We start from the raw sequence: 115343 nt of genomic DNA on the forward strand, positions 1-115343 counted from the left end.
GCTGCACCAACCAGATCAACTACGCGGGCGACCCCCGCCCCAACGCCGAAATCAACACCATCGGCGAGAACACCGGCTACTGCCCGCCGGTCAAGCACTAGTACAAACACGAGTACCAGCACGAGTGAGCGACAGGCTGACATCGTCGTCACGGGACGGATCGTCGTCGCGGGACGAGACGGAGAAGGGTGCGCGAGGGTGACACGGGAGAAGGGGCGGTCGGCAGTGGAGGGCGGAGCGGAGAGTCCGGGATTTCCGGAAGGCGCGGGAACCCCGAAAGGGGGGCCGTCCCGGCGGGGACTCACCGCAGGCACCCTGGGGCTCTTCCGCAGCGGATGGCCCGGCCTGTACGGCTTCTCCTTCGGCGTCGCACTGTTCGCCGCGCTCGTCGGCACCGCGCTGGTGACGGCGGCGTTCGCCCTCTCGTGGCACGACTTCGCCCTCACATGGAAGTACGCACGCTCCGACATAGCGTACGAGGACCCCCCTTTGGGTTACTTCCCGGACCAGAGGGTCTCCATCGTCCTGAGGAGCTTCCCCTTCATGGGGCTGCTGCTGCCCCTCGCCGTCGTCGTCCTCGCCCTGCTGCACAGCGCATCCGCCGTGGCCACCCGTGATGCGGAGGCGGAAGGCCGCCGGCCCGGCCCCGGCGAGCTGTGGCGGCGCAGCCGCCCTTACACCTGGCTCGCCCTGCGCGTGCAGTTGCTGACGAGTGCGTGCGCGGGAGCCCTGGCCCTGACGGCCCTGCTCGGGTGGATGTTCTTCGAGAACGGGGGCGTCAGCGGCATCGACATCGAGGGACTCTCCCGATCGACCAGCACGCCCTATCGGCTGCTGGGCTACGGCCTGCCCCTCGTCGTCCTCGCCCTTGCCGCCGTCGTGTGGTTCCGTCTGGGCCTCGCCACCGCCGCCGCGGTGAACGGCGCGCCCACCGCGCGGGCCGCCGTACGCCGGTCCTGGACACTGACGGGTGGCGCGCGACGGTGGCGGGCGTTCAGCGTGTGCCTGCTGCTCACGGCCGTCGTCGTCGCGGCGTACGGCGCCCTGTCCCACGCGGCCGAGCCCCTCGCCCACCCGGTCGGCCTCGCCGTGCTGTGGCTCACGAACGACAATCCCTACGCCGCCGGCGCCGTGATGGAGATCGTCCCGGCCGCGGTGAGCCTGCTGCTCCTGACCGCACTGGTCGTGCCACCGGTCAGCGCGGCACTCGCCCTCCTCCGCACGGAGCTTCGACCGGCGGAGGCCGGAAGGCCCGGGTAGCTCCACCGGGGGGGCGCGGCTCTGTCGAAAGGCAGAGTCCCGGATGGGCCCTGGGACTCACGCCCACGCGCCCCTCGCGATCAATACTGGTCGACGTGTCCCTCATCAGCGGTTTCCGCCGTCCCGCCGCACCGGAGTGGGAGCCCCCGGCGCGCCCGACTGCCGGTCGGGCCGCCGCGGAGACGGCCGGTGCGGCGGTCGCCTCACTGCTCCTGTACGTCGGGGTACTCAGATTCTTCGATCCGCCGCACCCGGGCATCCAACTGGGCACGGCCCTGGTCGCCGTGGTGCTCTTCCCCCGCGGCGGCGCATGCCCGCTGTCGTCCTGGTGGCGCTCGCCGTGCTCGCCGGGGCGGCTCCGGTAGCTGCGGGTCGGTGACGTGTACAGCGTCCAGGCCCCCATGGCCGCCGAGGAAGTGGAGTGGCGGAGGGCACGGGTCGCTTAGCACAGGGCCCGTCCGGACGTCGCCGAACAGCCAGGCAGCAGGGCGATCGGGCACGCGACGGCGGAGACCGGCGTCCAGTCGGGTCCTGGCGCCGTCCCGCGCGGGACTCCTCACGACGCCCGGAGCGTCAATCTCGTGGCGCCGGATTCACGCTGCGCAAGGGTGAGCGGACGAGGTGCAATGGGGGCTTTCGGCCACGGCAGGTGGTGGGCGGGAGGGAACCGGGAGGCGCGTGTGGTGGGAGCGGTGCGCCGACGGCAGCATGGGCGACGGGGTGATGGGGGCGGTCCAGGGGCGTGGTCGTAAACCTGCCGCGCGGGGTTGGCCGACCCCACTTGAGCATCACTTTACGTATTTCTCTGAATGCGTTGCGCTTATGGAGGTTTCGGCTCCGCCACGGTGCGCAAAATGTGCGGCCGGTCGGCGGTGCACTCCAGCGGCATCGACTTGAGGAGAGAACCATGTCCACACCTCCTGCTCCGCTCCGGGTCGCCCTGGTCAACGGCAGCTTCGAACAGCCCGCCGTGACCGGTGTGGAGTACCTGCCGGACGCCTCGCAGACGCAAACGGCCAAGCGGGTCCCGGGCTGGCTCACCACCGCCACCGACCACACGATCGAGCTGTGGCACACGGGCTTCAACGGTGTGCCGTCAGCCGACGGCGTCCAGTTCGCCGAGCTCAACGCGTACCAGGTCTCCACGCTCTACCAGGACCTGCCGACCACGCCCGGTACGAAGCTGTACTGGCGGCTGTACCACCGTGGTCGCCAGGGGGACGACACCATGGCGCTGGACATCGGCGCACCGGGCTCCACGGTGCAGCAGAGGCGCTGCACCGACGGCAACACCGCCTGGGGTTACTACACGGGCACCTACACCGTCCCGGCGGGTCAGACGCTGACGCGCTTCGCCTTCCGTTCCATCTCCGCCGCCGGCGGCAACCCCGGCATCGGCAACTTCCTGGACGGCATCTTCTTCGGCACCGCCCCCGCCGTGGTGCTCACCAAGGTCGCTGTTCCCGCGGGGCCGTTGGAGGTGGGCGACACCGTCACCTACCGCATCACCGCCAGGAACGAAGGCGGCGGCGCCGCCGAGAACCTCGTCCTGACCGACGGCGTCCCGCAGGGGACGACGTATCTGCCCGGTTCCCTGCACATCGTCGACGGCCCGAACGCCGGAGCGAAGAGCGACACACAGGGTGACGACCAGGCGTACTACGACGCTGCGGCGAACAAGGTCGTCTTCCATCTCGGCAACAGCGCTTCCGGCGCGGAGGGAGGCAGTCTGCCCAACACCGAGAACCTGCCGGCGGGGACCACGGTGGAGTACCGGGTCGTCATCGACCGGGCCAGCGGCGGCAAGCAGATCAGCAACACCGCGACCGCCTCCTACGAGAACCGGCTCGGCGACAAGCCCGAGCCCTTGACGTCCACCTCCAACGAGCAGGTCACGCAGGTCAATCCGGCAGCCGACCTGACCGTGATGAAGGCAGCCGACGCAACCACCGTCACCGTCGGCCAGACGGTGACCTACCGCGTCACCGTCCGCAACACCGGCCCGAACCGGGCCACCGGCGTCACCGTCACCGACCGGCTCCCCGACGGCCTCACCTTCCTGTCCGCCGAGGGCACACCCGGCAGCTATGACCCGGCCACCGGGCAGTGGACCGTGGGCGACCTGGCCGAAGGCGCCACCGCCGCCCTGGTGCTGCGGGCCAAGGCCACCAAGGCCGGCCGGGCCGGCAATACTGCGACCGCCACCGGTAACGAAACGGATCCCGACACCACCAACAACACCGACACCGTCACCATCTGCGTCGAACCCGCCCGCTCCTGCTGCGACCCCTGCTCGACCCGGGAGTAGCCCTCACAGAGCCTCGCGGCGCACGACGCGTGGGCACCCACCTCGCGTCCCGGGCAGCAGCACCACCCCTTGCGTCGTCGTCGCGGTCGCCCGGCGGTGCCCCGGTCCGGGCGAAATCCGGTCCGGGGCACCGGTGTTCGCGCGCCCGGTGTTCGCACCCGATGCTCGCGCACCCGGTATGGGCGCGGACCCGGTACGTGTCCTGGACGAGCGAGACAGCAGACAGGCGGGACGGCGAACAGGCGGGACGGCGGACAGGCGGGACGGCGGACAGGCAGGCGCCCGTTGCCGACTGCGCGGGCTCCGCTCGCCCCGCCAGGAGGAACCCTGGGTGGGGTCACCGCCGCCGGCCTCCGCCCCGGGTCAGGCTGTGCAACTCCTCGTGTGCCAGGCGGCCGACCAGGCAGCCGCCGAAGACGACGACACCGACGCCGACCAACCAGGACTGGAGGACCAGGAGGGTCCCGATGGGACCGTAGGTGACGGCGCTGGAGGCGATGAGCGGGGAGAAGACGAGCGCGGAGAAAACGCGGAGGCCGATGATGCCCAGCACGGTCGCCACCGCGCCGGGGGCGAGGGCGCTCCACCGCACCCGGCCGGCGAGCAGGAGGTGCTGGGACCACCAGAAGAACAGAACGGCGCTCAGGGAGAGGAGGGCAGCGTCGAACAGGGACTGCCGCCGCGCGGTGGTCGCGGCGACAAAGAGGTAGCTGGTGAGGACGGCGAGCCAAAGGACCTGCCGCCAGCGGGCCCACCACCGGGCCGCAGGCAGATCCCACACCTTCTCGAATCCGCTCTGCACGAGGGCGCCGAAGGACAGGCCGAAGACCGCCAGGCCCGCGATCCCGAGGACCGTGGTACTGCGCAGAGCCTGGCCCGGACTGCCGAACAGCATCTCGATGCGCATCCGGGACGCCGTGGACACACCCGTCCCTTCACCGAGCCATTGCGCGAACCCGCGCCCTTGCCCCGTGTCAGCCGTCGAGACGATGACGAGGAGCGGGACCAAGGTGAGGAACCCCAGAGCCGCGAAGCCCAGGGACCGCTGCCCCAGCTCCATCTGCTTACTCCGCTCCCATCCCCGGCCGGCAATCGAGCCGTGGACCGCAGACCGGAGCCGCCGGAAGAAGGAACGGCCGCCAGGCCCTTCCATACGTGTCGCCATGAAGCTGACATACCACGGCACAAGGACGCCCAACGGCCTTCCACCCGGCCACGTCCGAGACCGGGTGGGAGGCGGTGATCACACATCCGCCACGGCAGGAGGGGCTGCGTCCCCCGTGGCACCGTCACTGTCGCGGCGGTCCGCCCATGGCTCCGTCCGTGATCCACGGGACCGAACTCAGGGGTGCATGACGATCTTCCCCACGTGCCTCCTGCGGGAGAGTTCTTCCTGCGCCCGAGCGGCCTGGTCCAGCGGGAAGGCCGCGGCGATGACGGGTTCGACCCCGGCCCGACGAGCCAGGTCCATGAGGAGGCCGAAGTGGGTGGGTGTATGCATCGCGGACCCGATCACCTGGGCGTTGTGCAGATAGAGACGGCGCACGTCAAAGGTCACACCGTAACCACCGAGTGCCCCGGCGACGACCCACCGGCCCCCTTCGCGCAGCAGCGGCATCCCCTCGCCGACCAGTTCGCCGGCCACGATGTCGAGTGCGACGTCGATACCCCCCGGGGCGGCAGTGCGGATCTGCTCGGTGACATCTCCTGCGCGGTCGATGACTGCGTGCGCGCCCGCTTCGCGCACCGCATCGATCTTGGGTCCGCTGCTGATGGCGATCACCCTTGCGCCGCGGGCACGGGCGATCTGCACCAGCGCGAGACCGACACCACCGGACGCTCCCGAGACCAGGGCGGTTTCTCCCTTCCGCAGCCGGCCTCGCTCGATCATGCCCAGTGCCGTGCCGTAGGCGGTCGGCAACGCCGCGAGCTGGTCGTCGGTGAGCGGGGATTGCGTCACGTCGTGCACACGCTTGGCCGGCGCTGTCACGTACTCGGCGTATCCGCCGTCGCGTTCGCTCCCCATCAGGCCCACCGGGTTGGCGTGCGGCCCTTCGGTGTCGTAGATCGCGGGGTCGACGACCACTCGGCGTCCGACGAGGCTCCCCTCCACTCCGGACCCGACGGCCACGACGCGGCCGGCCACGTCGGCGCCCTGGATACGCGGGAAGTCGACCGGGCCCCGCCAGCCCGACAACGCCTTCGGGTCTCCCGGACGGCCGTAGGCGCCCTCCCGGGTCCACAGGTCGGTGTTGTTCAGGGCCACCGCGGCGACCCGGACCAGCACCTCCCCTGCCCGCGGGGCGGGGACGGCGACCTCCGCCGGCTCAAGAACCTCCGGCCCTCCGTGCCCCGTGATGCGCACCGCTCGCATGAACTGGGACGCACTCATCACGTGAACCTCCTCGCAGGTATACTGATCTGTATACATCTCTCACCGTACACCGATCAGTGAAGGAGGCCCGACGTGCAGGAAGCGCGGCCCATGACGCCGGCCGGCCGCCGCATCGTGGCAGCCGCCGAGGAGTTGTTCTACAACCGCGGAATCACAGCGGTCGGCGTGGATCTGATCGCTGAGCACTCAGGGGTGACCAAGCGGACCCTGTACAACCAGTTCGGTTCGAAAGACCATCTCGTGGCGATCTACCTCACGGGCCGCGACCAGCGCTGGCGGTCGCTCGTCCGCGCCGCCGTCGACGCCAGTGACACTCCCGCCGAGGCCGTCACCGCACCCTTCGAGGCGCTGCGGACCTGGAGCGAAACCCACACCCGCGGATGCGCCTTCATCAACGCACTCGCCGAACTCCCGGACCCCTCGCATCCCGCACACCGCATCGCCGCGAACCAGAAGCTCTGGCTGCTGAACCTGTTCAAGGAACTCGCCACCGCAGCGGGCTGTTCGCGCCCGGCCGCCCTCGCCACCCAGCTCCTCGTGCTGCATGAGGGTGCTGTCGCCACGCAGCCCCTGTCCATCGACAGCCTTCCGGAGAGCACCGACCTGGCACGGGCCCTGGTTCACGCCAGCGCATCACCCCGCCGCTGACCACGCCCTTCAGCTGAGGCTGCTGGATGGCAGAGCGGGACCGCGTGAAGCGGTTCATCGGCCCGGACCGGAAGGCAGGAGGAAGCACTGCAGGTGCTCTGCGAGCAGCGCGGCTGCGACACCGGGGAGCTGTACGCCGCTCTGGTCGCGGACGTTCAGCGGATCAAGCAGGCCCGGCTGAACTACATCGCGGCCCTGGAGCTGGTCGGACAGCTTCCCCAGCTCTTCCTGGGAGCCTGAATGGCCGGGAGTCTGTGGTGGCCCCGCCCCCGGCAGGTGACCTGCCGGTGTCGGAACTGCGTCCGAGAGAGTCAGCCGAGCCAGACGATGTCCATGACGGACAGACGCCGGGTGAGCCGGTTGATGACGTAGACGACGGATAGCTGCCCGACAGAGGCGGCGTGGACGTCTTCACCTTCAGGGTCGCCGGTGTTCCACTGGGGCCAGCCCCACGGCGAGCGCACCGCGATGTCGAGGATGTCGCGAACCATTTCGGTTGCGGGCACGGGGAGTTCGGTGAGGGCTTTCGCGGCCTGCGGGGAAAGCCGCACCGTCCAGGGGGCCTCGGTCACCGAGCAGCGAGGGTGTCGGCGAGGTCGACGAAGCCGCTCTCGTCCCTGCCGGAGTCCATGTACGCGTCGACGGCCGGGGCTGGCGGCGACGCGCAGCTGCCAAGCGCGGACGACGTCGTGCAACGGCGTGAGGCTGTAGCTGTGGCGGGAGTCCTCCAGGGCCTTCGCCCAATCCCGCTCGAAGGCCGGCACCCAGGTGTGACTGAGCGTTCTACTTGGCCAGTATGAGCGCACGCCACCGTCTTCGACGGCAACCTGGCTCGGGCCCCGAAGCTGATGTAACTCTCGCCCGCATCCCTGCGCACGGCGAGAAGGTTCTGATGCCCGCAGGTGGTCGGTGATCTCGCGGCTGGAACGGTGGTCAGCGTCTCTGACAGCCCCCGAGGGCGCTTCGTCGTATCGCATGATCACCGTCGGCGCCTGCGCGCGGTCGTTCGCTGCCGTCTGGACCGTCGTGAAGGCGGCGGACGCGCAGGGTCGTACCGGGCGGTGGTCGTCGGACCTCCTGGAGAGAGAACGAGCAATGCCTGAGGTCACCACACCGTACGCAACCGGCACGCCCTACTGGGTCGATCTGATGGCGGAGGACCAGCAGGCCGCTTGGCGGGCGGCTTCTTCGCGGTCCTCTTGGCCGTGGCCTTCTTCGAGGGCCCAGCGGCTCGATCGGGTGAACCTCGTGCTCCATGAGTTGTGGTGACGTCCCGCCGGTAGGCCCGGGAATCGGGGGTGCGGCGTCATCGGGCGGGTTTCACGCCCGTTCTGGGGGTATGCCGGTGTCTTCTAGGGTGCGGATCATGAACATTCCTACCGAGCCGATCGGCAGCCTTCCCCGTCCGCACGCACTGGTGCAGGCGTACAACGACCACGCCCAAGGACGACTCAGCGAGGCGGAGTTGGCGCGCGTCCAGGACGACGCCGTCGCGAGCACCCTGTCCCGGCTGGCGGAGCTGGGCAGCCCGGTTCTGGTCGACGGTGACCAGCGCAAGCCAAGTTCGCTCACCTACCCCCTCACCGGCCTGGCGGGCCTCGGCACCGACGGCGCCGTCATCCCGTTCGCCGACGGGCACACCCGGCAGCTGCCGGTCCTGACCGGCGGACCGTTCCGCTACCAGGTGCGGGCCGACACCTACCTCCGCGCCGCCCGCACCCGCACCGACCTCCCGGTCAAGCAGGCCGTGGTCGCACCCTCGGCCCTCAGCCTGCTCTACCCGGCCGGCGGCATCGCCGGATACTCCCGCGAGGCGTTCCTCGCCGACCTCGCCGACGAGGCCGAGGCCGAGATCCGCGGATGCCTCGACGCGGGCGCCCACCGCGTGCAGTTGGACTTCACCGAGGGCCGGCTGTCGTTGAAGCTCGACCCCTCCGGCGCTCTCCTCGACGACTTCGTCGCCCTCAACAACAACGTCCTGGGCCGGTTCACCGCCGACGAGCAGGCCCGCATCGGCGTGCACACCGACCCCGGAGCCGACCAGGACTCCACCCACAGCCTCGACGTCGAGTACACCGAACTGCTGCCCAGGCTGTTCCAGCTCACGGTCGGCAACTTCTACCTCGCCCTGTCCGGCGAGCCCGACCGCGAGCGCGTCCTGAAGACCGCCGCCGCCTACCTGCCGTCCGGTGCGCGCGTGTTCGTTGGCGTCACCGACCCGATCGACCCCCGCGTCGAGACCCGCGAGGAGGTACGCGACCGCGTCCTGGAGGCCGCCCGCCACATCCCGCTCGACCAGCTGGGCACCTGCGACGACGCCGGCTTCGCCCCCTTCGCCGACGACACCTCCACCTCGCGGGACACGGCCTTCGCCAAGATCGAGGTCCGCCTGCGCGGCACCGAACTCGCCGCCCAGGACCTCGGCCTGTAGGCGTCGCCCATTCGCGGAGCAGGTCAGCGGCCGTCACTCGGATCGTTGTCAGGTTGACGACCTTCGGTTTCGTCCGGATCGGGGAGCGGCTCAGGTTGCAGGGGATGCGGTTCGTCTCGGATTCGACGCCGTTGGACCGCATGCCGCCAAAGGCCGAAGTCGACACCAGCGTCGACACCCCGACGCCGTCAGTGGATCCCATGAATTCTCCAATTCCTTCTGGGCGTATCCCCCTCAGGCGAGGAGCGGCACCTTGCCGACGCCGTACAGCCCGATGCTCCCGGCCGGGTCAGCCCAAGATCCGCAGAATGCCGAAGCTCAGGACAAGATCACTCGCGGGTGGTATCGCCCCGTTCGTTCAATGGTGATGCCACGGTCGCGAGGCTGTCCGGTATCGACCGACGATCAAGGCGTACGCCACCGCCTTCGACGGCAACCTCGGAAGCTACGACAAGGACATCGCGCCGAAGCTGGCCGACCTCGGAACCGCGAACCCTCACCCCTCACCGCCCGGCGTCACGGACCGGCAGGGCAAAGTGTCCTGTCCCATTCCATCTGCCGAGCGGCGAGGCCCTGACCTGCAGTGCTGCCAGATAGTTCGGCCAGGCGACATTGTGCCGTTCTCAGTTGAGTTGGCTTTCACGGAAGTCGTCTCTGGGGTTTGTTAGTGGCCAGTTGAGATTCCCCACTGGCGGCCAGATAGCGGGGGCCTATCTGGCCGCCAATCACCACTCTGCGTAAACAACCCGGGCGTGGTTTTGGCCGCCCGATTCGCCAACCGCGAGTTGATCACCAGGCTCAACCGGCCAGACCACTCGTGAGCTACACCTGCTGCACACACGAGACGATCTTGGGACCGCCCTGACCAGGGAGAGTGCCCCACGCAATCGGCCATGATCAACTTAACTCCGAGGGAATCGGGCCAGTGATGGTCGGCGACGGACGAGCGGCTGGTCGCGTGTTCGCCGCGAGCTCTGGGACGGCACCCGCGACGAACTCAACCTCCCTGGACCTGGACCTGGACCTCCTGCGAGGGATAGGCGAAACGTCCCCGCTGCTCGTGATGGCTAAGGAGGTAGCCGTGGGCTACGAGTCGTCTTCGGGGCTCGGTTCGTCCTCGAGGACTGGCCCGGGACCGAAATCGTTAGGGAGTTCGCTTTCGACGGAGTGGAAGGTGATCCCGGCACGCAAGCGGGGATCGCGGCGGGTGTCCTCGCTCTCGGGATCCAGGAGGCTCTCGGGATCCAGGAGGAAGGCGCTTTCGGTATCCAGGGCGTAGGAGCCGTCGGCGTACTGAACCTCCTCGACGCCGGTGACGGCGTCGAGGCCGGCGGCCAGCGTGCCACTGCCCGAGGTGCCCCAACTCACCTCGGTGATGGCGACGGTGATCATGGATTCCCGGTCGGGGTCGATGACGGCCACGTCCAGGTCGACGGTGGTGACGCCTGGCTCGATCTGGACGGTGTAGGTGGCGGACTTGCTGTTGGCAGGGTTCCCAACGTCGGAGAATGTCGCCTTGATATCCGCGATGACCTGCCCGTCCAGGGATCCGCCGGAGACCACCAGTACCTGCTTATCGGGGACCTGATGGTAGGTATCACCTGCCTCATACCCTGCGACGTGTACCCGCGCGCGGTGAGCGCCCAATGTCTTGCGCTGCATACCTTCACGGGCCACCGTGGCCGTCACCGTCGGGACCGGCCCGTCGGGGGTGCCTTCGACGAACTCCTGCCTGACCGACACGACGGTGACATCGCTGTAGGAGACGGAATAGGTGTTGCCGAGCGTGTCCTGCTCCTGCACGAACTCTCCCTGGAATGGGGGGGCATGGATCGGCCTGGGTGTAACGACACAGGAAACTGCCGCACCCAGCGCCGACGTAGATTCTCCCCAAAGTCCTGGCGCATTGCACAAGATCGACAAATCCCGTGCCGCTGAGGCCGCCGTGCACGACATGATCGACGGCCCTCCCTCGGAAACTGCGAGATAAGTCCGGACAGATCCGGCCGCCGCCGTTCGGATCTACTTCGTAGGGCACACGTCAGAGTGATCCGGTCCTGTGATCTTCAACCGGACGGGCAGGGGAGATCACGAATGCCCGATCGAGCGCCTCCAGACAGGTTACTGAGAGTGGTCAACTAACTGGCCGTACGTGGGTAATTCCCACTGGCGCTTATGGCGGGTAGGAAGCGGTGAACCGTACGGAGCAGGGCTCAAACCCCACGATCGAAGCAAGATCCAATGCGAACCGGTTCCGGCACACCGTCGGTACCCAGTTCGCTGAGCGCGGCGCGAAGCTCCACACCATCATGAAGGTGCTCGGCCACACCTCGATCAGCATGGCCCTGGTGTATGCGCAGGTCAGTGACCAGGAAGTACTGCGCGACTACAGAGCCGTGCTCGGCCCCGGCGCCACGATCGCTGGGGCCGGCCGCCGACGAACTGCGCAACGGCTCGCTGCCGGACACCGCGGTCGACTGGCTCACGACGAACTTCTTCAAGACCGAACTCGAACTCGGCCGCTGCCTCCGCCTCCCCGCCGAAGGCCCCTGTGAATGCGACCTCTACCTGACCTGCGCGAAGTTCGTCACCACGCCCGAGTACGCACCACGTCTGCGGGCCCGACGTGAAGTCGAGCAGACTCTCGCTCTCGACGCCGCCCAACGCGGCTGGGAGCGCGAGGTCGAACGACACCGCTGCACGAGCGACCGTATCGACAAGCTTCTCGCGGACCTCGGTCAACCCGCCCATCCGGAAAAGGAAGCCGAGAACGCCAGCCCGTGACTGCTACCTGGGGGCTATGGCTATCGGACCGGTCCTTGCTCATCGACCAGCACCGTGGGCGGAGACAAGAACACGTCCGCTTCCACCGGTCCGTAAGCGATGTTGAAGGTGTCGAGCCAGTACGACCAGCCCCGCACTCCCGCCGCGCTGCTGAAACGGTAGTTGAGCTGCCAGCGGACCCACTGACCGGGAACAAGCCGTATGGCCGGGGGCCGTCGTGGCCGAGGAGGTATGGCAAAGAGAGGCTGGACCCGGGGAAGGACTCGCAACCGCCCCTTGTCTTCGAGGAGCTGGACGTCGACCTTGCGCAGGTCTTCCTGGCCGTCGAAGGGGTCGAAGCCGTCGCTCTCATGCATGCGGACCACGTGCGCGACCGCGGGCGACATAGGCGGGACGCGAAAGCCGACCGGGACGGCGTTCCTGCGAGCCGCGGCCTCGCCTCCACGAGACTGCTTCGTCCAAGACGTCCGTATCCATTGAACGGTGACCTCCACAACACTTCCCCCCTGCCACCTCATCGAAAGCCTCACCTTATGTCCGCACGGCCTGACGACGCCTCGAAGGAAGATCAACTTGAACTGTCCACATAAACAGCGACATCGTGTTCGGGCTGCTGACCCTGGCCGGGTTCGCCTACGCCCCGCAGCTCGCGGACCTGCCGGACCAGATGATGCAGCCCCCAGTGGCCCCGGCCCCGCCGCCCACTGTGATAAACGAACTGAGAGTACTGAGAGCGCTGTCGAAGTCGAACATCCCGGTGGAGTCGGTGTTGTTGATAGATCGTCGCCGGCGTAGGCGTAGCGGTTTCCGTTGGCGGGGTTGGCGAGGAAGGTGAGGGCGTCTGTGTGGTGAAGCGGCCGGTGGTGGGGTCGTACCAGCGTTGGCCGTATTTGATGTAGCCGGTGGTGCGGTCGTAGGTGCCGCCGACGTATCGATAGGGGTTCTGTATGGCTGCGGTGCCGCTGGCCTGGTCGGTCTGGGCGCCGTAGGGGTCGTAGGAGTAGACGGCGGACTGGACGGTGGACTGGTTGATGAACTGCACGGGGCTGCCGAGGCCGTCGATGATGTAGTACGCCTCGTAACCGTTGGTGGTGCGCAGCGACAACGGCTGACCGGTGGTGGGTCGTGGTCGATGTAGGCGGTCCCAGTGTCGAGCTTGACCTGTTCGATGACGGGCTGGCCGTACTGGTCGGTGGTGCCGTAGACGTAGTCGACGTTCTCACCGGTGTCAGCGCGTGGGTGCGGTGGCGGGTCCTTGGTCGGCCCAGACGCGGCTGATGCGGCCGGACTTGTCGTAGTCCTGGTGGACGTGGGCCTTGAAGATGGTGTGGGAGTTGTTGGTGCCGTACCAGGTGTCGGTGCGCCGGCCGCGGTCGTCGTAGGCGAAGCCGATCTTCGTCTGGGTGGACGGTGCGTCGGTGATCGCCTGGGTCAGCTTGTCGCCGTTGTCGTACGCGTATGTGGTCGTGCCGCGGGCGTCGGTGACGGAGGTCTGGTTGCCGTTCTTGTCGTAGGTGTAGGCGTAGGCGTAGGAGATCGTCCCGCCGTCTGAGGTAGCTGTACGCGACGTCAGCTTGCCGAGATCGTCGTAGCCGTAGGTGGTGGTGCCGGTCCCGTCGGTCCGCGTCCTGGTGCGGCCGAAGCTGTCGTAGACATAGATGACGTCCGGGGTGCTGTCGGAGTAGTCGACCTTGGTGATGCGGTCCGCGTCGAAGGCACTTCCCCGTCCCCGGCCACCAACCGGCCTCACGTCAGCCGAACGGCGAGGCCAGGGCTTGCAGAGGAACACGTCGCGCACTCTCGCTCCCGACCCCGCAGTTCACGCACGGTGTTCGACAGCACGGTGTTCGACAGCACGGTGTTCCTCTGCGCGCCCCTGGTTCCGCGAGCCTGGTTCCGCGAGGGTCAGCGATAGCAGGTGGTCACGAGGACCGTGTCACCGGCGTGGACGACCGTCGGGGCATGCGGCGAGAGCGAGACCACCGCGTCCTCCGGCTTCTGGCAGTCCGCCTTCTGGACCCGGGTGAACGTGGGCGTGAGGCCGAAATGGACGAGCGTCACCCTGGCCCTCGCCGCACTCACCCCGGCCAGCCGCTCCGTGGTGGTCCCACCGTCGCTGGTGCGGACGAGCAAGGTGGTGCCGTCGGCGGCGGCGGTGGTCGCGGCGGCCGGCCGCGCGGTGTCCGAACCGCTGCCAACGGCGCCGACCGCCAGGGCGGTGCCCGCACCGGCCACGACGAGGGCGGTGGCGATGCCCGCGATGGCCGTGGCCCGCTTGCGACGAGCCCCGCGCGCGATGGTGGCCGTGTCGAAGTGCGGCGTCCGGGTGCTGTTGACGAAGTCGTTCATGGCACTCACCAGTTCCTGCTCGAAGGAGGTGCAGCCGGAAGGCGGCGAATCAGGTGAACTCATCGGGTTCCTTCCGTGGGCTGCGGTGTTGAAGGGTTGGAGAGTGCGGGGAACTGGCCTCTGAGCTTGTCCATACCGCGAGCGAGCTGGGACCGCACGGTGCTCGGCGAGATCTTCAGGTCGGCCGCTATCTCGTCGTCCGACAGGTCATGGAAGTACCGCAGTACCACGACCGTCCGCATCCGCATCGGCAGACCCTGGAGAGCCCGGACCAGCTGGTCCCTCGTGTCGACCCGCCCGTACTGGTCCCCGGGGGCGGCACGGTCGCCGCCGTCCTGATGCGGGACCGTGCGACGGAACCTCCGCCACCGGTCGTTGGCCAGGTTCACCATGATCCGCCGCACGTACGCCTCCGGAGAGTCCTTGGCGGCGATGGTGCGCCACTTGCGGCAGGCCCGCTCCAGGGTCTCCTGGACCAGGTCCTCCGCGGCCTCGTGATTCCCCGTCAAGACGAGGGCACCTCGGAACAGTACGGCTGACCGGGCCACGACGAAGCCATCGAAGTCGTCCTGCGACTCCACAGGCCCGGCCTTGCTGATTCCGGTACGGACATCGTGCTCGGTTGCCAGGTCCACATCCCCATCCCTTCCTGTCACCCCTCCACGACGGGAAAGCGGCCCCGATTGCTGCACGCGCATCGTGAGACCTGAGTCACACGGCTGACCCGTCCGGCAGAAGGGGCGGAAGCCGCAGCGGATCGCGCGGCGGGGCAGCATCAAATCGGCCGGACGACGCTGCTTCGCCGGGCGCACGGAGCGGCCGCACGCGAGTTCGTCGGCCGCACCGTGTGGCAGAACGCCCCTGCGGCATACCGGGACGCAAGATGAGGGCCTGCGAACGCACGTCCCTGCCCCCTGCCGGGAGAGGAACCGCATGACCGGGCATCCGGAAACCCTGGCCGAGGCCGTCGGCGGGACCGACGCTCTCCGACGGCTGAGCGCCACCTTCTACGAGAGCGTCCTGGCCGACCCCCTGCTCGCGCCGGTCTTCGTCGATTTCACCCCTGCCCACACCGAACACGTAGCCATCTGGCTCGCCGAGATCTTCGGCGGGCCCACCCGCTTCACCGACGAACTCGGCGGCCACCAGGCTCTGTTGCGCGCCCACCTCGGGCTGTCGATCACAGAGGAGCAGCGTCTTCGCTGGATGGAGCTCATGACGAGTGCCGTCAGCAGGGAGCTTCCGGACGACGAGCTTCTGCGCCGCCGCGTCATGGAGTACTTCGACTGGGGCACCCGGATCGCCCGGGATGTTTCCGCCGGCCCGGTGGGTGAGGATCTCGGCGACCCGGGCCCGACTCCCCGCTGGGGCTGGAACGGGCTCATCACGGACGGCGAGCGGCCCTGATGCGGGTCCCGTACCGATGCTCTGTGAGCGAGGTCATGGCTGGATATCGTCCCTCCCGGCGCCATGGACGGGCCTTCGGGCACGTCGGCACGGCCAAGGGGCCAGGCCCGGGTCATCAGCCCGGGTCATCGACGGTCCAGTGGGCCTCTTCCGGTGCCGGGAAGCGGAGGAGCGGCTGAATCGTCGCCCCGGCCACACCTCACCGGTGCACCTCGACGTGACCGTGTGACGAGCCCGAAGTGCCGGGACGGCCGGTCTTCGTGTGCCCAGAGCCACGGAAGACAGGCCCGGTGCCGTGGTCGTCAAGGGAGCAGAAAGAGCCAGGACGGAGTGGTGGGGTAGCGGAGAAGTTGGCTGTACGCCGACAATGCGGTCACCCTTCGCCGTCCGGGGCCACCCGCTCCCGGGCCGAACCGAGAGGACCGACCATCACCATGCGCAAGCCTCTCCTCGCCACCCTCACCGCCGTCGCCCTCGGTGCCGCCGCCCTGGCGGCCACCACGGGCACGGCGGCCGCAGCGCCCGACCGCGCGGGCGGGACGACCCCCGCCGCTGTGACGGCCGCCGCGCACCCCGGCAGTACGCCCGCCTCGGTGAAAGCCACCTCGTTCGCCGGCACCGTGGCGCTCAGCAACTGCTCGGGCTCCCTGGTTCGCATGCCGAACTCGCAGGCGACGGACCCGGGTCTGGTCATGACGAACGGCCACTGCCTCGAAACCGGCTTCCCGAGCGCGGGCCAGGTCATCACCAACCAGTCGTCCACCCGCAGCTTCACACTGCTCAACGCCTCGGCCGGCACCGCCGGAACGCTCAAGGCGGACAAGGTCGTCTACGCGACGATGACCGACACGGACGTCACGCTCTACCACCTGACCAAGACCTACGCCCAGATACAGCAGTCCACGGGAATCGCGCCGCTGACGCTGTCCGCGGCCCACCCGGTGCAAGGACACGCGATCGACGTGGTCTCCGGTTACTGGAAGCGGGTCTACTCCTGCTCCGTCGACGGGTTCGCCTACCGCGTGAAGGAGGACCAGTGGACATGGAAGGATTCCGTCCGCTACACCCCGCAGTGCCAGGTCATCGGGGGCACCTCGGGTTCCCCGGTCATCGACACGACGACCGGACAGGTCACCGCGATCAACAACACCATCAACGAGAGCGGTGAAAGCTGCACCCTCGACAACCCCTGTGAGGTGAACGAGCAGGGGACCGTCACCGTCCGCAAGGGGATCGGATACGCCGAGGAGACCTACGGCATCCCCGCCTGCTTCACGACGGGCAACAAGCTCAACCTGTCGGCTGCGGGCTGCACGCTCCCGAAGCCGAAAGCCGTAACCGCACGCTGAGTTGACGCGTGAGGGGGCAAGGGGAGCCCGTCCGCACCCGGGCACTCCGGGCCCCCTCGCCTCTCGCGCAGCGCCGCGTCCGTGTCCGTGTCCGTGTCCCAGTCCACCAGGCCCTCGATGGAGTGCAGCCCCGCCGACTGCCGCACACCCGGCATCTTCGCCGTGCAGGCCTCGACCAGTGCACGCCACCGCGGTCTGCCGCCGCCCGACCGGGCGGCGACGTGCTCCTGCCCCGGCGCCATTCGCCCGCCGCGGTGTCTGCTCAGGTGCCGCCCGCCGTCCTCCTGGGGCTATCGGCGAGCCTGGGCGCGGGGGCCTGACGGGGCGGCGGGGGCGGGGGCAGTTCCGCGTGGTGGACAGCAAGGCCACCGTCGGTGACCGGCGCGAAGGGCGCAGGGGCCATGCAGGTGCCTACGTTCGCCTGGACGGCCTGCCCCTGTGCGTCGGTTTCGAAATCCACCGCCCAGGAGAATCCGAGACGGTCCCCTCGACGGCCGGAGTCGAGGACACTGATGCCGCTCCGCTTGCCGATCCAGTCGGCGGCATCAGGTGTGGCCTCGGTGACGACCGCAGTGAACGTCGCGGTCCTCCCTCCCGTGATCAGACAGTCCACGTCGCCCTTGATCCGAGAGGTCCGTCCGGTGTGGGTCATCCGGTGAGTGATGTCGATGCTTCCCCGCGCATCAGTGGGCATCCCCCGGGGCAGGCCCGGCTGGGGCCGTGAGTACGGGGCGGCCCGCGCGTCGAAGGTGAAGCGGATCTCGTCGTCCGGTGCGTAGGTGTAGAAGATACGGACCGCGCCCTTCGCACGCGCCGTCCCGGCTGCTGACGTCTGATGGGTCCGGGGCGCAGCGTATGAGACCGGTGAGGCCGGAGCGGGGCAGTACAGGGTGGCCAGAACAGCCGTTGCGGTGAGCGCCGGAACGCGGCGCAGACCGGCGCGGACAGCGGTGACGGGCATGAGCTGAATGATCTTCTTCATGCTCCGGCCAACGACGGGCGTCCGTCGTCGTCACGTGACGCTGGACCGAATGCGACCGCCTGAACGAAGACGCCGGGAAGGCCGGTGTCCGACGGCTCACCCGGAACCGGTCACCGGCAAAACGGCACAACGGCACAACGGCACAACCGATCCGCCGGGCCGGCCCACCGGCAGCAGACCTCCCGGCACTCGCAACGGGAGCCGGCCGAGCCCGAGGTCCGCGGTCAGGTCAGCGCGCCCGCTCGGATGTGGCGAATCGATTCGCCTATCGGCGGCGTCAACACCGCGTGAAATAAGCAGGGTTGAGGTGACCTTCGGATGCAAGCCCCGGGGGCGCGCGGGTCACGAAACTTGCGCCTGCGACACCGCGCGCCGGGGAAGCGGATGTTGCATGCCGTAGCTGAAGCGCTACATAATGTGATCGCCTCTTCAGCCTTTTCGTGCCGGGAGCGCTCTCTCATCCGTCCCACTCACCACCTCGAAGAGGAGTGCCATGCCCCGGTTGACGGCGCGAGACGTACTCGCTGTCGCCGCCCAGCCCGTCCTGTTGCTCGCCGCCGTCGCCGTCTTCGCTCTCACCGAGTGGCGCGGGTGGGACCTGGGGATGGCCACCTTCCTCTTCCAGTTCGCGGTACTCGGCCTTCTCCTGGTGCTGGAGTTCCTGATCCCGTACGACCCGTCATGGCGGCCGGACCGGCGGGAGTGGGGGTACTACGCGGTGTACTACGTCCTCACCGCCATCGGGGGCACGCTCGGCCAGCTTCTGGTGCTCCTGGCCGTCGGCGCGGTCGCGGCTCAGCATCCGGTGCTTCCGCTGTGGGCCGAGTTGCCGCTGGCACTCCTGCTCGGCTCGCTCGCGAGCTACGCGGTGCACCGGGCCGGGCACACCTACGCGTGGCTGTGGCGGCTGCACGGTGTGCACCATGTTCCGGCCAAGGTCAACGTCGCCAACAACGGCGTCAACCACGTGGCCGACGTGGTCATCTCGCAGGGGTTCGTCCAACTGGCGCTCGCCCTGGTGGGTTTCTCCGAGCGCGCGGTCTTCGGGGTGGGGCTCTTCGTCGTGGCACAGGGGTACTTCGTGCACGCCAACATCCGTGTGCGGCTCGGGCCCTTCAACCATGTCCTGGCCGGCCCCGAGCAGCACCGGCTGCACCACAGCACCGATCTGTCCGAGGCCGGTCACTACGGCTCGGACCTGTCCGTGTGGGACAAGCTCTTCGGCACCTTCACCTGGCATCCCGGCCGTGAGCCGGCGGCGGTCGGACTGTCCGATCCCCGCTCCTTCCCGGCCACCGGTCGCATTCTCACCACGCTCGTCCACCCCTGGCGCCGCTCCGCCGGGTGACGGGTCTCCGCTCCCCGCACCGTCTCACCGCTCCCCCGCTTCTCACCGCTCGCTCGGTTTCCCCTGCCTGCTCACGTTCGTACGGCGCGCGCCGCTCCCCTCGTGTGCGCCCGTTTCGCGATTCAAGGAACGCTCATGCCTGCATCAGCACGCACGTCCCCGCCTGCCTCTCCCTCAACGCCCCCCGAGAAGATCGCCGTCATCGGCATCGGCTGCCGCTTCCCGGGCGGTGCGAACGACCACCGGTCCTTCTGGCGCAATCTGGTCGAGGGGAAGGACTGCATCACGCCGACGCCGGCCGACCGGTACGACGTGGCGGGCCTGGGCAGCAGGGACAAGGCGAAGCCGGGCCGGCTCGTGGGCGGACGCGGCGGCTACATCGACGGGTTCGACGAGTTCGACCCGGCGTTCTTCGGCATCAGCCCCCGCGAGGCGCACGCCATGGACCCGCAGCAGCGCAAGCTCCTTGAGGTCACCTGGGAGGCGCTGGAGGACGGCGGGCAGAAGCCGGGCGAGCTGGCCGGGCGGGACGTGGGCGTGTTCGTCGGGGCGTTCACCCTGGACTACAAGATCCTTCAGTTCTCCGATCTCCGGTTCGACACCATCGAAGCCCACACGGCGACCGGAACGATGATGACGATGGTCTCGAACCGTCTCTCGCACTGCTTCGACTTCCGGGGACCGAGCCTCTCCATCGACTCCGCCTGCAGTTCCTCCCTCGTCGCCGTGCACCTCGCCTGCGACAGCCTGCGGCGCGGCGAGAGTTCGCTGGCCCTGGCCGGCGGCACGCTGCTGCACCTGACGCCGCAGTACACCATCGCCGAGACCAAGGGCGGCTTCCTCTCACCCGATGGCCGCTCCCGGACCTTCGACGCCGGAGCCAACGGCTACGTCCGGGCCGAGGGCGTGGGGATCGTCGTCCTCAAGCTCCTCGCGGACGCGGTACGCGACGGCGACCCGATCCACGCCGTGATCACGGAGACCGGCGTCAACCAGGACGGACGCACCAACGGCATCACCGTCCCCAGCGCGGACGCCCAGGCCACGCTCATCAAGCAGGTCTGCGCCCGGGCCGGGATCACCCCGGGCAGCCTCCAGTACGTGGAGGCCCACGGCACCTCCACACCGGTGGGCGACCCGATCGAGGCGAACGCGCTGGCGAGCGCCCTCGCCGTCGGCCGTGAGCCGGGCGCCGCGTGCTACATCGGTTCCGTCAAGACGAACATCGGGCACACCGAGTCCGCCGCCGGGATCGCCGGTCTCATCAAGACCGCGCTCAGCCTCGAACACCGGCTGATCCCCCCGCACATCAATCTGGAAGACGTCAATTCCGCGATCGACCTGGAAGCCGCGCCCTACGAGATCCCGGACCGGGTCACCCCCTGGCCCGCTCACGAGGGCCCGGCTCGCGCGGGCGTCAACGCCTTCGGTTTCGGCGGCACCAACGCACACGTACTGCTCGAAGAGGCTCCCGCGCCCGCAGCCGAGGGCGCCCCGGCGCCCGTCCCCGAGCAGCGTTGCGCCGCCGACGGACTCCCGTTCGGCGTGCTGCCGCTCAGTGCCCACGACGCCTCCGTACTGCCGGGGCTGGCCGAGGCCGTCCGAGCGGAACTGGCGGTGCAGGACGCGCACTCCGCCACCGCCACCGCCTCCACTCCCGCTTCCCTCACGGACCTCGCCCACTCCCTCGCCCGCCGCAGACAGCACCACGACGCCCGGCTGTCCGTGGTGTACGAGACGCGTCACGATCTGGACGAGTCGCTGGCCGCGTACGTCCGGGGCGAGGCGCACCCCCGCGTCCTGCTCGGCAGCCGCGGTGAGAGCCAACAGACCGCGCCCGCTTGGGTGTTCACCGGCATGGGACCCCAGTGGTGGGCCATGGGCCGCGAGCTGTTCGAGACCTCGCTCACCTACCGGGAGGCCGTCGAGGCCGTCGACCGGGAGATCGTCGCACAGGCCGGCTGGTCACTGACCGCCGAACTGAACGCCGACGAGGACGTGTCCCGGATGGCGCAGACCTGGCTCGCCCAGCCCGCCAACTTCGCCGTCCAGGTCGGCCTCGCCGCCCTCTGGCACGCCCACGGGGTCCATCCCTCGGCGGTCGTCGGCCACAGCACGGGCGAGATCGCCGCCTTCTACGAGGCCGGGGTCTACACCCTGCCGGACGCCGTACGGATCGTCCTGCACCGCAGCCGCCTGCAGCACCGGCTCGCGGGCACCGGCACCATGCTGGCCGTCGGCCTGCCCGAGGAGGAGGCGGCACGGCGCGCGGCGCCCTTCGGGGACCGTCTGTCCGTCGCCGCCGTGAACAGCCCCGGGGCCCTGACCCTGGCCGGGGACCGGGCGGCGCTCACCGAGTACGCCGAAGGGCTCCATGCCGACGGTGTGTTCGCCAAGTTCCTGGACGTACAAGTCCCCTACCACAGCGCAGCGATGGAGGAGATCAGGACCGAGCTGCTGTCGGAGCTCGACGGGATCGAACCGCGCCCCTCCCGGCTGCCGCTCTACCTCACCGGCCGGGAGGGACGCGCCGAAGGGCCCGAACTCGACGCGGGTTACTGGTGGGACAACGTCCGTGACACCGTCCGGTTCCGTGCCGCCGTCGACGCCCTGCGCGACGACGGGCACCGCACCTTCCTGGAGATCGGCCCCCACCCGGTGCTCGGACACTCCGTCAAGGAGTGCTTCGCGGCCCGCGAGGGCGAGCCCACGGCCGGGACCACGTCCACGGCTACGACCACGGTCACGGCCGGGGCCGGGGCCGGCAGCTCGCACCGGACCGTGACCGTCCTGCCGTCGATCCGCCGCGCCGAGGGCGAGGCCCTGCGCTTCACCACCTCCCTGGCCGCGCTGTACGCCCTCGGCTGCGCCGTCGACTGGGAAGCGCTGCACCCGCGCGGACGGCGGGTGCCGCTGCCCCGCTATCCGTGGAAGCGGGACCGGTACTGGACCGAACCCGCGCCCGTGGCGCAGGTCAGGCTGGGCCAGGTCGACCATCCGCTGCTCGGCCGGCGCCTCGCCACCGCCGAGTCCGCCTGGGAGGTGGCTCTCGACGTGGAGACCGCGCCCTACCTCGCCGATCACCGGATCCAGGGGCGGACGTTGTTCCCGGCGGCCGGATACGTCGAGATGGCGTACCAGGCGTTCCGGGTCCTGACCGGCGGCACGGACACCGAGCTGGGGGACATCGAACTGCGCAAGGCCCTCTTCCTGCCCGACGACGCCCCCCGCGCCGTCCAGTTGTCGCTCTCGGCGCAGACCTCCGTCTTCACCGTGGCGACCGGTGGCGACACCCCCGCCGTACACGCCTGTGGTGTGGTGCGCGGCGGAATCCCGGCCGCCCGTACCGCCCGGCTGGACGGGGAGACGATCCGGGCACGGGCGGACCGGCGCCTCGACTCCACCGCCTGCTACGACACGCTGAGCGCCCTCGGGTACGAATACGGTCCCGCGTTCCGGGGCATCGCGGAGGTGTGGCGGACCCAGGGCGAGGCGCTGGCCCTGATCCGGCCGCCCGCGTGCGTCGGCGGCGCTGCCGGTCACCATGTGCACCCGGTTCTGCTCGACGCCTGTTTCCAGTCCCTCCTGGTGGCGGGACTCCCGCCGTCGGACGCGGCTCCCGGGAGCGGGATCCTCCTGCCGCTGAGCATCGGCGCCGTGCGTACGGCCCCGGTCGGCGACCGCCCGCTGTGGGCGCACGCCACCGTCACACGGCGGGCGGAGGGCGAACTCGTCGGTGACATCGCCCTCTACACCGAGGACGGCGAGCCGCTCGGCCATGTCCGCGGCTTCCGCGCCGCCGACGTGGAACAGGCGTCGGCCACGGTGGGCGTTCCCACCATCGACGGATGGCTCGCCGAACTCACCTGGACGGACGCGCCGCTGGAAGGCGGAGGCCAGGACGCGGACTCCGACGCGGACGCGGACACCGGTCCGTCCGCCGCCCCGGGCCCTGGCTCGCCGGCCCGCGGCACCTGGCTGCTGTTCGCGGACGGACCCGGCGGAGTGGCGGACCGCCTCGCCGCACTCGCGGTCACGGGCGGTGCGCACTGCCACCTCGTACGGCCCGGTGACAGCTATGCCTTCGACCCGGACGGCAGGGACACCCGGGTGGTCCCCGGCAGCGAGGACGACCTCCGCCGCCTGCTCGTCGACCTCGCCGCCGACGGCCCGGCCCCCGACACCGTCGTCCACCTGTGGAACCTGGATCTGCCCGCACTGGAGGACACCGGGCGCGGACACCTCGACGCGCACAGCACGCTGGGCGCCTACTCCGTGGTCGCCCTGGCCCAGGCCCTCCAGGACGGCCCCGGGCAGTCGGCCGCGCCGTCCGCCCTGCACCTGGTCACCCGGGGGGCCCAGGCGGCCGTCCCCGGAGACCCGGTCGAGCCCCTCGGCGCTCCCGTCTGGGGCATCGGCCGCGTACTGCGCCACCAGGAACTCACCGCGCACCGCGGGAAACTGATCGACCTGCCACCCCTGCCCGCGGGGGCGCCGGGCGGCAGCGGCCCGCGGCCCGCGCGGGACGCGGAGCGTGCGGGAGCCGACGCCGAGGCGCTGCTCCGCGAGATCCTCGCCCCGGCCGCCCCGGACCGGCCGCAGGACGAAGTCGCCCTGCGCCACGGGCGCCGCCTCGTCAGCGGCCTCACCCGCCCCGAGGGCCTCACCCGCCCGTTCCCGCCCCGGCTGCGCCCGGACGGCGCGTATCTCGTCACCGGTGCGTTCGGCGCGCTGGGCAGGCTGCTGTGCCGCTACCTCGTCCACCGGGGCGCCCGGCACCTGATCCTCGTCGGCCGCACCGAACTCCCCGACCGCGCCACCTGGCGAGCCCTCGGCCCGGACTGCCCGGCGAGCTCCGCCGTCCGCTTCGTCAAGGAACTGGAGGCCCTCGGCGCGCACGCCGAGCAGGCCGCCCTCGACATCTCCGACGAGCAGGCCCTGACACGGTGGCTGGCCGACTACCGCGACCGGGACGCTCCCGCGGTGCGGGGCGTCTTCCACCTCGCGGGGCACGTACGCGACACACCGGTCCGGGCCATGGACCGCGCCGCCTTCGGCTCCGTCTTCGACCCGAAGGCCGCGGGGGCCTGGCTCCTGCACCACCATCTGCGCGACGAGCCGCTCGACCACTTCGTCCTCTTCGCCTCCGTCGCGTCCCTGCTCACCACAGCCGGTCAGTCGAACTACGCCGCGGGGAACGCCTTCCTCGACGCCCTGGCCCACCACCGCAGGTCACGTGGGATGCCCGCGCTCAGCCTGGACTGGGGGCCCTGGGCGACCGGCATGATCGAGGAACTCAACCTGGTGGAGCACTACCGCACCGTCCGGGGCATGAGTTCGCTCTCCCCGTCCGCGGGCATGGCCGTCCTGGAGCGGGTACTCGGCCAGGACCGCGCCCAGCTCCTGATCGCCACAGTCGTCGACTGGAAGACCTTCCTCGCCTGGTACCCCTCGCCGCCCCCACTGGTCAGGGAACTCGCCGCCGAGGCCGCGAAGGCCGCGGCCCGGGGAGGGTCGGCCACGGGCAGCGCCGCGCCGGACGAGCAGGGCGGCTACCTGGACCGGTTCCGTACGGCCGCCGGCGAGGAGGAGCGCGCCCGGCTCGTCGCGGACCGCTTCCTCGGCTGCGCGTCGGCCGTGCTGCGGATGAACAGCGACCAACTCGACCTGGACACGGGCCTCGGCGCGCACGGCATCGACTCGCTCCTCGCCATGGAACTGCGGGCCAGGATCCAGGCGGAGACCGGAGTCGCGCTGCCGGTCGTGGCGCTGCTCAGCGGGGCCCCGCTGCACGAACTGACCGCTCAACTGCACGAGGCCACCAAGGAGCTCGCCGCGAGGGCGCCGGGCCCGGACGCCCCGGCGGTGGCGGAGGTCCACGAGGACCCGTCCCGCCACCCCCTGACCCAGAACCAGAAGGCCCTGTGGTTCCTCAAGCAGCTGCATCCGGACGGCTTCGCGTACAACATCGGCGGAGCCGTCGAGGTCCGCACCGAGATCGACCCCGGCCTGATGACCGCCGCCGTCCGTGTTCTGGTGGCGCGGCACCCGTTGCTGCGGGCGAATTTCGTCATGGAGGACGGCCGGCCTCTCCAGACCGTCTCGGACGCCGTCGAGCCGGACATGGAGGTCTTCGACGTCGAGGGCATGGAGTGGGAGGAGGTCCGCGAGCTGATCGTGGAGGAGTACCGCAGGCCGTACGACCTCGCGCGTGACCGGCTGATGCGTTTCCGGCTGTTCCGGCGCGGTCCGGACCGCTGGGTGCTGATGAAGGCGGTCCACCACATCGTCTCCGACGCGATCTCCACCTTCACCTTCATCGAGGAACTGCTCGCCCTCTACGAAGGCATGCGCGCGGGCCGCGCGGCCGAGCTGCCGCCGGTCAGGGGCCGGTACGTCGACTTCCTCAACCGGCAGAACCGGTTCCTGGCGTCCCCCGAGGCCGGCCGCATGCTGGATTACTGGCGCGGCGCGCTCCCCGCCGAGGTTCCGCCGCTGAGCCTGCACACCGACGCACCACGGCCCCCCGTGCAGACCCACAACGGGGCCTCCGAGTTCTTCGTGCTCGACGACGAACTCAGCGCCCGGGTCCACACCCTGGCCCGCCGGCACGACGTGACCGTCTTCATGGTGCTGCTGTGCGCGTACTACCTGCTGCTGCACCGCCACTCCGGACAGGACGACGTCGTCGTCGGCAGCCCGGTGACCGGACGCACCGACGAGGACCTGTCGTCCGTGTACGGCTACTTCGTCAACCCCCTGCCGCTGTACGCGAACCTGGCCGGTGACCCGACCGTCGCCGACCTGCTCGCCCAGGTCCGCAGCACGGTGCTCGGGGGAATCGACCACCAGGAGTACCCCTTCGTCCTGCTGGTCGAGAAGCTGGGCCTCCAGCACGACCCCAGCCGCTCGGCGGTCTTCCAGGCGATGTTCATCCTGCTCGCCCACAAGGTGTCCTCACGGCAGTACGGCTACCACCTCGACTACATCGAACTCCCCGAGGAAGAAGGGCAGTTCGACCTGACGCTGTCGGCGTACGAGGACGAGGCCGAGCGCCGCTTCCACTGCGTCCTGAAGTACAACACCGACCTCTTCCGGCCCGAGACCGCCCGCCGGCTGGCCGGGCACTACCGCACCCTCCTCGACGCACTGACCCGCGCTCCGGGCGAGCGCCCGGTGTCGGGGCTCGACATGCTCGGTGAGCGCGAACGCCACGAGATCCTGCACGGCCCGTCCGCCCGGGGCCCCGTGCTGCCCCAGGAGGTGCCCGTGCACCGGCAGTTCGCACAGGCCGCGGCCCGGGCCCCGCAGGCCGTCGCCCTCACGGTGCCCGCCGGCGCGGCGGGGGCGGCCCGCCACATGACCTACGCGGAGCTGGAGCGAGCCTCCGCCGTCCTGGCCGCACGGCTGCGGGACCGGGGCGCGGGCGGCGGCGTGGTGGCGGTGTGCCTGCCGAAGTCTCCCGAACTGCTCGTCGCGCTGCTCGCCGTACTGCGCGCGGGGGCCGCCTACCTGCCGCTCGATCCCGGCCACCCGACGGAACGCCTGGCCGCCATGGCGGGCAACGCCGCCGCGCGCCTGGTCCTCACCGACCCGGCGGGCGCCGAACGGCTGCACGTACCGGGTGCGGAGTTCCTCACCGACATGATGGCGGAGGACGCCGAAGCCGCGGCCGGCACCACCGCCCCGGCCGCAGACGACGCGTCCGTCGGCCCGGACACACCCGCGTACGTCATCCACACCTCCGGATCGACGGGCCGGCCCAAGGCCGTACAGGTGTCCCACGGCGCTCTCGCGGCCCTCAGCGCCGCCTGGCGCGAGGAGTACGGACTGGGGACCGCGCCCGGCGTCCATCTCCAGATGGCCGGGGTGTCCTTCGACGTGTTCACCGGCGACCTGGTCCGTGCCCTGTGCTCGGGGGGCCGGCTCGTCCTCGCCGACCGCGAGCTGCTGCTCAACACGGCCCGGCTGCACGAGGTGATGACCGCCGAGGGGGTCGACTGCGCCGAATTCGTCCCGGCTGTGGCCCGCGCCCTGATGACGCACTGCGAGGAGGGCGGTCACCGGCTGGACTTCATGCGGCTGATGATCGTCGGTTCCGACACCTGGAAGGTCGCGGAGTACGAGCGCCTGCGCGGGCTCTGCGGCCCGGACACCCGGGTGGTCAACTCGTACGGCCTGACCGAGGCCACCGTCGACAGCGCCTGCTTCGACGGCCCCACCGACGGCCTGGACCCGAACAGCACGGTCCCCATCGGCGCTCCGCTGCCGAACTGCGTGCTGCACGTCCTCGACGCCCACCGGCAGCCCGTACCGGCCGGCGTCACCGGCGAACTGTGGGCCGGCGGGGCCGGCCTGGCCCTGGGCTACGCCGGCGATCCGGAGCAGACCGAGGGCCGTTTCGTCACCCTCACCCTGGACCGCGGACCCGGCGCCGCCCCCGAGCGGCTGTACCGCACCGGGGACCTGGCACGCAGGGACGCCCGGGGCCGCATCCACCTGCTCGGCCGGGCCGACGCCCAGATCAAGCTGCGTGGCCACCGCATCGAACCCGGCGAGATCGAGTCGCTGCTGACGGCGTTCCCCGGCGTCGCCGACGCCTGTGTCATGGTCCGGACCGATGTCGGCGGCGAGCCCGCACTGTGCTCCTACGTGGTCCACACCGCCGACGCCGTGCCGGACGCCCGCGCCCTGCGCCGCCACCTCGCCGCCCACCTGCCCACGTACCTCATCCCGGCCCACCTGGAGGTGCTCGGCGCTCTCCCCCTGACCCCGAACGGAAAGGTCGACCCGGACGCACTGCCCGCTCCCCGGGCCGCGGCGGCGCAGGAGGACCACGAACCGCCCGTCACGTTCTACGAGGAACGCATGGCGGCCCACTGGAAGGCGGTGATCGGCCTCGAACAGGTCGGTCTGCGCAGCGACTTCTTCGATTCCGGCGGCAGCTCCATCACCCTCATCGAGCTGATCCACCGCCTCCAGAAGGAGTTCGGCATCGCGATCGCGGTCGGCCTGCTCTTCAAGGTGACCACCCTGCACGGCATGTCCCGTACGGTCGAGGACATCGTCACCGGCCGGGTCTCCGGAAACCTCTCCCACCTGGCCTTCAACACGGGCAGGGGACCGGTCGTCTTCTGCTTCCCGCCGGCCGGCGGTCACGGCCTCGTCTACCGCCACTTCGCCACACACCTCCCGTCGAACGAGCTGATCGCCTTCAACCACGTCGACGGCGACAAGACCGTGCGCTACGCCGACCTCGTGGAGTCACTGCTCCCCGAGGGGCCCTGCTTCCTCCTCGGCTACTCCCTGGGCGGCAACCTCGCCTTCGAGGTCGCCAAGGAGCTCGAACGGCGGGGGCGCGAGGTGCCCCATGTCGTGATCATGGACTCGTACCGCATCGCGGAGGAGTACGGCATCTCCGCCGAGCACACCGAGGCGTTCGAGCACGAACTGCGGGACCACCTGCGCCGCCACACCCGCTCCGAGACCGTCACCGCGCAGACCCTCGAACAGGCCAGGGACTACCTGGAGTACTGCGGGCGCACCCCGAACCACGGGACGGTCGCCGCCACGGTCACCGTGATCTCCGACGAGGCGAAGGCGTCGTTGTACGCGGCCGGGCAGCGCGGCAGCTGGCACACCGCGTCCACCACCGTCAGCCGGCTGGTGAGCGGCGCGGGCCTGCACGCGGAGATGCTCGACGAGAAGCCCGCGAAGCGGAACGCGGCCCTGGTGCTCTCCGCGCTCGGCGACGACATCGCGACCGCCTCCCGGCAGCGTCCCGCTTCCCCGGCGGACACCGAAGCGGAGGGGGAGACCGATGGCGCGTGACGGCAGGCCCGTATGGGAGGCCCGGGAGCCACGGGCCGCAGGAGGCGGCCGGAGCCCGGGCGAGGCGCCCCGGGTGATCATCATCGGCGCGGGCATCGGCGGCCTCTCCACCGGCTGCTACGCGCAGATGAGCGGCGCCGAGACCCGGATCTTCGAGCGCCACGTCCTGCCCGGCGGCTGCTGCACGGCGTGGTCGCGCCAGGACTACGTCTTCGACTACTGCATCGAGTGGCTCACCGGCACGGGACACAACAACGACGCCAGCCGGGTCTGGCGGGAGCTCGGTGCGCTCGACGGCAAGACCATCGCGAACTTCGAGATGTTCAACACCGTCACCGACGAGACCGGCCGGTCGGTCACCTTCTACAACGACCCCGACCGCCTCGAAGCGCACCTCCTGGAGATCTCGCCCGCAGACGCCCGCCCGATCCGCGCGTTCTGCCGCGACCTGCGGCGCTTCACCCGCATCAACCTCTACCCCTTCCTGACCCCGCCGCCGCTCCAGTCCGCAAGCGAGAAGCTGGCCACCCTGCGCGCCGTCCTGCCCTCCTTCGCACTGCTCTGGCGCACCGCGGTGACCCGTATGGAGACCTTCTGCGACCGGTTCGAGGACCCGCTGCTGCGCCGGGCCTTCCCGTTCATCTTCTTCCAGGACCACGAGGTCTTCCCGCTGCTGCCCTACCTGTTCAACATGGCCAGCGCCTTCCACCTCAACGCGGGCTTTCCGCAGGGCGGTTCCCTGGGGCTGGCCCGCTCGGTGGAGGAGCGCTACACGACGCTCGGCGGGCGGGTCGACTACCGGGCCAGGGTGGAACGCGTCCTGGTGGAGAACGACCGCGCGATCGGCGTGGAACTGCGGGGCGGGGAGCGGCACTTCGCCGACCACGTCGTCTCGGCCTGTGACGGCGCCACCACCATCGAGGGGCTGCTCGGCGGCCGCTATTCGAGCCCGAAGACCGACAAGCTCTTCAGCGAGATGCTGAGCCGCCCGGACATGCTCTACCCGGGTGTGGTCTCGGCCTTCGTCGGACTCGACGGTGAACTGGACCCGGACGCCCGGCACAGCACCACCTATCTGCTCTCCGACGAGGACTGCGCCGCGCTGCCCGGCGTCCTCCAGAAGAGCCTCGTCGTGCAGATGCGCTCGCGCTACTCCGACGGTTTCGCCCCGCCCGGCAAGTCCGTCGTCCACTGCACCTACTTCAGCGACTACGACTCCTGGAAGCAGCTCCGGCGTACGGACCGCAAGGCGTACTGGGCCCGCAAGCAGGAGGTGGCCGACTTCGTCCGGGGCTTCCTGGAACGGCACCACCCGGGCATCGGCCGCGCCATCGAGGTCGTGGACGTCGCGTCCCCGGCGACCACCGAGCGGTACACCGGTGTACGGGGCGGCAGCATCCTCGGCTGGAAGTCCTTCACGCCGGCCGATGACGTGATCACGGGTCTGATCAACAAGGACCGGATGCGACTGCCCGGCCTGGACGGCTTCTCCGTGGCGGGTCAGTGGTTCGGCGGCGGCAGCCTGATCCGCGCCGCCGCCAGCGGCCGGTTCGTCACCCAGTACCTGTGCAAGGAACTCGGTCTGGAATTCCGTGCCTGGGAGAGCGGCGGCACCGTCCCCTGGCATCCGGGAAAACTCGGACGGCTGCCCCAGCTCGAAACCCGCAGGGTGAGGTGACGGTGAAATGACCACGACGACACGCAGAAACAGCATGATCATCATCGGCGGGGGGCTCGGCGGTCTCTCCACCGGTGCCTACGGACAGATGAACGGCTACCGCACCCGGGTCTTCGAGATGCACGAGATCCCGGGAGGCTGCTGCACCGGATGGGGCCGCGGCGAGTTCACCTTCGACGCCTGCATCAGCTGGCTGCTCGGCAACGGCCCCGGCAACGAGATGCACCAGATCTGGCTCGAACTCGGGGCGCTCCAGGGCAAGGAGATGCGCCACTTCGACGTCTTCAACACCGTGCGGGGCACGGACGGCCGCACCGTCTACTTCTACTGCGACCCCGACCGGCTGGAAAGCCACCTGCTGTCCCTGTCCCCCGCCGACGCCCGCGCCATCCGCTCCTTCTGCGCGGGTCTGCGCAAGTTCATCGCCTGCCTGCCGTCGTACCCCTTCCTCAAACCGGTGGCGCTGATGAGCCGCATGGAGCGCTGGCGGATGCTGGCCGGGTTCCTGCCGTACTTCAACCTCTTCCGCATCTCGATGTCGGTCCTGATGACCGAGTACTCCACCCGCTTCAAGGACCCGCTCCTGAGGGATGCCTTCAACTACATCCTCTACGAGAAGCACCCCGGATTCCCCGTCCTGCCCTTCTACTTCCAGATGGCCGCGCAGGCCCACCGGTCGGCAGGAGTGCCCGAGGGGGGCTCCCTGGGACTGGCACGCTCCATCGAGCAGCGCTACCTGGGCCTCGGCGGGGAGATCACCTACAACGCCATGGTCGAGGAGATCCTGGTCAAGAACGACCGGGCCGTCGGTGTACGCCTGTCCGACGGCCAGGAGCACTACGCCGACATCGTCGTCTCGGCCTGTGACGGCCCCAGGACGCTCCTGGAACTCCTCGACGGCCGCTACCTCGACGACGGGTACGCCACCCTCTACCGGGAGACCCTGCACCAGCCCGGCATGGTCTTCCCCGGCTACGCGAGCGTCTTCCTCGGCCTGCGCCGCCCCTTCCCGGACGCCGACCCCACCACCACCCACCTGCTGGACGAGGCGACGGCCGCCCGGCTGACCGGTATCCGGCACCCCAGCCTCAACGTGCAGTTCCGCAGCCGCTTCTACCCCGAACTCTCGCCCCGCGACACCACCGTCATCTATGCCACCTACTTCTCCGACACGGACCCCTGGCGGGAGCTCGCCGAAGGCCCCGAAAGGCTCAGCCGCGCCCGCAGGGGGTCGGAGCTCCACACCCTCCCGGTGCGGCGCGGCAAGGCGTACGCCCTCGCGAAGCGGCGCACCAGGGATGCCGTCGTCGACTTCCTCGACGGCCTCTATCCGGGACTGAAGGACTCCGTCGCGGTGCGCGACACCTGCACCCCCCTCACCCAGATCCGCTACACCAACAGCTTCGAGGGCACCTTCCTCGGCTGGCAGCCCTTCATGGAGAGCGGCGAGGCGATGGAGGAGCTCGTCAAGAAGAACGGACCCGGCCTGCCCGGCCTGGAGAACTTCTACCTCTCCGGGGTGTGGGCCACCACCGGCGGCCTGATCCGCGCGGCCGCCGCCGGGCGCCAGGTCATGCAGTTCATCTGCCGGGACGACGGCATCGGCTTCACCGCCTCCGTCGACACCAGCGCTCCCCCACCGACCCACGTCGACATCCCCGTCGGCCCGCACCGCTGAGAAAGGCACCTCCGTGACCGCGCACCCTGAAGTCAGCCCCGGCCCGGACACCTCCCCCGAGCCCCTCGCGTACCCGTTCTGGACCAGCGGGGGGCTCGGACTGCCCGACGGCTACCGGCGGCTGCGCGAGCAGCCCCCCGCCCGTGTCCGGCTGCCGTACGGAGACGACGCCTGGCTCGCCACCAGCTACGAGGACGTGCGTGCCGTCCTGTCGGACCCGCGCTTCAGCCTCGCGGAGGCGGTCCGCCGCGACCAGCCCCGTATCGGCCCCATGTCCCGGGCCGGCGGAGGTCTCATCGCCCTCGACGCCCCTCGCCACACGCAGCTGCGCGCGCTGCTGGCCAAGGAGTTCACCGCCCGCCGTATCGAACGGCTCCGCGGCCATGTCCGTGAGGTCACCGACGGGCTGCTCGACCGGATGGCGGCGGCCGGACCGCCCGCCGATCTCGTGGAGGATTTCGCCTTCCCCCTCCCCATGACCCTCATCTGCGAACTCACCGGGGTACCCGACGCCGACCAGCCGGCCGTACGCGCGTGGGCGGACACCGTCTGTTCCGGCAGCGTGACGCCCGAGACCGTGCAGCAGCACGCCAAGGACTTCTTCACCCGCATGTGCGGCTGGATCGAGGCCCGTCGCCGCGCCCCCGCGGACGACCTGATCAGCATCCTGGTCCGGGCCTGCGGGGAAGGCCTCCTGACGGAGGAGGAGTTGACGGGGCTGCTCAACGAGATCCTCATCGGCGGCTTCGTCACCACGACCAACCAGATCGCCAACTTCTTCGCGGTCCTGCTGCTCCCCCGGGAGGCGGGCGGCGGCGGCGCGGACGTACTGGCCACCGTCCGGTCCCGCCCCGACCTGATCCCCCGTGCCGTCGAGGAACTCCTGCGCCTCGTCCCCCTGCTCAACGGCCTCACCCTGCCCCGCTACGCCACCGAGGACGTGGAGCTGGGCGGCGTCCTGGTCAGGGCCGGTGAGCCGGTGGTGGTCTCGCAGGCGGCCGCCAACCACGACCCCGGTGTCTTCCCGTCCCCCGACCGCATCGTGCTCGACCGCCCGGGCGCCCCGCACATCAGCTTCGGCCACGGCATCCACTACTGCCTCGGTGCCCACCTGGCCCGCCTCGAACTCCAGACGGCGCTGGAGCGGGTGACGGCGCGCCTGCCGGGTCTGCGGCTGGCCGTACCGGAGGAGGAACTGCACTGGCGGTCCAAGGAGTTCTTCAGCGGTCTCCGGTCATTGCCCGTCACCTGGTGAGGATGAGGCGACTCATTCGACCTCACCAGCAAGTAAGGGCTGCCTATTGCCCAGTTCATCTATAATGATCCGCAGGAAGAGTGTTCTCTATACACTGACGGCGTTGCCAAGGCAATGATTCCCAGACAGGACGATCTTGTCGATGACAAGCGACTGGAAGAGTGACGCTGCACCTGCTGGACGGGGGAGCCGGCGACTCGCCGAGACCGTGGCGGAGCTGATCGAGAAGGACATCGTCAAGGAGGGCTGGCGCACCGGAACGGTCCTCGGATCCGAGCGGGACCTGATCGAACGCTACGGCGTGAGCCGCGCCGTGTTCCGCGAAGCCGTGCGGCTCATCGAGCATCACCAGATGGCACGCATGCGGCGTGGTCCGGGCGGTGGCCTCGTCGTCACCGAACCGGACCCCGGCATCGTCCGCGATGCCGCGCGGGTCTATCTCCGGCACGCGGCCGTCAGCCGGCGTCAGCTGTTCGAGGCGAGGATGGCCCTCGAACTCGCAGGTGTCACCACCGCGATCGAGAAGCTGACCGAGCCGGGAATCGCCCGCCTGACGGACGCGCTCGACACCGAGCAGGAGCTCATCGATCAGGGTGTGACGCTCGGGCACGCACGGAATCTCCACCGCGTGATCGCGGAACTGGCCGGGAATCCGGCCATCACCCTCTTCGTCGAGGTGCTGGCCCAGCTCGACCAGGACATGGTGCAGCACGAATGGGAGTCCGGCGACCAACCGGACGAGGAGAACCACGATGCCGCGGCCCAGTCCCACCAGGCACACCGGGCGATGGTCGAGGCGATCGTGGCCGGCGACGCCCCACTCGCGCAGCACCGGATGCGGCGGCACTTGCAGGCCGTGGCCGAGCTCCTGAACAACGAGTCGTAGGCACAGGCCCCCTGGTATTGAGGCGGAGTACACAAAAAGTGCACTCTTTGACGGGGACAGAGGCGCGCTTGATCACGAGCAAGGGCCCCGTAAGGCGAGTTCCGTCTGATCCATCAACGGGCTAGACCTTGCGATCAAGCAATGAGTACACTGAACTAATGCTGAGCAGCATGGGCTTCATGGAGCGCACTCCGCGTTCGGCCGCACCTTGGCGTGGAGCTCGCCGCCGCCCGCGGCAATCACCGGACCGGTACTGACAGCCGGCGCCGGCATGTCTGTCACGACCTGATCAACAGCAGCGTTCGGACCACCTCTCCAGCGCCTCGCGAAAGGGACGTCCCCATGAACTCCCAGACCCAGCCGCACCACGGCGCGGACGGCCTTCTCCGTCATCTCGGCATCCCTGCCAGAGGCGCGGTGTACGACCTGTCCTCGGGTTGGTGGCGGCACATGCCGACCTTTGACGGCTATCCGAGTTTCGAGGTCCTCACCTACAGCTCACCGCAGGGCCAGCGAGCGGCTCGGCGATTCCCGTTCGACGACCCCGATGCCAACCAGGTCCAGTTCGGCTATGTGTCCGAGCTCATGTCGGGAAGCCTGCACACCGGGACCCATATCGACGCCCTCTGCCATGTGACGTGCGGGGCGAACGACGAATGGCACGGCGGTGTGTCGGCGAACGAGGCACTGGGCAATTACGGTGCCGAACGCGAGGACGCGTCGGAGTTGGCTCCCATCATAGGAAGAGGCGTTCTGCTGGACGTCCCCGGAGCGCTCGGACTCGATGTCCTGCCGCCCCACTTCGCCATCGGTGAGCGGCATCTGCGGGAGGCGGCGGATGCCGCCCAGGTGACGGTCCAGGACGGGGACATCGTGCTGGTGCGGACGGGGCAGATGAAGTTCTGGCCCGACACCGACCTGATCCGCGAGCACAGCGGCGGAAGTGGCGTGGCACTGGACGGAGCACAGTGGCTCGTGTCGCAGGGCGCTCGCTACGTGGGCGCGGACACCATGTCCTTCGAGGTGAGGCCGTCGACAGTGCCCGGGAACCAGCTCCCGGTGCACCTGTACCTGCTCCAGGAGCAGGGCATCCACATCATGGAGTGGGTCAACTGCGAGGGCCTGGCGGCCGAGGCGGTCTCCAGCTTCCTCTTCGTGGGCCTGCCGCTGACCATTCGCGGCGGCACCGGGTCGCCGCTCCGGCCGATCGCCGTGGCGTAACCGGCCGGGGAGGCGCGTCACGATGCACGGAATGGTCTTCTCCGAACTGACTCCGGTGGCGTTCGCCGCGCGCGCCGCCAAGGTGTTCGCCGACCGCCTCGCGGTCGTCGACGGCGACCTGCGGTACTCCTATGCCGAACTCTGGGAACGGGCGCAGGCGTTGGCCGGCGTGCTGGCCGGGCACGGAGTGCGGCCGGGGGACCGGGTCGCGGTGCTGGCCCCCAACACCCATGTACTGCTGGAGGCGCACTACGGAGTTCCGCTGGCCGGGGCGGTGCTCGTGGCACTCAACACCAGGCTGGCGCCGGCCGAGATCGCCTACATCCTGGACCACAGCGCTGCTGATGTGGTGATCGTGGACGCCACCTGCCGCGAGGTGCTGACCGAGGCACTGAAGCACAGCGGGGTCCGGCCGACAGTGATCGACTCGGGGCGGCCGCAGGACGCGTACGAGTCCCTGCTGGCAGGCGCCACCCCGCGGGCGGTGGCGGTCACCGATGAGAGATCCCTGCTCTCGATCAACTACACGAGCGGTACGACCGGACGGCCGAAGGGAGTGATGTACCACCACCGTGGTGCCTATCTCCAGGCGCTGGCGATGGCCTACCACGCCAAGCTGGACACGTCGTCACGATATCTGTGGACGCTGCCGATGTTCCACACGAACGGCTGGTGCTTCCCGTGGGCGGTGACCGCGGCCGGGGCGGTGCACCACTGTCTGCGCAAGGTGAACCCGCCGGACATCTGGCGGGCCATCCGCGAGAGCGGTGTCACCCACTTCTGTGCCGCACCCACCGTGCTGGCCATGCTGGCCGATGACCCCGCTGCGGCAGCAGAGGTCTCCCACCCGGTGCAGGTGTTCGTCGGGGGCGCGCCGCCCTGGCCGGCCCTGCTCGCCAGGATGAGCGCGCTCGGCATCGGGGTCCGTCATCTCTACGGACTCACCGAGACGTTCGGCCCAGCGGTCGTGTGTGACTGGCAGCCCGAGTGGCAGGACCTGCCGGCCGGACAGCGCGCACCGCTGATGGCGCGACAGGGCATCGCGAACATCATCGCCGAACCGCTGCGGGTGGTCGATTCCCGGGGCGCCGACGTGCCGGCCGACGGCAGCACGCTCGGCGAGATCCTGCTGCGCGGCAACGACGTGATGCTCGGCTACTACCGCGACGAGGAAGCGACCGGGGCCGCGGTGACCACCGACGGCTGGTTCCGCTCGGGCGACCTGGGCGTCATGCACCCGGACGGCTATGTCGAGCTGCGCGACAGAGCCAAGGACGTCATCATCTCCGGCGGGGAGAACATCGCCTCCGTCGAGGTGGAGAGCGCGCTCACCGAACACCCGGCGGTGCTGGAGGCCGCTGTCGTCGGCGCACCGCACCCGAAGTGGGGTGAGGTTCCGATCGCGTACGTCACGGTCCGGGCCGGCGCATCGGTCACCGAAGCAGAACTGGTCACCTTCGTGCGGGACAGGATCGCGGGGTTCAAGGCACCACGCCAGGTGGTCTTCTGCGAGCTGCCCAGGACGTCGACCGGAAAGATCCGGAAGAACCTGTTGCGGCAGCGGTCCTCTCGCTCCGCGATCGCACAGCCCCCCGACCAGTGACGTGAATGCCGCACGGGGCGAGCTTCGCCGGTCTCCTGCCGCCCGAGATCTCGGAGCAGGGTCCGCCGATCAGAAGGAACCCACGTTCAAGAGCAGCGGACCGGGAGAGAACATGACCAAGACCAGGAGATCGCTCGCGCTCACGGCCGCCTTCGTGGTGGCCCTGGCCGTCGGCGGTCCAGCCGCCGCGACCGCTGCGAGGACGGCCGGAGGCGAGGGGCCCGCCGCGGCCTCCGGCAGAGGGCGGGAAACGACGCAGCCGCGCGTCGTCCGGGCGACTCCGGTCGCCCAAGTTGCGCCTCTGGACCCGCCGTCGGAGTTCGGACACGCGACCGTACTGGAGGGCCCCGCCTTCGGACCCGACGGCCGTCTGTACTTCGTCGACTTCACCGCTCCTGCGGGACAGCCCAAGATCCTCCGGTACGACCTGCGGACGAAGACCGTCACGCCCGTCCACACCGACGCCACGAGCCGCTTCTCGTCCCTGCAGTTCAGCCCCGCCGACGGGAAGATCTACGTCACCGACTTCGACAACGGGAAGATCGACCGGCTCAACCCCGACGGCACCGGCTTCACGACCGCCTTCTCGAAGCCGGTGGACGGCCGGGCCATGGTGCCCGACGACATCGCCTTCGACAAGGCGGGCGACATGTACATCACCGACTACCAGGGCTCACTGGAGAACCCGGTCGGCCGCGTGGTACGTCTCGACGCCGGCGGCGCCCACCCGATCGTCCTGCAGAACGGCCTGTCCGGTCCCAACGGGATCTCGTTCACCCCGGACTTCTCCGGCTTGTGGGTGAGCGAGTACAACCTCGGCCGTGAGGACTATTTCACGCTGGCGCCCGACGGCAAGAGCTTCACCGGAGGCGGCGTGGGGATGTCCGCCAACGTCGGCCGCGGCGGCTTCGACTCCAACTCCGTCGACTCCGCCGGCAACGTGTACCAAGTGGTGATGGGCACCGGGAAAATCCTCGTGTGGAACCCGGCAGGGGACCTGGTCGCCACGATCCTCATACCGCAGCAGCCCAAGCCGGAACCCCTCGTCAGCAACCTGGTGATCGAGCCGGGCACGTCCCACGGGTACATCACCGTCGGCGGTGACAACGGCGGCCACCTCTACCGATTCCGTACCCTCGCGCCGGGGCCCTCGCAGTCCACCTCGCAGTCCAAGGGCGGAGGCGCCTGAGCGGCCACCGCACCACGCCCGCGCGGCCGGTGACGGTGAACCGTTGCCGGCCGCCGTGGAGGGGACGGGTCCCCCACCGCTCCCCCGCGGCCACGCCCCGGGACGGACCGGGAGCGACGCGTTACGCCTCGGCGCCGGTGTCCGCGGTCTCGGCCAGGGCTTCCGCGCGGACCCGTCGGCGGTCGGGCTTGCTGTTCGCGGTGAGCGGGATCGCGTCGAGCAGGCGCAGGTTCTTGGGGATCTTGTAGCCCGCCAAGTCCGCCCGGCAGAAGCCGCGCAGCTCCTCCAGGTCGACCGTCTCGTCCTGGACGGCCACGATGCCGGCTTCGACGCGCTCTCCCCAGTGCCCGTCGGGCAGGCCGTACACCACGGCGTCGGCGACGTGCGGGTGGCGGAGGATCACTTCCTCCACCTCCCGCGGGTAGACGTTCTCACCACCGCTGATGATCACCTCTTTCCTTCGGCCGGCGATGAAGACCCAACCGTCCTCCGTCCGTGAGGCGTGGTCACCGATGTGCACGCCGTCGGCCCGGAACGTCTCCTCGGTCTCCTCCGGCAATCCGTAGTACCCGTGGGCCTGCCAGGGGCAGGCGACCACGAGGTCGCCGACGACACCTGCGGGGACCTCGCGGCCGTCCCCGTCGAGGATCCGGACGATCGCGCCGGGGAGCGGCCGGCCCACCCCGGTGAACCGCCCGGCCAGCAGGTCTTCGTGGTCGAATCCCATGACCGAGCCGAATTCGGTGGCCCCGAACCCGGCACGAATCCTGGCGTTGGGGAAGTCGCGCAGCAGGCCGCGCACGAAGCCGTCCGTGGACGGAGCGGACCCGAAGCGGATCGCCGTGACGTTCTCGCGGCGGGTCGTGGCGAAGGCGGGGTGGCCGCGAAGCGCGGTGAACATCGTCGGCGCACCCATCAGACGGCTGGCGCCGCGGTCGATCGCCGCGAGTGCGGAGCCCGCGTCGAACCGCCGCTGGATCCAGACTTCCCCGCCCGCGAGCAGAGGAGCCAACAGGTTCGTTCCCAGGGTGATGTGAAAGAACGGGGAGAAGAACAGCTCGATGTCGGCGGGCGTACGCGGATTCCCGTGTGCGCACGTGTTCAGCCAGAGCCACAGGCTGCGATGCGTGTGGAACGCGCCCTTCGGCGCTCCGGTCGTGCCGCCGGTGGCGAAGACGACGGCCGGGTCGTCCTCGGCCGGGGGCGTGAGGGACTCGCCGTGGCTGTACAGCGGGGCCGTCCGGTCCGCGATGGGCAAGCGGTCGGCGGCGGCCGGCAACTCGACGACCCGGCAGCCCGTCTCGTACGCGAGGGACGCGTGGGCGGGGTCAGCGATCACGACGCCCGGGCGGAGCGGGCCGAGGTAGGAGCGTGCTTCCGTCCCGGTCAGGCGGGCGTTGAGCGGTGCGGCCACCAGGCCGGCGGCCATGGCCCCGAGGATGACCACCGTGTGCGGTATCGACGGCTCCATGGCCGTCACGACCCGGTCTCCGGTGTGCAGGCCGGTGCGCCGCAGTCCGGCGGCGACGGCGTCCATCGCATGGACCAGCTCGGCGTACGTCAGCTCCCCGGAGTCGTCACGCAGCGCTCGTCGATGCGCCCCGTGCGGCCCGGATCCGATTGTCCGCAGCCAGTTCGGCAGTGTCAGTTCATCACCCACGAAGGTGCTCCCTTGGTCGTCAACCGGCGCAGTCAGTGCGAGGAGTTCCCTCGCAGGCTATCGGCTGGAACGAAAATTGAGTGCCATCTTCTTGCGTTTAATTGGTCGGTACACGCGGGAGGACGGGGCCCCAACCTCCCTCCCAGAGCACGAGACCTTGCCGTCGAACAAATAAAGGGTACTCTTTTTGGAGCGCCTCACTCCTCCGACGGGAGCGGCCGACGCAGCACCACTGGACGCGCCCGCTCCTTGAGCTGCAGCGCGGGAGGCACACGACCGCACCACGGGGAGGGACTGATGGAGTTCGCTTTGAGTGAGGCGGACACGGCGTTTCGGAGCGACCTCGTCGGCTTTCTGGACCGCGAACTGGCCGAGGGATGGAACCGCTCCGAGTGCGGTCTCGGCAGCGCGGTGTACACCGACTTCTCACGAGGGTTCGTGCGCACCCTGGCGGCCAAGGGGTGGCTCACCCCGCACTGGCCACCGGAGTACGGCGGTGGCGGCCAGGGGGCGTGGCAGCACTTCGTGCTCGGCGAGGAGATGTGGAAGCGGGGGGAACCCCGCGGTCCGCAGTACATGAACGTGAACTGGGTCGGTCCCGCCCTCATCAAGTACGGCACGGAAGAGCAGAGGAGGTCGCTCCTGCCGCCGATCGCCCGGGGCGATGTCTTCTGGTGCCAGGGCTTCTCCGAGCCGGAGGCCGGCACCGACCTCGCGGCCCTGAGGACGCGCGCGGCACGCGACGGTGAGGACTACATCCTCAACGGCCAGAAGATCTGGACGTCGTACGCCAACGAGGCCGACTACTGCTTCCTCCTCGCGCGCACCGGTTCCGTGGCGGACGGGCGGGACGGGATCTCCGTCTTCCTGCTGCCTCTGAACACGCCGGGCGTCGAGGTCCGGCGGATCGACGGGTTCGTCGGCGAGCACTCGTTCAACGAGCTGTTCCTCACCGACGTCAGGGTCCCCGGCACCTGTCTGCTCGGCGAGGAGAACAAGGGCTGGGACATCGTCCGGCGGACACTCGCCTACGAACGGGTCGGCGCCCCGCGTTATGCGCGTGCGGCCCTGGTGCTCGACGGACTCGCCGGCTGGTGCCGAGCGGCCGGCCTGCTCACGGATCCGGGCGTACAGGAGCAGTTCGGCGATGCGAGAGCACTCTGTGAGGCCGCTCGTGTCCTTGTCTACCGCGTCATCGACGAGCGGGCCAAGGCGAAGGAGCCCTCGCCCATGGCCTATCAGGCCCGCGCGGCGATGGTCCAGGCCGAACGTGCGGTCGGCGACCTCGCCCTCGATGTCATGGGAACCGAGGCCCTGGCCGAACAGTCGCGCGGCGACGCGCAGTTCCGCAACTCGCTCGGCGCCGGCATCGCCGCGGGGAGCTACGAGGTCCAGCTCAACCTGATCAGCCGCCTGATCCTGAAGCTGCCGAAGGGATAGACGTGGATTTCGAACGATCGGACACGCAACGCGCGCTCCTGGACGCACTGGGCACCTTGCTGAACCGGCACGCCGGCCCGCAGCGTTGCCGGGAGCTCGCCGCGCGCGGGGCATACGACCACGAGCTGGAGTCCGAGCTGCGCGCGGCCGGCTTCCTCGACGTGTTCGGCGAAGCCGACGCCGGGCCGCTGGAGGCCGTCCTGGCGGTCGAACAGATCAGTGCCCAGCTCGGCGCGATCACGCCGGTGCCGCATCTGCTCGTGCTGCCCGCGCTCGGGCTGCCGGTGCCCGAGGGGCCGGTCGTCCTGGCCGACCGCGACGCTCCGGGCCCCGTACGGTACGGCGGCGAGGCCAGACAGCTCCTCGTCGCCGGCGCCGACCGGTGCGCCACCGCGGAGCTGAGCCCGGACGACGCGGAGCCGGTTCCGTCGGCGTACGGCTATCCGCTGGCCCGGGTGGTCCCGCGCCTCGCCGAGAACCTCGCTCCCGGGACGTCACAGGCGATGATCAACTGGTGGCGGGTCGGGGTGTGCGCCGAAGCCCTCGGGATGATGCAGAGGGCCTTCGACCTCACCGTCGCGTACGCGAAGGACCGCACGGTGTTCGGGCGCGCCCTCGGTTCGTTCCAGGCGTTGCAGCATCGCCTGGCCGAGTCGAGCGTGCTCCTCGAAGGGTCGCGCTGGCTCACCTACGAGGCGGCGTTCCGGGGCGCCACCGCGGAGTCGTCGGCTGTCGCCGCCGCGTACACGATGGCCGCACTGCACCGGCTGACGCGGGAAACACATCAGATCACGGGTGCTGTCGGGCTGACCCGGGAACACGATCTTCACCTCTGGACGCTTCGCCTGCAGGCCGTCAGAGCCGAGCTCGGCGGCCTGCGCGCGCATCGGCGTGCCGTGGTGACATCGCGCTGGGGAGTCGCGGCGGCATGAGCGAACCCGTCACGTTCACCCCGGATCAGGAAGCGCTCGCCGGGTCCGTCCGGCGCTACTGCGCGGCCAGGTGCACCGAAGAAGTCCAGCGTGCGGGTTCAGGTGCGTTCCCCCGGCCCTTCTGGCGCGGGCTGGCCGAACTCGGTGTGCTGTCGTTGGCGGTGCCCGGCGAGGGGGGCGGCGCGGGCGAGATCTCCGCCGTCGCCATGGAGTTGGGGCGTGCCTTCGCCCCCGGTCCCCTGGCGGCGACCGTCTTCGCGGCACACACGCTGCCGTCCGCGCACACGCTCCCCGTCGTCTCCGGCGCGCGTCTGGTGTCGTGGGGGCACCCACCGCTGATGCCGTGGTCGCCCGTCGCCGACGTGTTCATCGAGACGGACGGCGAGCGGGCCTGGCTCGCCCGCCCGGCCGGTGAGGTGCACTCGCTGGAGACCCTGGGCAACGAGCCGTGGGGCCGTGTTCCGCTGGAGCGCGTTCTCCCGCTGGAGCGTGTCCTGGAGGGAACGGACCTCTCGAACATGGCACTTGCGGGGTACCTGTGGGGCGCGGGGAAGCGCGTACTGGACGCCGCGGTCGAGCACGCACGCACCCGAGTGCAGTTCGGCCGCGCCATCGGCACCTTCCAGGCCGTCGCACACCCCATCGCGGACGCCGGCCTCGGGCTGGAGGCCGCACAGAAACTGATCAAGGTCGCAGCGGCGGCGGTCGACCACCGTCACCACCAGGCGTCCGGCCTCGCTGCCGCCGCGCGGCTGTCCGCGTCGAGAGCCGCGATGGACGCTGCTTTCGTCTCCCATCAGACGCTCGGTGCCATGGGTTACTCCGTGGAAGGGCCGATCGGCCACATCGCGCAGCGCATCAGGCACCTGTCCCTGGTGCCGTCGCACGCTCACCAGACAGGCGAACAGGTACTGGCGATGTATTCGGAGAGTGGTCGGGAATGACATCGGAGAGTGGTCGGGAATGACACAGGACCAGCATCATCCGGCGGACGCCGAAGAGCCGGAGGTGCTCTTCGAGAAGCGTGAACACGTCGCGTACATCACGCTCAATCGACCGCACAAGGGAAATTCCCTGACCGGAGCGATGATGCCGCAGATGAAAGCCGTATGGAGCGAGGTCCGGGACGATCCGTGGATCCGCGCGGCCATCGTCACCGGCGCCGGCGACCGGCACCTGTGTACGGGCGCGGACGTGAACGCCGTGGCCGACCGGGGCGGCATGAGCACCGGCACCGGCCCCCTGACGGACGAGGTCTTCTGGTCGCCGCGGCAGAACCGGGTGTGGAAGCCGGTCATCTGCGCGGTCAACGGCCTGGCGGCCGGAGCCGGGCTGCACTTCGTGGTCGACGCCGACATCGTGGTCGCGTCGGAGCGGGCGAGTTTCATGGACACCCACGTCAATGTCGGCCTGGTGGGGGCGATGGAGAACATCGGTCTCGCCAAGCGCCTGCCGCTGGGCTCCGCCCTGCGGATGACGTTGATGGGCAAGAGCTACCGGATGCCCGCTGAGCGCGCGTACCAGCTGGGGCTGGTGGACGAACTGGTCGCACCCGGACAACTCATGGACACGGCGGAAGAGATGGCCCGGTGCATAGCCAAGAACTCACCGGCCGCGGTGTCGCTCTCGCAGCAGGCGATCTGGGGGTCTCTGGAGATGGGGTACTCCCAGGCGTGCGAGTACGGATGGTCCCTCCTGCGGATGCACTGGGCGCACCCCGACGCGAAGGAAGGGCCCCGGGCGTTCAGCGAGGGTCGCGAACCGAAGTGGACCACCGCGGCCGGCAAGGACGACTGACATGGACTTCGGATTCACCCCCGAGGAGGAGGCGTTCCGCAGCGAGGTACTCCAGTTCCTGGCCGGCTACCAGGGGCTGGACGGCTACTTCCACCGTGGTGAGAACACCGGGGAGGGCGTGCGGACGGTCTACCGGGCGCTCGGGGAGCGTGGTTGGCTGTCCCTTTCCTGGCCCGAGGAGTTCGGTGGCAGGGGGCTGTCACCCGCGTACGAGTTCATCCTCTGGGACGAGATGGCCTATGCGCGGATTGCCAGGCCACCGATGGGCCCGGGCCTCGTCGCCAAGGCACTCATGACCCACGGGACCGCCGAGCAGGGCGAACGTCTCCTCCCGGGGCTTCGGCTCGGACAGATCAACTTCGCGCTCGGCTATTCGGAACCGGACGCCGGTTCGGATCTGGCGGCCGTGCGGACCCGGGCGACTCCGGTCGGCGACGACTACGAGATCAACGGCGCGAAGTGCTGGACGTCCAACGCCCACTGGGCCGACCACATCTGGCTGCTCTGCCGGACCGGAGCCCCGGAGAGCAGGTCGCGCGGGCTCAGTGTCCTGATCGTTCCCCTGGACCATCCCGGCGTCTCGGTCTCCCCGATCCCGACTCATGACGGCGGCCGCCTGAACGAGGTCCGGTTCGACGGGGTGCGGGTCCCGGCCGGGAACCGGGTCGGCGAGGAGAACGCCGGGTGGCAGGTGGTCGCATCCGCGCTGGCGGTCGAACGGCATGTCCAGTTCCCGCCGAAGCGGCTGCGACGCGACCTGCAGGACCTCGTCACCTGGGTGGAGAAGTCGGGCCTGAGCCGCGATCCCGTCGTCCGCAGGCGGCTCTCCGACCTCGCCGTGCAGGTCGCGGAGGTCGAGGCGCTGGCGCTGGCGCTGCTCGGCGACATCATCAGCGGCCGGCCATCGGCGGTCCCGGCGGCCTACCACAAACTGGCCGGTACCCGGCTCGCCCAGGAGATCGCGCGCTCGGCCATGGAGTTCGGATCGAGTGAGGCGCTGGTCAAGGACAGCGACGTCGAGTTCATGTGGCGGCAGGCGATCCTGGAAACCGTCGGCGGCGGAACATCGGAAATGATGCGCGGCCTCATCGCACGGCAGGCGTTCGGTCTCGACAGCAAAGGCTGACGGACGTCGCTGTCCCACCCACGACGTCCCGCACGCTCACCGTCGCTCACCCCCGACATCCCGCACGCTCACCGTCGCTCACCCCCGACATCCCGCACGCTCAGCAGCCGCTCACCTCCAACATCCCGCACGCCCAAGGGAGTCAGGCATGTCCGCTGCACCCTCCGCGTCGTCCCCACAGAGCCCTGAGAGACCCGGAGGACCCGGGACACCACCCGCGGTCCCGGATCCCGCCCTACTGCGCAAGGTGGCACTGTCGAGCCTGCTCGGCACCGTCATCGAGTACTACGACTTCCTCCTCTACGGCACGATGGCCGCCCTGGTCTTCGGCCCGTTGTTCTTCCCCGAGTCGAACTCCGCGGTCGGCACGATCGCCGCGTTCGGGACACTGGCCGCCGGCTATGTCGCACGGCCCGTCGGCGGTGCCGTCTTCGGGCACTTCGGTGACCGGCTCGGACGCAGGACCGTGCTCGTCGTGACGATGCTCCTCATGGGCACGGCGAGCTGCCTCATCGGGTTGCTGCCCACGTACGGGACCATCGGCGTCGCGGCTCCCGTGCTGCTGATCCTGTTCCGCATCGTCCAGGGCATCGCCGTCGGCGGTGAGTGGGGCGGCGCCACGCTGATGGTCGTCGAGCACGCCGACGCACGGCGCCGCGGCCTGTGGAACGGCGTGATGCAGATGGGGTCACCGATCGGCTTCCTGCTGTCCAGCCTCGCGGTGACCGCGACCACGCTCCTTCCCGAGGACCGGTTCCTGGCGTGGGGCTGGCGCATCCCGTTCCTGTTCAGCGCGGTGCTGCTCGGCATCGGCCTGTACGTGCGCATCAGCATCACGGAGAGCCCGCTGTTCCAACAGGCGGTGCAGGCCCGGGAACAGCGGACCGCGGCGCAGCCGCCCCGTATCCCCCTGGCGCAGGTGCTGCGCGCACCGCGTGTCCTGATCCTCGCCGGCGCGGTCGGCATCGGCCCCTTCGCCCTGACGGCCCTGATCGGTACCTTCATGCTCACCTACGCCAAGGCCATCGGGTACGACACGTCGGACGTGATGACCGGCCTCACGGCCACCGCGCTCACCGGGCTGGTGGCCATCCCGGGCTTCTCCGCGCTGTCCGACCGGGTCGGACGCCGGGCGGTGACGCTGGGGGGTGCCGCGGGTATCGTGCTGCTCGCCTTCCCGGTCTACGCCCTGATCAACACGGGGTCCGTACCCCTGCTGATCCTCGGCATGGTGCTCGGGCAGGTGGTGCAGAACGCGATGTACGCACCGCTGGGCCCGCTGCTGGCCGAGATGTTCGGCACCCGGGTGCGCTATACCGGAGCATCCATGGGCTACCAGCTGGCCGCACTGATCGGCGGTGGCTTCACCCCGCTCTTCGCGAGCAGCCGGCTGTCGGCCTCGGGCGACATCTCAAGCACCCCCCTCGCCACCCTGGCCATCATCTGCGGGCTGATCACCGCACTCGCCATCTGGCGCACCGCCGAAACCCGCGGCCGTGACCTGTCCGAGGACCCGGGCGCCGCCACATCCACCGCATCCACCGCATCCACCGCATCCACCGCATCCACCGCTTACGACCTTGGGGGCAATTGAGGAGCTGAGTCATACCCTCTGATTGATCTTGCTGGCGCGATGGCAGCCGAGTGTCTCGTTGTGAGGATCGCGGTGGGTCCTCCATCGTGAGTCATGCCTGGCCGCCGATGGAGGCCCGTGGGGGAACCAGTTGGGTGGGTGCAGGCGTCCAGAAGGGCATGGATCAAGGTTTCCGGTTGCGTGAGGCGACCACCGAGGACGCCGACGTCCTTGCCGATGTGCACACCCGGACCCGGACCGCGTACTACACCGCGGGCGGCATGCCCGAGGAGGAGTTCGCCGGCCCGAGTGCATGGGGAGAACGGCGCGACGCCTGGGCGCGGGTGCTGGGCGCGCCGGCGCGCGTCACGGTGGTCGCGGAAGACTTGGACGGGACAGCGGTCGGGCTGCTCACTGCCGGGCCACCGCACTACGAAGACCTGGACGCCTCGACGTACTACGAGCTGTACCAGATCGGGGTACTGGCGCATGCCTGGGGGCGTGGGGTGGGTGGGGCCCTGCACCGGGAGTTCGTTGCGCTGGCCTCGGCCGCCGGCTGTGCCGAGGGCGTGCTGGAGTGCTGGGCATCCAACACCCGTGCGCAGCGTTTCTACGCCCGAAACGGGTGGCGGCCGGATGGAGCGCGCCGTCCAGGACCGCTGGACCATGACTACGTCCGGCTGCGGCTGAAGCTCGTATCGCACAGCTTCTGAGCGAGACTGACGCAATGTCAGCGGCGGGTGGCACGATCGGGAGACGTGACCGCTGCCCTGGATCGTGCCGCCCTGTCCCATGCTGCCTTCACTGCTGTGACACGCCGACACTTCGCCGAGCTGGTTGTCGAGTTGGCGCCACGCTGAAAGGCGTCGCGGGAGTCGGACCGAGCCGAGCGGTGTGGGGGGCTTCGGAAGCGCCTGGCCGGGGCAGGACGCAAGGTGAAGCTGGCGTTCACCGACCGGTTGCTGGTCACCCTGATCTGCCTGCGTCACCAGCTGCCGCACGCCGCGTTGGCGGAGCTGTACCAGGTGGACCGCTCCACCGTCTCGGCGGCGGTGCGGGAGATACGGCCCCTGCTCGCGGCCCGCGGCTTCGCCGTCCCCGACCGGCCCGTCATCCGAATCCGCACCCTGGAGGACCTGTTCGCCTACGCGGCGGCCGAGAACATCGAGCTGCGCATTGACGGCACCGAGACCCAGGTGCGCCGGCCCCGGGCTCACCGGCCGGGCCGGAAGGCATTCGTCTCGGGCAAGAAGAAGCAGAACACGATCAAAACCACCAGCTTCAGCGACGGCCAGGGCCGCATCCTGTTCTCCGGCGTGGTCAGGCCCGGCCGGATGCACGACCAGACGGCCGTGCGCACCGAGGGCATCGCCGAACAGTTCCGGCTCCGCCCGCAAGTCAAGGCCAAGGTCGACGACGGCTACCGCGGGCTGGCAAACGAGTTCCCCGACCAGATCAGTGGGCCGCCGAAGAAGCCCAGCGAGGATGCCTGCGACGGCGAACACCGGGCCTGGCAGGAGGCCAAGCGACGGCAGTCCTCGGCGAGGATCTGCATCGAGCACACCAACGCCGAGCTGAAGAAGTGGCGTCCGCTCCAGCGATACACCGGACGCCGCGAGAACTACGGAGAAACCCAAGCCGCGATCGCCCCCCTCGTCTCCGACCGCTCCGCCAGGCGCCCCACCCGCCACAGGACCAGCACCGCCCTCGTGCCCGTCCGCACCACCACCTGCTGACTCATCCATCAGCCGAACCTCCAGGCCAAACTGCCCGGACCTCAATTGCCCCCAAGGTCGTTAGAGACAGCGCAGGGGAAGTCCGAGGTCGTTTCTCACCGGGCCGGCGCCCACGCTCACTACGTCATGCGTGAGAGGCCGCCTTCCCCTCACCGGTGAACATGTTGATCAGGCTGTGGGGTGTGTCGTCGCCGAAGAGCAGCTCGTGGAGCTGGGTGCCGTCGGTGGCGGCTTCGGTGCTGCGGGGGAACATGGCCTGTTCGTATGCGGTGAGGGCGGCTTCGGTGTCGTCGGGGTGTGCGGCGAGGGCCTGGGCGAGTTCGGCGCCGTCGTACATGGCCAGGTTGGCGCCTTCGCCGTTCGGGGCGGAGAGGTGGGCGGCGTCGCCGAGCAGGGTCACGCCCGGCACCCGGTCCCACCGGTGCCCGGCCGGCAGCGCGTGCAGGGTGCGCAGGACCGGCGGGGTCCGGCCGTCGGTGATGAGCGCGGTGAGCTCCGGCGCCCAGCCCTCGAACTCCCCGGCGATCCGTGCCGCGGCCGCGGCGGCATCGGTGAAGTCGATGGCGGCGAACCACTCCTGCGTCCGGGTGAGTGCCACGTAGGTGTGCAGGGTGCCGCCGTTCTCCCGGTGGGCCTGGATGCCCCTGCCCGGCGCGAGTGCGAACATCGCTCCGCCGCCGACCGCCTTCGCGGTGGCGGGGTGACGGGTGTCGGCGTCGAACAGATAGGTCTCGACGAACGAGACGCCGGTGTACTCGGGCGCGGCACCGGACAGCAGCGGCCGGACCCGCGACCACGCACCGTCCGCCCCGACCAGCAGACTCGTGACGACGGTGCCACCGTCGGCGAAAACCACCTCGTGACGGCCCTCACCCAGAGCACGGGTGGCACTCACCTTGTGACCCCACCGGACGGTGCCGGCCGGAAGCGATGCGAGCAGGACCCGCCGCAGCTCACCCCGCAACACCTCCGGGCGGCCGCCCGTACCGTCATCGGGCTGGTCGAACAGGACGGCCCCCTCCCGGCCGAGGATCCGTATCGCCTGGCGGCCCTCCAGGACGAGGCCGCGGAACTCATCCATCAGGCCCGCCGCGAGCAGAGCCAACTGGCCGTCCTCCTCGTGGATGTCGAGCATCCCGCCCTGAGCACGAGCCTCCGGGGAGTCCTCCGCCTCGTAGACCGTGGCCGGGATTCCGTGGACGTGCAGGACGCGGGCGAGCGTGAGGCCGCCGAGTCCGGCGCCGATGATCGTGACGTCAGTGATCATGGTGATTCCTTGCGTGTCGCATGTCCGCCGGGCAGGCACCCGGCTGGTTCTCTGGAAAGGTCCCAGAGCTCACCGACAAGCCGCCGACAGGCCACCGCCACCGGCCCGACAGCCACCCGATATCTGACCGACACCGCGCTCTGCCATCCGATCTCCCCAAGTCGGAGCGCCCACAAGGAATCTGCGGAAATCCCGGAACCGGCGAGCGATGGCGGTTTGGCAACTTCCCGCCGCCGACACTCCGACGATCAGGTGAATTGATCCAGATGCGGTGGATCGCTGCGTCTACTGGTGCGCGTCTCTGCTCAAAGACCCACGCACTGGAGTGACATGCACGCCCGTACCGCCCTCACCGCTGCCGGCCTCGCCGCCGCCGCCATCGCCGGCACCGCCGGAAGCGCAGCCGCCATCGGTCACGACAGTGGCACCACATCCCTGAGCGGCAACGGCGCCCAGCAGGCCTTCGGGAACTCGAAGACCAACGGCGCCCAGAGCCCGCAGCTCAGCATTGTCCAGGGCTCCCTGAACAAGCTCTGCGCCGGCGTACCCGTCAAGGCCAACGTGGGTTCCCTCGTGGGCATTCTCGTGCCGGTCGCGGTCCAGGACGTCTCCGTCCTGTCGTCCCCGCAGAACCAGCAGTGCGCGGAGAACTCCTCCCAGACCAAGGGCGACGAGCCCCTGTCCCACATCGCCGAAGACATCCCGGTGCTCTCCGGCAACGGCGCCGGCAACGGCTGACAGTCAGCCTTCCTCCGGAGCCGGAAGGACACCGGCTCTCCGAGATCGTCAGCGGCCCGCCCGGCCCAAGGATCAGCCTCCGCCCGGAGAGTGTTCTGGAGGAGATCCGCAACATGAGCCGGGCGGGCCGTGGTCGTGACGACCGTCGCAGGCCGGTGAGACGCTCTCCTCAACGATGATCGCACCGTGCACCGGTCCCTAGACTGACCGCATGTCAGCCAGGGATCTGCAGCGCATCGCGGCCTTCCGTGCGTCCTTCGCCCGTCGTCAGGCTGCCACGGTGAGGGAGATTCCCGGCGGCGTGGTGGTCCTGGACCGGGAGTACGCGGCCTCCCACGAGCACAACCAACTCCTCATCGAGGCCACGTCGGCTCCCTCCGAACTCCCTGCTCTGGCCGATACCGCTCTCGGCCACGTGCGCCATCGCCGGATCACCGTCCTGGACGACGCCGTCGGCACACTCTGCGGTCCCGCCCTCCTCGCGGTCGGCTACGCGCACGAGACCCAGCTCGTCATGACCCACTCCGGCGACGCTGCGATCCCCGGCTCGCTCGCGGAGACGGTCCCTCTCGCCGACCTGCGGCCCGCTCTCGTCCGCCAGCTGCGCAGCTGGATGCCCCAGGCCGAAAACGCTGTCGTGCGCCAGCTCGCCGACCGCCGAGCAGCCCGGCTCCGCGGTTGCGGGCAGGTACGGTTCCTTGCCGTTCGCGACGAGAACGGCACCATCGGCTCCTGGGCCGACGTCTACCTCGATGCGGACCGGGGAATCGCCCAGATCGAAGACGTCGTCACGGCTGACACACACGTCCGGCGCGGCTACGCGGACACGGTCCTCGCCACTGCCCTGCACCACTCTTCAGGACATGGCCTGGTCTTCCTCATCGCCGACCCCGACGACTGGCCGCGCGGTTGGTACGCCCGCCGTGGTTTCACTCCGATCGGCCGCTCACACGTCTTCACCCGTACGGAAGGTGGATGCTGAGCAGGCTCGTCGCTCCGTGACGGCTCAACGTCACCGTCCGGTCGAGCCCGCGTTCGGAGCCGTGAGAAGTCGACGGCTGCCCCCGGGGGAGGTGCCCTTCCGCAAGGGTTCGAGGCCGGTCCGCTTCGCCGCGCCATGAGCCCGCGTCAGGACTGCGGGGTCCAGGCCGCCACCAAGGTGAGCAGGCCGGGGAAGCAGGCATTGAGGTCGTCGACGCGCACGTGGCTGCGGCGTTCGAGTCCGTACTGGCGCTGGCGCGTGATGCCCGCCTCGCGCAGCGCTTCGTGATGTTCCTCGCCGCCACCGGGGTGCAGTTCGCCGTGCAGCGGCTGCGCCGCCGAACGTCCCTTGTCCGTCCGAGAGCTGCGGCTCAGTTCCGCCGTAACTCGGTGTGGTGGCCGTGGTGCGGCTCAGGCCGCTGCGCAGGCAGTCCCTCTTTCCGGGCGAGAGGGCGTTAATGTGTGGCCGAAACCCACAACGTTTGGCCGACCAGCAATCCCCCGCAGGAGGACACCCATGCAGGACTACGGAGGGATCAACCATCTGATCGTCCGGTTGGCCCGTGCCCATTGGGGTGCTGCTTCGGCACTCCTGCAGGAGGTCGGCCTCTACCCCGGGCAGGAACTGCTCCTGATGCGTCTGTGGGACGATGATCATCAGTCGCAGACGGCACTGGCCAAGAGCCTGCAGCTCGACAGATCGACGGTCACCCGCACCGTGCAGCGCCTGGAGCAGCAGGGGCTGATCGAACGGCATGCCTCGCCCACGGACAAGCGGGCCGTCATCGTGTCCCTGACCCCTGCGGGGTCGGATCTGCGCGAAGCGGTCACCCGCAGCTGGACGCAGCTGGAGGAGATTGCGACCGATGGCCTGTCCGGGCGCCAGAAGTCAGAGGCCATACGCCTGTTGCGTCGCCTGGATCACAATCTGCGAGCATTCGGCGACGGCGCCTGACCCGCGGCCGGCCTCGCACTCCCGAAGGAGCCGGCCGCTGTCACATCGGGCTCAGCCGATCGGCGCCGTGGACCGGGTCACGGGGTAGGGGCGGTCCAGTTCCTCTCCACCCAGTTCTCCAGGGTGATCAGGTCCGGGTGGATGACACGCAGCGCCGGGAGGTCGGCCTTGTACCCCTCCTTGTTGAACCAGTCGAACATCACGGCCGCCTCCTCGCTGAACTTCCGGATCTCCTCGATCGGCAGCTCCTGGAAGCGTGTCGGGACGCCCGAGACGCGTGCGAAGACCTCTGCCATCTCGGGGCCGGACAGGGCGTCACCGGCGATCTCGATCTGCCGGCCCACGTAGTGCTCCGGGTCCTCGAAAGCGTCGGCGGCGAAGACACCGATGTCCTCGACCGCGATCATCTGCAGCACGGTGGCGGGGTCCAGGGCGATGGTGAGCACGAGTTCGCCGTCGACCAGGGCCGGGCCCATGCCGGCGAAGTTGGAGAGGAACATCGTCGGACGCAGCACGGTCGCCGGAAGACCGAGCTCCGTGATGTAGCGCTCGATCTCGCCCTTGCTCTCGAAGTGCTCCACTCCGCTGGAGCGCTCGGCGCCGCCCACCGAGCCGTAGACGAAGTGGGCAGTACCGGCACGCTTGGCGGCGTCGGCGACCGCCTTGCCCTGGCGGATCTCGCCCGCTGAGCCGTCCGGGCCCTCGAAGGTCTGCACGCTGTAGACGCCGCGGGCACCCTGCAGGGCCGTGTCGAGAGACTGAGGGTCCTCCATGTCTCCCTTGACCAGCGCGGCGCCGAGCTGCTCAAGAGCCCGGGCGCCGGCCGACTCGGTGTCGCGGACCACCGCGCGGACCTTCCGACCGCGCCGGAGCAGCTCACGCGCCACCGCTCCCCCCTGACGGCCCGTACCGCCGAAGACCACAATCACTGCTTCCTGGGAAGTCGCCACAATAACCCCTCCGTCGAACTAGTTGGTGCACCAACCATATTTGTTGTCTGACCACATGTCTATCTGAACACAGGCTATATCCAAGGTTCAGCTCGCGATAACGTGTGGTGCACCAACAAAAGAACTCTGAAGGAGCAGGCATGGAGGAGTACGGCCCAGTCAGCCACGTGGTGACCCGGGTCGCGCACGCACATGCGAACGCGGCATCCCCCCTCCGGCAGCAGTGCGGCCTCTGTCCCGGGCAGGAGTTGCTCCTGATGTGCCTGCGGGAGAAGGACCACCAGTCCCAGACGAGCCTGGCCAGGGCCCTGCGGCTCGACCCGCTGCGAGGCTGCGGATCGACACTCGCCCGCCTCCTAGCGGTCCCTGGCCTCGTAACGGTCCCTGTGGGTCTCGGCGACCAGCACGCGGCCGGGTCCCCCTCTCCCCGCCCGCCCGGGGGTTTCAACGGACCGCTCAGGTGCCGGTCGCCTGGTACGCGGGGGCGGCCGTGAGAGCGTCGGCGATCTCCGCGAGCAGGGCGCGCCTGCCCGCCGGGAGGAACGGGAAGTAATGCCCGCCCTCCACCAGCCGGCATCGGAACCCTCCCGAGGTGAAGCCGCCCCACAGCGGGAGGGTGGCCGCCGGGACGATCGGGTCGTCCGTCCCGGCCAGCGCGGTGAGCGGAACGGGCAGGCACGTACCGGCCACGGACACCAGGGCCCGGCGGGTCAGCTCCAGGTCGTGGGCGAGCAGTCGCTCGCGGCCTGAGAGCGGCCCCGGCGCGGTGAGCGCGTCGGCGGGCAGCCGGTGCCGGGCGAGGATCGCGGCAAGCCCCTCGGTGGATTCCAGCAGATCGGGGAACGGGTGCGCACGGCTGCCCGGGAACGCGGCGCTGACCACCAGGCCGTCGCACAGACCGGGCCGGGCACGTGCGGTGGCGACAGCCAGCAGCGCGCCCAGGCTGTGCCCGAAGTACACCGTGGGCAGCGGTGCCCGTTCCGCCAGCTCACCGGCGACGCCGTGCGCCACCGCATCCGGTGAGGTGCCCGGCGCCTCGTCCGGCCGCCGTTCGCGGCCGGGCAGGGTCACGCCGAGCACTTCCACGTCGTCGGGGAGCCGGGTCAGCAGCGATGCGTACGAGTCCGGTCCTGCGCCGGCGTGCGGGAAGACCACGAGGCGGCGGCGGGCGTGCGGCGCTGGGCGCAAGAGGGCCGTCCACGAGGAGGAGGCGGGAGGGGGCATCGGTACTCCAGTGCCGGGTTGATCAGACGGACGGCCGGGTGAGGCCCCGGTGCAGGCGGTAGCGCGGGCACCCGATGCCCCGGACCCCGGGCATCGCCCGGGTGGTCCGGCCCGCCTCGCTCAGCACGTCGCCGCTGAGGGCGCCCTGGTGGGTGTCCTCGTCCGTCCACTCCGCATAGTTGATCACTCTGGTGCCGTCGGCGCTGACGTGGAAGTGGGCGGCGACCAGCCCGGGGATGGGCCGGGCCAGCGGGCCGTCGAGGAGGGTGTCGACGATGGCGCGCTGCCGTTCGGGCCCGTCCACGTCGAAGCTGGGTATGGCGATGCAGCCGGGGACCGGTGGCGTTCCGCCCGGCGCGTCCGGGACGAGGCTGCGGTAGAGCCGGTAGGTGACCGCCCCGGAGATCCGGACCTCCGGGTCCGACCACTGCGCATAGGTCAGCACGTTCTCGCCGTCGGTGCTCACGTAGAAGCTCAGCGAGAGCTGCTCCGGCGGCCACGGTCCGCTTTCCCAAGCGGCGAGCATCGTCTCCACCAGGTCGGTCTGCCGGTCACGGCCGCCCGCATGGCGCGTGCTGATGGTGACCGCCATGGTGTCGGCGCGGGCGATGTCGGGGAGCCGGTCGCGGCCCGTGAGTTCAGCCGACATCGGCGGTGGAGCCCTTGAGGGCGGCCAGATAGGTCTCCTCCGGCTGGGAGCCGGAGAAGGCGGTGCGGCCGTCGAAGACGAAGTACGGCACCGAGCTGATGCCCTGGCTCCGCACCTCTTCGAGGTCGGCTCGCAGCGCGTCATCGCCTCCGTCGCGCAGGACGACGCCGACCTCGGCGGCGAGCGTGTCCAGCGTGGCCGGGTCGCCCACGTTGAGTCCCTCGGTGGCGTAGGCGCGGAACAGCCGCTCCACCATGGGCTCGCCGAGTCCCTGGGCCGAGGCTTGGGCGATGAGCCGGTGCGCCTGGAAGGTGTTGCTGTACACGGCACGGTCGTAGTTCAGTTCCACGCCGTCCGCGGCGCCCATCGCGGCGAGGCCCTCGGTGTCCTGGCCGAAGCCGGGGCCGAACTGCCGTCGCAGCACGTCGAGCAGCGGCTCGCCCGCCTCGGCGGCGGTGGGGTTCACCTGGAAGGGCCGGAAGACCACGTCGAGCCTGCCGCCATCGGCCCGGAAGCGCTCGGCCGCTCGGGCGAAGCGCGCGTAACCGATGTGCGAGTGCAGGCAGATGATGTCGAGGACGAGCTCGACGCGACGTGTGGTGGCCGTGGTGTTCTCGTTGTTTCCCATACGTGAAGCCTCCAACTTAAAGAGCGGTTTAAGTCAAGCTAGTGTGAGCGTATGACGGAGCAGATCTCTTCGCACGTGCCCGAGATCACTGTTGGCGAGCTGGCCCGGCGCAGTGGAGTCCCCGCGTCCGCCCTGCGTTTCTACGAACGCGAAGGCCTGATCCGCAGCCGCCGCACCACCGGTAACCAGCGGCGGTACCACCGCGAGACGCTCCGGCGCGTCGCCTTCGTCCGAGTATCGCAGCGCGTCGGCATCCCGCTGGCCACCATCCGCGAGGTGCTCGGACTCCTGCCGGAGGAACGCACTCCCACCCGGGAGGACTGGGAGCAGGTCTCCAACTGCTGGCACGACTCGCTCAGCGCGCGCATTCGTGAACTGGAGCGGTTGCGGGACCATCTGACGGACTGCATCGGATGCGGCTGCCTGTCGATCGACCGCTGCGCGCTGGCCAATCCGGGGGACGAGCTCGGGGCGCAGGGTCCCGGGCCGCGGCGGCTGCTGGAGGGATAGGTCTCCCCTGCCCCTCCCCTGCCCCTCCCCTGCCCCTCTGCCCGAATCCGGGGGTACGCAGTCGACCACCCGCACGTTGTCCGGGGCCGTGCCGGCCGTGGCGAGTTGGCTCGCGCCGAGCGTGGCGACCAGCTCGATGTCGAGCCCCGCCACCGTTCCAGTACGCCGGAGAAGAAGACGCCGCTCTCCCGGAACGATTACCGGCCGCGCCGCGCGTGCCGATCGTGACGGCTGTCAGTCCGGAGTCGGTGGCGGGGAAGACGGTGAACGGGACCCGCATGGGGTTCTCCATCCGTGGCATCAGGTGCTCTTCGCGCCGTAGCGCGGCCCGTGCCGCCGGACGGCCTGGACCGTGGCGGCGCCGAAGTCGGCGCCGTAGCGCGGGATACGCTGCTGGGCCGCGTACGCGGCGGCGGCATAGCGGGGGTCGGGCCGCAGGGCGTGCTCGCGCTGGCAGGCCTCGGCGAGCTTGATGACGTGATCGTCGCCGTGCTCCACCGCGCGGGCCGTCAGCTCGGCGAACCCGGGCGCTCCGTACTCGTCCGCGTCGGCGGTCGCGGTGTCCTCGCCGCGCCGGTCGCGGGTGAAGTCCAGCAGCATGACCACCTGTACCTGCCACAGCACGGCGAGGGTGGGCGCGTGCAGTTCGGCGGGCAGGTGGGGCAGCACCAGCCGTACGGCGGCGGGGGCGGTGATCCCGTGGACCAGCGGAATCGGGAAGACCTCGGGGTGGGAGAGGTAGACCCCGGCGAACTCCGCCGTCATCTCGGTCAGCAGCAGCTGGGCCTCGGCGGGGCGCAGCGCCCGCAGCGCCTCCTGGTAGCCGGGGTACGTCCCGAGCGGGCCGGTGTCCTCGACGTCGCCTCGCCCGCCGCGGAATCCGGACTCGGCCAGTTCGTCGCGGGGCAGGGCGGCCATCGCCCGGGCGAGCCCGCGCTGTCCCCGGAAGCGGACGTGGCCGGGCAGCGGCGTGTATCGAGCGGCCCAGTAGGCCAGTCCCCGGGCGAGTTCGGTGAGTTGCGCCGGGCCGGGTTCCGGGGCGGCGGCGAGTCCGCGTACGGCGTGGGCGGTGCGGATGACGCCGTGCGTCAGGCCCGCGACGAGGCCGGGGGTCAGCCGGGGCCACCAGCGGACCAGCACATCGCGCCAGGGTTCCGCGGCCAGTTCGCGCCGGAAGAGCTGCTCCCAGTCCCCCGCGCGGTCGAAGTCACCCAGGACGGACCGCCAGTCGGTGGCGTCGGTGGCGTCGATCGCGAGCCGGGGCTCCGGCGGGGCGTGGTGGGCGATGCCGTTGCGGTAGGCGCGCACCCAGGCGGGGATCCGGTCGCCGTACCCGAGGGTGGCGAGCGTCTCGGCGCACATCGGGCCGTGGGTGACGAAGCCTTCCGGGCCGCGCTCGTAGCCGAGGTCGTCCAGGCGTTCCAGGGCGTCGTTGACAGCGTCGGTGTAGCGGGTCACAGGTCCTCCAGGATTTCCACGGTCCGTGCGAGCGAGGGGAGTTGGGCTATCTCGGCGGAAAGGGCCCGGGCCCGCACGCGGTAGCCGGGGTCGCCGAGCAGCTCCTCGCGGGCCCGGGCGACGGCGTCGGGCGTCTGTTCGCCGGGGAGCAGCGTGAGGGACGCCCCGTAGGCCGATACGCGTTGCACCGATTCGTTGAATATCGCCCACTGGGGCAGGGTGAGCTGGGGTGTTCCGGCGTTCAAGGCCGTCATCCCGGTGGCTCCCCCGCCATGGTGGACGATCAGGTCGCAGGTGGGCGCCACGACGTCCATCGGTATCCAGCCGATCCGTATCCCGGGCAGCGCGGCGCGCAGGGGGAGGGCGGCGTCCTCGGGGGCGGCGACCACGACCTCCACATCCGGCGTGCTGACGCTGTTCACCAGGTCGCGCAGGAAGTCGTGGCTCCCGGTGAGGGTGACCCGGCTGCCCGAGGTGACGCAGATCCGCGGGCGGTCCCCCCGGGTGTACATCCACGGTTGCAGCTTCCGCTGCCGGTTGCCGGGCACCCATCGCACGCCGCGTACGGGTGCCGCGGGCGCGGTGCCCGCCCGGCGGAGGGCGGGCGGGCAGATGTCGAGGAAGAGCGCGGGGTCCGGGATGCGCTCCAGGCCCATCGCGTGCAGCTCCGGGCGGAGTTCGGCGTCGGCGTGCGGGTCGACCTCGGTGTCGTCGACCATGTCCCAGGCGTGCCGGACGTGCGGGACACCGAGGTGGGCGGCGAGCAGGGCGGCCGCGTAGGAGCGGGTGCCGCCGACGACGAGGTCCGGGCGCCAGTCCCGCGACAGGTCGAGCAGCGGGCCCAGGCTCGCGGCGGCCAGCCGGCCGAACCAGCCGCCCGCGTGCCTCCACTCCTCGCGCAGGCCGGTGGGGGCTGCCACCGGGCGCCCTTCACGGTCGGTGGTCAGGAAGCTCAGCAAGGAGCGGGCGGTGACCGGGATGCCCGGCAGGCCGGCGCCCTCGACCACCGGCATCATCTCCTCGGTCGTGGCCATGAAGACCTCGTGGCCCGCATGGCGCAGGGCCGTGGCCAGCGGCGCGAAGGCGAAGACGGTGGCCGGGCTCGGCCCGGCGACGTACAGGACCCTCATCGGACCCCCTCCGGGCGCGCGATGCGGACGGCCGCTGCGACGCGCGCCTTCGGCCCGGCCCAGCGGCGCATGACCGGGCGTTCCACGCAGACCATGAGGAGCCCGCCCGCGAGCAGCGAGGCGAGGAAGAGCGTGAGGAGCACGGCCATGCCCGCGGCCGGCCCGTACCGGTGTCCGCCCATCAACTCGGTGCGGGCGTAGGTGAGGACGATGTAGTGGACCATGTAGAAGGCGAACGAGACCTCGCCGAGCCACTGGGCGGCGCGGCCGCGCAGGACGGACGGCATGCCGCGGACGTCGGAGACGGCGACCGCGCAGATCAGCACGCCGACGGGCACGATCGTGGCCACGTTGAGTCCGTAGAGCCACGGCACCCACAGGGCCAGCGCGTAGCCCGCCGCCGCGAGCAGGGCGGCCGCGGAGAGCGGGACGCGGGGAAAGCGCCCGGCCAGGACGAGGCGGGCGAGCAGCATGCCCAGGACGAACTCGAACATCCGGACCGGCGGGAAGTTGTAGCCGATCCAGAACTGCCAGGTGGAGACCGGCGCGCCGAACGAGGCGGGGCTGTCGGGCACCAGCAGGTCCGTCACGAGCTGCACGGCCACCATGGCCGCGACCATCCCCGCCGCCCAGGCCCACAGTCCGGCGGTCCTGAGCCGCAGTACGAGGCGGATCAGGAGGGGGAAGAGCAGATAGAACAGCAGCTCGCTGCAGAGCGACCAGGCGGGCGAGTTCACGCCGAGGTACACGGTCGGTTCCGGGAACCAGGAGTGCACCAGGAACAGGTTCGGCAACCACACCGGGAGCGGGCTCAATGCCCCGGCGAACAGCGCCAACGCCAGCGCCCAGGTCACGACATGGTTGGGGAAGATCTTCAGCAGGCGTCGGCGCCAGAAGCCGGTCACCGTGTCGCGGGGGTCCGCGGACCAGGTGAGAACGAAGCCGCTGAGCACGAAGAAGAACGAAACCCCCATCCAGCCCGCCTTGCTGAAGAGCGTCGCGAAGCCGTCCGCCAGGCCGCCGTCGGCGAAGGGGTTCATGGGGAGGAAGGTGAGCGACGCGTGGTACCCGAAGACGAGCGCCGCGGCGGCGAACCGCAGTCCGGTCAGTGACGGCAGTCTGTGCGCGTGCGGCGCCGCCGGGGCCGGGGAAAGGGACAGGCGTGGCGAGGTCGGGGTCATGTCGGTCCGTCTCCAGTGTGCGGGCAGCACGACGGCCCGGCTCGCGGGGAGGCGAGCCGGGCCGTCGTGCTGAGTCGTCGTGCTGTGCCGTCGTGCTGTGCCGGTCGGACGGTTCGGACCGTGACCGTCAGACCTTGTAGGGGCGCGCGGTCCGTGCCTCACGCAGGGCCTGGGCCCACCAGCCGAGCTGGTCGAGCAACATCTTGGCGGCCGCGTTGACGCCTTCGGGGTCCTTCGGCGAGCCGTCCTCGTCGAACTGCGACCAGGCGCCGTGGAAGCTGACCGTGTCACGGATGGTGGTGGCGTGCAGCTCGGCGAAGACCTGGCGCAGGTGTTCCACGGCGCGCAGGCCGCCGGAAAGGCCTCCGTACGCGACGAAGGCGACGGGCTTGGCGTGCCACTGGGCGTTGTGCCAGTCGATGACGTTCTTCAGGGACGCCGGGTAACTGTGGTTGTACTCCGGGGTCACGACGACGAACGCGTCGGCCGCCTCCAGGCGGGGGCTGACCGCGCCGACCGCCGCGATCGTCTCGGGGGACGCGGTCCCGCCGAAGGCGGGGAGCACCATCGGCAGGTTCGCCTCGGCCAGGTCGATCACGTCGACCTCGAAGCCGCCGTGAGCGGTGGCCTGCTCCGCGAACCAGTTGGCGACGACGGGTCCGAAGCGGCCGTCCCGGACGCTGCCGATGATCAGTGCGATGCGGATGGGGGCTTCAGACATGGGGTCCTCCTGAGGTGGTTCTGTTTACTTGACGAGTGGTGGTGCGGCGGTTCTTGTTCAGACCTTCGCGGACTTGGCGGGCGGGGCCGCCTCCGGCTCCGGGGTGCCGAGCGTGGTCCGCAGCGGGACCTCCCGGATGATCCAGGCCACCGCGAAGGTGACCAGGGCCAGTGCCGCGCCGAGCAGGAACACCCGATGGGCGCCGCTGGACACGGCGAACTCGTAGGCGCTGCGCACCGCTTCGGGAAGCCGCTTCAGCTTGTCGGCCTCCAGCTGGGCGCCGCCGCTGACCGCGGCGGCCGCGTCGCCGCCGCGCTCGGCCATGGAGGCGCTCACCCGGCCGGCGAAGAGCGCACCCATGACCGAGACGCCGATGGAGCCGCCGATGGTGCGGGCGAGGGTGGCGGTCGAGGAGGCGACGCCGAGGTCCTTCGGCTCGACGCTCTGCATCGAGATGATCAGGGTGGTCTGCATCAGGCAGCCCATTCCGGCGCCGACCAGGGCCATCGCCGCGCTGGAGAACAGCCGCGAGGTGTCCGGTTCGAGCATGGAGAGCAACACGAGTCCCGCGGTGGCCAGGGCGCCGCCGCCGATCACGAAGACCTTGTACTTGCCCGAGCTGGTGATGACGCGTCCCACCACCACGTTCGCGACCATCATGGCGAGGAACACCGGCAGCAGCTGCAGCCCCGCGTAGGTGGGCGAAGCGCCCTGGGCAGCCTGCTGGAACAGCGGCAGGAAGGTCATGACGGCGAACATCATGGCGCCGAGAAGGAAGCCGATCACGGTGGCCAGCGAGAAGTTGGCGTTACGGAACAGCCCCAGCGGCAGCACCGGCTCGGCAGCCCTGCGCTCGGCGAGGACGAAGGCGGCGATCGCGACCACGGCCAGCGCCATGAGCCCCAGAATCGTGCCGGACACCCAGCCGTACTCGGTGCCGCCCCAGGTGGTGACCAGGACCACGGCGCTGATCGCGATGGTCAGCAGCGCCACGCCGAGGTAGTCGATGCGGGCCTTGGCGGACTGCTTGGGCAGGTCCAGCATCGAGGTGATCATGATCAGCGCAACCGCGCCGAGCGGCAGGTTGACGTAGAAGCACCAGCGCCAGCCCAGGTGGTCGGTGATCACACCGCCGGCCAGCGGACCGGCGATCATCGACGCGCCCATGACGGCCGAGATCATGCCCTGGAAGCGGCCCTGTTCGCGCACCGGGACGATGGTGCTGATGATCGCCAGCGCGCCGACCATGAGACCGCCGCCACCCAGCCCCTGCAGGGCGCGGAAGCAGATCAGCTGCCACATGCTCTGCGCCATACCGGACAGCGCCGAGCCGACCAGGAAGATCGTGATCGCGGACAGGAAAACGCCCTTGCGACCGTACATGTCGCCGATCTTGCCCCAGACCGGGGTGGAGACCGCGGTCGTCAGCGTGTAGGCGGTGACCACCCAGGACAGGTGGTCCAGGCCGCCCAGCTCACCGACGATGGTCGGCATCGCGACGCCGAGGATCAGGTTGTCGAGCGATCCGAGGACCAGGGCGATCACCACCGCGCACACCACGGCGTACAGATTGCGGTTCTGGGGTAAGGCGGAAGCGGGCGCTTCCGCCTGCGACTGAGCTTGCGACATTTTCCCCCCCGGGGAAGGTCATGGGGTGTTCGGAATCCGCTTACCTGTCGGGCGGCTAGGAGACGGTACATGAGACGCTAGACGCTTCCTTGCCGCCCGTCAAGTAAGCTACCGTTGCCGCTGTCCGGAGACACGAGGATCCGGAGCAGGAGAGCGCAGGAGGGCGACCATGACCACCGGCACACGGCAGGCACGCAAGGGCGACACACGCCAGCGCATCAAGGACGTCGCGCTGCGGCTCTTCGTCGAACTCGGCTACGAGAAGGCCTCGCTCCGTGGGATCGCCGAACAGCTCGACGTCACGAAGCCCGCGCTGTACCACCACTTCAAAACCAAGGAAGACATCCTGGTCAGCCTCTTTCAGGACGTCGACACCGAGATCGACGAGCTGATTGCCTGGGGCCAGGAGCAGCCCCGCACCGTGGAGACCAAGCGGGAGCTGCTCTCCCGCTACGGCGCCGTGCTGAACCGCGCCACGCCCCTGTTCGTCTTCCAGCAGGAGAACCAGGCCGTACTGCGCGGACTGAGCGTCGGCAGGAAGTCCCAGAACCGGCTGGGCACCTTGTCCGGGCTGATCACCGACCTGGACGCGCCACTGCCCGACCGGGTGCGCACGCTCGTCGCGCTCCTCGCGCTGCACTTCGGCACGCTCAACCTGCCCAGCCTGGAGGGCGACCCCGAAGAGAAGTTCACGGAACTCCTGGACGTCGCCGTCCAGCTGCTCCCGGCGTCACCCGCGCCCTGACCGGCTCGCCGACCGGCGGATGTCATCCAGCAGCCGGGCCTGTTCCAGGCATTCGTGACCGGCGGCTGTCCCCTCGCGGACGGCCGCTGCGAAGGCGGCGAGGGTGGCCGTGACCTGGTCGTCGGCGCCCAGCTCGATCAGCTCGGTGCCGGAGCCGCGCTCCAGGCGCAGCACCGGGGTGTGGTCGGCGGGCGGGGTGAAGGCGCGGTCGACGGTGAGCCTGCCCCGCGTCCCGCAGATCTCGTACACCGAGCGGTAGCCGTGGTCCAGGCCGAAGGACAGCTGCGCGCTGACGCCGTCCGGAGTCCGCAGCAGCGCCGCGCCCGCCGTGTCCACCTCACGGCCGGGACCGGCGTCCAGGGTGGCGCCGATGACCCGGAGCCCGTCGCCGAGGAAGTGCAGGGCGGCGCGGACCGGGTAGACCCCGTTGTCCCACAGGGTGCCCCCGCCCAGCTCGGGACGGTAGCGGATGTCCCCGTCAGGCAGTCCCGGGATGGTGAACGTGGCCTGGAAGGAACGCAGTTCGCCGATGGCACCGTCGGCCAGCAGCTTCCGTACCGCCGCGTGCTGGCCGTGGTGGACGAACATGACGTTCTCCATCAGCACCAGGCCCCGTTCCGCGGCCAGCACCAGCAGCTCCCGGGTACGGGCCGGTTCGGTGGTGAGCGGCTTCTCCGCCAGCACGTGCTTTCCTGCCCGCAGCGCCGACTCGACCCATCGCGCGTGCAGGGCGGCGGGCAGCGGTACGTAGACCGCGTCGATGTCGTCGCGCGCCAGCAGCGCGTCGTACCCGGCCACCGGACGGCATCCGAACTCCCCGGCCACCTCCGCCGCCCGGGCGCCGTCCCGGCTGGCGACTGCGGTCAGTTCGGTGGCGGGCAGCTCCCTCATGGCCGGCATCATGCGGCGTCTCGCGATGTCCGCGCAGCCCAGGACGCCGATCCGCAACGGCGTCATCAGCCGCGTGCCAGCGTGGCGTTGAGACAGGCCAGCAGGGTGCGGGCCTGGACGTTGACGTAGTGGCCGTGCCGGACCAGGGAGGTCAGCTGCCCGGGGGTGACCCAGCGATAACCGGCCGGCGAGTCGAGCGAGCCGGCGTTCCCGTCGCTTTCGTCGACATCGACCAGGAGGTAGCGGCTCTCGGCGTTGAGGAAGCGGCCGCCCTCCTCGGAGTGCACAGCCTCGTAGCGGATGCGGGACGGGTCGGCCTCCATCACCAGGTCCAGGTACGGCGGCCGGTCGGCGCCCGTGAGGTGCGCGTAGTTGTCCGGGGTGTACTGGACGGTGGGACCCAGTTCCACGGTGTCGAGGAAGCCGCCCTCGACCCGGGCGTGCGCCAGCACGTGCCGCACGCCACCGATGCGGCGGGTGAGGAATGCCGTCACGCCGAGCCCCTGCGGCTCGAAGAGCGGCTGAGTCCAGCCGGTGACCTCGCGGTTGCCCGCCTGGACCTTCACCGCCACGACGTTGAAGTAGCGGCCGTTCTCGTGGCCGACGGTGAACTCACCGCGCTTCCAGCCGGGGACCGTGTCGAGCGGTACGCGGGTCGCGAGCACGTCGTGCCGGGACCGCTCGGCGGTGATCCACGACAGCAGGTCGGTGTCGGAGTGCAGCGCGCCCGGCCCGCCGTCGCCGACCGGGGCGCAGGCCAGGACGGTGCGCGAGTCCATGTTGACCACGTTGTCCCGGTGCAGCAGTTCGCCGATCTGCCCCAGCGTGAGCCAGCAGAAGTCGTCGTCCAGCGGAACCTCACCGACGGCCTCGACGATCATGTTGCGGTTGGACTTGTGGTAGAACCACGAGCCGTGCTCGGACTGCAGCACGTCCGCGACCACCCTCGCCCGGCCCGGCTGGATGAAGTACTCGATGTACTTCACGTCCGCGCCCTGGTGGACCTTGGTGTAGTTGCTGCGGGTTGCCTGGACGGTCGGCGACAGCTGGAGCAGGTTGGGGTTGCCCGGCTCCATCTTCGCCTGCATCAGGAAGTGCAGTACGCCGTCGAACTCCTTGACCACGATGCCCAGGATGCCGATCTCGGGCTGCTTGATGATCGGCTGGTGCCACTCCTGGCCGGGGGTCTCCCCCTCCCCCGTCGTGACGTGCAGGCCCTCGACGGAGAAGAACCGGCCGCTGCGGTGCACCAGGTTCCCCGTGCCCTCCTCGAACGACCAGCCGACCAGCTCGTCGAACGGGATCCGGTCGACCTGGAACCGGTTCGCCCGGCCGCGGCCGGCGAGCCACCGGGCGAAGTCCTCGGTGCGCAGCTGCGCACCCTCGGTGGTGGCGGCGGACCGGGCGAAGCGGGCGGCGACCGAGGCGTCCTCACGTGGGCGCAGCGGCACCTGGACTGCGGCGGGCCTGGTCTCGGGATCGGCAAGTTGGGACATCATGACTCCCTCCGTTGGTTGTCAGTTCGCCGTGGGGACGGCGGAAGACGCGAGGAACGCGTCGATTACCTGGCGGTAGTAGCCGGGGCCGAAGCCCATCACGGCCGTTTCGGGCACCAGCGCCCGCAGCTTCTCGGTGGAGATGACGTGGTGGGCGCCGGTGTCCCGGTACTCCCGGCGGGCCTCCAGGCCCAGCCGCCGCGCGAGGTGGTCCACGATGTCCTCCACCGGGACCGCCTCGCCGGAGGCCACGTTGACCGTCTCGCCCCGCAGGTCCTGGGCGAGCAGCCGGTCGATGACGGTGACCACGTCGTCCACGTCCACCAGATCGCGGGAGGCGCCCCGCTGGATGCGTACGCTGCCCTCGCGCACCTGCCGTACGAGCGCCGGGAGCAACTGGTGCGGCGGCTGCCCGGGGCCGACGAGGTGGCCCAGGCGGAGGATCAGGCAATCGGCGCCCGAGGCGTGCAACTGCTGCTCCAGCGCGTACTTGTGGGCGCCGTAGGGAGTGCAGGGGGTGATCGGACTGTCCTCGCGGCCCGGACCGTCCAGCGCCCCGTACATCCCGGTGGCGGCGGTGGAGAAGAACAACAGCCTGCGTCCTGCGGCCCGGCACCGGTCCGCCACCTCACTCAGCAGCGCAGCCTCGCGCGCGAAGTCGGCGTCGGAGGTGCCGCTCGCCCAGGACACTCCGGCGGCGAGCACCACGGTGTCCGGGTGGCGGTGGGCGATCGGCCGCAGACTCCGGGCGAGGAATCCGTTTCCCACAATGTCCATGCGTCGGTCCTGAATCTTGAGTGGGGAGGTGGGGCAGGGCCCTGGTCAACCGCGGGCCCCGACGAATTCCTTGATGGAGGAGATGACGTAGTCGAGCATTTCTTCGCTGAGGCCGGGATAGACGCCGATCCAGAAGGTCTGGTCGGTGATGATGTCGCTGTTGGCGAGGTCACCGACGACGCGGTGCGGCTGGTTCTGGTACGCGGGGTGGCGGGTGAGGTTCCCGGCGAACAACCGCCGGGTGCCGATCTTGCGGCCCTCCAGGAAGCTCACGAGCTCCGCGCGGCTGAAGGGCGCCTTGGGGTCGACGGTCAGGGCGAACCCGAACCAGCTCGGGTCGCTGCGCACGGTGGCCTCGGGCAGCAACAGGTGCGGCAGGCCCTCCAGGCCGTCGCGCAGCTGCTTCCAGTTGCGGCGCCGGGCGTCCACGAAGGCGTCCAGCTTGGTGAGCTGCGTCAGGCCGAGGGCCGCCTGGATGTCGGTGGCCTTCAGGTTGTACCCGATGTGCGAGAAGATGTACTTGTGGTCGTAGCCCTCGGGCAGCGTGCCCAACTGGTACTTGAAGCGCTTGAGGCACTTGTCGTTCTCGCCCGGCTCGCACCAGCAGTCCCGGCCCCAGTCGCGCAGTGACTCCACGATCCGGGCCAGCGCCAGGTTCGCGGTCAGGACGCAGCCGCCCTCGCCCATCGTGAGGTGGTGCGCGGGGTAGAAGCTGACCGTCGACAGGTCGCCGAACGTACCGGTGAGCTGTCCGTCGTAGGTGGAGCCCACCGCGTCGCAGTTGTCCTCGATGAGGAACAGGTCGTGGTCGGAGGCGAGTTGGGCGATCTCGGCGACCTCGAAGGGGTTGCCCAGGGCGTGCGCGATGATGATCGCGCGGGTCTTCGGGCCGATCGCCTGCGCGACACGGTCCGCGGTGGTGTTGTACGTGGCCAGGTCGACATCGACGAAGACCGGAATGAGGCCGTTCTGCAAGATCGGGTTGACCGTGGTGGGGAAGCCCGCCGCGACCGTGATGACCTCGTCGCCGGGGCGGAGCCTGCGGTCCTCCAGCACGTGGGAGGTGAGTGCGGAGACGGCCAGCAGGTTCGCCGAGGAACCCGAGTTGGTCAGGTGGACCTTGCGCCGCTTCATCTTGCGGGCGAAGGACGACTCGAACTTCCGTGAGCTGCGGCCCGCGGCGATCCGCATCTCCAGGGCGGCCTCGACCAGCGCCACCCGGTCGTCCTCCTCCAGAACGGCACCGGACGGCCAGATCTCGGTGGTGCCCGGCACGAACGGCCGGTGGTCCTGCGTGTCCAGGTGGTATTTCCGGACCTCGTCCAGGACAAGCGCCTTGTGCTCGCTCATCTCATCCCCTCCGTCGTTGGTTGTGTGTCATGCCGCTTCGGCCGGCCGGGCCGACTCGGCGGCGAGCAGGTCGCGCAGTGACTCCTCGGCGCCCCGGTGCGGGCGCCACCCCAGCAGCCGCCGGGCCTTGGTGATGTCGAGCTGCTGCCACTCCACGTCGGTGCGCGGCGTGCCGTCGCCGGACTCCTCGACGATCCGGATGCTGAGCCCGCTGAGGGTGACCATCAGGCCGACGAGGTCCCGCATGGGTACGGCGGTGCCGCTGCCGATGTTCAGCACGCGGTCGGCCGGGGCCGGGGCCGGCAGTTCCGCCGCCGCCAGGACGGCGTCCACCACGTCCCGTACGTCCACGAAGTCACGCCGGGCGTGCAGTGGGGCCAGTCGCAGCTCCGCCGGTGCCCCGTCCCGGGAGTCCCGCATGCCGCCGGCCAGCCGCTCGCCGATCATGCCGAGCAGGCTGCCGCGCGGGGTTCCGGGACCGCAGACGTTCGCCAGCCGGAGCACGATCGCGTTCAGGTCCGCGGTGCGCGCCGCGTCGAGCACCGCAAGCGAGCCGAGGAGCTTGGACCGGCCGTACGGGGTGACCGGTGCCGGCACCTGGTCCTCACGGGTGCCCTCGCCGACCGTTCCGGGACCGTACTCGTGCACGCTGCCCAGCTGGACCAGCCGGGGCCGGTGCGGGAGTACGGCGACGGCCGCGGCGAGTTTGCCGACGGCTTCGGCGTTGGCTTCGAGCATCTCCCGCCCGGTCGCCCGCCAGGCCCGGCCGGACGCGTTCACCACGACGTCCGGCCGGGTGCGGTCCAGCAGCGCGGCCAGCTCCCGCGGGGCGGCGGTGGCGAGGTCGATCCGTAGCGGCCCGCTCCGCGCCGCGGAGGCCACCCGGTCCCCGGCGGCGGTGAACGCCGCGCCGATGTGCTGCCCGAGGAAGCCCGTGCCGCCGAGCACCAGCACCGAGCGGGTAACCGTCATACCTGACCGACCCCGTGTTTGGTGGGCTTCCACCAGTGGGGGTTGTCCTGGTACCAGGCCACCGTCTCGGCCAGTCCGCGCTCGAAGGTGACACGCGGGGCGTAGCCGAGCTGCTCGCTGATCTTCGACTCGTCCAGCGAGTAGCGCAGGTCGTGTGCCTTGCGGTCGGGAACCCTGACGACCTTGGAGTAGTCGTTGCCGGTCAGTTCCAGCAGCTTCTCGGTGATGGCGAGGTTGGTCTGCTCGTTCCCGCCGCCGATGTTGTAGATGTCACCGGCCCGCCCGTGGTTCAGCACGAGGTCGATGGCCCGGCAGTGGTCGTCCACGTGAAGCCATTCGCGGATGTTGCCGCCGTCGCCGTAGAGCGGCACCCGCAGGCCTTCGAGCAGGTTGGTGACGAACAGCGGTATGAGCTTCTCGGGGTGCTGGTAGGGCCCGTAGTTGTTGGAGCAGCGGGTGATCGACAGGTCCAGGCCATGGGTGCGCCAGTAGGAACGGGCGATCAGGTCGGACGCCGCCTTCGACGCGGAGTAAGGGGAGTTGGGCATCAGCGGCCAGGTCTCGGTCCAGGAGCCCTCGTCGATCGAACCGTAGACCTCGTCGGTGGAGACGTGCACGACGCGCTCGACGCCGGCGGCGAGCACCGCGTCCAGGAGCGTCTGGGTGCCGACGACGTTGGTGCGGACGAATTCGGACGCCGATTCCAGGGACCGGTCGACGTGTGACTCGGCGGCGAAGTGGACCACCGCCTCGTGCCCGGGGAGCAGCTGCCGCAGCAGGTCGTCGTCGCAGATGTCGCCCTGGACGAAGTCCAGCCGGGGATGGGACGCCGGGAGGTTGTCCCGGTTGCCGGCGTAGGTGAGCTTGTCCAGGACCGTGACCGTGGCTCCCTTCCAGTCCGGGTAGCCGTCCTCCAGCAGGGTTCGTACGTAGTGCGAGCCGATGAAGCCGGCGGCGCCGGTGACCAGGATCTTCATGCCGCCACCTCGACGCGGGTGTGGTCACCGACGACCAGCCGGTGGTGAGTGGTACCGATGTCGGCCGGTCCGACGGAGGCGGAGCGGCCGATCAGGGAGCCGTACAGGCCGCGGACCTGGGAGACCATGGCGCCGTCGAGCGCGATGGAGTAGTCGATGTGGGTACCACTGAGCACGCATTCCTTGCCGATGGAGGTGTGCGGGCCGATGTGGCTGTCCTCCACGACGGTTCCGGCACCGATGATGACCGGCCCTTCGATCCGGGACCGGATGACGCGGGCACCGGCCTCCACGACGACCGGGCCGATGAGCACGCTGGCCGGGTCGACCTCGCCGTCGATGCGGGGCTTCAGGCCGTCCAGGAGCTTGCGGTTGCACTCCAGTACGTCCTCGACGCGACCGGTGTCCTTCCAGTAGCCGCCGTACTCACTGGCCTTGACCTCGGCGCCGTGGGTGACGAGCCATTGGACGGCGTCGGTGATCTCCAGTTCGCCGCGCGTGCTGGGCTCGATGGAGGCGACGGCCTCGTGGATGGCGGGGGTGAAGAAGTAGACGCCGATGAGCGCGAGATCGCTGCGCGGATTCTGCGGCTTCTCCACGAGCCGCTCGACGCGGCCGTCCGCGTCGAGCTCCGCGACGCCGAAGGCCCGCGGGTCGGACACCTTGTGGACGACCACCTGCGCGGCCGGCCGGGTGGCCGTGAACTGCTCGGCGATCCGCCCGACACCCTCGGGCAGCATGTTGTCGCCGAGGTACATCACGAAGTCGTCGTCGCCCAGGAACGGCCGGGCGAGCGACACGCAGGCGGCCAGGCCGGTCGGCCGGTCCTGGGGGATGTAGGTGATACGCACGCCGAGCCGGGAACCGTCGCCGAGCACCGCCTGGATCTGCGGCGCCCAGTCACCGACGATGACACCGATCTCGGTCACCCCGAGGTCACGGATGTTCTCCAGGACGTGTTCCAGAACCGGCTTGTTCGCGATCGGTATGAGCTGTTTCGGCATGGAGTAACTGAAAGGCCGCAGGCGGGTCCCCGACCCGCCCGACAACACCAGTGCTTTCATGGACGTTCCTCTCTTGTCACGACTCTTGTCACGACCGGCGGACCGGTCACAGGTTCTCCAGAACGCCGACCAGTTGGGCCGGCAGCGGTAGTCCAGAGATCTCACGTGCGAGATCGCGCGCCCGGCCGCGGTAGGCGGGGTCGGCCAGGAGTTCCCCGCACGCGTCCGCGATTGCGTCCGCGGAGTCCTCTCCCGGCATGAGCGTGATCGCCGCTCCGTACGCCGCCATGCGGCGCGCAGCCGGGACGAGGATCGGGCCGTTGGGAATGAGAAGTTGGGGGAGACCGGCGTTCATGCCGGTCATGCTCGTGACGCCGCCCGCGTGGTGCAGGAGCAGATCACAGGTCGGCGCGACGACGTCGAGCGGGATCCAGCCTGCCCGTACGCCGGCGAATTCGGCGCGCAGATCCGCCGCGACGGCTTCCGGTGCCGCGACGACCAGGTCCACGTCCAGCGCGCCGATGCGTGTGGCCATGTCGCGCAGGAATTCGTAGCTGTTGTCGTAGCTGGCGCGGGACGCGCGGCTGCCGGACGTCACGCACACCCTGGGGCGGTCCCCGCGGCGGTACATCCATGGCTCCAACGCCCGCTGTTGGTTGCCCGGGATCCACCGCATGAGCTGCGCAGGTGCGGCGCCCGGAGGCCGGACTCCCGGCGGGCAGATGTCGATGAAGAGCTCGGGCTCGGGGAACCGCTCCAGGCCCAGCGAGTCGAGTTCCGGCCGCAGCTCCAGGGCGGCCCCGGGGTGGATGGCGTCGGCCTCGATCGCGTCCCAGGCCTGGCGGACGAACGGGACGCCGAGGTGGGCGGCGAGCAGCCCGGCGGCGTACGACAGGGTGCCGCCGACGACCAGGTCCGGACGCCAGTCCCGGGCCAGCGCCAGCAGCGGCTCGATGTTGGCGGCCGCCATGCGGCCGAAAGCTCCCCCGGCGAACCGCTGGCCCTCCGCCGGATCGGCGGGGATGGTCAGCGGCCGCCCCGCCCGGTCGAACGTGAGGAAGTCCCCCAGCGGCCGGGAGGTGAGCGCGATACCAGGCAGGCCCGCCCCCGCGACGACCGGCATCATGTCCGCGTGCGCGGCCATGAACACCTGGTGGCCACCGTTGCGGGCGGCCGTGGCGAGCGGGGACAGGGCGAATACGGTCGCCTGGCTCCCGGCGGCGACGAAGAGTATCTTCACGGTTTCTCCGGCCATTCGGCCAGCAGACCGGCGGCTGCCGTGTCCTTCAGGGAACGGGCGCCCGCGTCCTTGGGGGACATCAGCGGGGGCTGTGTGTATCCCCAGGGCAGCGCCAGGTCGGGGTCGAGGGGGTCGATGTCGATCTGGGTGCCCGGCACGTAGACGCTGGACAGCACGTAGCAGATGGTGGCGTCGTCGGTGAGGGTCAGGAATCCGTGGCCGACGCCTTCGGGTACGTAGACGGAGACCCCGGAGCCGGCGTCCAGGACATTGCTCGCGCTGCGGCCGAACGTCGGTGAGCCGACGCGAAGGTCGACAACGAAATCCCGCAGGGCACCGCGTACGCACGTCACGAACTTGGCCTGTCCGGGCGGCACGGTCACGCTGTGGATACCGCGCAGGGTGTTGCGCCGCGAGACCGAGTAGTTGATCTGGCGGGGTTCGAAGGACCGGCCGGTGACGCGCTCGAACTCATCGGTCCGCAGGGACTCGTAGAACGTCCCCCGGTCGTCGGATATCTGGTCGGGCGTCACGGTGAAGGTTCCCGGCACGTCCAGTTCATCGATGCGCACGGCCCGCCCACCCCTGCTCCAAGTCGGTGACGACCCGCGAGGGCGCGGGCATCCGTTCCATGTCCGACCGCAACCCGGCCGCGGCCTCGGCGTAGCGGGGGTCGTTCAGCAGGTCGGCCAGCGCGCCCCGCAGCAGGTCCGGCCGGTCCTGCGCCGCGGCCGTGTCGAAGGCGATCCCCGCGCCCGCAGCGGCGAGCTGGTCGCCGTGTGAGAAGTGGTCGGCGAGCTGGGGCAGGACGAGCTGCGGCAGTCCGAAGGCGGTCGCCGTCATCGACGTGCCCGCGCCGCCGTGGTGGACCACGGCTTCGCAACTTCCGAAGAGCAGGTGCAGCGGGACCGGGTCGACCAGCCGCACCGAGTCGGGCAGCGGCCCCAGCTCGCGCCGGAACCGCTCGTCCACCGTCGCGATCAGTTCGACGCCGGGCTCGGCGCCCAGTATCCGGAGCGTGCGGCGGGCGAACGGCACGCCGTTGAGCGGCAGGGTGCCGCCCAGCGTGACGGCGACCCGGCGCAGGCCCGAGAGGGTCCTGGGTTCCCTCAGCCAGGGTGGCAGTGGGCCGTTGCCGTTGAACGGCACGTAACGGATCGGCTTGCCCTGCACGGCGCCCGGCAGCTGAAGGGCGGACGGGCACGGGTCGAGCAGTACCGCGGGGTCGGGGAGTTCCGCCAGGCCCAGGCGCGCGCAGACGTCCCGCAGGGCACGGCGGGCCTCCGGGCGGGCATCGCCCGACATCGGGTCGACGCCCCAGCGGTGCTGCACCACCGGGACCTTCAGCACCGCGCCCACCATGAGCGCGCTGAATTCCAGCGGATCGGACACCACCAGGTCGGGCCGGAAGGCCCGGGCGAACTCCAGGTACTCGTCGGCCCAGCGGGCGGCGTGCGCGGCCCACAGTCCGGCGTAGCCGCTCATCCGGAAGGCCGTGCGGGGACGGGCCTCCAACGGCCGCTGCCCCGGCTCCAGGCCCTTGAGCAGCATGGCCTCGCCGTCGAACGCGTCACCGAAGCCGACGCCGTTCAGTCCGGCGGAGCGGACCACCCCCAGCACGTCGGGCTGGCCCGCGACGAGCACCTCGTGCCCGGCCGCCCGCAGCGCCCAGGCCAGCGGGACCAGGGGCGTGAAGTGGGTCGGTGAGGGCGTCGCCATGACGAGGACGCGCATCTGTTCTCCTCTGCTGTCCGTTGCTGTCCGTTGCTGTCCGTTGCTGCCCGGAGGGATCGGCCGGAGGTTTCCGGCGTCCGCGGACCGGCTCAGATCAGGTGTTCCAGGTCTGCGGCGACCCGGGACGGGGCGGGCATCGCTGCCATCTCCTCGCGCACCGCCCCGGCCGCCTTGGAGTAGCCGGGGGCCGACAGCAGTTCCCCGAGCGCGGCGCTCAGCCGTTCCGGGTCGTTCTGGGCCCCGGCGCTGTCGAGCGTGATGGCCGCGCCCGCCCCGGCCAGCCGGTCGCCGTGGGCGAACTGGTCGGCGATCTGCGGGAGGACGAGCTGCGGCAGCCCGAAGGCGGTCGCCGTCATCGCGGTGCCCGCGCCGCCGTGGTGGACGATCGCGTCGCAGTCACCGAGCAGCAGGTTCAACGGAACCGGGTCGACCATCCTGACCGTGTCCGGGACCGGCCCGATCTCCTGCCGGTGCCGCTCGTCCACGGTGGCGATCACCTCGGTGCCCGGCAGCCCGCCGAAGGCCCGCAGCAGGCGGCGGGCGAGTGGGACACCGTTCAGATCGAGGGTGCGGCCGCCGAGGGAGACCACGACCCGGCGGGTACCCGCGCGGCCGGCACGGCCTGCCCTTGCCCAGTCCGGAAGGGAGCCGTTGCCGTTGAAGGGCACGAAGCGGATGGGGGTGCCCGGCACCGCTTCCGGCAGTTGCAGGGAGGGCGGGCACGGATCGAGCAGCACCGCCGGGTCGGGCAGCGCGGCCAGGCCCAGCCGGTCGCAGAGCCCCTGGAGGCCGCGGCGGGCCTCCAGGCGCGCCGTGTCCGACATGGGGTCGACGCCCCAGCGATGCTGCGCCACCGGGACGCCGAGGGCGCCGCCGACGATGAGGGCGGAGAACTCCAGCGGATCGGACACCACCAGGTCGGGCCGGAAGGCCCGGGCGGTGTCCAGGTAGGCCTGCCACATGTAGCGGGTGTGGGTCGTCCACACGCGTCCGGCGCCGCCCATCTCCTCCAGCTCGGCCCGGGAGCGGGTCTCCAGCGGCCGCTCACCCTCGCGGAGGCCACCGAGGAGCAGGTCCTGCACGTGGAATCCGACGCCGACGCTCACGGCGTTCAGCCCGGCGGAGGCGACCGCCCCCAGCACATCGGGCTGGCCCGCGACCAGCACCTCGTGCCCGGCCGCCCGCAGCGCCCAGGCCAGCGGGACCAGGGGCGTGAAGTGGGTCGGAACGGGCGTGGACAGCATCAGGACGCGCATCCGGTCTCCTCCGGTGGTGCGTAGGTGCGGGGCGGCGTCATCGGCCGGCCCTCACGGGGTGGGGCGCCGGCCCCAGGCGGAAACCAGCAGCGTGGTCATGTCACGTCCCTGGGGGGTGCCGAGCAGACCAAGGAACTCGGCCAGTTCGTCCGCCGTGACCTGGCCGCTCTCGACGAGCGTGTGACCCTCCTGTCGCATCCGCAGCCCGATCAGTTCGTTGTCGACAGCGGACTGGCCGGGACCGGCAGGCGTGACCCGCGTCCCGACCTCGTCCAGGCCCTTTCGGGCCAGAGTGGCGGCCAGCCGTCGCCCCCAGCGCATGTCGGCTCCCTGCTCCTCCATGTGCCGGACGTAGGCCGCGACCAGCGAACGCCCCACCGCGGTGGGCGAGTCGGCGCCCGGCAGGTAGTAGAAGTCCTCGATGACGAGCCAGCCGCCGGGAGCCAGCCAGCCCAGGACGCGGTCCAGCAGCTCCTCCGGGTCCTTCAGATGCTCGAAGACCGCTCGGGAGAAGATGAGGTCGAAGGAGCCCGGTGCGCATTCCAGGTCCATGACGTCCGCCTGTTGGACCGTCAGGGTCCGAGAGCGGCCGGCGTCGAGGTGCTGGGTGTCGATGTCGACCGCCAGGACGCTGCCCCGGTCCGCCCGGTCCGCGAGCCAGTGGGCGACCGATCCGGCGCCCGCGCCCAGCTCCAGGCAGCGCCAGTCGCGACCGACCGGCAGGCCCTCCAGGATGGCGGTGCTCGCCGGGTCGTACTTCTTCTCGAAGAGCCGCACCTGGTCGAGTGCGGAGACCGCGCCCGCGGTGAGCGATCCGGTGCTGTACGACGGCCCGGGCCGCGCGGCGGCGTCGATCTGCGCGACCAGGGTGCACATCACGAACTCCGGCGGGCCGGTCTCCAGCGCGGCGATGGCCTCCTGGCCCGCGGCATTGCGCGGGTCGGCCATGTAGGAGCGGAACGCGTCCTCGCTCACCCACTGTGGGTAGTTGACGTACGTGGTGCCGTCCAGGCTGATGCAGGGCTGCGCCGAGATGAAGCCCGGATGCCGCCGCTTCCAGTCCCCGGACTCCTGGAGCAGCCCGGCCAGCGCCCGGGCGCTCTCGTGGCCGGCGACCCGGCGTTTCGCCACGGACATGATGCCGGGCGGTTCGGTGGCCGCGGGTCCTTCGACGCCGGGGGCCGGGGTGCCGCCGAAGCTCGTGAGCGACAGGACACCCGGCCGGTCGGAGAGCGAGCGCAGCGGGCTGTCGGCGGGGCCCCGCGTGAAGGAGTCGAGGAAGGCGCGCTCGCTCGACCACTCGACGCGGTTCACCACGCTGGTGCCGTCCAGACTCAGGTGGATACGGGCGGAGACGAATCCGTCGAGGTGCCGTACCCAGGCGTGCACCTCGGCGGCAAGGACGCTGGTCAGTTCGTCGGCCGTGCCGGGACGGTCGACCCGCAGCTCCTCGAAGGTGACGTAACCGGGGGGACCGCCGGGGACGGCGGCGTCGTGGGCGGGCATGGTGGAAGTCATCTGCAGCTCCTGGGCTGTGTTCAGCGGAACCGGGCGGCGTTCTCCGCGGCCCAGTCGCGGAACGTGCGTGGTGTGCGGCCGGTGATGTCCTCGACCGTTGTCGTGACGAGCTCGGGCTCGACGACCAACATGGCGAAGTAGTCGAGGGCCCCGTCTGCGTAGGCGGGCGGCCAGCCCGCATTGACCATGGCTTCGCGGGCGTTCTGGTGCGGGACGTCCTCCCAGCGCAGCGGACGGCCGACCGCCTCGCCGATGATGGCCAGCTGCTCGGCCTGGGTGATGGCCTCGGGTCCGGTCACCACGTACTTCTCGCCGACGTGGCCGTCGGTGGTCAGTGCGCGCACCGCCACGGCCGCGAGATCCGCCTCGTCGATCGGCGACCGGGCCGCCGCTCCGTAGGGTGAGCGCACGACACCGTCGGCCAGGATCTGCTGCCTCCAGGACAGCACCGCGTTTATCGCGAAGCCGGAGGTGCGCAGGAAGGTCCACTCGACGCCGGTCTCCTCGATCAACTCCTCCAGGTAGGCGTGGCAGTTGTTGTCCCGCCGCTCCAGCCCGAGGTGGACACCGATCGAGGAGACGAAGACGACGCGCCGGGCCTGCTCGGCGATCATCTTCACGACGGTCGGCGCGGTGTCGACGTTGAGGGTGAAGAAGGGCCACATCAACATCACGGAGCCGACGCCCTCCAGGGCGGCATCCAGGCTGCCGGGATCGAAGAGGTCGCCGTACACGACCTCGGCCCCGGCGGGCAGCCGGTCGGCGGCCGGGTCGTCGGCCAGCAGCAGCGCGCGCACCCGGGCGCCGGATTCCAGCAGCTGGCTGACGATGTGCGGGCCGATATTTCCGGTGGCGCCGGTAACCAGGACGACATTCTGCGCTGACATTCACAATTCCTGTCTGTGGCGTATCGGTTCGTAAAACGGTTCAGGGGCATGCGGTGAAATCCGCATGCCCCTGAACCGTTCGGACAACGACGTGGGTGACTTCGCTGGACCTGGACGATGCCGGGACCGCTGGGGTTGATGATCTCCGGCAGGGTGGTGCGCAACTGCTCGAAGCTCGCCCCGGGCCGGCTTGGCAAGCCCGGTCCATCCTTTCCTCGGCACCGTGGTGGTGACGTGGAAGGTGACCAGCCGCCCGGGCCGAGGAGCCACGGGAGTGGCCGGTCCGGGCGCGGCGCGAAATGCTTCTCCTCATCGGGCAAATCCCGTCGAACGACGTCGGCCGGCGGGAATCAAAATGTTCGCTCGACGCAATTCTGCGGAAACTAGTGACTAGCTTCTTCGCTGCCGGAAGCGTGGTCAAGACGTTCTGTTTCAGACTTCGCTGAAGTTTCGTCACGTCGTCGCAGGTATGGAAATTGCGCGTGATGCCGATGTCAGAGCAATGCAAAATGCGGCCGGCCGGCCGCGCCGGAGCGCCAGCCGACAGGGACGTCAGCGGGGCGGCGCCAGCCCGCGGTCCGGCGTGCTCCCGCGCCACCCGGACCACCCGGACCCCCCGCCATACGGGCCAGCAGGACCGCTGTGAGCGCCGCCAGCTCCTCCGGGGTGGGCGCGCCCCGCTCGATCCGTACGACGCCCTCGTCGCCGCTCACTGCGGCGGATTGCCGTGCTTGCGCGACGGCAGGTCGGCGTGTTTGGGCCGCAGCATCTCCAGCGCCCTGACGAGCACCTCACGGGTCCGCCGGGGGTCGATGACATCGTCCACAAGGCCGCGCTCGGCTGCGTAGTAGGGGTGCATGAGCTCGCTCTTGTACTCCTTGATCTTCTGCTCGCGCACCGCCCCGGGGTCGTCGGCGGCATTGATCTCGCGGCGGAAGATGACGTTGGCCGCACCTTCGGCGCCCATGACCGCGATCTCGTTCGTCGGCCAGGCGTAGGTGAGGTCGGCGCCGATGGACTGGGAGTCCATGACGATGTACGCACCCCCGTAGGCCTTGCGCAGGATCAGCGAGATCCTCGGCACGGTGGCATTGCAGTACGCGTACAGCAGCTTGGCGCCCCGCCGGATGATGCCGTTGTGCTCCTGGTCCACGCCGGGCAGGAATCCGGGGACGTCGACCAGGGTGACCAGGGGGATGTTGAAGGCGTCGCAGAACTGCACGAACCTCGCGGCCTTCTCGCTCGACTGGATGTCGAGGACACCGGCGTAGGAGGCGGGCTGGTTGGCGACGATGCCCACCACGTCGCCGTCGAGCCGGACCAGGGCGCAGACGATGTTGGTCGCCCAGCCGGAGTGGATCTCGAAGAACTCGCCGTCGTCGACGATCTCTTCGATGACGCGGCGGATGTCGTAGATGTGGCTGGGGTCGGCCGGAACGACACCGAGCAGTGAGTCCGTCGTCCGGTCGGGCGCGTCGTCGCTCACCAGCCGGGGCGGCAGTTCCCGGTTGTTCTGCGGGAGCATCGACAGCAGGTAGCGGACCTCGGCGATGCAGGTCTCCTCGTCGTCGTACGCGAAGTGCGCGACGCCCGAGGTCTCGGCGTGCACGTCGGCGCCGCCGAGCCCGTTCTGGGTGATCTCCTCACCCGTCACCGCACGCACCACGTCCGGACCCGTGATGAACATCTGCGAGGTCTCGCGGACCATGAACACGAAGTCGGTGAGCGCCGGGCTGTAGGCCGCGCCGCCCGCGCACGGGCCGAGCATCACGCTGATCTGCGGGATGACACCGGAGGCGCGGGTGTTGCGCTGGAAGATCCCCCCGTACCCGGCGAGCGCCGAGACGCCCTCCTGGATCCGGGCACCGGCGCCGTCGTTCAGCGAGACCAGCGGGGCGCCGGCCGAGATGGCCATGTCCATGATCTTGTGGATCTTCGTCGCGTGGGCCTCGCCCAGCGCGCCGCCGAAGATCCGGAAGTCGTGTGCGTAGACGAAGACAGTGCGGCCCTCGACCGTGCCCCAGCCGGTGATCACACCATCGGTGTACGGCTTCTTCGCCTCCAGGCCGAAGCCGGTCGCCCGGTGCCGGCGCAGCTGCTCGACCTCCTGGAACGAGCCCGGGTCCAGCAGCAGGTCAATGCGCTCACGTGCCGTCAGTTTGCCCTTGGCGTGCTGACGTTCGGTGGCGGAGGGATCGAGTCCCTGGCACGCCGTCTTCTTGATCGTGCTGAGTTCATCCACACGATCGCTCAGCGGTATCGGTCCGAGCGCCTCCATGACGCCGATATCGTCTGCTATGAGCATGACGTTGACCCTCCGGGTGACTTAGGCCTGATACGGGGTGTTGCCACGTGCTTCGCGCAGCGCGCCGGCCCACCGGGCGAGCTGAGCCGACAGGCTCGACACGCGCCACTGGGTGCGGTGCTGGTCGATCGGGTTCTTCAGGGGCACCGGGAAGCCGTGGTCGTACTCGGGGTGACGAGGACGAACACGTCGGCCTCCTCCCCTCAGACTGCGGCGGAGAGCGCCGGGGCACCGAAGAGCACGTCCACCGGCAGCCGGTGGACGGACGTCGGCTCGGTGACGGGGGCCCTGAGGGCGACGGCGCCGTTGTGGTGCGGTGCGCAGGGGAGGTCGATGAACGACCAGCCGGCCGGCCGGCGCGTGGCGTCGGCGCCGAGGTAGTCCAGGGACGGCTGCCTGCTCAGGCCTGTGCCCAGCCCCTTCAGATAGGCCTCTTTGCGCGTCCAGATCCGGCCGAACGCCTCATGGCGCGCCTCGGGTGACGTGCCGGCCAGCTCCCGTTGTTCGTCGGGGTGCAGGGCGGGGACGCAGTTGTCGACGGTGCTGGTACGCGGGATGCCCTCGACGTCGGCCCCCACGGGTGCCGACGCGACCCCCACCAGGGCCATGCCCCGGCTGTGGGAGAGGGAGAAGTGGAACGGCGGGTCGGGGACGGCCACGGCCGGCCGGCCGTGCGGCTCTCCGCAGCCGGGGCACGGCTCGCGTACGAACGGCACGTGCTGGGGGGCGAGGTCCAGGTAGCGCGCCAGGACCAGGCGCAGCGCGATGTGCGCGGAGAGGTAGAGCACGGAGTCGGCGGGGCGCAGAAACGTCGATCCGCGGTGGCGTTCGTGGTCGTCGAGATGGCTCTGGTCGATCAGGTGCGCGATCTTGTCGTGCCGCGGCAGGCGCAGCAGCCATACGTCCAGCCACGGGTCGGCGGGGTCACTCACCCGGGCCGCCGAAGTGCTCGCCTGCAGCAGGTCGCTCCGCTTCATGTCGTACGCCGGCTTCTCCGGGCGTGGACGGAGTCACCGGGGCCGAGCTGTCCCGCCAGGCATTCGATCAGCTCCGCGGCGCTGTTGGCCAGAAGCAGCATCTGCAGATTGACCTCGACGCCGAGAGCGGTCTCCATGCGGTTCTGTATCTGCAGGCCGGCCACGGACCCCACGCCGAGGCTGTTCATCGTGCACCCGGCCGTCTCGACGGCGTTCGGGGCGATGCCCAGCACACGGGCGAGTTCCTGACGCACGTACTGGTCGATGATGTCGGTCCGCTCCTCCAGCGAGAGGGCGCCCAGGGTGTCCCGGTCCGGGACATGGACCGCGGCTCCGAGTATCTCTTCGTCGGCGTCCTCGTCCCGGTCGTCGAAATCCCGGTCGTCGATATCCCAGTCGGCGAGATCCCAGTCGGCGAAATCCGGTGCGCCGAAATCCCAAGCGATGTCGGTGGGTTGAATGGTCATTGGTTCCCTTCCACGTCATGCCACGGGTGTGCGGGCGCTGTGGCGCCGAAGGGGCCGGAGCCCCGTGAGACCTGCGAGGAGACCCAGCGCACCGACAGCGGTGACCAGGGCCAGGGCGGGGCGGCTGTCCGTCGCGACGGAGGCGGCGGACCCCGACACGCTGTGGCCGTACAGGAGTGCGGCCACGGCGGCCGGTACCAGGACCGCGCCCAGTTGAACGGCGGTCTGGTAGATGCCCACGGTGGAGGCCCGTTCAGCGGCCGGGACACCGGTGGTGGCCTGGACGTTCAGGGCGGTGAACGCAAGGACGAACCCGGCCGCCACGCAGAGCAGCGTGGGCAGGACATCGGCCGCGTACGACACCGGTGCGCCGTGCCGCAGGTACAGGGCGTAGCCGGCCACGGGAACCAGCGCCCCGGCCGCGATCAGCCGGGGCGGGCCGAACCGGCCCACCATGCGGCCGGACAGCAGGGCGGTGACCGCCAGCGGAAGACTGGCGGGCAGCAGGGCCACGGCGGTCCGCAGCGCGGACCATCCCCACAGCGACTGGAGCTGGAAGGTGATGACCAGCAGCAGCCCGAGGTAGGACCCGTTCAGCGCCGCGGCACCCAGTGCCGAACGGACCATCGTCGGTTTCGTGAGTACCCCGGACGGCAACAGCGGCTGTGGCGAGGCACGTTCGGCCCGTACGCACACGGCGAAGAGCGCCGCGGAGACCAACGCGGCGAGCACGACCCTGGTCCCTCCCCACCCGGCTTGCGGCACCGAGACCACTGCGTACACGAAGGAGAGGAGACCACCGGTGAAGGTCAGCGCTCCCGTCGTCCCGAGCCCGGCCGGTGCGGCCGGGCCCGGGCTGTCGGCCGGCACCAGACGCAGGCCGAACACGAACAGGAGCAGCACCACGGGGGCCGGGAAAGCAAGCGTCCAGCGCCAGCTCGCCTCGGTGAGCAGACCGGAGAGCAGCAGCCCCAGGGTGAACCCGCCTGCTCCGAAGAGGCTGTAGACGGACACCGCCCGGGTACGGGCCGGCCCTTCGGGAAACGTGGAGCCGATGATGGCCAGGCCGGTCGGCGCGGTCAGCGCGGCGCAGAATCCCTTGACGAGCCGGGTGGCCAGCAACAGGCCGGGTCCGTCGGCGCATCCCGCCACCACGGACGCCGCCGCGAAGACGAGGAGCGCCGCCAGATAGACCCGCCGCCGCCCGTAACGGGCCACGACACGGCCGCCGAACAGCATCAGACCGCCGAACCCGGCCGCGAATCCGGTCAGTGACCACTGCACGGCGGTCAGCGAGAGGTGGAGACCTTCGCCGATCGACGGCATGGCCACCACCACGACGGAGACTTCGAGCGCGTCGACCAGCATGTTGGCGGCGAGTACGAGCAGCAGCCCCCACAGCCGGGGGCTCCAGTCCGTGGCCGGCGCGGTGTGCGGAGGTGTCTTGAGTGAGGTCATGATCCTGTTCCCCGGTCGGATGTCGGTCCCTGGTCAGCCCAGCAGCGTGCCGCCACTGGCGTCGACGAAGGAGCCGGTGATCCAGCGGGCCTCGTCAGAGGCGAGGAAGGCCACCACGTCGGCGACGTCCTCGGGCTCGCCGACCCGGTTGAAGGCCGACAGCTGCGCCATCTGCTCCACGGCTTCGGGGATGTCGAAGACGGGGTTGCTGTTGCGCGTGATGCCGGGCGCGACGCTGTTGATGGTGATCCGCCGGGGCCCGAGGTACTTGGCGAAGTGGAGCGCCAGCTGCTCGACCGCGCCCTTGGTCATCGCGTAGGCGATCTCGTCCGGGTTGGCGAAATGGGTCAGCCCCGAGGAGATGTTGACGATGCGACCGCCGTCGGGCATGTTCTGCAGCGCGCGCTGGATGAGGAAGAACGGCGCCTTGGCGTTGACCGCGAAGAGCCGGTCGAAGAGCTCCGGAGTGGTGTCCTCCGGCTTGACCCCGCCCATGACACCCGCGTTGTTGACGAGGATGTCCAGGCTGGTCGAACCGACGCGCTCCCTCAGCCCCTCCTCCAGGCCCAGGAAGAGCTCGTGAACACCGCCGGTGTCACCGAGTTCGGCCCGGACGGCGAAGGCACTCCCGCCGTCCTTCTCTACGGTGGCGACCGTCTCTTCGGCCGCCTCCTTGTTTTCGGTGTAGTGGACGACGACCAGTGCGCCGTCCTGCGCGAGCCGTACGGCGGCCGCCCGGCCCATGCCCCGGCTCGACCCGGTGACCAGTGCCGTTTTGCCGTTGAGCCTGCCCATGGTGTCTCTCCTTTGATGTCGCGGTGTCGCCGGTGATCTGTCGGTGGTGACCGGCCCGAACCAGCGGTCGGCGGCGGCGGCGAGGCCCTCCGCCGCCTGACCGGCCCAGGCGATGTGGCCGTCCGGGCGGACCAGGACGGAATCGGCGCCCTGAAGCGCGCCCGGTCCGGCTCCGGGCGGCAGCGTCGCGGCGACCGTGGTGATGCGGCCGGCCCACGGGGCGGCGGCCTCGCGCAGTTCGGCGGTGTGTTCGTCGTCGCCGGAGAGGTCGAGGAGCAGCCCGCGCCCGGTGCGCAGGAGCGCCGCCGCTGTGGCCTCTTCGCCGCCGGCGAGCGGGATGTGCGGGAGCGCCGTGCCCACCAGCGGATGGTCCGTGTCCGCACGGCCGTACCGGACGTCGAGGCCGGAGATCATGCCGGCGAGGTGGGTACGGACCGGCTCCTGGGACACGAGCTCGCCGAACACCGTCCGGACCGCCTCGACCTCGTGTCCGCCGAGCAGCAGCAGGGCCTGCGCCTTGATGTTGGCGAGGGTCCGCCGCCCCACGGCGTGGCGTTCGGTGTGGTAGCTGTCGAGCAGGGCGGGGTGTGCAGCCCCGCTGACCTCCCGGGCCAGCTTCCAGCCGAGGTTGACCGCGTCCTGCAGACCCAGGTTGAGGGCCTGGCCCCCGATGGGCATCTGTACGTGTGCGGCGTCGCCGGCGAACAGAACCCGGTCGTGGCGGTAGGACTCCAGCTGCCGGCCGGCGTCGCCGAACGAGTTGACCCACAGGGGCGTGCCGCCGGCGATGTCCTCGCCGGTGACACGCTTCCAGGTGTCCGCCACGTCCTTGAACGTGGGTTCGCCGGTGCGCTCCCCGGCCCGGCTGCCGAACGCGTGCACCATGACCCGGGTGACGCCGTCGGGCCGTCTGGCCGCGATGGCGAGGCCCTTGTCCAGCCGTTCGAAGCGCCGGTTGGGGATCTCGATACCGCTGACGTCGGCCCTGATGAGTTCGCGCTGCGCGTCCTGACCGGGGAAGGCGGCTCCGGTCAGGCGGCGCACCGTACTGTTCTCGCCGTCACAGGCCACGAGGTACTGCCCGCGCAGCCGGACGGTGCCGCCGGGGCCCGCCGCCTCGGCCTCGACCCCTTCGGCCGTCGCCGTCAGCGCCCGCAGCTCGTGCCCGCGCCGGACCACTGCCCCCAGGGACAGCGCCCACTCCAGCAGGAGTTCCTCGGTGACGGTCTGGGGCACCTTCCACTGGCCGGAATAGGGGCCGGGCAGTGTCAGATCGAACGGGATCCCGGCGAAGTGCCCCCGGGGCTCGTTCGGAGGACTGCCGAGCCCGGCGAGCAGGCCACGGCTGTCCAGGATCCCCATCGTGCGGGCGTGCAGCGTGGAAGCCCTCGACTCGGTCGTCGGCGCGTCCAGCCGGTCGATCACGACGACGTCCGCACCGCCGAGTCTCAGTTCACCGGCGAGCATCAGCCCGACGGGCCCCGCGCCGACAACGACGACCTGGGTGTCCAGCGTGTCGCGGGCCACGGTCAGCCCTCGTTCCCGGTACGGCTCGGCTCGGCCCCGCGGTTGTTCTCGGCGTAGTCCTTGGCGTGGCCGAGGGTGGCCCGGCTGTTGGTGCTGAGCGCGGACCGGACGTACTCCCTGGCGTCGCCGACCGTCGCCCCGGCCCCGAGGATCCTGGCGATGTTCTCCGTGTTGAGCACCACGGTGTGCTGGGAGGACACCGCGGTCCCGTCCTCGCTCTCCGCGAAGGTCCAGATGCCGGTGTGCAGGGTCATGAGTGCCGGAAGGGTGACCTGCTTGTACGCGATCCGGTCGTACGGAAGGCACACCCGGTAGGACTTGGTGGTGTGGGTGGAGCCGTCCTTGGCGCGGGTGTCCATCTCCAGGGTCTGCAGGCCCGGGCTCTCCTCGTCGAGACGGACCTTGGCCACGTGCGGCAGCCGCTCCGCCCAGAGATTCGCCTCGTTGATGAAGTCGTAGGCGTCCTTGGCCGAGCCGGTGACCAGGACCGTGTCCTCGAAGGAGAACGTCACGTCCTCGGAGGCGTGGGCCAGTTCGACGTTGGCCTTCAGCGCGGCCAGCTCCGAGCGGGAGTTGCGGTCGACCGCGTCCTCGATCCACTGCAGGCTGCCCGGGTCGTCGTCGACGGCCCGGTAGTCGTGCAGCAGCCGGATGCGCGACTCGCGCTCCGAGAGCGGCTCGATGATCCAGGCACCGCCCATCGCGGCGACCGGCGGGGTGGACACCTCCTGGCGGAAGTCGATGCGCAACCCCTCGGGGTCCAGGGTGCGGCGCGACGTCCAGTTCTTGGCCTCGCCGTTGGCGGTGGCCCAGATCCGTATGCGCTCCTGCCGCTCGGCGCGCTCGACGTGGTCGACGTAGATGGTCGGCGGGAAGATCCGGGGCCAGTTCTCCACCTCCGCGATCAGCCGGTAGACGGCGGCGGCCGGGGCCGAGACCGTGATCTCGTGCTCCACCTCGCGTGGGCCGGACTGCGTCATGCTCTTACTCCTTCGTCTCGGTCGGAACGGTTCAGAAGTTGCCCAGACCGCCGCAGACGTTCAGTGCCTGAGCGGTGATGGAAGCGGCGGTGTCGGAGGCCAGATAGCCGACCAGGCCGGCCACCTCCTCGGGCGAGGAGTAGCGGCCGAGCGGGATCTTCGAGGTGAACTTGTCGAGGATCGCGTCCTCGGTGGTGTCGTAGGCGGCGGCGTAGCCCTGGCGCACCCGCTGTGCCATCGGCGTCTCCACATAGCCGGGGCAGACCGCGTTGACGGTGATCCCGGTCGGGGCGAGCTCGTTGCCGAGCGCCTTGGTGAAACCGACCACGCCGTGCTTGGAGGCGGAGTACGGAGCGCCCAGCACCACTCCCTGCTTGCCGGCGGTGGACGCGATGTTGATGATGCGGCCGCGGTCCTTGTGGCGCATGCCGCCGGCGTTGAGCACCTCACGGGTCACCCGGAAGACGCTGTTGAGGTTGGTGTCGATGACGTCGTTCCACAGCTCGTCCTCGATGTCGGCCGTGACACCGCCACCACTGCGGCCGGCGTTGTTCACCAGGACGTCGACCGGGCCGAAGCGGTCCACCGCGGTCTGTACGAAGGTCTTCACGTCGTCGGCGCTGCGCACGTCGAGGGTGGCGCCGTCGGCATCGATGCCCTCCTCGCGCAGCTGCTTGACGGTCGAGGCCACGTTCTCGGTGTTGCGGGCTCCGATGAACACCCGGTGGCCCCGGGTGCCCAGGAGCCGGGCGACGGCGAGCCCGATTCCGCTGGTGGCGCCAGTGATGAGGGCGACCCTCTGGTCCTTCTGCGGCATGTCTTCTCTTCTCCTGTGGTCAGGGTTCTGGGGCCCGCCGGGCGGATGGGCAAGCGCCTCCGCCCGGCGGACGGACGGGTCTCAGGCGGCCTGGGCCACGGCCCCGAGGTGGGAGTTGACGATGTCCACCAGCTCGCGCGGGGTCGCCGCTTCGGTGAGCGCGGAGTCGTCGAGCTCGATGTCGTACTCGCGCTCGATCCGCCCGCCGGTCTCCAGGAGGGCGAGCGACTCGTAGCCGAGCTTCTCGAAGTCGGTGTCGAGGATGTCGCCGTCCAGGCTGACTCCCTCGCCTTCGCCTGCACCCTCAAGCAGAATCCGCTTGAGGTCGTCGAGGGTGAAGTTCTGAATTGCCACGGTGTTCCCTTCGTCTTCGGTGCGTCATGTCATGGGGCACAGCTACGCCCCCGCCGGCCTCGGGGGATTCGACCGACAGGGGCGCAGTTCGGAGGCGCCGTCCGGCGCCGCGGCAGGCGGAGTTCGCCGGGAAGGCGAACGTGGCCCGCTGGGCGCTAGTCGACGGCGCGTACGACCACGGCGGAGTTGAAGCCGCCGTGGCCCCGGGCCAGTACCAGAGCCGTACGCACCTCGGCGGTGCGGGGCCGGCTGGTCACCAGGTCCAGGTCATAGTCGGCAGCGGCTTCGACATTCACGGTGGGCGGGATGAGCCCCTCCTGAATGGCGAGCATCGCTGCCGCGAGGTCGAGCGGGGCCGCGCCGGAGTACAGGCGGCCGGTCATGGTCTTGGGCGCGGTGACCGGGACGCCCCGGGGACCGAAGACCGCGTTGATCGCTTCGGCCTCGATACGGTCGAGTTCGGGTACCGCCGCGGCGTCCGCGAAGACCACGTCGACGTCACCGGGCTGCACACCCGCTTCGTCCAGGGCCAGTTCCATCGCCCTGCGCAGCCCGGGCGGACGGCCGCTGCACGGCCGGGGGTCGAACGTCGAGCCGTATCCGGAGATCTCACCGTAGACGTCCGCCCCGCGTGCACGGGCGGACTCGGCGTCCTCCAGAACGAGGATCGCACCGCCTTCGCCGGGCACATGGCCCCGGGCGTCCGCGTCGAAGGGCAGGTAGGCGCGTTCCGCGTCCTCACTCGTGCTGAGCCGGCCGCTCGCCAGCTGCGCGACCCAGCCCCAGGGGCAGATCGAGGCGTCGACGCCACCGGAGACGATGAGCGGGGTGCCCTTGCGGATCTGCCTCCGTGCCTGAGCCACCGCGTCGAGGCCGCCGGCCTGATCGCTGACCACCACACCGCTGGGGCCCTTCATGCCCTGCCGGATGGAGATCTGGCCGCTGTTGACGGCGTAGAACCAGGCGAAGGACTGGTAGGCGCTGACGTGCTTGCTGCCCTTGCTCCACAGCTTCCGCAGTTCGTCCTGGCCGAACTCGAAGCCGCCCGAGGAGCTGGCCGTGATGACGCCCATGTCGAACTCGGGCAGTTCGTCCGGGCGTACACCGGCGTCGGCGAGCGCCCAGTCCGTCGCGGCCAGCGCGAGGCGGGTCATGTGGTCCGTCTGGGGAAGCAGCCGGCTGGGCAGGTGGTCCTCGGCGGCGAAGCCGGGGACCTCTCCGGCCAGCCGCGCCGGGTACTGAGCCGCGTCGAACCGGGTGACCGGCCCGATGCCGCTCTTCCCGGCGCGGGTGGCCGCCCAGAAGTCCCGGGCTCCGAGGCCATTGGGCGACGCGACGCCCAGGCCCGTCACTACCACCGACGTGGTCATGCCACATTCCTCTCGGGTCGGGCCAGCACCATGGCGCTCTGGAATCCGCCGAAGCCGCTGCCGACGGTGACCACGGCGTCCGTCTTCCACTCACGTGCGGTGAGGGGTACGTAGTCGAGGTCGCACTCGGGGTCCGCTGTGTGCAGGTTCGCCGTCGGAGGCACCACGTTGTGCTCCATGGCGAGGACGGACGCGGCGATCTCCAGCGAGCCGATCGCGCCGAGGGAGTGGCCGATCATCGATTTGATCGAGCTCACCGGGGTCCGGTAGGCGTGGTCCCCGAGGCTCCTCTTGAACGCGGCGGTCTCGTGCCGGTCGTTCTGCTTGGTGCCGGAACCATGCGCGTTGATGTAGTCGATGTCCGTCGGATCGAGGCGCGCCTCGTCCAGCGAGAGCCGGATGGCTTCCGCCATCTCGGCGCCGTCCGGCCGCAGTCCCGTCATGTGGTAGGCGTTGCTGCGGGTGGCGTAGCCGGCGATCTCCGCGTAGATGTGCGCTCCGCGCTTCCTCGCGCTGTCGAGCTCCTCCAGGACGAAGACGGCCGAGCCCTCGCCGAGAACGAAGCCGTTGCGTGAGGCGTCGAAGGGACGCGACGCGTGCGCCGCGTCGTCGTTCCGCGGGGAGGTCGCCTTGATGGCGTCGAAGCAGGCCAGGGTGATCGGCGATATCGGGGCATCGGCCGCCCCGGCGATCATGACGTCGGCGCTGCCCTCGCGAATCAGGTCGGTGGCGTACCCCACCGAGTCGAGACCTGAGGTGCAACCGGTGGACACGACGGTGCTTGGACCCTCCGCCCCCACCGCCCAGGCCACTTCCGCCGCGAACGAGCTGGGGACCATGAAGTCGTACAGGTGCGGCACCGCGTAGGAGTGGTCCACCAGCGCGCGCCGACCACCGTTGCTGACGACCCGGTACTCCTCGTCGAGACCGGTGGTGGCGCCCACCGCGCTGCCTATCGTGACGCCCGTGCGGTACGGGTCCAGGCCGCCCGGTTCGATACCGCTGTCCGCGACGGCTTCCCGCGTCGCCACGACGGCCAGCTGCGCCGCCCGGTCCATCCGGCGTATCTCCTGCGGGCTCAGACCATGGGTCTCGGCGTCGAAGTCGATCTCCGCGGCGATGCGCGAACGATAGGGGGACGGGTCGAAGAAGGTGATCCCTCTCGTCGCCGTACGCCCTTCGCTGAGCAGGTTCCAGAAGTTCTTGGTGCCGACCCCTCCGGGTGCCATGACACCTATCCCGGTGATGACCACACGACGGGCGCTCACTCGGACGCCTGCCACGAATAGAACCGGGTGGCCATGGCGTCGGCGGGCGAGCGCCAGGTGGCCGGGTCGTATGCCTCGATGAACGGCTTCAGGTCATCGCTGATCCGGACGAAGCGCGGGTCGGTCTTCGCCTCCTCGATCAGCTCTCCGCCGTTGTCGGTGTCGAAGTCCTGCAGATGGAAGTACAGGCCCCGGTACGAGAAGAGCTGCCGGCGCCTGGTGCCCATGCGGTGGGGCATCTCGGTGGCGTCGAAGTCACCGAACAGCCGGGCCACCTCCGCGTTGTCACCGGGTTCCATCCGGGCGACGATCAGTGTGCTGTGCTTCATCTTTCTCTCTCCTCCATGGCCGAATTGCCCCTGTTCTGTTCTCTGTTCGCAGAGACGCCCTAGCGCGAGGGTCCGAACCAGCGCTCCAGGGAAGTGGGCAGGTCGTTGTGGCTGCCGGGCGCGGCCCAGGCCACGTAACCGTCGGGGCGCACCAGCACGGCAGCCGTGCCGGACAGCACGCTGTCGTCCGCGATCCCGTGCGGCGCTCCGGTCACGACGTCCACCCGGTCCGCCCAGCCGGCGGCCCTCGCGCGCAGCCGCGGGTTGTCCTCGAAGTCGAGAAGCAGGCCGCGACCGGCGTGCAGCAGTACGGTGCTGCTGGTCTTCAACTCGTCGCCGACCAGTTCCAGATGGGGCATGCGCCGGCCGAGCAGCGGATTCGCTCCGCCGCCGACGTCGTAGTGGATCTCCAGTCCGCTGACCATGGCGGCGAGGTGACGGCTGACGTCCTCGTACTGGATCAGTTCCAGAAGCACGTCGCGCAGCGGCTGGACCTCGGATCCGCTGAGGAACAGCAGCCCCTGGGCCTGGGTGTTCATCATCAGGCGCCGGCCGACCGGGTGCCGCTCGTCGTGGTAGGTGTCGAGCAGCGGGAGCGGTGCCCGGTCCTTGACCACGGCAGCCAGCTTCCAGCCGAGGTTGACGGCGTCCTGAATGCTGGTGTTCATGCCCTGCCCGCCGGCCGGCAGGTGGATGTGGGCGGAGTCCCCGGCGAGCAGAATCCGGCCGCGGCGGTACTCGGTCGCCTGCCGGGTCGCGTCGCCGAAGGAGCTGACCCAGACCGGCTCGCCGTGCGAGATGTCGTCTCCGGTGACGCGCTTCCAGCCGTCGACCACTTCCTGGTACGACGGCGGAGCCGTACGGCGCTGCGGGGGCCTGCCGCGCTCGCAGAGGATGAGCCGGGTGACCCCGCCGGGAAGCGGACCCACCATGACCATGCCACCGGGGAAGGTCTCCCCGATCATGCGGGGCTGGAGGTCGAGGCCCTTCACGTCGGCGAGGAACATCTCCAGGGTCGCCTCGGTGCCGGGGAAATCGAAACCGACCGTCTTGCGCACCAGGCTGCGACCGCCGTCGCATCCGACCACATAGGGGGCGCACAGCGTCTGCTCGCCCTCGGGGCCGCGTACTCCGACCTCGACGTGGTCTCCAGTGTCCTTGACGGAGAGCACCTCGTGGCCGCGGCGCAGGTCGGCGCCGAGCCTGGTCACCCATGATTCGAGGGCCGCCTCGGTCTGGGACTGGGGAACACTCTTGGCCGCCTGGTGCGCACCCTCCAGGACGGCGAAGTCGACCGGGAGGCCACCGAAGTGACCCACGTTGCTGGTCTCGACATCCCCGAAGTGGGAGAGCAGACCACGCTGGTCGAAAACCTCCATCGTGCGGGCTGTGAAACCGAGCCCGCGCGACTCGCCCGTCCGCTCGGCGAGGCGCTCCAGCAGGATGACGTCGACGCCCACGAGCCGCAGTTCACCAGCGAGCATGAGCCCTGCGGGTCCGGCCCCTACGACGATTACCTCTGCGTCCATGCGCGTCTCCTTGACCTCATCGAAAGTCCTTCGCTGGATTGAATATTCGACATGCCCGGTGTTCTCTCATGAGGTGCCCATCGGTCCCCCGGCGACGCAAAGACAATGCAGCGGAAGCTATTGACCAGACTCTTCGACCCGGCGCTTCACTTCAAGGCTTTCCAGGTCAGACGTTGGTGAACTTTGTTCACGTCTTCGCGCAGTATTCTTACGGACACGCCGGAGGCCGCAACGGGAGCAATTGACACTGCTCCCGCGACGGCCTCGGAACAGATCCGCCCCACCAGCTGTACGACCGATCAGTCCAGGTGGTGGCGGTACAGCGGACTCACGACGACGTTGTCACTCATTCGGCCAAACCGGATTCCTGATGCGGTGGCGGCCACTGAAGGGACACGCCTTTCCCGCTCGTTGGATTCCTCTCGGATCGAACCGAATACGTCGACGCAGTCCCCCACTGTCAGGTATTCGTAGAGTTCTGCTCAATTCCCCACACCGATTTGTACACGCACATCGCAAGCCGCCCCCTGCCGTCAGTTCGGCGTGATCATCCGGGAGTGGATCAGTCCTTGATTTCACAAATGACAGCGCCGGCGGCGAGTGATGCGCCGACCTCCACCATGAGGTCCTTGACAGTGCCGGGCCGGTGCGCGTTGAGCGGCTGTTCCATCTTCATGGCCTCAAGAACGACGACCAGGTCACCCTGCTCGACCGCTTGGCCCTCCTCGACCGCGACCTTGACGACCGTGCCCTGCATGGGAGAGGCGAGGGCGTCGCCGGATACGGCGGGGCCGGCCTTCCTGGTGGCCGCGCGCTTCGGCTTGGCACCCGCCGCACCGGGGGCACGGATCGGCATCACCCCCTGCGGGGACGGCAGGGACACCTCCAGGCGCCTGCCGCCGACCTCGACGACGAGGGTCTCGCGGCCCGGTCCGTCATCCGTCGCGGCATCGGCCCCGGCGGCGAACGCGGGTATCTCGTTGACGAACGCGGTCTCGATCCACCGCGTGTGAATCGTGAACGGGGCGGCGGTGAACGCCGGATCGACGACTACCGCACGGTGGAAGGGGATCGCTGTCGCCATGCCCTCGACGGTGAACTCCGCCAGCGCACGGGCCGCCCGCTCCAGCGCCTCCCGGCGCGTCGCACCGGTGACGATCAGCTTGGCGAGCAGCGAGTCCCAGGCCGGGCCGATGGCCGAGCCCGATTCGACGCCCGCGTCCAGCCGGACGCCGGGGCCGGTGGGCGGCGCGAACGTGGTCACGGTGCCCGGGGCGGGCAGGAAGTTGCGGCCCGGGTCCTCGCCGTTGATGCGGAACTCGAAGGAGTGCCCGCGGACCGCCGGGTCGCCGTACCCCAGCTCCTCGCCGTCGGCGATCCGGAACATCTCGCGGACGAGGTCGATGCCGGTGACCTCCTCCGTCACCGGGTGTTCGACCTGAAGCCGGGTGTTGACCTCCAGGAACGAGACGGTGCCGTCGGTGCCGACCAGGAACTCCACGGTGCCGGCGCCCACGTATCCGGCTTCCTTCAGGATCGCCTTGGAGGCCGCGTACAACTGCGCGTTCTGCTGCTCCGAGAGGAAGGGGGCCGGGGCCTCCTCCACCAGCTTCTGGTGTCTGCGCTGGAGCGAGCAGTCACGCGTGGACACGACCACGACGTTGCCGTGGGAGTCGGCGAGACACTGGGTCTCGACGTGCCGGGGCGTGTCGAGGTAGCGCTCCACGAAGCACTCGCCGCGGCCGAAGGCGGCCACGGCCTCGCGTACCGCGGACTCGTACAGCTCCGGTACCTCCGCCAGCGTGCGGGCCACCTTGAGGCCTCGCCCGCCACCGCCGAAGGCCGCCTTGATCGCGATCGGCAGACCGTGCTCCTGGGCGAAGGCGACGACCTCGTCGGCGCCGGAGACCGGATCGGGGGTGCCCGCCACCAGCGGGGCGCCCGCACGCTGGGCGATGTGGCGGGCCGCCACCTTGTCGCCGAGGTCGCGGATGGCCTGCGGGGGCGGGCCGATCCAGGTCAGGCCCGCATCGATCACGGCCTGGGCGAACTCGGCGTTCTCGGACAGGAATCCATAACCCGGGTGGATGGCGTCAGCCCCGGAATCGGCCGCTGCGGCAAGCACTTTGGCGATGTCCAGGTAGCTGGTCCCCGGAGTGTCACCACCCAGGGCGAACGCCTCGTCCGCCGTCCGGACATGCAGGGCGTCCCGGTCCGGGTCGGCGTACACGGCTACGCTCACGATCCCGGCATCCCGGCAGGCCCGCGCCACACGGACAGCGATTTCGCCACGGTTGGCGATGAGCACCTTGCGCACGATCTGTCTCTCCTCCAGGCTCGTTCGGTGCGGGGCGCCCGCCCGACGGGCTGCGCGGCGTCCACAAGGCTTCGCAGCCGAGGTTCGTGCGGTCTCGGGGACAGCGCACCGGACAGTGACAACCAGCTTCTTCTGTTTTCAACTACGCCGCAATACAAGCCAGTTCAGGCTTGTGTCCGGATTCCCCCACACTCTCCGCAGTGGTGTGCGACTCAGGCCACGGCAACGTCAGAGGCGCGTCAGCCGCGTCCTGTGACCGCCCGCTCCGAACGCCGGTTGAAACAGTCCTGGACGTCCGTCCCCCGGTACAGGGTCCGCGTGCCCTCCCTGCGCCGCTCCCACTGCTGCTCACTGGCCAGCCGGTAGACAGTGCCGACCGGGGTCTCCCACAGACGGGCGACGTCCGACGCGGCGAGCCACGCGGCTGAGCCTGCTGCCCCGGGCCGGCCCAGGGTCCGGCTGAGCTGAGTCCACTGGTGCCCGGCCCACGTGTGTTCCGTGTCCGCGTCGCACTGGATCTCCAGTGGCCGCGTGTCGTCTCCGACGACGGAGCTGAGTTCGCCGTCGCACCCGTTGATCACGCACGCTCCCACGAGACGGCGCCGGCTCCCGCCGGGCCGGGCGACGCGGCGGGCCTTGGCCTCGACACGGGCCAGCTCCCCGGTGACGTCCGCGGCGGCCGGGTGGGCGGACAGCCAGTCGGCATGCCGGGCAAGGAAGGCGGAGAGCTCCTCCACGGTGCGCCGGGGCGCGGCCAGCCGCCGCTCCTCGGCGACGAGACCACTCCACGCCCCCGCCGTGGCGACGATCTCCGAACGGACGTCGGCCGCAGCGGCGTTGAAGGGCATCCCCCCCGGCAGGGAGCCGCCGGTCGTGCGCTCCTGCCGCAGCTGCAGGGTGGCGCCGAGAACCTGTCCGCATTCCTTGTACAGACCGGGCAGTTCACGAAGCCTGCGGACGAGGCGGTGGCGGCAGTCGGCGCACAGACGCCGTCCCGGGCTCGGCAGATTGTGTGACCCGCCGCCGTCCGCCCGGCGGCGGCAGTCCTCCCCTTCACACAGGATGGGCGATGATGTTCCACTGCGCTGCATCGGTGTCTCCGCTCGTGCGCATCCGAAGTGTCTGCTGTCCGTGGCCGCTCGTCCGACGACGTACTCATGCACAGCCGAGGCGGAAACCGACCCCGCGCACGGTGATGATCCAGCCGCTGGCGCCGAGCTTGCCGCGCAGACTGCTCACGTGGGTGTCGACGGTGCGACGTGACCAGGCGTCCCCCCAGACCCGCTCCATGAGCTCGCTGCGGGGGACGACGGTGTCGGGGTGCAGGGCCAGGAGGTACAGCAGATCGAATTCCTTGCGGGTCACGTTGACCAGCTGGCTGTCCACGTGGACTTCGCGGGTGCCGGAGTCGATGAGCAGGCGCCCGTGCTCGATGGCCTGCGGCGTCGGCGGGTGCGAACGCGCCCGGCGCATCACGGCGTCCATGCGGGCCATGAGCTCACGGAACCCGTAGGGCTTGACGAGGTAGTCGTCCGCGCCCGCCTGGAGGGCGAGAACGCAGTCCAGTTCGGTACTGCGGGCGGTGACCGCGATGACCGGGATGTCGCAGGCCGCGCGGATCTCCTTGCAGACTTCGAGACCGTCGAGGTCGGGGAGTTCCAGGTCGAGGAGCACCAGATCGACGTCCTGGTACGCCTCCAGGGCCTTGGCCCCCGTGTCGATGCTGGAGACCTCACGACCGTGCCTGCGCAGCCCCCTGATCAGGGTCTCCGCGTCGCATGCATTGCTCTCGACAACGAGTATGCGCCAGTTCTCGGAAGAAGTGCTCGGCCCGCGACCGGCGTTGAGAGGCGCTGCCCCCGTCGTTTCGGGACCTCCGTGCGCACGCTGGGCAGCGGTGTGTGGCTCTAGAAGACTTACGGAACTCTGGCGCATTCTCTCCCCCTGGATTGATGCAAGACACGTGCTGCAAGCACGGACTACGTTCGAAAATATAAACCGCCTCGCTGGTTTGTCAAAGGTCTTCCGGATCGAAGTTGACGAACTGGGCTGCAGATCAACCCTTCTGAGTGCCCGTTATGTCGCTATATCGTGGCAGATGAGCACCAGTTGTATGCCGTTGGTCCGCGAGAAGAAGATCCTGACGAACACACAAACCAGTGTGCCGGTTTCTTCTGATGCTGCATGTGGGCGGTGGAACGGGCGGGAAGGGACACGACTGTGTCGCTTCCCGCCCGTTCCACCGCCCACGTCCCCGTCAGCGGTTTCCGGACAGGGCCCGTGTCACCGGTGCGGGTGTTGCCACAGTGGTCGGGCGACCCGTGTACGTCGGGACCGCGGACCGGCCGGGACGTGGCGGGGCCGCCGGATGTCAGACGTGGGTCCCTGTTCCCTCGACGGCGAGGCAGGACCAGGTGAAACCGGCTCCCGCGCTCAGGATGAACGCGAAGTCGCCGGCGGACAGCAGGCGCCGGTCCAGCAGTTCGGCGAGCCCTGCGATGGCGTCGCCCGCCCCCACATGACCCGTCTCACGGCCCCAGTCGCACAGCGGTGCGGATGTCGCACCGGACAGGACGGGCGCCCAGCTCTCCCGCAGCAGTCGAGCGCCGAAGCGCGGCAGCACCACGGCGCGCAGACGGCTGTCGTCAGGGGTCAGACCGGTGTCCTTCAGAGCCTCGGTCACCACCCGCTCGATGGCGGCGGTGTTGGCGTCGTCGAAGGCCTTGACGCCGTTGGCCCTGAGGTAGACGCGCTTGGTACGTCGCATGTCGACAGGGGTCGCGTGATGGACCGGTGCCGGTGAGAAGGGGGCGACGCCGCGGTGCATGCCTTCGAGGTGGGGGGCGGCCGTCGTGCACACCGAGCGCAGCAGGAGCGGGCACGGGTGGGCGGGGTCCGTGGTGAGGACCGCCGAGGTGCCCACGTCCCCGTAGGCGACGCCGTAGTCGCTGGTCCACCGGTCGAAGGCCGGGGGAACGAACCTGTCCGCCGTGGTCACCACGGCGAAGCCCGGGTCCTCGTCCTGCGCCAGCCGGGAGAAGGCGAGTTCGACGGCGGTCGTCCCGCCGTTGCATATCTGCTGGATGCCGACAGGCACGGCGTCCGATGCGCCCAGGCCGTGCGCGATGTAGTGGGCGACGGGCCACAGGTCGTGCCCCTGGTAGTGCATGTACGCGTGGTAGAGGGAGGTGACGTCCTCGGCCCGCACACCACCCCGTCCGAGGGCGGACTCACCGGCCCGCACAGCCATGTCGGGAGCGGAGACGTCCTCGGCCACGGGCAACGTGGCATGTCCCAGGTCGTCGGCCGCGCGGCGGGTCAGTTCCCCTTCCCGTACGGCCGCTTCGCAGCTCTGCCGATTCGCGGGCAGCCAGACCGCGGCTGCGGCGATTCCCGCGTGGGCCCTCGGTTTCATGTCGTGCGGCATTTCTGCCGACTCCACTGGTCCAGGGGCGCGTTGACGGCTGCCGCCGCAGGAGCGGAGTAAACAGTGGGACGTGACATCGGCTGCTCCTGAAGCTCTACGTCGGGCACCGCTGAACAAACATAGAAGCGACATTACAAACCGGCATTCCGGTTTGTCAACAAGAGCTCGCAGCCTCACCCACCCTCTCTCGAACCTTCGAGACAGTGCTCAATCACCCTGCTCAGAGGCCTATTTGTGACCCGGCCGTCTCCACCCGGCGCAACCAGCACTCCCCACTGCACAGGATGATCCGCCCCACAAGTTATGTTGCTATTCCAGGCAATTAGGACCAACACCTAGCTATGAAACCGGCAAGTTGGTTTCATAGTGCTCATGACGCGGCATCACCCCCATCGACTCGCCATGAGCAGCCACGCCGTGCGCTCCCCCCGAGCCCACGCTCACGGGTCAACCACTCACCTCACCTGGAGGGCACTTCCGTGAGCAAGCAGGAGCGGGCCACCCGCACACGTCACGCTCTGATCCAGTCCGCGGCCCATGTCTTCGACCAGGGCGGGTACTCCCAGGCGAGGCTCGAACAGGTCAGCCAGGGCGCCGGAGTGAGCCGTGGCGCGCTGTTCTTCCATTTCGCCAACAAGGAGGCCCTGGCCGACGCCGTGGAGGAGGCGGCGTCCAGGACCCTGCGCGCCGCGGCCGGAGACGTCTACCGCCGGCGCGGCGGCGCGCTGCAGGCGTTGATCGACACCACCCACGCCCTGGCCAGGCTGTTCAGCCATGACCAGGTCGTACGCGGCGGCTTCCAGGTCAGTTGCCACACGAACCGGGGCAGCGGCAAACCCCTGCGGGAGCAGTGGGAGTCGTACGTCGGCCTGCTGCTCCGGGAGGCCGACGCGGGCAACGAGTTGCTGGGGAGCGCACCGCAGCGCGACATCGTCGAGACCATCGTGGCAGCCACCACCGGATTCCAGATTCTCGGACACCACGACGAGGCGCGACTGTCCGCTTTCGCACTCACCCGTTTCTGGCGGCTGCTGCTGCCGCGGCTGGCCACGGCAGAGGTCCTGGGCGGTCTGCGGCCGGACGGCAGCAGGCCGGCGGATCACCCGGCGCATTCGCCCCGACAGCAGATCTGACGATCCGTCATATGCGCACTGAGTGCCCCGCCAGCGGCCCTTGACAAACAGTCGTGCCGGTTTGTTATGTTCAGCGCACTGGATCGCTGGTCGACGCATTCATGTGAGGAGAACCATGGAACTCCGCCACCGCCCGGCAGTCCAGTCGGGCGTCGGAATCCTGGAAAGCGCCGTAGGCGAAGGTTTCGCGGCGGCCCTGCAGGCGGGCCTGTCCCGGGCGATCGTGGGCCGTCCGGGACACACAGCGCCCGCCCGGCCGTCCGGGCCCGCGTCACCGGACCGAACAGCGGTGCTGAACCAGTTCGAGGCCGCCGCGACACGGGTCCTGACCACCCGGCAGGAGCGGCAGGCCGACGCATCCCCACTGACGAACCACGCCGGACGTGTCCCGGGCCCTGCCGGCGTCCCGGCGGGCGCGATCGCAGCGGACCGGGATCACCTCTGGTGCGAACTTCCGCCCGCGGCGGCCGCCCTGCGGCCGCGGTCCATGGTGCGGCAGCCGCCGGAGGGGGCGCAGTCGGCCGAGCAGACGGCGGACGCGCTCTGGGACGAGCGGCGCAGACTCGCCCGCGAGGTGCACGACGAGATCGGTACGCCGATCGACCTGGCACTGCGGCGGCTCACCCTGCTCGGGACCGCCGCCGGCGATCCCGGCGGTCATCTCGGCGCCGCGCAGGAGGCGTTGGCACAGGCCGAGCGGCGCATAGCCGGTCTGGTCGGCGGCCTGCGTGCTGAGACGGACGTTCCGCTGCTGAAGGAAGCCGTACGCGACTTCGCCGTCCAGGCGGCTCCGGCGAACCTCAAGGTGTCGGTCAGCTCGACCGGCCAGGAGCGGGACCTGCCGGACGCCTGGCGGCGCGAGATCTTCCTGGCCGTGCGCGAGTGTCTGCGCAACAGCTTCGCCCACGCCTCGGCCACGCAGGTGTCCGTCGTATCGCGCGTCACCCGCAGATGGGCGCATGTGCGAATCGAGGACAACGGCACGGGCTTCGAGCCCGGGCCGCACCTGCCTCCGCACAGGGAGGGCCACGGTATGCGCTCCATGGCCGAGCGGATCGAGACGCTCGGCGGGCGACTCGCGGTGCGCAGCGGCCCCGCCGGGGGAACGCGCGTGGACATCCACGTCCCCGTGCGCCCCTACGCCTGACCACGGGCGCACGCACGCCGATCCCCGGAACAACTGCCGGAAATGAGGAGTGTTCGATGCACCCTCCGAGGAGGACCATGCCCTGATACGTCCAGCCTACGGAGCCGTACCGTTCAAGGGCGGCCGTCCCTCTGCCACGAATCCGGTGTGCCAGCACCGGATTTCTTGGGTTCATCCCCTCTGCTCACAGAATCCCATTTCAGTGAGCAGAGTTTCAGCCGGGTGCCAGCCCGGCTGATGTGAACCCTGTCAGGACCTCGGACACGACCCGAGGTGACTTTCATGCCTCCCCGCAGGAGACACCCACATCATGCGCTCTGCTACCCCGATTTTCCAGCCCCGAACTGATTCCTGCGCAACTATGGCCGACCGTAGCCCCCTGCCCGTACCCCCGTCGCCGGTGCCCGAACGCCGTCAACGAGTCAAGGTCCCTTGGCGGTTGGTGGCTTCCGCGTGCTACTCGGACGCCGCGCTCAGCGTCTATATGAAGGTCAAGGCGCTGGGACAGCGCGCGGAGGGCTGCACGGCCGGCACCCGCACCCTCGCCCGCTACCTGGGCCTGTCGAAGGCGACGGTGGAGCGGGGCGTGGCGCAGCTGCGCAGTCCCGCCCCCGACGGGATCGTGGAACTTCCCGTGAACGAACGGCGCTCGCTGCCGGGAGGGTCGGGGACGACCGCACGCCGGCGCCTGCGGCCCATGACGTCCGAGGAGCCCTTCATCTGGCTCCCGGTGGCCGCCTGCGAGGACCTCAAGCCCCGCCACCTCCGGGCGTACGCCGTCCTCTGCTACGCCCAGGTGCGCGGCATACCGCTGACCGAGGGCGAGTTGGCCGGATTCTTGCGGCACCACTCCGGGCCCCGGGCCGGCCGGCCGCTCACGGCGCAGGCCGCGGGACGGGCCATCGACGCACTGGATGCCTCGGGGTGGGTCGTGGTGGAGCGCCGGTCGGGCCCGCAGGGACGCCACCGCTTCATCCCGCACGACCGTCCGCCCGTGCCGGGTGTGGCCGGTGTGGCCGGTAGCACCACGGGATCCGTCTCCGGAGCGACCGAACCACGGAGACCGGGATCCGGGCAGCCGCCTCAGACCACGTCTTGTCGTGCTCAAGAGGTTTCGGGATCGGCGCACAGTGATGCATCGCTCGTGTATGAGGAAGACCAGAGAACTGAACGACCCGATGACGAACCGCCGTTGGCCTTTCCCGCCGGAGGCGAAGCACCGGTGGGACAGGAACCGCGCAGCTCGGCGACTGCGTCACCGGTGTCCGCCCTGCCGGGCCCTGTTCACCATGAAGCGCCCCCACGGATCCGCAGCCGGGAGCCATTGACGTTCAGCGCACGGGTCCACGAAGCGCTGGAGCCGGTGCGGTGGATGCTTCCGGCGCTGAGCCTGTACGTACAGCGGCTGGTGGGCCGTGAAGTGGGGCGGCAGCTGACGGAAGGCGCGTCCGTCGGCCGTGTGCGGGGACGGTTGGAGCAGCGGCTCGCCCGGACCATGACGTCGGACATACGCGACAGCGGACGGTGGCTGGTCGGGGTCGCCCTGCCGCGGCGGGGGTGCGCGAACCCGGACTGTGAGTCCGGAGTGCTCTGGTCGACCGGGGCACGGTGCGGCGCCTGCCGCGAGGCGCGGCTGGACCGCCGCGCGGGGGCCACAGCTGTCCGGAGCGCGGAGCCTCGCCGCGATCCTCAGGAACGCGTACCACTCCCCCGCCCCGGGCGGGCACCACAGCAGCCCTCTGCACCCGCCCGGCTGCCCGTGGGCCCGAACTCGTACTACCTGCGGTGCCGCGCCGAGCTGCGGGCGGCCCGGTAACCAGAAACGGCCCGGTAACCAGGAACGGCCCTTAACCGGGAACGGCCTTCTGCCGGGCAGGAGCCGAAGCCCTGCCCGGCAGAAGGCCGAGTGCTGTACGCGGGAGACGCCGTACGGTCAGGCGAACGCCCCGGCGTGGTCTGCCGCCCAGGTGCGGAAGGAGCGTGCGGGCCTCCCCAGGAGATCCGCCGTGGTCCGTTCCACCTGCGCCTTGCCGCCGTCGAGCTGACGCCGCGCACTGTGCATCAACGCATCGGCGACCGCGGCCGGGTAGCGGGTGCGCAGGCGCGCGGACGCCTGCTCCGGGTCCAGTTCCACGAACCGCAGGGGGCGGCCGAGCGCCTGCGCCAGGTCGGCGGTCTGATCGACCGCCGAAAGGGCCCTGGGTCCGGTCAGCGTGTACTGCCTCCCGTCATGCCCGTCCTCGGTCAGAGCCCGCACCGCCACCTCGGCGACGTCGCGCGGGTCGACACAGGGATTCCGTGAGCGCCCGTACAGAGCGTGCACCTCCCCTCCCGACCGGATCGTGCGGGCCCAGGACAGCGTGTTGGACATGAACGACCGGGGACGCAGCATCGTCCATTCCAGCCCGCTGCTGCGTACCAGGTGTTCGTTCCTCCGCTGCCAGGCGGTGATCAGGTCCAGTGCCGCGGGGTCCGCGACCGCGGCCGCGGACAGCTTCACCAGGCGGCGTACGCCCGTCGCCGTGGCTTCCTCGACGAGGACCGCATCGTGGTCCTGCTGGGGGTCGTTGGTCACGAGGAACACCGACCGCACCCCGCGAAGCGCCCGGCTCAGCGAGAGCCGGTCCTCGTAGGAGCCCTGGACGACCTCCACCGCCGGTCCCTTCACCGTCACCCGCGCAGGATCCCGGGCCAGGATTCGTACCGGCCCCGTGCCGGCAAGCAGCCGGGCCACCTGGTGTCCGACCGTCCCGGTCGCCCCTGTCACAAGAATCACGCCAGATCTTCCTTGTCCCTGGTTTCGTCCGCCGGGCTCACCGGCCCGGTCAGCCCGCGAGCGTCGCGTACACGGGAGCGGCGAGCACACAGTCGAAGACCGGCTCGCCGCTCTGGTGACCGACGACCCGTACTCCGGTCCGGTCGCCCGCACACACGCCCTTGCGCACGATCTCGGTTCTGAGCCGGAAGGGTGCGCCGAACTCGGCGTACTGCCGGAAGGTGGCCGAGCCGCTGGACGGTACGTACGGTCCGGGTCCGGCCGTCGCCGTGGCTGCCTGGCGGGCAGCCTCCAGGAGGACCATGCCGGGTACGTGGTCATTGGGGTGCTGGAAGAGCGTGGGAAGGGTCGTGTCGACGCTCAGGAGCCACTCGTTCCGCTCCCCTCCCTCGCACAGCAGGACGTCCTGGGCCCGGCTGCGGCCCACGCGGTACGGGGCCAGCCGCGGTACCGGGGGAACGCTGACGCCGGACGCCTCGCGTCCGGCCCGCAGCCGCCGGTAGACACTGGGGCTCGTGAATCGCGTCTGGCCGACTCCGGTGGCGACCACCCACCCGGCGCGGCGCATGATCCAGTGGCAGGTGAGACGGCTGGGCTGTCCGGACTTGTTCGTGGCGATCTCAGGAAGGAACACCTCGACGTCCATGTCGGCAGCCTCAGCATCCACGCCCAAGTACTGGGGCCGGCAGGTGAATTCGAGATCCGACAGCATGAAGTGGTAGCCGAGGGGCACCGCCAGCCCAGCGTGACTCACCATGATCGACGCCTGCCGCATCGTCTCCACGAGCAGCAGCGGATCGTAGGTGTCTCCGTCCGCAGGGCTGAAGAACGGGTGCTTGCTCGGAAGTCGCGCCTGGACGGAGAAGTGCCGCTCCCCCAGCTGACTCCAGCCGATCGCGAAAGTGTCCTCCGCTCTGGTCCGGTGCACCAGAGCCATGTTTGCCGGTATGTACCCGTGTTCCTCCCTGAATCCTGAGTGCTGCGCCGGTGTGCTCACAACTGCTGCCTTCAACGGAATCCCCCCGCTCGCAAGCTGCACGGAACTGACTTGCGTTACGATACAAACCTGCTTGGCGGTTTTTTTCAAGCGGATTTCGGGAATGCTTTCGTCTAGCCTGACCTCTACGGGGCGACGAAGAAGGGCGACACGGTGAAACAAGAGCGGGCAGTCCGCACTCGACAGGCGATCCTCGCAGCCGCCTGTGCGGTTTTCGAGCAGCGCGGGTACGAGGCAGCCACGATCACAGAAATCCTCAAAGTCGCGGGAGTGACCAAGGGAGCGCTGTACTTCCACTTCGACTCCAAGGACACCCTCGCTCAGGGCGTGCTCGGCGAGCAGGACCAGAGGATCACCATCCCGCCCCAGAGCACCAAGGTGCAGGAGCTGGTGGATACGTCGCTGGTCCATGCGTACCGAGTACGGACCAACTTGCTGGTTCGTGCCGGCGTCCGCCTGTCCCTGGACCAGCGGATAGACGGACTCGACCGCAGCGGCCCGTTCCTGAGATGGCGTGACGCGACCCTGAATCTGCTCGACGCAGCCATGGAACAGGGCGAGTTGCTGCCCCACGTGGTGACCACCGAGACCGCGGACATTTTCGTCGGCGCCTTCGCCGGCCTCCAGTCGTTGTCACACACCCTGAACGGCTACGCGGATCTGGAGTACCGGATCTCCGCACTCCAGCGCCATCTCACGCCCAGTGTCTGTGTACCGGCGGTGCTGGCCGTGATCGACTTCTCCCCGGAACGCGGTGCCCGCATCGCCCGCGAAATCGACGAAGCGGCAGTGGCAGAAGTGGCATAGCCCTTGCCATCGCCTTGCTCCGTGCCCTTCCCGACCGGATCGTCACCGCTGGGGTCGCTCGACGAACCAGGAGCGTAGTGCCTCGGTGAGCGGACCGCCGTCCGACGCCCAGGCAACATGACCGTCCGGGCGCACCAGCAACGCCGCACAAGGCAGCGTGTTGTGCACGGTGACCGTGCACAACACGCTCTGCCATGGCAGGGACTCCGCGAGGTACGCACCCGCCGACTCGTGCACCAGCAGCAGGGGACGCCCGTCCTGGAGCAGCGTCACCACATCCGTCTCCTCGGTGCCGACACTCAGCGACAGGTTCGGCAGGAAGACACCCTCCCAGTCGGAGCCGGGGGCGGAACGCGCCGGATAGACCGTGTCCTGACCGCTGATCATCTCGCTGATCTGCTGATTGGGCTGTTCCAGGGCGAGCAGCCCCACGAAGACCTCACGCAGCAGATCCAGTTCGAGTCCGCTGCGCATGAGCGCCAGTTGGGCGCGGGTACCGTCGATGACCCGCTGCGCCACCGGCCTGCGCTCCGCGTCGTAGGTGTCGAGCAGGCCCTCCCCCGCCGTGCCGCGGACCACGTGAGCCAGTTTCCACGCGAGGTTCAGCCCGTCGACCAGCCCGGTACTCAGGCCCTGGCCACCGATCGGCAGATGTACGTGCGCGGCGTCACCGGCGAGGAACGCGCGCCCTGCGCGGTAGTCGCGGACGAGCCGGGTGTAGTCGCTGAACCGGGTCACATGGACAGGATCGGTCATGGGAACGTCGTGGCCGGCGATCCTGGACGCCTCACTGCTCAGCTCCGCCACCGTCGGCGCGACCGCGCGGTTCGGGTGCGTGCGGGTGCAGTCCATCGTACGGATCAGGCCCATCCCGTCGGCGCCCACTCTGGCCACGGTCCATCCCCGCGGTGTGCGCTGCCATCCTGGCGGTACGGCTTCCGGGTCCGGGAACCTGACCAGCCCCATCATCGCCGAGACGGTCGCGGGGGACGTGTCGGCCGTGAAGCCGAGTTGTTCCCGTACGACGCTGCGACTGCCGTCCGCGCCGACGAGATAGCCGCCCGAGCAGACCAGCGTGCCCGTAGGGCCTTCGGCCTCGACCTCCACCCCGGAGGCCGTCTGACGCACAGTGGTGATCCGATGCCCACGCAGGACGAGAGCGCCGCGCTCGATGGCACGTGACTCGAACTCCCGTTCAAGATCCGCCTGCGCCCGCTTCAGGATGGGCCGGGGCTCCCCCTTCGGCACCGAGATGCTCACCACGGGCAGCCCCGCGAAATGGAACGCCTCGCTCTCACTGACAGCACCCGGCGTATGCACACCGGGCAGATAGCCCCGCCGGACCAGCGCCTGCACGGCCCGGGCGTGCACCGTGGTGGCCTTCGGCTGGACTTGCGTCTCCGTCGCAGCCTCGACCACGACGGCACGTACGCCAAGAGCCGCGAGCTCGGCGGCGATCAGCATGCCCACCGGGCCGCCCCCTGCAATCACGACCTCGGCACTCTCCCGCCGGACCGATCGGCTCATGCTTCCCCCCATGACTGCCGTACCTCCCCTTGCTGCCGTATCCCCACGCCGCTCCACCGTCACAGCGCTGCTCCCACCCAGCCTCTGTCACACCCGGCGAGATAGGCCAGGCTCTCACGCAACATCGGAACATCAAACAAGAATCAGACCGCACGAATGGTCTTGATGGTGCTCTTCGACAGCCTCTCCCCTCCCCCACTCGCCGGCCGCCGGTCTTCGACGGCCCTGAGGGCAGCCAACAGAGCACCAGGCCCCGGGCGCACGGAGGAGCGGCAGACTTGGCGGCCTGGACCACGTGCAGCGGGTACGCGGCCGAAGGAACTCCCGGAGTGCGCCGGTGGATCTCAGCTCAGTGCTCATCGCGGTGGCAGGCGTGGCGGGGACACTGGGAGGGTCACTGCTCACCCAGCGCGGCTCCGAACGAGCGAAGCGCCGGGAGATGGAGCTCGTTCGTGACCATGAAGAGATCCGCGAGAGCCGTTCACCCAGACGCACCTGCTGTGTGGAGCTCAACCACGATGCCCGGCAGTTCACCACCGCGCTCAACCGCCATTTTCACATCATGAGGGAGCGCGGCGCGGAGCCCGGCGACACCGACGCACTCCACAAGGCAAAGCATGCGCACCACGATCGGTATCCGAAGCCCAGATGATCGCGCCCGAAGAGGTACTCATGCGGGCGGTTCCGCTCGTCTGCCTGGACCGCATTCGAGGCTGATCCGTGGACGGATCTCACGGATCTCCCATGACGCCCCGAGCCCGGCGTGACGGACTGGCTGGCCCGCCGGTTGACGGCCGTGAACGGCGGCACCGTCAGATCCGCTGCTCCCACCAGCCAGGAGCATCAGGTGCGCCGCCCAGGTCGCATCGAGCACGCGGATGTCCACCTCCTTGACCACTGCCGCGAAGTCACGGCGGACCTGGCGGGAGAGGGACTCGAGCGCCCGCTCCAGTCTCCACCGGCCCTCGGGCAGATCGCCTTCGCAGCACGGATAACGGAGAGCGGCCCGCACCGCTGCCGGCCCTTTACGCGTCATCGCTCCAGGAAGGATTCAGCGTGCGCGGAGACCCTCACGGCCAGGCCCTGCCCCGCCACGCGATTGCTGACCGCCGTGGACCGGAACGCGTCAGCCGTCCGAGCAGAAGGCCCATCTCTTCCCGATCGCCCCAGCGGCGCTCGGTTTCAAAACGGCGTTTTGAAACCGTCGCCCCTCGGTGATGGGTACTGCGGTGGTGGGTACTGGGCCGGGCGATCTTCAAAACGGCGTTTTGAAACCGAGCGCCGCTCCTGTCAGCCGGGGCCGGTCTTCAAAACGGCGTTTTGAAACGGGCACCGCTCCTGTCAGCCGGGCGGCTCCGCTCCTCTCAGCCGGGGCGGTGTTGAGTCGCTCCCCCAGCAGCCGGGCAGCGTGCAGGCCGGTCGTTCTGGACGCTCCGGCAAGAGCTGACCCTCGCGCCGCCTAGCGCGCGATGACTCGGGCTATGACTCGGGCTATGAACCGTGCCAGACGCTCCACTATGTGTCGGACACGCAGGTGTCCGCACGGGCACCGCCCGCGGCAGGCCCGTCGGCGTTCGCGGCCACAGAGCCAACGGTGTGACAGGACGCGTTGAGAGCGCCGTACTCGCGCGTGGCGCGGCATGCACGGCGAAAGACTCCCCTAACTTCACTCATCACATGATGTTCTCTTTGTAGCGGAATGTGGTGACAGTGCCTCAGTACTCGACGCAGCTCGGGCTCGTGGAGCTCGACACGGTGAAAGCCGCACTGCGGCGCCGGCTCCAGCACATGGCCGAGCAGCTGCACACACGCAAGGTCTTCGTGATCGTCAATGGCAAGGGTGGGGTCGGGAAGAGCAGTCTGTCTGCGGCCACCGCGGTCGCCCTCTCCATGCTCGGGCTCCGCGTTCTGCTGATGGAGATGGACGAGCAGGGAAACAACTGCGAGGACCTCGGGATCACCGGCAGCGCGCTCGATGACGACGGTTACGCTCAGGCCGCCGCCATCCTCGACGGCAAGCCGCTGACACCGACCGGCGAAGCACGCCCCAACCTGTGGGTCGTTCCCGGGGGGAGCGCCCTCGAAGACGTGGTGGAAGAGCTGTACTGCCAGCGTCGCCTCGCCAGGCGCAGCGACGACCCTGAGGACCAGCTGGCCTGGATGGGGATGTACGCGGCGGCCGTCGAGGCGATCCGTGACGACTTCGACGTGATCATTCTGGATGTCGCGCCGGGCTCCGAGCCGCTCCAGCTGCAGGCCCTGGTCGCCGGAGACATGATCTTGATCCCGTCCAAGTCGGACCCCTCCAGCCGTAAGGGACTGCGGACGGTCGCTGCCCGGTACGCCAAGGCCCGCAGCCTCAATCCGCTGCTGCGGCTCCTGGGCGTCGTGGTCTTCGCAACCAACAGCTCTGCCACCCGGGTCCAGGCCACGATCAAGCGGCATCTGCGGGCTGACCTCAACGGCGCGGCCCGGGTCCTCGACCAGGTGATCCGGCATGTGGAATCTGCTGCCGTGGCCTGCCGCACCCACGGCAAGGTGCCGCAGGAGATGGTCTCGTCCTCCGACCTCGAACCTGCCCTGCGCACCTCCATGCGTGCGCTGGCCGGTGACTACCAGTCGCTCGCCATGGAAGTGCTCCAGGCAAAGACCGATCTCGACCGTGAGGAGCAGCACACCACATGACTGACCGCGCCTCGAAGACGAAGACGAAGACAGAGCCAACGGCAACGACAACGACGGCGCCGAAGTCGAACACGGCGGCTGAGAAACGGGGAGGTCTTCCTGACGCCACTACCGCGCTCAGTGCCTTCACCCTGCCTGAGGCTGCAGCCGCGGCGTTCGCCCCGCCTGCACGCAAACCCCGGGACAGCCCGCAGCCGACACCGGCCGCGCCCGCGCCCGCCGCGCCCGCACAGACGGGGGAGACGCCCGGGAGCGCGCCCGCAGCGACATTCACGGACAGGGAGAGGCTTCCGGTCCGCCCACCGGCCGGGCACGCGCCTGCCGCCGGCCCCGGAGAGCCGACCGTATCCGTGCGAGAGGTTGAAGGCGGGCAGACCAGCACTCAGGCCATGGCCATGGTGACTGACGATGTTCGGCAGCGCTTTGAGGACTACCAGTCTGCGCAGCGTCAGCAGCACGGCAATGAACCCACCAACGCCGTAGTCGTCAGGCGCGCCTTCACCAGTGCGCGCCGTGACGGATGCTTCGGCCAACTCCTGCAGAAGGAGCGCCGACGCCAGCAGCCCGTGGTCCTCGACGAGGACGGCGACGACGACAACCTCTTCGGCGATGTCGCAAACCGCAGGCCGGCACGCGGCCGCACCAAGGGCCGGGTGCAGCTGTCGTTCAGGCCCTCCCGCCGTGAGCTCGCCGTCTACGACGCGTGGGCAGAGGCCTACCGGTTCGACAACCGCAGCGACTTCTTGAACGCCGTCCTCGATCATTTCCTGCCGGGCTCGTCGCAGCGACGAGGCCGGTAGGGGAGTCGGCCGCACGTGGAGAGCCCACCGGTTCACGTGCGGCATCGCTCCGTCGGGGCCCGTAGTTGCCCGCTGGGCAGATCTGGTCGCTCGTACTCCGGCATCCCATGGAGGTGTCCGGCATCCCATGGCGGTGGGGGAGAGGCAGCCGCATGCCGGGACTCGGATGGCCGGCGGCTGGCGGTCTGAACGGACAGTGGGCTTCAAAACGGCGTTTTGACCGTGGTCCGTGCAGCGGTCGATGCCTCGGGGAAGGCAGACCTTTCAAAACGGCGTTTTGAAAGGTCTGCCGACGCGACGCGCGGTACTCAGGGGACACCACAGGACCCAGGCGTGAAATGCTGTGTGGGTCCGCCAGTACTGGCCCTCACCGGCCGGGAAGCATACGGAATCTACGGAGTCACAACTCATGGCGCGCATCACGGCGTTCATCAACCGTAAGGGTGGGGTCGGCAAGTCGACCCTGACCGTCAACACAGCAGCCACCACTGCTGAGGTGCTGGGGCAGTCCCCAGCCGACGATCCCGACTACGTCGTCGCGATCTCCAGCGACCCTCAGGGATCGGCAACGTGGTGGTCGGAACAAGTCGGCGACGAACTCCCCTTCTCCTTCGTGCAGACCAAGACGCGCAAGGACCTCGGCTTCTTCCCTGAGCTCAAGAAGTCCAAGAAGATCAAGCACGCCTTCATCGACACCCCCGGCTGGATGGATCTGCCCGAGGACGATCTCGAGCAAGCCGGGGACCCCTTCGGCAAGAGTGCTGCCGCAGACGCGATGCGGGCCGTCCTTTCCGTCGCTGACGACATCATCGTCCCGATCGAGCCGGAACCGCTCGGCTTCATGCCGACCCGGGACACCATCGAGCAAGTCGTGAAGCCCCTCGGCAAGCCGTACTGGGTCGTCATCAACAACTGGGACCCCCGAGACGGCAAAGCGGACCTGGACGACACCGAGGCATACGTCCTCGGCAATGGGTGGAACCTCGCCAAGACCGTGGTCCGCCACTACAAAATCCATACGCGTGCGGCGGTCGAAGGACTCGTTGTCACCCGTTACAAGAAGAACCGCGTCGCGATGGAAGCCCGCGAGGACTTCTACAAGCTGGCTCTGGAGATCGGTGCTGGAAGGAAGGGCCGCTGATGAGCAGGCGGACGAGTTTCACCACTCTGCTGAACCAGGCCCCTGCTACCGGCGCCGTCAGTGGTGAGGCGGAGGACAAGCCGGCCCTCCCGCCGACCACCGTGCTGATGCACACGATCACAGGGAATCCTGAGAATCCGCGCCAGCCCGAGGACTACACCGACGACGACCCCGAGTTCGCTGAACTCAAGGAAACAATGCGTCTCGTCGGCCAACTTCAGCCCGTGGCCGCGGTCTCCCACGACGTGTACGTACGGATCAAGCCCGAGTACGCGAAGGCCGTAAAGGACGCGGAGTACGTCGTCGTCGGCGGCAACCGGCGGCTTGCTGCGGCCCGCCAACTCGGCTGGACCCGTTTCGACATCCGGGTGCAGGACCGTCTCGGTGACGAAGACGGACGGCTCGACGACGCGGTCATCATCGAGAACATCCACCGCAAGAAGATCGACCCGATCAAGGAAGCCGAGTTCCTGCGCCGCATGGTGGAGCGTCACGGCAGCCAGGACGAGGTCGCCCGGCGGATCGGCAAGTCCCAGATGTATGTCTCGCACCGGCTCGAACTCCTCAAGCTGGACGACGAGGTCAAGCACGAGATCGAGGCCGGGTCGCTCAAGCCGTCCCAGGCGCGGGGGCTTGCTTCGAAGCCGGCCGAAGAGCAGCGGGCACAAGTCGCCAAGATCAAGGAATCGGCCCAGCAGCCGAAGCCCCGCAAGAAGCCGGTTCAAAACGGCGTTTTGAAGACCGCCCAGAGCACCGACGACTGGCCGGTGGACGGCCAGCCTCAAAACGGCGTTTTGGAAACTGCACAGCACGGCGGTGACAGCGCGGAGGGCGGGCAGCTTCAAAACGGCGTTTTGAAGCCGGAGCCGGACACCACTGAGACGCACGAGACGCAGACAGCGGCGAGTGAGAGCGTGCCCGAGCCCCGCCAGGCCTCCGCTGACACGGGCTCCGGTGTGCGGAAGTTCCCGTACGACGACGGGAAGGAAGCCGCGTTCTATCTGAACCGGCGTATGGAGGACGACCAGTTCTTCGCGATGGTCGACGAGGTGAATCAGATGGCGAAGATGCGCCGTGAGAAGGCAGCGAAGGCCTCCTGACGGCGGAGCTACGTCCTTCTGCGGGGCCGGTCTCTTTACTGAGGCCGGCCCCGCTTGGTTTCGCCAACAAGCCAACCCCAGGCGATGCAACCGCCGACGGCTGAGAGCGGCCTCTCACTCGGAGCGAGGCGACGGCAATCCGGCCGAGCCCGGCCGGGCAGACTCAAGGCCGAACCTGGCTGGGCAATGGTCCTGCCGCCTGGCCCCTACCAAGGCAACACCAAGGCCCACACCGGGACGCGCCGAGGGCGGCGGCCCCGGCCGATACCCGGCCGGGGCCGCCGCCCGATGTCCGGCTAAAACCCGGGACCGTGCGGACTGTTGAGGTGACCGCAGGTCATCGTCCTGGCAGCGCCGGAGACGCGGCGCAACGGCGCGGCAGACGGCTCAGACGACCACGACCCGACGGCCGCGCGTGTGACCGGCCTGGCTGTCGGCGTGCGCAGCCGCGGCCTCGGCGAGCGCGTACGACTTCTCGACCGGGATGTGGAGCTTTCCCCGCGAGATGAGACCGGCGGCCTCGACAAGCGCATCCGGCACGCTCCCGGCCACGCCCGAGAACCGGACACCGGACTCCGGCGCATCGAGATCGGCGATGGAGACCACCTTCTGCGGGTCTCCGGTCAGCTCGACGAGCTCGCGAATCACGCCCGAACCGGCCAGATCGAGCGCCGCGTCGACATCCCCGAGCCGACGCACCCGCTCGACCCAGCCCTCGCCATACGTCGTGGCGAGGGCACCCAGGCTCCGCAGGTACGCCTGATTCGCCATCCCCGCGGTGCCGATCACCGTAATGCCGCGGTCGCGGGCGATCTGCAGCACCGCCGATCCGACTCCCCCCGACGCGCCGCTGACCAGCAGTGTCTGTCCGCGCTGCACACCGACCTCGCGGATGATGCGCAGCGCGGTCTCCACCACCGAGGGGTACCCGGCGGCCTCTTCGAACGTCAGGCCCTCAGGCATACGGGCCCAGGCTGCCAGCACAGCGGACTCGGCATAGGTGCTGAAACCTTCGCCGAACACGTGGTCGCCGACCTCGACACCTTCGACGCCCTCCCCGATCTCATCCACCACCCCGGCGGCGTCCTGCCCGACCCCGGCGGGCAACTCGATCGGATGGGCCTTCAGGATCTGACCTTCACGGACCCTCCAGTCGACGGGGTTCACGCCTGCCGCCCGCACGGCGATGCGTACCTGGCCGGGGCCCGCGTGGGGCTCCTCGGCATCTATGAGTTGCAGAACATCCGGGCCGCCGAACTCGGCGAAGCTCACTTTCTTCATGCGGTGGACCATAACACTAACGGTTAGCTTTTTGAAACTGTTTCAGATTAGTAACTGATAGCGTGAGACTATGACCACCCTGCCGTCCGGGCGCCGTGAGCGTAAGAAAGCCGCGACCCGCCAGAAGATCGCTGACACCGCGTTGCGGCTGTTCCTGGAGCGTGGGTACGACGCGGTGGGCATTCGTGAAGTGGCCGCTGAGGCTGACGTAGCCGTCACCACGCTCTTCTCCCACTTCGCCTCCAAAGAGGCCCTGGTGTTCGAGCAGGATGAAGACTTCGAGCAACGACTCACGCAGGCAGTGACCGGCCGGGCTCCACACGAGCCGCTCATCCCTGCACTGCGCCGTGAGACCCATGCCCTGGTACGGCATTGCACGGCGGACAGCGCCGCCCCCATCTGGTGCATGATCGACGAATCACCCGCCCTGCGGAGGTACGAGGAGTCGATGAGGCTGCGCCATGCGGAAACGCTGGCAACGGCCATCACCGCCGATCCCGGACTGCCACAGACCGCAACGGCGAGCCGGACGGTCGCGAGGTTCGTGATCGACGCCTATTCACTGGCCCGTGAGGCTGCCGATCCGGAGGCCGCGGTGGACGAGATCTTCCGGATGATCGAGGCAGCCTGGGAGGTCGCACGCCCTTCTGGACGTGCATAAGGCCCTGTTACTCCGGAGGACAGGAGCCGGCCGGGAATCACGCGCTTCGCCTGTCCGCCGGGACGTCTTGCCTCACGGTCATGCTCCCCGGGCCCGGTGGGCGGCGCGCTCGACTGCGGACCCATCAGCGTCAATCCGCGCCGGTCTGCTCGGCCTTGAGCCGCTGCTCTCAGCCGGTACCCAAAGGAGTCCAGGAGCACAGACGGCCTCGGGTGCGTACTGCCCGTCATCCGGGGTCCGGGGGAGCCCACAGTCCCTCTCAGTTCGGTCCCTGCTTCAGTCCCTCGGCAAAGCCGCAGGTCAAAGGCGTTTGCTCTGTCCGAGAGCGGGACTGAAGGGACTGAAGAGACCGAATCTTCTAGTTCCCTTCATCACGTGTGCGCGTGTATGCGCACCCGCGTAACAAGAGGTACCTACCCCTGAGCAGTTCATAACTGAGCTTTTCAGTCCCTTCAGTCCCTCGGTTTCAGGGGAGATGCATTCTGACCTGCGGTTTTGTGGCAGGGACTGAAGAGGGACCGAAACTCACTGGGTCTCTCAGTCCCTCTGTGCCGCATCACGTCCCGCAACCCCGACACGCCCGGCCCTCTGACCTGGCCACCAACCTGGAACGGGCTCCGTGCTGCCCAACTCCCATGGCTGAAACAGGGACTGAAGGGACTGAAGTTAGGAAACGGCTTTACCCGCACCCAAGTGGCTGCTGTAGGCTCAGGCCTGATTGGGAAACTCAGTCCCTTCGGTCCCTTGTTCAGCCTTCGCAACGCTGTGAGCTGGTCTTTTACCCCAGGGACTGAATAAGCGGTCAGCCCCTCGACAAGGACGAATCAGCGTGGCGCGTCAACGAGAGACCAGTGGTTCCCAGCCGGTTGGAGCCACGAGTCCCTACGACGTTGCCTGCTGGTGCGCCGCAAACGGCTGGCCCGTCCACCCCCTGGCCGCCGGCCGTAAAACTCCCGCAGGCAACTGCCCGCCGTGCCGGGAGGTGCCCCACAGCCCCGTGGACTGCGCCTGCATCGCCGCGGGGAGGTGGTGCCACAGCTTCCACGCGGCCACCACGAACCCGGCTCTCCTGGCCGCCTGGTGGGGCAAGAACCCCACCCTCGGCGTCGGTGTCTCCTGCGGCCCGGCCGGCCTTGTCGTTCTCGACATCGACGCGCACAGCGCTGAAGTCCCTCATCGCGACCAGCTCCTGCCCGGCATCCCCATCCACGAGAGCGTCAACCTGGCAGGCCTCGCCTCCGGGTTCGACACACTCGCTCTGCTGGCAGCACTCCGAGGCCGGCGCAACCCTGCGGACGACGACACGACCTTGCGGGTGCAGACCCCATCAGGCGGCCTGCACGTCTGGTACCGGACACCGCCCAATGGGCCGGGTTACCGCTCCTCGGTCGGTTCCAGCCCCAAGGTCGCTCTCGCCTGGCAGGTCGATGTCCGCTCCACCGGCGGTTACATCGTCACCCCTGCCACGCGCACGCCCGCGGGGACGTACACCCCCCTAGGTCCGGCACGGCTGCCCGCGGTTCTTCCCGACTGGCTCGCGGCTGAGCTCCAGCGCACCGGCCATACCGTGCGCACGGAACCGGTTCACGTCCCGATGCCACGCCCAGGATCGACGCGAGCAGCCGGTCGGCAAC

Annotated in this window: 98 protein-coding genes and 4 pseudogenes (2 of these 102 running past the window's edge); 44 read left to right on the forward strand and 58 right to left on the reverse strand. The window is 69.7% G+C overall.

The window, feature by feature from the left end; genetic code table 11:
• From OG285_RS37695 to OG285_RS37710, 4 genes are all read left to right on the forward strand, one after another.
• Positions 1 to 101: the 3' portion of a hypothetical protein gene (locus OG285_RS37695; protein WP_331760378.1), read on the forward strand. It extends 478 nt beyond the left edge of the window; 101 of the gene's 579 nt are visible here — the last part of the coding sequence; its start codon lies beyond the left edge, outside the window; it ends in the stop codon at positions 99 to 101.
• A gap of 97 nt (positions 102 to 198) precedes the next feature.
• The gene (locus OG285_RS37700) at positions 199 to 1260 is read left to right on the forward strand and encodes a hypothetical protein (RefSeq protein WP_331760379.1); all 1062 of its coding nucleotides are present in this window, start codon (positions 199 to 201) and stop codon (positions 1258 to 1260) included.
• 95 nt (positions 1261 to 1355) lie between these two features.
• Positions 1356 to 1625, forward strand: coding sequence for a hypothetical protein (locus OG285_RS37705; RefSeq protein ID WP_331760380.1), 270 nt, complete (start codon positions 1356 to 1358; stop codon positions 1623 to 1625).
• A gap of 542 nt (positions 1626 to 2167) precedes the next feature.
• Complete coding sequence (locus OG285_RS37710; protein WP_331760381.1) at positions 2168 to 3568, forward strand: hypothetical protein; 1401 nt, start codon at positions 2168 to 2170, stop codon at positions 3566 to 3568.
• A 337-nt stretch (positions 3569 to 3905) separates the two neighbouring features.
• Here the strand turns inward: OG285_RS37710 and OG285_RS37715 are convergent, their stop codons facing one another.
• Complete coding sequence (locus OG285_RS37715) at positions 3906 to 4733, reverse strand: ribonuclease BN (RefSeq protein ID WP_371793735.1); 828 nt, start codon at positions 4731 to 4733, stop codon at positions 3906 to 3908.
• Positions 4734 to 4910: 177 nt separating this feature from the next.
• A complete protein-coding gene (locus tag OG285_RS37720) occupies positions 4911 to 5960 on the reverse strand; it encodes a zinc-binding dehydrogenase (RefSeq protein ID WP_331760382.1) in 1050 nt (349 codons plus the stop codon).
• A gap of 93 nt (positions 5961 to 6053) precedes the next feature.
• On the opposite strand from OG285_RS37720, the gene OG285_RS37725 reads away from it, so the two are divergent.
• Positions 6054 to 6611, forward strand: coding sequence for a TetR/AcrR family transcriptional regulator (locus tag OG285_RS37725; protein WP_331760383.1), 558 nt, complete (start codon positions 6054 to 6056; stop codon positions 6609 to 6611).
• A gap of 93 nt (positions 6612 to 6704) precedes the next feature.
• Positions 6705 to 6851, forward strand: coding sequence for a hypothetical protein (locus OG285_RS37730; protein WP_331760384.1), 147 nt, complete (start codon positions 6705 to 6707; stop codon positions 6849 to 6851).
• Between the two features lie 71 nt (positions 6852 to 6922).
• On the opposite strand, the gene OG285_RS37735 is transcribed toward OG285_RS37730, so the two are convergent.
• Entirely contained in the window at positions 6923 to 7183 is a 261-nt protein-coding gene (locus OG285_RS37735; RefSeq protein ID WP_331760385.1) for a hypothetical protein, read from the reverse strand.
• Between the two features lie 84 nt (positions 7184 to 7267).
• Positions 7268 to 7588, reverse strand: a pseudogene (locus tag OG285_RS37740) (DUF6247 family protein); the annotation flags it as partial.
• 389 nt (positions 7589 to 7977) lie between these two features.
• On the opposite strand from OG285_RS37740, the gene OG285_RS37745 reads away from it, so the two are divergent.
• Positions 7978 to 9042 carry a cobalamin-independent methionine synthase II family protein gene (locus OG285_RS37745; RefSeq protein ID WP_331760386.1) on the forward strand — a complete coding sequence of 355 codons (1065 nt, stop codon included), beginning with the start codon at positions 7978 to 7980 and terminating at the stop codon, positions 9040 to 9042.
• Between the two features lie 1086 nt (positions 9043 to 10128).
• Here the strand turns inward: OG285_RS37745 and OG285_RS37750 are convergent.
• Positions 10129 to 10845: a hypothetical protein gene (locus tag OG285_RS37750; protein WP_331760387.1), complete on the reverse strand. Its 717-nt coding sequence runs from the start codon at positions 10843 to 10845 to the stop codon at positions 10129 to 10131.
• Positions 10846 to 11234: 389 nt separating this feature from the next.
• Between OG285_RS37750 and OG285_RS37755 the strand changes: the two are divergent.
• Positions 11235 to 11354: pseudogene (locus OG285_RS37755) on the forward strand (hypothetical protein); the annotation flags it as partial.
• A 52-nt stretch (positions 11355 to 11406) separates the two neighbouring features.
• Positions 11407 to 11826 (forward strand): hypothetical protein, encoded by a 420-nt coding sequence (locus OG285_RS37760; RefSeq protein WP_371793757.1) that lies wholly within the window; start codon positions 11407 to 11409, stop codon positions 11824 to 11826.
• 20 nt (positions 11827 to 11846) lie between these two features.
• On the opposite strand, the gene OG285_RS37765 is transcribed toward OG285_RS37760, so the two are convergent.
• From OG285_RS37765 to OG285_RS37785, 5 genes and pseudogenes are all read right to left on the reverse strand, one after another.
• Positions 11847 to 12320: a hypothetical protein gene (locus OG285_RS37765; RefSeq protein WP_331760388.1), complete on the reverse strand. Its 474-nt coding sequence runs from the start codon at positions 12318 to 12320 to the stop codon at positions 11847 to 11849.
• Between the two features lie 401 nt (positions 12321 to 12721).
• Positions 12722 to 12868 (reverse strand): annotated as a pseudogene (locus tag OG285_RS37770) (hypothetical protein); the annotation flags it as partial.
• 186 nt (positions 12869 to 13054) lie between these two features.
• Positions 13055 to 13624 (reverse strand): RHS repeat domain-containing protein, encoded by a 570-nt coding sequence (locus OG285_RS37775; protein ID WP_371793736.1) that lies wholly within the window; start codon positions 13622 to 13624, stop codon positions 13055 to 13057.
• A 107-nt stretch (positions 13625 to 13731) separates the two neighbouring features.
• The gene (locus OG285_RS37780) at positions 13732 to 14238 is read right to left on the reverse strand and encodes a hypothetical protein (protein WP_331760391.1); all 507 of its coding nucleotides are present in this window, start codon (positions 14236 to 14238) and stop codon (positions 13732 to 13734) included.
• Complete coding sequence (locus OG285_RS37785) at positions 14235 to 14810, reverse strand: SigE family RNA polymerase sigma factor (RefSeq protein ID WP_371793737.1); 576 nt, start codon at positions 14808 to 14810, stop codon at positions 14235 to 14237. The genes OG285_RS37780 and OG285_RS37785 overlap by 4 nt, the downstream gene beginning before the upstream one ends.
• 298 nt (positions 14811 to 15108) lie before the next feature.
• Here OG285_RS37785 and OG285_RS37790 point away from each other — a divergent pair, with 298 nt between their 5' ends.
• Together OG285_RS37790 and OG285_RS37795 are read left to right on the forward strand one after the other, a co-directional pair.
• Positions 15109 to 15582: a group II truncated hemoglobin gene (locus OG285_RS37790; RefSeq protein ID WP_331760393.1), complete on the forward strand. Its 474-nt coding sequence runs from the start codon at positions 15109 to 15111 to the stop codon at positions 15580 to 15582.
• A gap of 434 nt (positions 15583 to 16016) precedes the next feature.
• Positions 16017 to 16931 (forward strand): trypsin-like peptidase domain-containing protein, encoded by a 915-nt coding sequence (locus OG285_RS37795; RefSeq protein WP_331760394.1) that lies wholly within the window; start codon positions 16017 to 16019, stop codon positions 16929 to 16931.
• Positions 16932 to 17193: 262 nt separating this feature from the next.
• On the opposite strand, the gene OG285_RS37800 is transcribed toward OG285_RS37795, so the two are convergent.
• The gene (locus OG285_RS37800; protein ID WP_371793738.1) at positions 17194 to 17892 is read right to left on the reverse strand and encodes a hypothetical protein; all 699 of its coding nucleotides are present in this window, start codon (positions 17890 to 17892) and stop codon (positions 17194 to 17196) included.
• 514 nt (positions 17893 to 18406) lie between these two features.
• On the opposite strand from OG285_RS37800, the gene OG285_RS37805 reads away from it, so the two are divergent.
• The 9 genes from OG285_RS37805 to OG285_RS37845 all read left to right on the forward strand — a co-directional run bounded on the left by OG285_RS37805 (position 18407) and on the right by OG285_RS37845 (position 38602).
• The gene (locus OG285_RS37805; RefSeq protein ID WP_331760396.1) at positions 18407 to 19261 is read left to right on the forward strand and encodes a sterol desaturase family protein; all 855 of its coding nucleotides are present in this window, start codon (positions 18407 to 18409) and stop codon (positions 19259 to 19261) included.
• Between the two features lie 135 nt (positions 19262 to 19396).
• On the forward strand, positions 19397 to 29092 hold the full coding sequence (locus OG285_RS37810) for a non-ribosomal peptide synthetase/type I polyketide synthase (protein ID WP_331760397.1): 9696 nt from the start codon (positions 19397 to 19399) through the stop codon (positions 29090 to 29092).
• Positions 29082 to 30770, forward strand: a complete 1689-nt coding sequence (locus tag OG285_RS37815; protein ID WP_331760399.1) for an NAD(P)/FAD-dependent oxidoreductase — start codon at positions 29082 to 29084, stop codon at positions 30768 to 30770. The genes OG285_RS37810 and OG285_RS37815 overlap by 11 nt, the downstream gene beginning before the upstream one ends.
• A gap of 7 nt (positions 30771 to 30777) precedes the next feature.
• Positions 30778 to 32448, forward strand: coding sequence for an NAD(P)/FAD-dependent oxidoreductase (locus OG285_RS37820; protein ID WP_331760400.1), 1671 nt, complete (start codon positions 30778 to 30780; stop codon positions 32446 to 32448).
• Positions 32449 to 32461: 13 nt separating this feature from the next.
• Positions 32462 to 33703 carry a cytochrome P450 gene (locus tag OG285_RS37825; protein WP_331760401.1) on the forward strand — a complete coding sequence of 414 codons (1242 nt, stop codon included), beginning with the start codon at positions 32462 to 32464 and terminating at the stop codon, positions 33701 to 33703.
• A 142-nt stretch (positions 33704 to 33845) separates the two neighbouring features.
• Positions 33846 to 34589 carry an FCD domain-containing protein gene (locus tag OG285_RS37830; protein ID WP_331760402.1) on the forward strand — a complete coding sequence of 248 codons (744 nt, stop codon included), beginning with the start codon at positions 33846 to 33848 and terminating at the stop codon, positions 34587 to 34589.
• 342 nt (positions 34590 to 34931) lie between these two features.
• Entirely contained in the window at positions 34932 to 35810 is an 879-nt protein-coding gene (locus tag OG285_RS37835) for a cyclase family protein (protein WP_331760403.1), read from the forward strand.
• A gap of 22 nt (positions 35811 to 35832) precedes the next feature.
• Positions 35833 to 37413, forward strand: a complete 1581-nt coding sequence (locus OG285_RS37840; RefSeq protein WP_331760404.1) for an acyl--CoA ligase family protein — start codon at positions 35833 to 35835, stop codon at positions 37411 to 37413.
• 112 nt (positions 37414 to 37525) lie between these two features.
• Positions 37526 to 38602, forward strand: coding sequence for an SMP-30/gluconolactonase/LRE family protein (locus OG285_RS37845; RefSeq protein WP_331760405.1), 1077 nt, complete (start codon positions 37526 to 37528; stop codon positions 38600 to 38602).
• Positions 38603 to 38723: 121 nt separating this feature from the next.
• Here the strand turns inward: OG285_RS37845 and OG285_RS37850 are convergent, their stop codons facing one another.
• Complete coding sequence (locus OG285_RS37850) at positions 38724 to 40262, reverse strand: class I adenylate-forming enzyme family protein (protein WP_331760406.1); 1539 nt, start codon at positions 40260 to 40262, stop codon at positions 38724 to 38726.
• Positions 40263 to 40559: 297 nt separating this feature from the next.
• On the opposite strand from OG285_RS37850, the gene OG285_RS37855 reads away from it, so the two are divergent.
• The 8 genes from OG285_RS37855 to OG285_RS37890 all read left to right on the forward strand — a co-directional run bounded on the left by OG285_RS37855 (position 40560) and on the right by OG285_RS37890 (position 48866).
• Entirely contained in the window at positions 40560 to 41702 is a 1143-nt protein-coding gene (locus tag OG285_RS37855; RefSeq protein WP_331760407.1) for an acyl-CoA dehydrogenase family protein, read from the forward strand.
• A 2-nt stretch (positions 41703 to 41704) separates the two neighbouring features.
• Positions 41705 to 42634 (forward strand): acyl-CoA dehydrogenase family protein, encoded by a 930-nt coding sequence (locus tag OG285_RS37860; protein ID WP_331760408.1) that lies wholly within the window; start codon positions 41705 to 41707, stop codon positions 42632 to 42634.
• On the forward strand, positions 42631 to 43578 hold the full coding sequence (locus OG285_RS37865) for an acyl-CoA dehydrogenase family protein (protein ID WP_331760409.1): 948 nt from the start codon (positions 42631 to 42633) through the stop codon (positions 43576 to 43578). The genes OG285_RS37860 and OG285_RS37865 overlap by 4 nt, the downstream gene beginning before the upstream one ends.
• A gap of 19 nt (positions 43579 to 43597) precedes the next feature.
• Complete coding sequence (locus OG285_RS37870) at positions 43598 to 44431, forward strand: enoyl-CoA hydratase-related protein (protein ID WP_331760411.1); 834 nt, start codon at positions 43598 to 43600, stop codon at positions 44429 to 44431.
• Between the two features lies 1 nt (position 44432).
• Complete coding sequence (locus OG285_RS37875; RefSeq protein ID WP_331760412.1) at positions 44433 to 45557, forward strand: acyl-CoA dehydrogenase family protein; 1125 nt, start codon at positions 44433 to 44435, stop codon at positions 45555 to 45557.
• Positions 45558 to 45705: 148 nt separating this feature from the next.
• The gene (locus OG285_RS37880; RefSeq protein ID WP_331760413.1) at positions 45706 to 47151 is read left to right on the forward strand and encodes an MFS transporter; all 1446 of its coding nucleotides are present in this window, start codon (positions 45706 to 45708) and stop codon (positions 47149 to 47151) included.
• Positions 47152 to 47309: 158 nt separating this feature from the next.
• Entirely contained in the window at positions 47310 to 47843 is a 534-nt protein-coding gene (locus OG285_RS37885; RefSeq protein ID WP_331760414.1) for a GNAT family N-acetyltransferase, read from the forward strand.
• Positions 47844 to 48065: 222 nt separating this feature from the next.
• Positions 48066 to 48866, forward strand: a complete 801-nt coding sequence (locus tag OG285_RS37890) for a transposase family protein (protein ID WP_331760416.1) — start codon at positions 48066 to 48068, stop codon at positions 48864 to 48866.
• 124 nt (positions 48867 to 48990) lie between these two features.
• On the opposite strand, the gene OG285_RS37895 is transcribed toward OG285_RS37890, so the two are convergent.
• Positions 48991 to 50133 (reverse strand): NAD(P)/FAD-dependent oxidoreductase, encoded by a 1143-nt coding sequence (locus tag OG285_RS37895; protein ID WP_331760417.1) that lies wholly within the window; start codon positions 50131 to 50133, stop codon positions 48991 to 48993.
• 330 nt (positions 50134 to 50463) lie between these two features.
• Between OG285_RS37895 and OG285_RS37900 the strand changes: the two genes are divergently transcribed.
• Positions 50464 to 50871 (forward strand): rodlin, encoded by a 408-nt coding sequence (locus OG285_RS37900; RefSeq protein WP_331760419.1) that lies wholly within the window; start codon positions 50464 to 50466, stop codon positions 50869 to 50871.
• Positions 50872 to 51082: 211 nt separating this feature from the next.
• Positions 51083 to 51853, forward strand: coding sequence for a GNAT family N-acetyltransferase (locus OG285_RS37905; protein WP_331760420.1), 771 nt, complete (start codon positions 51083 to 51085; stop codon positions 51851 to 51853).
• 146 nt (positions 51854 to 51999) lie between these two features.
• Here the strand turns inward: OG285_RS37905 and OG285_RS37910 are convergent.
• A pseudogene (locus tag OG285_RS37910) lies at positions 52000 to 52143 on the reverse strand (ArsR family transcriptional regulator); the annotation flags it as partial.
• Positions 52144 to 52369: 226 nt separating this feature from the next.
• Between OG285_RS37910 and OG285_RS37915 the strand changes: the two are divergent.
• Positions 52370 to 52807 (forward strand): MarR family winged helix-turn-helix transcriptional regulator, encoded by a 438-nt coding sequence (locus OG285_RS37915; protein ID WP_331760421.1) that lies wholly within the window; start codon positions 52370 to 52372, stop codon positions 52805 to 52807.
• 77 nt (positions 52808 to 52884) lie between these two features.
• On the opposite strand, the gene OG285_RS37920 is transcribed toward OG285_RS37915, so the two are convergent.
• The 4 genes from OG285_RS37920 to OG285_RS37935 all read right to left on the reverse strand — a co-directional run bounded on the left by OG285_RS37920 (position 52885) and on the right by OG285_RS37935 (position 56258).
• The gene (locus OG285_RS37920; protein WP_331760422.1) at positions 52885 to 53757 is read right to left on the reverse strand and encodes an NmrA/HSCARG family protein; all 873 of its coding nucleotides are present in this window, start codon (positions 53755 to 53757) and stop codon (positions 52885 to 52887) included.
• A gap of 456 nt (positions 53758 to 54213) precedes the next feature.
• Positions 54214 to 54981: an alpha/beta fold hydrolase gene (locus tag OG285_RS37925; RefSeq protein WP_331760423.1), complete on the reverse strand. Its 768-nt coding sequence runs from the start codon at positions 54979 to 54981 to the stop codon at positions 54214 to 54216.
• Between the two features lie 22 nt (positions 54982 to 55003).
• The gene (locus OG285_RS37930; RefSeq protein WP_331760424.1) at positions 55004 to 55630 is read right to left on the reverse strand and encodes a monooxygenase; all 627 of its coding nucleotides are present in this window, start codon (positions 55628 to 55630) and stop codon (positions 55004 to 55006) included.
• The gene (locus OG285_RS37935; protein ID WP_331760425.1) at positions 55620 to 56258 is read right to left on the reverse strand and encodes a DsbA family oxidoreductase; all 639 of its coding nucleotides are present in this window, start codon (positions 56256 to 56258) and stop codon (positions 55620 to 55622) included. Before OG285_RS37935 ends, OG285_RS37930 begins: the two co-directional genes overlap by 11 nt.
• Positions 56259 to 56309: 51 nt before the next feature.
• Here OG285_RS37935 and soxR point away from each other — a divergent pair, with 51 nt between their 5' ends.
• Entirely contained in the window at positions 56310 to 56768 is a 459-nt protein-coding gene (soxR, locus tag OG285_RS37940; protein ID WP_331760426.1) for a redox-sensitive transcriptional activator SoxR, read from the forward strand.
• A gap of 300 nt (positions 56769 to 57068) precedes the next feature.
• On the opposite strand, the gene OG285_RS37945 is transcribed toward soxR, so the two are convergent.
• The 5 genes from OG285_RS37945 to OG285_RS37965 form a co-directional block, all read right to left on the reverse strand.
• On the reverse strand, positions 57069 to 58226 hold the full coding sequence (locus tag OG285_RS37945) for a hypothetical protein (RefSeq protein WP_331760428.1): 1158 nt from the start codon (positions 58224 to 58226) through the stop codon (positions 57069 to 57071).
• Entirely contained in the window at positions 58223 to 59356 is a 1134-nt protein-coding gene (locus OG285_RS37950; protein ID WP_331760429.1) for a nucleotide disphospho-sugar-binding domain-containing protein, read from the reverse strand. The genes OG285_RS37945 and OG285_RS37950 overlap by 4 nt, the downstream gene beginning before the upstream one ends.
• A complete protein-coding gene (locus OG285_RS37955) occupies positions 59353 to 60537 on the reverse strand; it encodes an acyltransferase (RefSeq protein ID WP_331760430.1) in 1185 nt (394 codons plus the stop codon). The genes OG285_RS37950 and OG285_RS37955 overlap by 4 nt, the downstream gene beginning before the upstream one ends.
• A gap of 127 nt (positions 60538 to 60664) precedes the next feature.
• Positions 60665 to 61258 (reverse strand): NAD(P)H-dependent oxidoreductase, encoded by a 594-nt coding sequence (locus tag OG285_RS37960; protein WP_331760432.1) that lies wholly within the window; start codon positions 61256 to 61258, stop codon positions 60665 to 60667.
• 57 nt (positions 61259 to 61315) lie between these two features.
• A complete protein-coding gene (locus tag OG285_RS37965) occupies positions 61316 to 62887 on the reverse strand; it encodes an MDR family MFS transporter (RefSeq protein WP_331760433.1) in 1572 nt (523 codons plus the stop codon).
• 169 nt (positions 62888 to 63056) lie between these two features.
• Between OG285_RS37965 and OG285_RS37970 the strand changes: the two genes are divergently transcribed.
• Entirely contained in the window at positions 63057 to 63632 is a 576-nt protein-coding gene (locus tag OG285_RS37970; protein WP_331760434.1) for a TetR/AcrR family transcriptional regulator, read from the forward strand.
• Here the strand turns inward: OG285_RS37970 and OG285_RS37975 are convergent.
• From OG285_RS37975 to OG285_RS38125, 31 genes are all read right to left on the reverse strand, one after another.
• A complete protein-coding gene (locus tag OG285_RS37975; protein WP_331760435.1) occupies positions 63618 to 64589 on the reverse strand; it encodes a Gfo/Idh/MocA family oxidoreductase in 972 nt (323 codons plus the stop codon). The genes OG285_RS37970 and OG285_RS37975 overlap by 15 nt on opposite strands.
• On the reverse strand, positions 64589 to 66022 hold the full coding sequence (locus OG285_RS37980) for an NDP-hexose 2,3-dehydratase family protein (protein WP_371793739.1): 1434 nt from the start codon (positions 66020 to 66022) through the stop codon (positions 64589 to 64591). The genes OG285_RS37975 and OG285_RS37980 overlap by 1 nt, the downstream gene beginning before the upstream one ends.
• An 18-nt stretch (positions 66023 to 66040) precedes the next feature.
• Complete coding sequence (locus tag OG285_RS37985; protein ID WP_331760436.1) at positions 66041 to 66796, reverse strand: NAD-dependent epimerase/dehydratase family protein; 756 nt, start codon at positions 66794 to 66796, stop codon at positions 66041 to 66043.
• Positions 66797 to 66841: 45 nt separating this feature from the next.
• The gene (rfbH, locus tag OG285_RS37990; protein ID WP_331760437.1) at positions 66842 to 68146 is read right to left on the reverse strand and encodes a lipopolysaccharide biosynthesis protein RfbH; all 1305 of its coding nucleotides are present in this window, start codon (positions 68144 to 68146) and stop codon (positions 66842 to 66844) included.
• 27 nt (positions 68147 to 68173) lie between these two features.
• Entirely contained in the window at positions 68174 to 69118 is a 945-nt protein-coding gene (locus OG285_RS37995) for an NAD(P)-dependent oxidoreductase (RefSeq protein WP_331760438.1), read from the reverse strand.
• Complete coding sequence (gene rfbB, locus OG285_RS38000; protein ID WP_331760439.1) at positions 69115 to 70095, reverse strand: dTDP-glucose 4,6-dehydratase; 981 nt, start codon at positions 70093 to 70095, stop codon at positions 69115 to 69117. The genes OG285_RS37995 and rfbB overlap by 4 nt, the downstream gene beginning before the upstream one ends.
• Positions 70092 to 71159, reverse strand: a complete 1068-nt coding sequence (locus OG285_RS38005) for a glucose-1-phosphate thymidylyltransferase (protein WP_331760440.1) — start codon at positions 71157 to 71159, stop codon at positions 70092 to 70094. The genes rfbB and OG285_RS38005 overlap by 4 nt, the downstream gene beginning before the upstream one ends.
• 46 nt (positions 71160 to 71205) lie before the next feature.
• A complete protein-coding gene (locus OG285_RS38010; RefSeq protein ID WP_331760441.1) occupies positions 71206 to 72339 on the reverse strand; it encodes a glycosyltransferase in 1134 nt (377 codons plus the stop codon).
• Entirely contained in the window at positions 72336 to 72911 is a 576-nt protein-coding gene (locus OG285_RS38015; protein ID WP_331760442.1) for a dTDP-4-dehydrorhamnose 3,5-epimerase family protein, read from the reverse strand. The genes OG285_RS38010 and OG285_RS38015 overlap by 4 nt, the downstream gene beginning before the upstream one ends.
• On the reverse strand, positions 72898 to 74073 hold the full coding sequence (locus OG285_RS38020) for a nucleotide disphospho-sugar-binding domain-containing protein (RefSeq protein ID WP_331760443.1): 1176 nt from the start codon (positions 74071 to 74073) through the stop codon (positions 72898 to 72900). The genes OG285_RS38015 and OG285_RS38020 overlap by 14 nt, the downstream gene beginning before the upstream one ends.
• Before the next feature lie 89 nt (positions 74074 to 74162).
• Complete coding sequence (locus tag OG285_RS38025; RefSeq protein ID WP_331760444.1) at positions 74163 to 75329, reverse strand: nucleotide disphospho-sugar-binding domain-containing protein; 1167 nt, start codon at positions 75327 to 75329, stop codon at positions 74163 to 74165.
• Positions 75330 to 75380: 51 nt separating this feature from the next.
• Positions 75381 to 76847 carry a methyltransferase domain-containing protein gene (locus OG285_RS38030; protein ID WP_331760445.1) on the reverse strand — a complete coding sequence of 489 codons (1467 nt, stop codon included), beginning with the start codon at positions 76845 to 76847 and terminating at the stop codon, positions 75381 to 75383.
• A gap of 20 nt (positions 76848 to 76867) precedes the next feature.
• Complete coding sequence (locus OG285_RS38035; RefSeq protein WP_331760446.1) at positions 76868 to 77734, reverse strand: NAD(P)H-binding protein; 867 nt, start codon at positions 77732 to 77734, stop codon at positions 76868 to 76870.
• 494 nt (positions 77735 to 78228) lie between these two features.
• A complete protein-coding gene (locus OG285_RS38040; RefSeq protein WP_331760447.1) occupies positions 78229 to 78447 on the reverse strand; it encodes an acyl-CoA carboxylase epsilon subunit in 219 nt (72 codons plus the stop codon).
• Positions 78444 to 80039 carry an acyl-CoA carboxylase subunit beta gene (locus OG285_RS38045; protein WP_331760448.1) on the reverse strand — a complete coding sequence of 532 codons (1596 nt, stop codon included), beginning with the start codon at positions 80037 to 80039 and terminating at the stop codon, positions 78444 to 78446. The genes OG285_RS38040 and OG285_RS38045 overlap by 4 nt, the downstream gene beginning before the upstream one ends.
• Before the next feature lie 21 nt (positions 80040 to 80060).
• Complete coding sequence (locus OG285_RS38050; protein ID WP_371793740.1) at positions 80061 to 80186, reverse strand: hypothetical protein; 126 nt, start codon at positions 80184 to 80186, stop codon at positions 80061 to 80063.
• 56 nt (positions 80187 to 80242) lie between these two features.
• Positions 80243 to 81016, reverse strand: a complete 774-nt coding sequence (locus OG285_RS38055; protein WP_331760449.1) for a 4'-phosphopantetheinyl transferase superfamily protein — start codon at positions 81014 to 81016, stop codon at positions 80243 to 80245.
• Entirely contained in the window at positions 81013 to 81483 is a 471-nt protein-coding gene (locus tag OG285_RS38060; protein ID WP_331760450.1) for an acyl carrier protein, read from the reverse strand. The genes OG285_RS38055 and OG285_RS38060 overlap by 4 nt, the downstream gene beginning before the upstream one ends.
• 15 nt (positions 81484 to 81498) lie before the next feature.
• Positions 81499 to 82941 carry an MFS transporter gene (locus tag OG285_RS38065; RefSeq protein ID WP_331760451.1) on the reverse strand — a complete coding sequence of 481 codons (1443 nt, stop codon included), beginning with the start codon at positions 82939 to 82941 and terminating at the stop codon, positions 81499 to 81501.
• A gap of 33 nt (positions 82942 to 82974) precedes the next feature.
• The gene (locus tag OG285_RS38070) at positions 82975 to 85203 is read right to left on the reverse strand and encodes an SDR family oxidoreductase (protein ID WP_331760580.1); all 2229 of its coding nucleotides are present in this window, start codon (positions 85201 to 85203) and stop codon (positions 82975 to 82977) included.
• Between the two features lie 62 nt (positions 85204 to 85265).
• On the reverse strand, positions 85266 to 86243 hold the full coding sequence (locus OG285_RS38075; protein WP_331760452.1) for an aromatase/cyclase: 978 nt from the start codon (positions 86241 to 86243) through the stop codon (positions 85266 to 85268).
• 31 nt (positions 86244 to 86274) lie between these two features.
• Positions 86275 to 87060, reverse strand: a complete 786-nt coding sequence (gene fabG / locus OG285_RS38080; protein ID WP_331760453.1) for a 3-oxoacyl-ACP reductase FabG — start codon at positions 87058 to 87060, stop codon at positions 86275 to 86277.
• An 81-nt stretch (positions 87061 to 87141) separates the two neighbouring features.
• On the reverse strand, positions 87142 to 87414 hold the full coding sequence (locus tag OG285_RS38085; RefSeq protein ID WP_331760454.1) for an acyl carrier protein: 273 nt from the start codon (positions 87412 to 87414) through the stop codon (positions 87142 to 87144).
• Between the two features lie 155 nt (positions 87415 to 87569).
• Positions 87570 to 88784, reverse strand: a complete 1215-nt coding sequence (locus OG285_RS38090; protein ID WP_331760455.1) for a ketosynthase chain-length factor — start codon at positions 88782 to 88784, stop codon at positions 87570 to 87572.
• Positions 88781 to 90052: a beta-ketoacyl-[acyl-carrier-protein] synthase family protein gene (locus tag OG285_RS38095; RefSeq protein ID WP_331760456.1), complete on the reverse strand. Its 1272-nt coding sequence runs from the start codon at positions 90050 to 90052 to the stop codon at positions 88781 to 88783. Before OG285_RS38095 ends, OG285_RS38090 begins: the two co-directional genes overlap by 4 nt.
• On the reverse strand, positions 90049 to 90381 hold the full coding sequence (locus OG285_RS38100; RefSeq protein ID WP_331760457.1) for a TcmI family type II polyketide cyclase: 333 nt from the start codon (positions 90379 to 90381) through the stop codon (positions 90049 to 90051). The genes OG285_RS38095 and OG285_RS38100 overlap by 4 nt, the downstream gene beginning before the upstream one ends.
• 59 nt (positions 90382 to 90440) lie before the next feature.
• On the reverse strand, positions 90441 to 91910 hold the full coding sequence (locus tag OG285_RS38105) for an FAD-dependent monooxygenase (RefSeq protein ID WP_331760458.1): 1470 nt from the start codon (positions 91908 to 91910) through the stop codon (positions 90441 to 90443).
• Positions 91911 to 92472: 562 nt separating this feature from the next.
• On the reverse strand, positions 92473 to 94227 hold the full coding sequence (locus OG285_RS38110) for a biotin carboxylase N-terminal domain-containing protein (protein ID WP_331760459.1): 1755 nt from the start codon (positions 94225 to 94227) through the stop codon (positions 92473 to 92475).
• Between the two features lie 239 nt (positions 94228 to 94466).
• Positions 94467 to 95318, reverse strand: a complete 852-nt coding sequence (locus tag OG285_RS38115) for a hypothetical protein (protein WP_331760460.1) — start codon at positions 95316 to 95318, stop codon at positions 94467 to 94469.
• Between the two features lie 64 nt (positions 95319 to 95382).
• Positions 95383 to 96162, reverse strand: a complete 780-nt coding sequence (locus OG285_RS38120; protein ID WP_331760461.1) for a response regulator transcription factor — start codon at positions 96160 to 96162, stop codon at positions 95383 to 95385.
• A gap of 436 nt (positions 96163 to 96598) precedes the next feature.
• A complete protein-coding gene (locus OG285_RS38125; RefSeq protein ID WP_331760463.1) occupies positions 96599 to 97654 on the reverse strand; it encodes a ketoacyl-ACP synthase III family protein in 1056 nt (351 codons plus the stop codon).
• A 479-nt stretch (positions 97655 to 98133) separates the two neighbouring features.
• Between OG285_RS38125 and OG285_RS38130 the strand changes: the two genes are divergently transcribed.
• From OG285_RS38130 to OG285_RS38140, 3 genes are all read left to right on the forward strand, one after another.
• The gene (locus OG285_RS38130; protein WP_331760464.1) at positions 98134 to 98787 is read left to right on the forward strand and encodes a ScbR family autoregulator-binding transcription factor; all 654 of its coding nucleotides are present in this window, start codon (positions 98134 to 98136) and stop codon (positions 98785 to 98787) included.
• A gap of 115 nt (positions 98788 to 98902) precedes the next feature.
• Positions 98903 to 99934: an ATP-binding protein gene (locus OG285_RS38135; protein ID WP_331760465.1), complete on the forward strand. Its 1032-nt coding sequence runs from the start codon at positions 98903 to 98905 to the stop codon at positions 99932 to 99934.
• A gap of 439 nt (positions 99935 to 100373) precedes the next feature.
• Positions 100374 to 101750 carry a hypothetical protein gene (locus tag OG285_RS38140; RefSeq protein ID WP_371793741.1) on the forward strand — a complete coding sequence of 459 codons (1377 nt, stop codon included), beginning with the start codon at positions 100374 to 100376 and terminating at the stop codon, positions 101748 to 101750.
• A gap of 117 nt (positions 101751 to 101867) precedes the next feature.
• Here the strand turns inward: OG285_RS38140 and OG285_RS38145 are convergent, their stop codons facing one another.
• Together OG285_RS38145 and OG285_RS38150 are read right to left on the reverse strand one after the other, a co-directional pair.
• The gene (locus tag OG285_RS38145) at positions 101868 to 102710 is read right to left on the reverse strand and encodes an NAD(P)H-binding protein (RefSeq protein WP_331760468.1); all 843 of its coding nucleotides are present in this window, start codon (positions 102708 to 102710) and stop codon (positions 101868 to 101870) included.
• 49 nt (positions 102711 to 102759) lie between these two features.
• Positions 102760 to 103647, reverse strand: coding sequence for a ScbA/BarX family gamma-butyrolactone biosynthesis protein (locus OG285_RS38150; protein WP_331760469.1), 888 nt, complete (start codon positions 103645 to 103647; stop codon positions 102760 to 102762).
• Positions 103648 to 103860: 213 nt separating this feature from the next.
• Between OG285_RS38150 and OG285_RS38155 the strand changes: the two genes are divergently transcribed.
• A complete protein-coding gene (locus tag OG285_RS38155; RefSeq protein ID WP_331760470.1) occupies positions 103861 to 104514 on the forward strand; it encodes a ScbR family autoregulator-binding transcription factor in 654 nt (217 codons plus the stop codon).
• 42 nt (positions 104515 to 104556) lie between these two features.
• Here OG285_RS38155 and OG285_RS38160 read toward each other — a convergent pair whose 3' ends face one another.
• Positions 104557 to 106041 carry an FAD-dependent monooxygenase gene (locus OG285_RS38160; RefSeq protein ID WP_331760471.1) on the reverse strand — a complete coding sequence of 495 codons (1485 nt, stop codon included), beginning with the start codon at positions 106039 to 106041 and terminating at the stop codon, positions 104557 to 104559.
• Between the two features lie 352 nt (positions 106042 to 106393).
• Here OG285_RS38160 and OG285_RS38165 point away from each other — a divergent pair, with 352 nt between their 5' ends.
• The 5 genes from OG285_RS38165 to OG285_RS38185 all read left to right on the forward strand — a co-directional run bounded on the left by OG285_RS38165 (position 106394) and on the right by OG285_RS38185 (position 111767).
• Positions 106394 to 106693 (forward strand): hypothetical protein, encoded by a 300-nt coding sequence (locus tag OG285_RS38165; RefSeq protein WP_331760472.1) that lies wholly within the window; start codon positions 106394 to 106396, stop codon positions 106691 to 106693.
• Positions 106694 to 107745: 1052 nt separating this feature from the next.
• Positions 107746 to 108726 (forward strand): ParA family protein, encoded by a 981-nt coding sequence (locus tag OG285_RS38170; protein ID WP_331760473.1) that lies wholly within the window; start codon positions 107746 to 107748, stop codon positions 108724 to 108726.
• Between the two features lie 389 nt (positions 108727 to 109115).
• On the forward strand, positions 109116 to 109526 hold the full coding sequence (locus OG285_RS38175; RefSeq protein WP_371793742.1) for a hypothetical protein: 411 nt from the start codon (positions 109116 to 109118) through the stop codon (positions 109524 to 109526).
• Positions 109527 to 109935: 409 nt separating this feature from the next.
• The gene (locus tag OG285_RS38180; protein ID WP_331760476.1) at positions 109936 to 110667 is read left to right on the forward strand and encodes a ParA family protein; all 732 of its coding nucleotides are present in this window, start codon (positions 109936 to 109938) and stop codon (positions 110665 to 110667) included.
• Positions 110667 to 111767 carry a ParB/RepB/Spo0J family partition protein gene (locus tag OG285_RS38185; RefSeq protein ID WP_331760478.1) on the forward strand — a complete coding sequence of 367 codons (1101 nt, stop codon included), beginning with the start codon at positions 110667 to 110669 and terminating at the stop codon, positions 111765 to 111767. Before OG285_RS38180 ends, OG285_RS38185 begins: the two co-directional genes overlap by 1 nt.
• 387 nt (positions 111768 to 112154) lie before the next feature.
• Here OG285_RS38185 and OG285_RS38190 read toward each other — a convergent pair whose 3' ends face one another.
• A complete protein-coding gene (locus OG285_RS38190; RefSeq protein WP_331760479.1) occupies positions 112155 to 113048 on the reverse strand; it encodes an NADP-dependent oxidoreductase in 894 nt (297 codons plus the stop codon).
• 70 nt (positions 113049 to 113118) lie between these two features.
• On the opposite strand from OG285_RS38190, the gene OG285_RS38195 reads away from it, so the two are divergent.
• Positions 113119 to 113709, forward strand: coding sequence for a helix-turn-helix domain-containing protein (locus tag OG285_RS38195; protein WP_331760480.1), 591 nt, complete (start codon positions 113119 to 113121; stop codon positions 113707 to 113709).
• An 829-nt stretch (positions 113710 to 114538) separates the two neighbouring features.
• On the forward strand, positions 114539 to 115343 hold the 5' portion of the coding sequence (locus tag OG285_RS38200) for a bifunctional DNA primase/polymerase (RefSeq protein ID WP_331760481.1). The gene runs 275 nt beyond the window's last position; only the first 805 of its 1080 coding nucleotides appear in the window; its start codon is at positions 114539 to 114541; the stop codon falls past the right edge of the window.

It is taken from the genome of Streptomyces sp. NBC_01471 (assembly GCF_041438865.1).
In the GTDB taxonomy this organism is placed as follows: Bacteria; Actinomycetota; Actinomycetes; order Streptomycetales; family Streptomycetaceae; genus Streptomyces.

Excerpts from the sequence above, each read along its gene's own strand:
- OG285_RS37710 (WP_331760381.1), top strand. The coding sequence starts at position 2,168 with ATGTCCACACCTCCTGCTCCGCTCCGGGTCGCCCTGGTCAACGGCAGC.
- OG285_RS37715 (WP_371793735.1), bottom strand. The coding sequence starts at position 4,733 with ATGGCGACACGTATGGAAGGGCCTGGCGGCCGTTCCTTCTTCCGGCGG.
- OG285_RS37720 (WP_331760382.1), bottom strand. The coding sequence starts at position 5,960 with ATGAGTGCGTCCCAGTTCATGCGAGCGGTGCGCATCACGGGGCACGGA.
- OG285_RS37725 (WP_331760383.1), top strand. The coding sequence starts at position 6,054 with ATGACGCCGGCCGGCCGCCGCATCGTGGCAGCCGCCGAGGAGTTGTTC.
- OG285_RS37745 (WP_331760386.1), top strand. The coding sequence starts at position 7,978 with ATGAACATTCCTACCGAGCCGATCGGCAGCCTTCCCCGTCCGCACGCA.
- OG285_RS37780 (WP_331760391.1), bottom strand. The coding sequence starts at position 14,238 with ATGAGTTCACCTGATTCGCCGCCTTCCGGCTGCACCTCCTTCGAGCAG.
- OG285_RS37790 (WP_331760393.1), top strand. The coding sequence starts at position 15,109 with ATGACCGGGCATCCGGAAACCCTGGCCGAGGCCGTCGGCGGGACCGAC.
- OG285_RS37795 (WP_331760394.1), top strand. The coding sequence starts at position 16,017 with ATGCGCAAGCCTCTCCTCGCCACCCTCACCGCCGTCGCCCTCGGTGCC.
- OG285_RS37800 (WP_371793738.1), bottom strand. The coding sequence starts at position 17,892 with ATGCCCGTCACCGCTGTCCGCGCCGGTCTGCGCCGCGTTCCGGCGCTC.
- OG285_RS37805 (WP_331760396.1), top strand. The coding sequence starts at position 18,407 with ATGCCCCGGTTGACGGCGCGAGACGTACTCGCTGTCGCCGCCCAGCCC.
- OG285_RS37810 (WP_331760397.1), top strand. The coding sequence starts at position 19,397 with ATGCCTGCATCAGCACGCACGTCCCCGCCTGCCTCTCCCTCAACGCCC.
- OG285_RS37815 (WP_331760399.1), top strand. The coding sequence starts at position 29,082 with ATGGCGCGTGACGGCAGGCCCGTATGGGAGGCCCGGGAGCCACGGGCC.
- OG285_RS37820 (WP_331760400.1), top strand. The coding sequence starts at position 30,778 with ATGACCACGACGACACGCAGAAACAGCATGATCATCATCGGCGGGGGG.
- OG285_RS37830 (WP_331760402.1), top strand. The coding sequence starts at position 33,846 with ATGACAAGCGACTGGAAGAGTGACGCTGCACCTGCTGGACGGGGGAGC.
- OG285_RS37835 (WP_331760403.1), top strand. The coding sequence starts at position 34,932 with ATGAACTCCCAGACCCAGCCGCACCACGGCGCGGACGGCCTTCTCCGT.
- OG285_RS37840 (WP_331760404.1), top strand. The coding sequence starts at position 35,833 with ATGCACGGAATGGTCTTCTCCGAACTGACTCCGGTGGCGTTCGCCGCG.
- OG285_RS37845 (WP_331760405.1), top strand. The coding sequence starts at position 37,526 with ATGACCAAGACCAGGAGATCGCTCGCGCTCACGGCCGCCTTCGTGGTG.
- OG285_RS37855 (WP_331760407.1), top strand. The coding sequence starts at position 40,560 with ATGGAGTTCGCTTTGAGTGAGGCGGACACGGCGTTTCGGAGCGACCTC.
- OG285_RS37865 (WP_331760409.1), top strand. The coding sequence starts at position 42,631 with ATGAGCGAACCCGTCACGTTCACCCCGGATCAGGAAGCGCTCGCCGGG.
- OG285_RS37870 (WP_331760411.1), top strand. The coding sequence starts at position 43,598 with ATGACACAGGACCAGCATCATCCGGCGGACGCCGAAGAGCCGGAGGTG.
- OG285_RS37875 (WP_331760412.1), top strand. The coding sequence starts at position 44,433 with ATGGACTTCGGATTCACCCCCGAGGAGGAGGCGTTCCGCAGCGAGGTA.
- OG285_RS37880 (WP_331760413.1), top strand. The coding sequence starts at position 45,706 with ATGTCCGCTGCACCCTCCGCGTCGTCCCCACAGAGCCCTGAGAGACCC.
- OG285_RS37885 (WP_331760414.1), top strand. The coding sequence starts at position 47,310 with ATGGATCAAGGTTTCCGGTTGCGTGAGGCGACCACCGAGGACGCCGAC.
- OG285_RS37895 (WP_331760417.1), bottom strand. The coding sequence starts at position 50,133 with ATGATCACTGACGTCACGATCATCGGCGCCGGACTCGGCGGCCTCACG.
- OG285_RS37900 (WP_331760419.1), top strand. The coding sequence starts at position 50,464 with ATGCACGCCCGTACCGCCCTCACCGCTGCCGGCCTCGCCGCCGCCGCC.
- OG285_RS37905 (WP_331760420.1), top strand. The coding sequence starts at position 51,083 with ATGTCAGCCAGGGATCTGCAGCGCATCGCGGCCTTCCGTGCGTCCTTC.
- OG285_RS37915 (WP_331760421.1), top strand. The coding sequence starts at position 52,370 with ATGCAGGACTACGGAGGGATCAACCATCTGATCGTCCGGTTGGCCCGT.
- OG285_RS37925 (WP_331760423.1), bottom strand. The coding sequence starts at position 54,981 with ATGCCCCCTCCCGCCTCCTCCTCGTGGACGGCCCTCTTGCGCCCAGCG.
- OG285_RS37930 (WP_331760424.1), bottom strand. The coding sequence starts at position 55,630 with ATGTCGGCTGAACTCACGGGCCGCGACCGGCTCCCCGACATCGCCCGC.
- OG285_RS37935 (WP_331760425.1), bottom strand. The coding sequence starts at position 56,258 with ATGGGAAACAACGAGAACACCACGGCCACCACACGTCGCGTCGAGCTC.
- soxR (WP_331760426.1), top strand. The coding sequence starts at position 56,310 with ATGACGGAGCAGATCTCTTCGCACGTGCCCGAGATCACTGTTGGCGAG.
- OG285_RS37950 (WP_331760429.1), bottom strand. The coding sequence starts at position 59,356 with ATGAGGGTCCTGTACGTCGCCGGGCCGAGCCCGGCCACCGTCTTCGCC.
- OG285_RS37955 (WP_331760430.1), bottom strand. The coding sequence starts at position 60,537 with ATGACCCCGACCTCGCCACGCCTGTCCCTTTCCCCGGCCCCGGCGGCG.
- OG285_RS37960 (WP_331760432.1), bottom strand. The coding sequence starts at position 61,258 with ATGTCTGAAGCCCCCATCCGCATCGCACTGATCATCGGCAGCGTCCGG.
- OG285_RS37965 (WP_331760433.1), bottom strand. The coding sequence starts at position 62,887 with ATGTCGCAAGCTCAGTCGCAGGCGGAAGCGCCCGCTTCCGCCTTACCC.
- OG285_RS37970 (WP_331760434.1), top strand. The coding sequence starts at position 63,057 with ATGACCACCGGCACACGGCAGGCACGCAAGGGCGACACACGCCAGCGC.
- OG285_RS37975 (WP_331760435.1), bottom strand. The coding sequence starts at position 64,589 with ATGACGCCGTTGCGGATCGGCGTCCTGGGCTGCGCGGACATCGCGAGA.
- OG285_RS37980 (WP_371793739.1), bottom strand. The coding sequence starts at position 66,022 with ATGATGTCCCAACTTGCCGATCCCGAGACCAGGCCCGCCGCAGTCCAG.
- OG285_RS37985 (WP_331760436.1), bottom strand. The coding sequence starts at position 66,796 with ATGGACATTGTGGGAAACGGATTCCTCGCCCGGAGTCTGCGGCCGATC.
- rfbH (WP_331760437.1), bottom strand. The coding sequence starts at position 68,146 with ATGAGCGAGCACAAGGCGCTTGTCCTGGACGAGGTCCGGAAATACCAC.
- OG285_RS37995 (WP_331760438.1), bottom strand. The coding sequence starts at position 69,118 with ATGACGGTTACCCGCTCGGTGCTGGTGCTCGGCGGCACGGGCTTCCTC.
- rfbB (WP_331760439.1), bottom strand. The coding sequence starts at position 70,095 with ATGAAGATCCTGGTCACCGGCGCCGCCGGCTTCATCGGCTCGCACTAC.
- OG285_RS38005 (WP_331760440.1), bottom strand. The coding sequence starts at position 71,159 with ATGAAAGCACTGGTGTTGTCGGGCGGGTCGGGGACCCGCCTGCGGCCT.
- OG285_RS38020 (WP_331760443.1), bottom strand. The coding sequence starts at position 74,073 with ATGCGCGTCCTCGTCATGGCGACGCCCTCACCGACCCACTTCACGCCC.
- OG285_RS38025 (WP_331760444.1), bottom strand. The coding sequence starts at position 75,329 with ATGCGCGTCCTGATGCTGTCCACGCCCGTTCCGACCCACTTCACGCCC.
- OG285_RS38030 (WP_331760445.1), bottom strand. The coding sequence starts at position 76,847 with ATGACTTCCACCATGCCCGCCCACGACGCCGCCGTCCCCGGCGGTCCC.
- OG285_RS38035 (WP_331760446.1), bottom strand. The coding sequence starts at position 77,734 with ATGTCAGCGCAGAATGTCGTCCTGGTTACCGGCGCCACCGGAAATATC.
- OG285_RS38045 (WP_331760448.1), bottom strand. The coding sequence starts at position 80,039 with ATGCTCATAGCAGACGATATCGGCGTCATGGAGGCGCTCGGACCGATA.
- OG285_RS38055 (WP_331760449.1), bottom strand. The coding sequence starts at position 81,016 with ATGAAGCGGAGCGACCTGCTGCAGGCGAGCACTTCGGCGGCCCGGGTG.
- OG285_RS38060 (WP_331760450.1), bottom strand. The coding sequence starts at position 81,483 with ATGACCATTCAACCCACCGACATCGCTTGGGATTTCGGCGCACCGGAT.
- OG285_RS38065 (WP_331760451.1), bottom strand. The coding sequence starts at position 82,941 with ATGACCTCACTCAAGACACCTCCGCACACCGCGCCGGCCACGGACTGG.
- OG285_RS38070 (WP_331760580.1), bottom strand. The coding sequence starts at position 85,203 with ATGCTCGCCGGTGAACTGAGACTCGGCGGTGCGGACGTCGTCGTGATC.
- OG285_RS38075 (WP_331760452.1), bottom strand. The coding sequence starts at position 86,243 with ATGACGCAGTCCGGCCCACGCGAGGTGGAGCACGAGATCACGGTCTCG.
- fabG (WP_331760453.1), bottom strand. The coding sequence starts at position 87,060 with ATGCCGCAGAAGGACCAGAGGGTCGCCCTCATCACTGGCGCCACCAGC.
- OG285_RS38090 (WP_331760455.1), bottom strand. The coding sequence starts at position 88,784 with ATGACCACGTCGGTGGTAGTGACGGGCCTGGGCGTCGCGTCGCCCAAT.
- OG285_RS38100 (WP_331760457.1), bottom strand. The coding sequence starts at position 90,381 with ATGAAGCACAGCACACTGATCGTCGCCCGGATGGAACCCGGTGACAAC.
- OG285_RS38105 (WP_331760458.1), bottom strand. The coding sequence starts at position 91,910 with ATGGACGCAGAGGTAATCGTCGTAGGGGCCGGACCCGCAGGGCTCATG.
- OG285_RS38115 (WP_331760460.1), bottom strand. The coding sequence starts at position 95,318 with ATGCAGCGCAGTGGAACATCATCGCCCATCCTGTGTGAAGGGGAGGAC.
- OG285_RS38120 (WP_331760461.1), bottom strand. The coding sequence starts at position 96,162 with ATGCGCCAGAGTTCCGTAAGTCTTCTAGAGCCACACACCGCTGCCCAG.
- OG285_RS38125 (WP_331760463.1), bottom strand. The coding sequence starts at position 97,654 with ATGCCGCACGACATGAAACCGAGGGCCCACGCGGGAATCGCCGCAGCC.
- OG285_RS38135 (WP_331760465.1), top strand. The coding sequence starts at position 98,903 with ATGGAACTCCGCCACCGCCCGGCAGTCCAGTCGGGCGTCGGAATCCTG.
- OG285_RS38150 (WP_331760469.1), bottom strand. The coding sequence starts at position 103,647 with ATGGCTCTGGTGCACCGGACCAGAGCGGAGGACACTTTCGCGATCGGC.
- OG285_RS38160 (WP_331760471.1), bottom strand. The coding sequence starts at position 106,041 with ATGAGCCGATCGGTCCGGCGGGAGAGTGCCGAGGTCGTGATTGCAGGG.
- OG285_RS38175 (WP_371793742.1), top strand. The coding sequence starts at position 109,116 with ATGGCCATGGTGACTGACGATGTTCGGCAGCGCTTTGAGGACTACCAG.
- OG285_RS38180 (WP_331760476.1), top strand. The coding sequence starts at position 109,936 with ATGGCGCGCATCACGGCGTTCATCAACCGTAAGGGTGGGGTCGGCAAG.
- OG285_RS38185 (WP_331760478.1), top strand. The coding sequence starts at position 110,667 with ATGAGCAGGCGGACGAGTTTCACCACTCTGCTGAACCAGGCCCCTGCT.
- OG285_RS38190 (WP_331760479.1), bottom strand. The coding sequence starts at position 113,048 with ATGAAGAAAGTGAGCTTCGCCGAGTTCGGCGGCCCGGATGTTCTGCAA.
- OG285_RS38195 (WP_331760480.1), top strand. The coding sequence starts at position 113,119 with ATGACCACCCTGCCGTCCGGGCGCCGTGAGCGTAAGAAAGCCGCGACC.